This window comes from Geodermatophilus sp. SYSU D01036, from assembly GCF_054050435.1.
Genome location: NZ_JBJGZJ010000020.1, coordinates 1 through 83,308, shown reverse-complemented (window position 1 = coordinate 83,308; position 83,308 = coordinate 1). Strand labels below are relative to the sequence as shown.

Here is an 83,308-nt window from a genome sequence, read left to right as displayed (position 1 = left end):
GACGGGCGGGCGGCGCGGTGGTGGGCGGGGTGGGCGGCGGCGGCCCCGCCGGGGCGGCGGGCGCGAGGGCGGCGCGCGCCCGGCGCCGGGGTCTCCTCGTCGTCCTCGGCCGGCGCCGCGACGTCCTCGACGTCGGGCGACTCGGGCAGCGGCCGGCGGCTGCGCCGGCGCGGCGGCGCCGCCGCCTCGGCCTCGGGGGCCACGAAGCTCACGAAGGCCGGTGCCACCGGGGCGGCGGCCGGCGGGGGCGGCGTCCACGCGGCGGGCTCGGGGGCGGCCGCCGGGCGGGTGGCGCGGCGGCGGGGCCGGGCGATGACCGCGGTCGGCTCGGGCGAGCTGAACTGGGCGCCGAACGGCGACCGGTCCGGCTCGTCCTCCGGGTCCTCCTCGGGTTCCGGGGTGGGCCCGGCCTCCGCGGGTGGCTCGGCCGCGGCGGTCTCCGCCGGCTCCTCGTCGGGGGTCTCCCCGGTCGCCGCCTCCCCGCTCAGCACCTCCGCGACCGGCGCGTCGCCGGGCGGGAGGGCGGGCGCGGACCCGCTGCTGGTGTCGGTGGTCGGGGTGTCGCTGTCCTGGTCGGCCACGAGGGCTCGCCTCCTGTGTGGTGCTCCCGGGCGCCGGTCCCCCACCGGGGACGGGCGGCCGCGCAGGAGCACGGGTTGGGCGGGCCGGGTGGCCGCTCGGGGTGCGGCGGCGAGCCCGGCTCGCGAAGTCTGTGGTCGGTCCCGCGCGGCGGTCGCCGCGGCCGGGGCCGCACTGCTGGTGGAGCGGTGGTACCGATGGTCTCGGGTGGTGCCGGTCCGGGGCGGCACGTCTGGCAGCCGTGTCGCTCGACGTCGCGGTGGCTCCCGGGTCGCCCGGTCAGACGGCGGCGTGCTCCCCCTGGCAGCGGGTGCGCGCCGCTCGGTCGGGACCGAGCGGATCGGCCACGGTCCCACTGTCGTCGAGCCGGCCCTGCGCCTCACGCACGGCCCTGGGGGGCGACGGCGGGCGCAGGTCGGCGACGGCGGTGAGAGCGGCCACCACGTCGTCGGGTCGAACGGCGGGCGTCACCTGCCGGACAACCAGGTGCAGTATGGCACAACCTGCCTCCCCGCCCGCGGACGCGGAGGCCACGGGGCCGCGCGCATCGACGTCGCGGAGGCCGTTCTTGGTGCGCTTGGCGACGAGCACCTCCTCCCGGGCGAGGAAGGCGTCGACCGCCGCGGCGAGGGTGGCGGGCTCGACGCCGGAGAGCTCGATCCGCCACCGCGCGGCGTCGATCCGGTCGGCCAGCGAGCCGCCGCCCTCGGCGGCCTCCACGCACTCGAGGACGTCGATGCCCGGGGGCAGCGACGCGTCCAGCGCGGCCCGGACCTCCTCGGGGTCGCGCCGCTCGGCCAGGCCGATCTCCAGGTACTCGGCCTCGCTGGCCGCCCCGGTCGGCGCCGCGCCCACGTAGCTGATCTTCGGGTGCGGGGTGAAGCCGGCGGAGTAGGCCATCGGCACCCGCGCGCGGCGCAGCGCCCGCTCCAGCGCGCGGGCGAGGTCGCGGTGGGAGGCGAAGCGCAGCGGACCGCGCTTGGCGTAGCGCAGCCGCAGGCGCTGGACGGTCGGCGGCGGGGGCGGGCCGTCCGGGGTGCGCGCCACGGTCAGCGGCCGACGACGGTGAGCGGCAGCAGGCTGCGCCCGGTGGGACCGATCTGGATCTCGGTGCCGTTGGTCGGGCAGACGCCGCAGTCGTAGCAGGGCGTCCACCGGCAGTCGGCGACCTCCTCCTCCGACAGCGCGTCCTGCCAGTCGTCCCAGAGCCACTCCTTGTCCAGCCCGGAGTCCAGGTGGTCCCAGGGCAGGACCTCGTCCTGGGTGCGCTCGCGGGTGGTGAACCAGTCCAGGTCCACGCCGAGCGGGGCGAGCTCCGCGGCGGCCGCGGCGGTCCAGCGCTCGAAGGAGAAGTGCTCGCTCCAGCCGTCGAAGCGGCCGCCCTCGCGCCACACCCGCTCGATGACCCGGCCCACCCGGCGGTCGCCGCGGGACAGCAGGCCCTCGATCACGCCGGGCTTGCCGTCGTGGTAGCGCAGGCCGATGGAGCGGCCGATCCGGCGGTCGGCGTTGATCGCCTGCCGCAGGACCCGCAGGCGGTGGTCGATGGTCTCGGCGCTGGCCTGCCCGGCCCACTGGAACGGCGTGTGCGGCTTGGGCACGAACCCACCGATGGACACGGTGCAGCGGATGTCCTTGCGGCCGCTGGCCTCGCGGCCGGCGCGGATGACCTCCACGGCCAGCTCGGCGATCTCCAGGACGTCCTCGTCGGTCTCCGTGGGGAGCCCGCACATGAAGTAGAGCTTCACCTGCTGCCAGCCGTTGGCGTAGGCGGTGGTGACCGTGGCGACCAGGTCCTCCTTGGACACGGTCTTGTTGATCACCCGGCGGATCCGCTCGCTGCCGCCCTCGGGCGCGAAGGTCAGCCCCGACCGGCGGCCGTTGCGGGACAGCTCGTTGGCGAGGGTGACGTTGAAGGCGTCGACGCGGGTGCTCGGCAGGGACAGCCCGGTGTTGGTGCCCTCGTAGCGGTCGGCGAGCTCCTTGGCGACCTGGCCGATCTCGGAGTGGTCGGCGGACGACAGCGACAGCAGCCCGACCTCCTCGTAGCCGGTCGCGCGCAGCCCCTGGTCGACCATCGAGCCGATGCCGGTGATCGTCCGCTCCCGCACCGGGCGGGTGATCATCCCGGCCTGGCAGAACCGGCAGCCGCGGGTGCAGCCGCGGAAGATCTCGACGCTCATCCGCTCGTGCACGCTCTCGGCCAGCGGCACCAGCGGCGTCTTCGGGTAGGGCCACTCGTCGAGGTCCATGACGGTGCGCTTGCCGACCCGGGCCGGGACGTCGTCGCGGGTGCGGGTCACCGCGGCGATCCCGCCGTCGGGGCCGTAGGAGACGGCGTAGAAGCGCGGCACGTAGACGCCGTCGACGCGGGCGAGGCGGGCCAGCAGCTCCTCGCGGCCGCCGGGGCGGCCCTGCTCCTTCCACGCGCTGACGACGTCGGTGACGTCGCCGACGGCCTGCTCGCCGTCGCCGAGGACGGCGCAGTCGACGAAGTCGGCGATCGGCTCGGGGTTGAACGCGGCGTGCCCGCCGGCGACGACGACCGGGTGCGTCTCGTCGCGGTCGGCCGCGTGCAGCGGGATCCCGGCCAGGTCGAGGGCCTCGAGCAGGTTGGTGTAGCCGAGCTCGGTGGCGAAGCTGACCCCGAGGACGTCGAAGTCGCGCACCGGGCGGTGGGCGTCGACGGTGAACTGGCCGACGCCGTGCTCGCGCATGAGCGCGGCGAGGTCGGGCCAGACGGCGTAGGTGCGCTCGGCGAGGGCGTCGGGGCGCTCGTTGAGCACCTCGTACAGGATCATGAGGCCCTGGTTGGGCAGCCCCACCTCGTAGGCGTCCGGGTACATCAGCGCCCAGTGCACGGCGACGTCGTCCCAGGCCTTGACCTGGGCGTTCAGCTCACCGCCCACGTACTGGATGGGCTTCTGCACCTGGGCCAGCAGGGGCTCGAGACGGGGGTACAGGCTCTCTCCGCTCATGACCCGTCCAGGGTAGACGGCTCCCCCGGCTCCCCCGGCCCGGTTCTCGACCAGCGGCGCAGCGTGATCACGACTAAACTGACGGTGACCAGCAGGACGGCCTCCGAGGAGGAGCATGGTCCCGCCGGCCGGGAGCACCGGTGCACTGCGCGACGCCCACGGCGTCTCCCCGACCCGACCCTCCGGCCGGCTCGTGCTGCCGCTGCCGAGGGGCCGCGCGATGCCGGCCGAGCAGTGGGCCGCCCACCACCTCCTCGTCCTCCGGACGCTGCTGGTCCTGCTCGCCGCGGTCCCGGTCTACTCGCTGGCCCGCGGGGGCGGCGTCGTCTCCGCCGTCCTGCACGCCGCGCCCCTGGCCCTGCTGACCGCGCTGGCCTGGGCGCCGGGTCTGGGCCGCAACACCCGCGCCGCGGCCGCCGCCCTCGGGCTGATGACCGCCGCGGCTCTGGGCGTGTGGCTGTCCGGCGGCGCCACGGAGGCGCACTTCCTGTTCTTCGCCCTGCTCCCGCTCGCCGCGCTCTACGCCGCGCGGGCGCCGTTCCTGCTCGCGGTCGGGTTCGTCGCCGGCCACCACCTGGTGCTGGGCACGCTGTGGCCGCACGCGGTGTTCGGGCACTCGGTCGCGGCGCTGCCGATGGCCGCCCTGCACGCGGGGCTGGTGCTGCTGGAGAGCTGGGCGTGCCTGGTGGCCTGGCGGCGGTTCGACGACCGGCGCGAGCGCGTCGAGCAGCTGGTCGCCGAGCGCACCGCCGAGCTGCGCGCCCAGCGCGACGAGCTGGCCCGGCTGGCCGCCGTCGTCCAGACCACCGACGACGCCGTCGTGACGACGACCCCCGACGGCCGGATCACCAGCTGGAACCCCGGTGCGGAGCGGCTCTACGGCTGGACCGCCGCCGAGGCGCTCGGGCGGCACGCGTCGATGCTGTCCGCCGGCGCCCCGCTCCCCGCGGACCTGACCCGGCTGCCGCCGGGCAGCCACGAGCGGCGGCACCGCCGGAAGGACGGCTCGGCCTTCGACGCCCTGGTCACCTTCTCCCTCATCCGCGACGAGGACGGCGCCCCCACCGGCATCGCCGGGATCACCCGGGACATCACCGGCCGCAAGCGCGACGAGGCCGAGGCCCGCGCCGCCGCCCGCCAGCTGGAGCGGCAGGCGGGCGAGCTGGCCCGGATGGCGCTGCACGACCCGCTCACGGGCCTGGCGAACCGGGCGCTCATGCAGGACCGGCTCGAGCACGCCCTCGCCGACCGCCGCGCCCGCCGGCACGCGGTCCTGCTGCTGGACCTCGACGACTTCAAGGCGGTCAACGACGTCGCCGGGCACGAGGCCGGGGACGCCGTGCTCGTCGCCGTCGCCCGCCGGCTGGAGGCGTCCGTGCGGCCGGCCGACACCGTGGCCCGCCTCGGCGGCGACGAGTTCGTGGTGCTCATGGAGGACGTCGAGGGCCGCCGCGACGTCGTCACCGTGGCCGAGCGGCTGCTGGGGGCGCTGCGCCGGCCGGTCGGCTGGAACGGCGAGGAGTTCACCGTCGGCGGGAGCGTCGGCGTCACGTTCACCGACGCCGCCGACCGGCGCGGCATGGACGACCTGCTCCGCGACGCCGACCTCGCCATGTACGTGGCCAAGTCCGGCGGCAAGAACCGGGTGCGGGTGTTCGAGCGCGGCATGCGCGAGGAGGTCGCCGCGCAGGACGAGCTGGTCCGCGACCTGCGCGCCGCCGTCGGCTCCGGCGAGCTGCGGGTGCTCTACCAGCCGCAGGTGGACCTGCGCAGCGGCGCGGTCACCGGCGTGGAGGCGCTGGCCCGCTGGCAGTCGCACACCCGCGGGCTGGTGGAGCCGGCCGGCTTCATCCCGGTCGCCGAGGCCAGCGGCGTCATCGACGCGATCGACGACTGGGTGATCGGCCAGGCCTGCGCCCAGCTGCGCGCGTGGGACGACGCCGGCCTGCCCCCGCTGCGGGTGGCGGTCAACGTCTCCCCGCGCCGGCTGGCCACCGGCGACCTCGCCGTCAGCATCGCCGCGGCCGCCCGGGACGCCGGCGTCGACCCCGGCCGGCTGGAGATCGAGGTGCCCGAGGCCGTGGCCGCCGGTCCCGACGCCGCGGCCGGCATCCGCGAGGTGCGGGCGCTGGGCGTGCACGTGGCGATCGACGACTTCGGCACCGGCGCGTCGTCGCTGTCCCGGCTGCAGGACCTGCCGCTGGACCGGCTGAAGATCGACCCGTCGTCGGTGGCGCTGCTGGCCGCCGGCGCCGCGGCCGGGTCCGTCGCCGACGCCGTCATCGCGCTGGGCAACAGCCTGGGCCTGCAGGTGGTGGCCGAGGGCGTCGAGCAGCCCGCACAGCTGGCCGCGCTGCGGTCGCTGGGCTGCGACGCCGCGCAGGGCCACCTGTTCGGCTCCCCGGTGCCGGCCGAGACCGTCGAGCGGCTGGTCCGCGCCGGCCGCCCGCTGCTGGGTGCCGCCTAACGCAGGAGCAGGCCCTCGAGCCGGCGGGCGCCCACCGCGAGGCCCGCCACGCCCAGCACGGCGAGGTAGGCGACCGAGACCAGCAGCCCCCACCGCACGTCGCCGGTCACCAGCCCGCGGACCAGCTCGATGCCGTGGTAGAGCGGCGTGCACTCGACGACGACCTGCAGCGGCCGCGGGTAGGTCGACAGCGGGTAGAAGGTCGTGGAGAACAGGAACAGCGGCAGGATCACGACCTGGACGAACTCGAAGTCCTGCCAGCCGCGCAGGAACGTGCTCGCGGCCAGCCCGACGGCGGCGAACGCGAACCCGATGAGCACCGCCGCGGGCAGGGCGAGCACCGCCCACCACGAGCCGACCAGGCCCATGGCGAGCATGACCAGCAGGAACGCCGTCGAGTAGACGGCGCCGCGCAGCAGCGCCCACACCGTCTCCCCCACCGCGGCGTCGGCGGCCGAGACCGGGGTGGCGAGGACGGCGTCGTAGAGCTTGGCGTAGCGCAGCTTGAAGAACAGGTTGAACACGGCGTCGTAGACCGCGCCGTTCATCGCGGCCGAGGCGAGCAGCGCCGGGGCGACGAACTCCTGGTAGGTGAGCGCGGTGCCGGTGTCGGTGACGACGTCGCCGACCAGCCCGCCGATGCCGACGCCGATCGAGAACAGGTAGAAGAACGGCTCGGCGAACCCGGAGACGAACACCAGCCAGCTGCGCCGGGCCACCAGCAGGTTCCGGTAGACCAGCTGCCCGGCCCGCCGCGCGGACAGCGGGTAGAGCGGCACCACCCGCAGCAGCAGCGACGCCGGGCGCACCGGCGCGGGGACGCCGGTCACCGGACCAGCCGCCGCTGCAGCGCCCGGGCGGCCAGCCACGCGCCGGTGGCGACCCACAGCGCCAGGTAGCCGACGTGCAGCAGCGCGGACCCCGCCTCCGCCGTCCCGAGGGCGAGGTCGCGGGCCAGGGCGACGCCGTGCCACAGCGGCGTGGCGTAGGCGAACCACTCCAGCGCCGCCGGTAGCTGCGTCACCGGGAAGAACGTCCCGCTGAACAGGAACATCGGCACGATGAGGAACCGCTGCAGCGCGGCGAACGCGGCGTCCTCCTCCAGCCGGGCGGCCATCGCCGTCACCGGCGCGGCGAAGGCCAGGCCGGTGAGCAGCGCGACCGGCAGCGCGAGCACCACCAGCGGGCTCTCCGCGGCGCCGAACAGCACGAGCACGACCAGGAAGGCCGCCGCCGACGTCGTCACGCGGAAGGCGACGTAGAGCAGGTGGCCGGTGAGGACGTCGACCGGGCGGGCCGGCGTGGCGAGCACCGCCTCGTACAGCCGGTCCCACTTGAGCGCCCCGAGCACCGGGTAGGTCGACTCGCCGGTCGCCGTCTGCATGGCCGCGGCCACCAGCAGGCCCGGGGCGAGGAAGGCCAGGTAGCCCACCCCGCCGGGGACGCCGGGCCCGCGGTCGACGAGGGTGCCGAGCGTCAGGCCCATCGCGGCGAGGAACAGCACCGGCTCCAGCACGCTGCCGATCGCGCTGCTGCGCCAGAAGTGCCGGTGCGCGGTCAGCCGCTGGACCAGGAAGGAGCGGGCGGCCGGCGAGGGGACCACGTCAGTCGACCAGCGTCCGGCCGGTGAGCCGCAGGAAGACGTCCTCCAGCGAGCTGCGCCGGACCAGCGACGACAGCGGCCGCAGCCCGAGCGCGAGCACCTCGGTCAGCGCGGCGTCGCCGTCGGCGGTGTAGAGCAGCAGCCGGTCGGGCAGCACCTCGACCCGCTCGACGGCGCCGCGGGAGACCAGCGGCGCCAGCGCGTCGGCGTGCGCGGCCGGCCCGCCGCCGCCCTCGGTCAGCGGGAAGCGGAGCTCGCACACCTCGCGGGTGGACCAGGTGGCGATCAGCTGCGCCGGGGAGCCCTCGGCGGCGATCCGGCCGCGGTCCATGACCACCAGCCGGTCGCACAGCTGCTCGGCCTCGTCCATGTAGTGCGTGGTGAGCACGAGGGTGACCCCGCGCTGCTTGAGCCGGTACAGCCGCTCCCACAGCACGTGCCGGGCCTGCGGGTCCAGGCCGGTGGTGGGCTCGTCGAGCAGCACGACGTCGGGGTCGTTGACCAGCGCCCGGGCGATGGTGACCCGCCGCTTCATCCCGCCCGACAGCGGCTCGACCCGGTCCCGCGCCCGGTCGCTGAGCTGCACGAAGTCCAGCAGCTCGGCCGCCCGCTCGCGGACCACGGCCCGCGGCAGCCCGAAGTACCGGCCGTAGACCAGCAGGTTCTCCTCGACGGTGAGCTCGAGGTCGAGGTTGTCGGTCTGCGGGACGACGCCGAGGCGGGCGCGGATCGCCGGGCCGTCGACGGCGGGGTCCATGCCGAGGATCCGCAGCTCCCCCGCCGTCGGCGGCGACACCGCGCCGACCATCCGCATGGTCGTGCTCTTGCCGGCGCCGTTGGGCCCGAGGAAGCCGAAGGCCTCCCCGGGCGCGATGTCGACGTCGATGCCGTCGACGGCGGTGTGCTCCCCGAAGCGCTTCACCAGGCCCCGGGCCCGGACCAGCGACTCCACCACGTCCCCCATGCTGCCCCCGGCCCCCGGGGCCGGGTCGAGCCGATTACTCCTTCAGGTCCGGGAAGAACAGCCCGATCTCGCGGGCGGCGGACTCGTCGGAGTCCGAGCCGTGCACGATGTTCGACTGCACCTCGAGGGCGAAGTCGCCGCGGATGGTGCCGGGGGCGGCCTTCACCGGGTCGGTGGCGCCGGCCAGCGCGCGGAACGCCTCGACCGCGCGCGGCCCCTCGACGACCAGGGCGAGCAGCGGGCCGCCGGTGATGAACTCGACCAGCGAGCCGAAGAACGGCTTCTCGCGGTGCTCGCCGTAGTGCTCCTCGGCGACCTCGCGGGGAAGGGTGCGCAGCTCGGCGGCGACCAGGCGCAGGCCCTTGGCCTCCAGCCGCGAGACGACCTCTCCGACCAGGCCGCGGGCGACGCCGTCGGGCTTGACGAGGACCAGGGTGCGATCAGTCACGGGACGGCAGCCTACGGGGCGCCGGATGTCAACCGGGGTTGACATCCCGGTCGCCGTCAACCACGGTTGACACCATGACCGCCCGGACCGCGGACGAGACGCTCACCGCCGCCACCAGCGACGACCCCGCCGTCGGCCTGCGGGGGGTCCGCGCGCTGCGGGACCTGGCCGACCGGCTGGAGGGCCTGCAGGTCGCCGCCGCCCGCCGGCGCGGCTGGTCGTGGCAGCAGGTCGCCGACGCGCTCGGCGTCACGCGGCAGGCGGTGCACAAGAAGCACGCCCGGTCGTCCGGGACGACGTGGAGGGAGTCCTGAGGTGTTCGAACGGTTCGCCGCCGAGGCGCGCACGGTCGTGGTCCTGGCGCAGGAGGAGGCCCGCACCGCCGGGTCGGACGGCGTCGACCCGGTGCACCTGCTGGTCGCCCTCGCCGCCGCGCCCGGCCCCGCCGCCCCGCTGCTGGCCGCCGCGGGCGTGCACGTGACCGACCTCCGCGCGGGCCTGTCCTCCGCCGGGGGCGGCGCGCTCGACGCGGAGGCGCTGGCCGCGCTCGGCATCGACCTGGACCGGGTGCGGGCGGCCGCCGAGGCGGCGTTCGGCCCCGGCGCGCTCGACCGCGGGACGAGGGGCCGCCGGCGGGGGCACCTGCGCTTCGCCCGCGGCAGCCGCACGGCGCTGCAGCAGGCGCTGCGCGCGGCGGTCGCGCGGGGCGACCGGGTCATCGACGGCCGGCACCTGCTCGCCGGGGTGCTCGAGGTCGGCGACCCCGCGGTGTCCGCGGCGCTCGCCCGCGCCGGCGTCGACGTCGCCGCCCTCCGGCGGCGGCTCGACGGGCGGGCCGACGCGGCCTGATCAGGCGGGCGGGGCGTCGTCCCCGGAGGGAGCGGCCGGCTCGCGGAACGGCGCGCCGAGCAACTCCTTGCGGATCTGCAGCAGGTACAGCCAGATCAGCAGGAACACGCCGCCGACGAACCACATCGACGAGTCGATGAGCCCGGTGAGCAGCAGCGGGACCTGCAGCGCGGTGCCGATCTCCAGGCCGCGCGGCCGCCGCTGGACGCCGCTGGCCAGCACCAGGACGACGGCGAGCGCGAGCAGGATCGTCAGCCGGGTGGCGCCGAGGCCGGCCTCGGTCTGCGCGATCGCCCGCGGGACGAACAGCACCGCGATGCCCTCGAGCAGCAGCACGGCGGCGGCCGCCCCGCGCAGCGCCCTCGCGGCCCGGACCGGGTCCGGCGCGGTCACGGCCGACCCCCCAGGACGGTCCGGGCCTCGCCGGCGGTGATCACGCTGCCGGTGACCAGCACGCCCGAGCCGCCGAGGGCGTCGTCGGGACCGGCCTCGGCCAGCTCGATCGCCTCGGTGAGCGCCTCGGGCAGCCGCGGGGAGACGCTCACCCGGTCGGCGCCGAACACGTCGACGGCGAGCGCGCCGAGCTCGTCGGCGGGGACGGCCCGCGGCGAGCTGTTCTGCGTCACCACCAGCTCGGCGCAGACGGGCTCCAGCTCGCGCAGCATCCCCTCGACGTCCTTGCCGTGCACCGCGCCGACCACCCCGACCAGCCGGGTGAAGTCGAAGGACTCCCGGATGGCCTCGACGGTCGCGGCCATCCCGGCCGGGTTGTGCGCGGCGTCGACCAGCACCGTCGGGCTGGTGCGCACCCGCTCGAGCCGGCCGGGCGAGCGGACGGCGGCGAAGGCCGCGCGCACCGTCTCGACGTCGACGGTCCCGGTGGCCGCGCCGGCGCCGAGGAACGCCTCGACGGCGGCCAGCGCGGTGGCCGCGTTCTGCGCCTGGTGCGCGCCGAACAGCGGGAGGTAGACGTCGTCGTACTCCCCGCCCAGGCCCTGCAGCCGCAGCTGCTGCCCGCCGACCGCGACCCGCCGGTCCAGCACGCCGAACTCGGTGCCCTCGCGCGCCACCACGGCCTCGACCTCGACCGCGCGGCGGACCAGCGCGTCCAGCGCGCCGGGCTGCTGGTGGGCGAGGACGGCGATCGCGTCGGGCTTGATGATCCCGGCCTTCTCGCCGGCGATCGTGGCGACGTCGGGGCCGAGGTACTCGGCGTGGTCCAGGGCCACCGGCGTGACGACGGCGACCCGCGCGTCGGCGACGTTGGTGGCGTCCCACGTGCCGCCCATGCCGACCTCGATGACCGCGACGTCGACCGGCGCCTCGGCGAACAGCGCGTACGCCATGCCGACCATCACCTCGAAGAAGCTCATCGGGTGCTCGCCGGCGGCGTCGACCATCTGCACGTAGGGCGTGATGTCGTCGTAGGTCTCGACGAACCGCTCGGCGCTCACCGGCTCGCCGTCGAGCACGATCCGCTCGCGCACCGACTGCAGGTGCGGGCTGGTGAACCGGCCCACCCGCAGGCCGAAGCCGCGCAGCAGCTCGTCGACCATCCGCGACGTCGTCGTCTTGCCGTTGGTGCCGGCGACCTGCACGACCGGGTAGGCCCGGTGCGGGCTGCCCAGCAGGTCGACCAGGGCGGCGATGCGGCCCAGCGAGGGCTCCAGCCGGGTCTCCGGCCAGCGCGCCAGCAGCTCCTTCTCGACGCGGGCCAGCTCGGCCTCGGGACTGCTGCTCATCCTCCCCAGGATGCCAGCCGCGCACTTCCTAGGATGGGGGCATGGTCGCCGATCCCCTTCCCCCGGTCAGCACCACCCCGGGAGCCGGGGCCGGGGTACCCGAGAAGCCGAGCCTCGACGGACTCGAGGACACCTGGGTCGCCCGCTGGGCCGAGCAGGACACCTACGCCTTCGACCGCGCCGCCGCCCTCGCCGCGCCGCGCGAGCAGGTGTACTCGATCGACACCCCGCCGCCGACCGCCAGCGGGTCGCTGCACGTGGGGCACGTGTTCAGCTACACCCACACCGACATCGTCGCCCGCTACCAGCGGATGCGCGGCAGGCACGTCTTCTACCCGATGGGCTGGGACGACAACGGGCTGCCGACCGAGCGGCGGGTGCAGAACTACTACGGCGTCCGCTGCGACCCCTCGCTGCCCTACGACCCCGGCTTCACCCCGCCGGCCAAGCCGGGCAAGGAGCAGGTGCCGATCAGCCGGCGCAACTTCGTCGAGCTGTGCATGCAGCTGACGGAGGAGGACGAGCACGCCTACGAGCAGCTGTGGCGCCGGGTCGGGCTGTCGGTGGACTGGTCGAACGTCTACCGGACCATCTCGGAGACCTCGCGGGCCACCGCGCAGCGGATGTTCCTGCACAACCTGGCCCGCGGTGAGGCCTACGCGCAGGAGGCGCCGACCCTCTGGGACGTCAGCTTCCGCACCGCCGTCGCCCAGGCCGAGCTGGAGGACCGCGAGCGCCCCGGCGCCTACCACCGGGTCTCGTTCCACTCCGCCGACGGCCCGGTCGTCATCGAGACCACCCGGCCGGAGCTGCTGCCCGCGTGCGTCGCGCTGGTCGCCCACCCCGACGACGAGCGCTACCGGTCGCTGTTCGGGCAGACGGTGCGCACGCCGCTGTTCGACGTCGAGGTGCCGGTGGTCGCCCACCGCCTGGCCGAGCCGGACAAGGGCTCGGGCATCGCGATGATCTGCACCTTCGGCGACCTCAACGACGTCACCTGGTGGCGCGAGCTGCAGCTGCCCACCCGCGCGGTGGTCGGCTGGGACGGCCGCTTCGTCGCCGACGCCCCGGACGGCGTGCCCGCCGAGGTGTACGCCGAGCTGGCCGGCAAGACGCCGTTCAGCGCCCAGCAGCGGATCGTGGAGATGCTGCGCGAGTCCGGCGACCTGCACGGCGAGCCGAAGGCGATCACCCACCCGGTCAAGTTCTTCGAGAAGGGCGACCGGCCGCTGGAGATCGTCACCACGCGGCAGTGGTACATCCGCAACGGCGGGCGCTCCCCCGAGCTGCGCGACGCGCTGATCGCCCGCGGCCGGGAGATCACCTGGGTGCCCGACCACATGCGGCACCGCTACGAGAACTGGGTCGAGGGCCTCAACGGCGACTGGCTGATCAGCCGGCAGCGGTTCTTCGGCGTCCCGTTCCCGGTCTGGTACCGGCTCGACTCCGCCGGCGACCCCGTGTACGACGAGCCGATCCTGGCCGACGAGGCGTCGCTGCCGGTCGACCCGTCGTCCGACGTGCCGCCGGGCTTCGACGAGTCGCAGCGCGGCGTCCCCGGCGGGTTCATGGCCGACCCCGACGTCATGGACACCTGGGCGACGTCGTCGCTGTCGCCGCAGGTGGCCTCGGGTTGGGACACCGACCCGGAGCTGTTCGCGCACGTCTTCCCGATGGACCAGCGGCCGCAGGCGCACGACATCATCCGCACCTGGCTGTTCTCCACCGTCGTCCGCTCGCACTTCGAGTTCGGCGCGGTGCCGTGGACGCACGCCACCATCTCCGGCTTCGTCGTCGACCCCGACCGCAAGAAGATGTCGAAGTCCAAGGGCAACGTCGTCACGCCGATCGACGTGCTCGAGCGCTACGGCACCGACGCCGTCCGCTGGCGCGCCGCCGGCGCCCGGCCGGGCGCGGACTCGCCGTTCGACGAGGCGCAGATGAAGGTCGGCCGCCGGCTGGCCATGAAGATCCTCAACGTCGGCAAGTTCGTGCTGGGGCTCGGCGTCACCGCGGACCTCTCCGCCGGGCAGGTCACCGAGCCGATCGACCTCGGGCTGCTGCGCCGGCTGGCCGACGTCGTCGACGAGGCGACCGCGGCGATGGAGGCCTACAACTACACCCGGGCGCTCGAGGTGTCCGAGGCGTTCTTCTGGTCGTTCTGCGACGACTACGTGGAGCTGGTGAAGTCCCGCGCCTACGGCTCGGACGACGCCGCCCGCTCCGCGCAGGCCGCGCTGGCCCTCGCGCTGTCGGTGCAGCTGCGGCTGTTCGCGCCGGTGCTGCCGTTCGTCACCGAGGAGGTCTGGTCCTGGTGGCAGGCCGGCTCGGTGCACCGCGCGGCGTGGCCCGCCGCCGCCGAGCTGCCGACCGGTGGTGACCCGGCGGTGGTCGAGGTGGCCGCCGAGGCGCTGGCCGCGGTGCGCAAGGCCAAGTCGGAGGCCAAGCAGTCGATGCGGGCCGACGTCGAGTCCGCGACGGTGACCGCGCCGGAGGCGCAGGTGCCGCAGGTGGAGGCCGCGCGGGACGACCTGGTGTCGGCCGGGCGGATCGCCTCGCTGACCGTCGTCGCCGGCGAGGGCCCGCTGACCGTCGACGTCGTCCTCGCCGCCCCCGCGGAGGGGTGAGCGTGTGCGCTGACACCGCATCCGGGCCACCGGAACGCGGCGTCAGCGCACACGCTCGGCGCCGAACAGCCGCCGGCGCGCCCCGTGGACGGCGAGGATCGCCCGGCGGCAGGCCTCCGGCTCGGTCGTGAGTCGCCGGAAGCCGAATCGCAGCGTCTGCCAGCCCACGGTGGCGAGCAGGGCGTCCCGCCGGATGTCCCGCTCGCGCTGCGCCCGGGAGCCGTGCCAGGCGGCACCGTCCATCTCCACCGCCAGCTGCACCTCCTCGTAGGCCGCGTCGAGGACGAACACCTCCCCCGCCACCTCGATCCGCCGCTGCTGGGTGAACGGCGGCATGCCGGGTCCGCGCAGCACGGCGAGGCAGCCCCAGACCTCCAGCTCGCTGCGGCAGCCCTCGGCCAGCAGGCGCACGAGGTCGACCAGCGCGGCCCGGCCGGGCAGGCACGGACGGCGGTCGATCTCGGCCAGCAGGTCCCCCGGGCGGCACAGCCGGCGGCGCACGGCGTCGATCGCCGCGGCGCGGACCTCCGCCCGGGCGAGGCCGGCCGGACTCCCCCACGCGTCGACGACCGCCCGCTCGGGACAGGACACCGGCAGCCCCTCGACGCGGCGGATGCTGTCGTCGAGGGCGCGGGTGCGGTGCAGGACGACGCCCGGCGTCCCCCGCCCGCTGCGGGTGTGGCCCACGGTGAGGTGCACCGGCCCGCCGGGCGGGGCCAGCTCCCACAGCGCCAGCGCGGACCGGTGGCTGACCACCCCGCGGCAGCTGCGGACGGCGGCCTCCACCCGCAGCCGCCACCCGCCGGCCGGCGCGGGCAGGGCGTAGATGCCGGGCTGCAGCCGCGAGAGCCGCCCCGCGGCCACCCAGCGGGCGACGGTCCCGCGGTCCACCCGGGCGGTCAGCGCCGCCCAGGTCGTCCAGCCGTCGGGGCCGACGAGCGCGGCGGGGTCGTGGGTCACCCGGCGACGGTGACCGACCGGGACCTCCCGCGTCCGCCGTCCGGGGATCTGTGGACGGCGGCCCGGCGAGTGTGTGCGCCCACGCCGCGTCCCGGGCCCCGGGACGCGGCGCCGGCGCACACGCTCGGGCCCACCGACGCGGACGAGCCCGCCCCCGGAGGTCGGGGACGGGCTCGTCGGCGGTGTCTCGGGTGCTACGCGCTCTTCTCGCGGCGCTCGCGGGTGGGCTTGCGCGGCACGATCGTCGGGTTGACGTGCTCCAGCACGACCTCCTTGGTGATCACCACGGAGGCCACGTCCTCGCGGCTGGGCACCTCGTACATCACCGACTGCAGCACCTCCTCCATGATCGCTCGGAGCCCGCGGGCGCCGGTGCCGCGGAGGATGGCCTGGTCGGCGATCGCCTCGAGGGCGTCGTCGGTGAACTCCAGCTCCACGCCGTCGAGCTCGAACAGCCGCCGGTACTGGCGCACCAGGGCGTTCTTCGGCTCGGTGAGGATCTGGATCAGCGCGTCCCGGTCGAGGGCCTGCACGCTGGTGATCACCGGGAGGCGGCCGATGAACTCGGGGATCATCCCGAACTTCAGCAGGTCCTCGGGCATGACCTCGGCGAAGGCGTTGGCCTCCTCGATCTCCTTCTTGCCGCGGATCTCCGCGCCGAAGCCGATCCCCTGCTTGCCGACCCGCTGCTCGATGACCTTCTCCAAGCCGGCGAACGCGCCGCCCACGATGAACAGCACGTTCGTCGTGTCGATCTGGATGAACTCCTGGTGCGGGTGCTTGCGGCCGCCCTGCGGGGGCACCGACGCCGTCGTGCCCTCGAGGATCTTCAGCAGCGCCTGCTGCACGCCCTCGCCGGAGACGTCGCGGGTGATCGACGGGTTCTCGCTCTTGCGGGCGATCTTGTCGACCTCGTCGATGTAGATGATCCCGGTCTCGGCCCGCTTGACGTCGTAGTCCGCGGCCTGGATCAGCTTGAGCAGGATGTTCTCGACGTCCTCGCCGACGTAGCCGGCCTCGGTCAGCGCCGTGGCGTCGGCGATCGCGAACGGGACGTTGAGCATCCGGGCCAGCGTCTGCGCGAGGTGCGTCTTGCCGCACCCGGTGGGGCCCATCAGCAGGATGTTGGACTTGGCGAGCTCGACCGAGTCGTCCCGGCTGGAGCGTTCACCGCCGGCCTGCACCCGCTTGTAGTGGTTGTAGACCGCGACGGCGAGGGTGCGCTTGGCCTTCTCCTGGCCGATGACGTACTGCTCGAGGAAGTCGTGGATCTCGCGGGGCTTCGGCAGCTCGTCGAACTTCAGGTCCGACGACTCCGAGAGCTCCTCCTCGATGATCTCGTTGCAGAGGTCGATGCACTCGTCGCAGATGTAGACGCCGGGGCCCGCGATGAGCTTCTTGACCTGCTTCTGGCTCTTCCCGCAGAACGAGCACTTGAGCAGGTCACCGCTCTCACCGATTCGTGCCACCTGGTGACCTCCACCTCAGGGGGTTGGCAGGTCCCGGGGGTTCGGACCTGCGGATCGTGTGTCGCTTGCTGCCCGTGCTCGGCCCCGCGGGAGCGGGTGCCGCGAGGGTGTCCTCCCGGCGCTGCCGGCCGGGGATCGGGCGCTCGCCGACGGTACCTGTCGCCGCCGACGCCGCGGGGGTTCGACGCCCCGGTGCGCCGGGGGCGTCCGACTCGCGCGTCACTCCCGGCACTGCACCCCGAACGGTACGGGCCGAGAGCGCGACACGCGCGGACTCGACCCGTACCGATCGGGCGATCACGGGGATCAGACCGGCAGTGCGTTGAGCTTGCGGCTCTGGATGACCTGGTCGACGATCCCGTACTCCTTGGCCTCGGGGGCCGTGAGGATCTTGTCGCGGTCGATGTCGGCGCGGACCTGCTCCACCGAGCGGCCGGTGTGCCGGGCCAGGATCTCCTCCATCTGGGCCCGCACCCGGGCGATCTCGGCGGCGTGGATCTCGAGGTCCGAGACCTGGCCGCCGGCCTCGCCGGAGGGCTGGTGGATCAGCACGCGCGAGTACGGCAGCGCCAGCCGCTTGCCCGGGGTGCCGGCCGCGAGCAGGACGGCGGCGGCCGAGGCGGCCTGGCCCATGCAGACGGTCTGGATGTCCGGGCGGACGAACATCATCGTGTCGTAGATGGCCATCAGCGACGTGAACGAGCCACCGGGCGAGTTGATGTAGATCGTGATGTCGCGGTCGGGGTCGGCCGACTCCAGCGTGATCAGCTGGGCCATCACGTCGTTGGCCGACGCGTCGTCGATCTGCACCCCGAGGAAGATGATCCGCTCCTCGAAGAGCTTGTTGTACGGGTTGCTCTCCTTCATGCCGTAGCTGGTCCGCTCCACGAAGGAGGGCAGCACGTACCGGCTGGAGGGCAGCTGGAAGTCGCTCATCGTCTGTCAGTCCTCGCTGCTCAGTTGTCGGAGACCGGGTTGGCGCTGTCGGTCATCGCGGCGCGGCTGACGACGTGGTCGACGAAGCCGTACTCGAGGGCCTCCTGCGCGGTGAACCAGCGGTCGCGGTCGGAGTCCCGCTCGATCTGCTCGATGGACTGGCCGGTGTGCAACGACTGCAGCTCGTTGAGCTCGCGCTTGGTGCGGCGGAACAGGTCGGCCTGGATGGCGATGTCCGCGGCGGTGCCGCCGACGCCGGCCGAGGGCTGGTGCATCATGATCCGCGCGTGCGGCAGGGCGTAGCGCTTGCCCTTGGTGCCCGCGGTCAGCAGGAACTGGCCCATCGAGGCGGCCAGGCCCATGCCGTAGGTGGCGACGTCGCAGTCGATGAACTGCATCGTGTCGTAGATGGCCATGCCGGCGCTGACCGAGCCGCCCGGCGAGTTGATGTACAGGTGGATGTCCTGCTTGGGGTCCTCGGCGGACAGCAGCAGCATCTGCGCGGCCAGCTGGTTGGCGATGACGTCGTCGACCTGGGTGCCCAGGAAGATGATGCGCTCGCGCAGCAGGCGCTCGTAGACCGAGTCGTTGAGGTTCATCCCCCCGGCGCCACCCCGCATGAGCGGGCTGTTCGCCGGGTTCGGGTGGGTGCTCACGGGTGGTGTGACCTCCGTTGGCGGTGGATCGAGTCGGTCTCGGTGGGCGGGAGGCGGGGCCGGCGGCCCTGGCGGGCCGTACCCCCGGCGTCCGCCCCGAGTCACGTCGACCCTAACGCGCACCCCCGGGCCCGGAGTCCCGGCGCGGGGGCCTGTTCGCCGACGGCGCAGCGCGCCCCGGGAAGACGACGGACGCCGCCCTCCCCCGCGCACACGGGGCAGGACGGCGTCCGCAGGAAGCGTCCGGGGCTCAGCCCTTGGCGACGTCCCCGCTGTCCTCGGTGGCACCCTCGGTCGCCTCGACGGCGGCCGCGTCGGCGACCTCGGCGTCGGGGGCCTCGTCGGCCTCCCCGGCGGTGGTGTCGTCGGCGGCGGTGTCGTCGGCGGCGGTGTCGTCAGCCGCGGGGGCGGCCTCGGCGGCGCGCACCGTCTGCGGGCGGGCGGCCTCGAGGTCGACGACGTTGCCCGAGGCGTCGGTGATCGTCGTCTGCTCGAGCAGCTGGGCCAGCGCCTTGGTGCGGCGCACGTCGGCGACGAACTCGGCGATGTTGCCGCTCTGCTGGAGCTGCTGGGCGTACTGCTCCGGGCTCATCCGGTTGCGCGAGGCCTGCGCCATGATCTGCGCCGACAGGTCGTCGTTGTCGACGGTGATCTCGCGGGCGTCGGCGATCGCGTCGAGGACGAACTGGGTGCGGACCGCCTCCTCGATGTTCTTCCGCTGCTCGGCGTCGTAGGCCTCGCGGTTCTCGCTGCCGGACATGGACAGGAAGGTGTCCCAGTCCATGCCGGCGCCGGTGAGCTCGTTGGTCAGCGCGTTGTTGCGGAACTCGACCTCCCGGTCGACCAGGCCCTCGGGGATCGGGACCTCGGTGACCTCGAGCAGGTGCTCGACCAGCTTGTCGCGGGCCTGCGCGCCCTGCTGCATGACCTTCACCCGCGACAGCCGGGTGCGGACGTCGTCGCGCAGCTCCTCGAGGGTGTCGAACTCGCTGGCGGTGGAGGCGAACTCGTCGTCGAGCTCGGGCAGCTCCTTGGCCTTGACCGAGCGGACGGTGACGGTGACCTGCGCCTGCTCGCCGGCGTGCGGGCCCTGCTGCAGCGGGGTCTCGAAGGTGGCCGACTCGTCGGCGGACAGGCCGCGGACGGCGTCGTCGAGGCCCTCCATGAGGGAGCCGGAGCCGACCTCGTAGGACATGCCGCTGGTGGTGCCGTCCTCGAGCACCTCGTCGCCGACGCGGGCCTCGAGGTCGATGGAGACGTAGTCGCCGTCCTGGGCGGCGCGCTCGACGCCGGTCAGCATGGCGAAGCGCTCGCGCATGACCGAGACCTGCTGGTCGATCTCCTCGTCGGTGACCTCCACGTCGTCGACGGTGACGTTCAGGTCGTCGAGGGCCGGCAGCTCGATCTTCGGCGCGACGTCGACCTCGGCGGTGAACGCCAGGGTGTCGTTGTCGTCGAGGCGGGTGACCTCGATGTCGGGCTGGCCGATGACGCGGACCTGGTTGTCGCGGACGACCTCGGAGTAGACCTCCGGGATGGCGTGCTGGACGACCTGCTCGAGGACGACCGGGCGGCCGATGCGCTGGTCGAGGATGCGGTTGGGCACCTTGCCCGGGCGGAACCCGGGGATGCGCACCTGCCGCTTGAGCTCCTTGTAGACCTCACCGAAGGCGTGGTCCAGGTCTCCCCACGGCACCTCGATCGCCATCCGGACCCGCGTGGGGCCCAGTTCCTCGATGGTGCTCTTCACAGCGGCAGTGCTCCTCGGTACGACGGAAGGGGACGCCGGGACCGGCGCCGGGTCGATCCCCGAGTCTAGAGACGCCGGGGGCGGGGTCGGGGTGGCGGGATTCGAACCCACGGCCCCCCGCTCCCAAAGCGGGTGCGCTACCAAGCTGCGCCACACCCCGTGGCGGCTGCGAGTCTAGGCGGGCACCGGCGGACGGCGTGCCGCCCACGGGGCGGCCTCCTCCAGCGCGGCGGCGACGCGCACGAGCAGGTCCTCCCGCCCGGCGCCCGCGACCAGTTGCACGCCGACCGGCAGCCCGGCGTCGGTGGTGTGCAGCGGCAGGCTGACCGCCGGCTGGCCGGTGACGTTGGCCTGGGCGGTGTACGGGATGAACGCCCCGATCCGGCGGCCCTCCTCGCGCGGGCCCGCGGCGGTGAACCAGCCGAGCTCCGGCGGGGGCGCGCCCACGGTCGGGGTGACCAGCAGGTCGAAGCCCTGCCCGCCGTCCGCGGTCGGCGTCCAGAAGCGGGCCATGCGGCGGCACCAGGAGCCCAGCCAGGCGCGGGCGGCGAGGTACTCGGCCGCGGTGGTGCGGTGGCCGGTGGCCCGGTAGTGGGCGTTGCGCGGCTCGAGCTCGTCGTCGGCGATCTCCCGGCCGAGGACCCGCTCGAGGTCGGCGAGCATGCGGGCGGTGTCGGCGGCGATGGTGGCGTTGAAGTGCCGGGAGAAGCCGTCGTCGAAGAAGGCGGCGGGCGCGGCGGGCTCGACGTCGCAGCCGAGGTCCTCCAGCAGCCGGCCGGCGCGGGCGACGGCGGCCCGGCACTCGGGGCTGTCGAGCCAGCGCTCGTGCGGCGGGGCGTCGACCAGGCCGACCCGCAGCCGGCCGACCGGGGCGCCGACCTCCTCGACCAGGGGGCGCGGCAGCGGCGGGGCGGCGTAGGGGTCGCCGGGCATCGGCCCGCCGATCGCGTCGAGGACGGCGGCGGTGTCGCGGACGCTGCGGGTGACGACACCGTCGATGGTGGCGCCGGCCCAGCCCTCGCCGACGTCGGGGCCCTGGCTGACCCGCGCCCGGCTGGGCTTGAGCCCGACCAGCCCGCACTCGCTGGCGGGGACGCGGATCGACCCCCCGCCGTCGCTGGCGTGCGCGACCGGCACGTAGCGCGCCGCCACGGCCGCGGCCGACCCGCCGCTGGAGCCGCCGGTGGAGCGGGTGGGGTCCCAGGGGTTGCGGGCCGGGGCGTTGGCGGCGGGCTCGGTGGTGACCGTCGTGCCGAGCTCGGGGACGTTGGTGCGGCCGAGGACGACGAACCCGGCGGCACGGAAGGCCTCGGCCAGGTGGCTGTCGCGCCGCCAGCGCACCTGCGCGTCGCGCAGCGGGGCCAGGCCGTAGCAGGTCTCCTCCCCCGCCATGTGCGCGCCCATGTCCTTGAGCAGCAGCGGCACGCCGCGGAACGGCCCGTCGGGCAGGGTGCCGGCGGCCTCGGCGCGGGCGGCGTCGAACCGCTCCCGGATGACAGCGGTGAACTGCGTGTTCGTCGCCTCGATCCGGGCGATGGCGGCGTCGACGAGCTCGGCGGGGCTCACCTCCCCGCGACGCACGAGGTCGGCCTGCGCGGTGGCGTCCAGCTCTGTGGGCTCGGTCACGCCCGGACGCTATCGGCCCGGCCCGCTACGCTGGTCGGGCACCTCGCGGGTGTAGCTCAATGGCAGAGCCCCAGCCTTCCAAGCTGGCCATGCCGGTTCGATCCCGGTCACCCGCTCCACGTCTTGACCAGCCCAGATGCCCGTTTGCGCTGCTCAGCCGCGCAGCACTGCTCCTTCCGTGCCTTAACGGTGCTGACCCCTGCTGGCCGCTGACCACCGGCTTTCGCCGGTGCTTAAGGCACGGATAAGGCACGGCCTCAAGAAGCCCAGTCCGCAGACACAGCTGAGCGCTCCGCCCCACGTAGGCGCGCCCATCTCTTCGACTCTGCTCCCAACTGTGCGCCGACACGACCGGGCGTGGCGTGACCGGCTTCGCCCGCGGGGCTGTACCGGTTCCGCAGCGCGGAGAGGCCCTGCGTCGCCTCGCGGACGACCCATATCGACACGGGCCCCGTCCCCCAAAGACCGGTGGCAGTTCGCTCTCTGCAGGCGGCCGTAGCCGAGAGGTTTATGGGCTGGTCGGCGGCGTCCGGCAGAGGGTCGTTGGCTGCTGCCCGTCGTGCCCGACACAGTTGACCGACAGTGCTCAACAGACGCGACCGCAGGCCGGTGACCTCCAAGCCCACAAGCAGCTGCGAGATCCTGTCCAGGTCGCCCACGCATGAGGTCATGGCCAAGTTCGGCCACCACCTCAAGCGCCACCGCAGCCTCTTTCGTCGCACGCTGCCCGGGCGGCCGTGACTTCGCCGCGACTTCAGTCGGCTGACGCCCGCTGGCCCTAGCGTTCAGCCACTCATTCAGCCGTACAGCGCCTTCCATGGGGCAGCGCTTGGTCTTACTCCTCGTCGCCCCAGTCGTATTCGTCAGCCTGGTCAGACGTTTTCACAAAGCGCACGTCGACGTCGTCGAGGCTGCCACCACCCGTGATGGTCAACAGTCGCGGCGCTTCACCGAGCTGCTCAATGGTGTCCGGCTCCGCCGCCACGGCCATGATTTCGGACAGCAGCACGTCGTAGTGGCCCTTCGGCAGATCGTCGGTGATGTCAATCCCAGGGCGCGCCGGGTCGCCCTTCCAGAGCGCCACCTCGACCTTGGCGTCCTCACCGACGTACTCACCCGCGTTGACGGCGATGAGGCCGCCGCGGACCCGGACGGCGTACGCCGCCAGGTCGTCGTCCGTGTCGTGCAGCGTCGCCGCTAGGCACTCGGCCGGCGCCTGCGTGAGCTGCTCGCGGACGATCGCCTGATGCCCGCTGGTCACCCGCCCGCTTGCGCTGCGCGGCCCGGCCGGCAGCAAGCTGAGTAGCTGCGCCCGCCCAGCGGCTGGTCTATCGGCGGGGGCGTTGCTCGGTCAGTCACCAATGCGTCCTCTCTTCGGATGGCGCCATTGAAGCAGTGACCGCAGACCCCGAACGCTCGGGATTACTGCCTGAAGGCGCGATGGTAATCAGGATGGTGGTTAGAAGGCGCCATGCCGACCTGCCGGACGCGCTCGAGCACTGCCCCCGCGCGGTGTGGCACCGCTCGATGGCCCCGTCAGCTGGACGAACGCATCCCCGGTGAGACGTTTGGGGCACCGGGGGAACGCCGCATCGACTTCGAGCACGTCCCTACCGATCTCGCGATAGCGATACCGAGGCTGCGCCGCTCATTGCGATGCTGTCTTTGTGCCACCGCCGTGTCGCGTCACCCGCGGCCGCAAGGACACCCTGACCGCATTCCGCGTCCAGGCAGCATCAATGGCCTTACCCGCCCAGACATACGCTTCCCCCGGCTGTAGGTGAGCGAGATTCTCGGGCCGAAGACCGTTGAGTGCGGAGTTGGCCTTCTGGATGTGCTTGAGCCAGGCCGGCGACGTCATCTTGTGCAACACGACGAGGTCGGAGAGTTCGATGAGGGAGACCGGCACGGAGGGAGGATCCTGGCTGGCGACCAGAATGCTCATGCCCTTGTGCCGCATCTCGCGGACGGACTCGACGAGCACATCGACGAGGTCGGGGCTGTCGATGTACTTGTGGGCCTCGTCGAAGACGACGAGCTTGTTGAAGTGGCCGCCGTCGACCTTGGCCTCGGCGAAGAGTTGCATGAGGACGACGAAGAGGCCGAGGCTCTCGTCCTTCTCGATGTACTCGTCGCGCAGGTCTACAACGATCAGTCGTCCTGGTCGCACATAGTCGGAGATCCGCACCGAGTCGTCGATGTAGTCGGCGGCTAGGTCGAGTCGCTGCCGAGCGAGGTCCTTGAGGTTGTCGGCCATGCCGGAGGACTCCACCCCCTGACGCACGGTGGCGAGGCTCAGGCTGTGGCGATTGGCCTTGAGCACCTGCATGAGCTGACGGACGTACATCGCCTGGTTGCCCACCGCGCCGAGCAGGAAGCGCCAGTGCGCGGCCTGCAGTTCGGAGGAGGCGAACAGGAGCGGCTGTACGTCGAGGTCGGGGAACTCCGCGCGGCGCTCCTCGACCTGGTCCCGCGGCGCGAGGAGCAGGACGTCCTCCAGCGCAGCGGGCTCAGCACCGTACCGGGCACGCAGCAGGGCGATCTGGCCCTCAACGTCGTTGGCGTGCTTCATGGAGGTGAACTCGGGTGCGTAGTCCTGGGTGCGGCTGTAATGAAAGACAACGGTGGCCAGCGGATGCGGCAGGTGGTTTACACCAGGAGAGGGCAGGGTCGCGCCCTCGATGATGGAACCGAGGGTGTAGCTCTTGCCGCCGCCTTGGACGCCGAACAGGCTGATGGTGTGGGTCTCGTTGAGGTCGAGACCCGCCTTCCGGCCGCCGGCGGCCTCACCGAGGATCGCCCACTGCGGCGTCGTGTTCGTGACGCCAAGGAGCACCGGTGGTGTGGTCACCGGCGGCGAGGCGGCCGACACCTCCTCGACGGCGGGGGAAGGCTTACCCACGACCGTGGGTGCGACCGAGGGTTCGTCATTCACGCTCGGCCGGTCGCTCGGCGTCGGCGGTTCGGAGTCTTCGGACACAGCGGCCGTGGCCGCCTCTCGGCCGGGCTCGACAGGAGGGAGAGCCGGCGTCGGCTGCCCGTCGGTCTCGGCTTCCTGCGGCTCGTCCTGCAGCGCCTCCAGCGAGGGAGCCCGGAAGGCGGCGTGCTCGCGCCGAGAACGGGTGAGCGCCGGCACGGTGGTGGCGTAGGGCTCGGTGGCGTCGCGTGGCCGGTCGAGCTCGGTCGGCACGCCGGCCAGGAGCTCGTCGATCTCGTCCCGCCCGATGTGGTGGAACTCAACACCATCGATGACCTCAGGATCGCTGCCCTGCCCCGCGAGCTCGAAGATGAGCCCGATCCGCTGGAAGGAGAGGGCGAACCCGTCGTCGAGGGTCTCCAGCAGCCGGCGCGCGTGCGTGCTGACGGAGCGCCTGACCATCCTGTAGCGCTCGGAGCGCTCCAGATAGAACCGCAGCAGCGCAGCGAACTCGACGTTCTTCACGGCCCGGTCGACCCGGTCCGGGTCGGCGAGGTGGGGATCGAACTGGCCGGCCAGCACGGTCTGTGAGGTCTCGAGCTGTTCGGTGATCGATCGCTGCAGCGCCTCGTACTCGGTGAGGGTGCCGATCCGGGAGTACGCCTTGACCTCGATCAGACGGCAGGTGATGGTCCGTTCCTTCGCGTCGAAGGAGAAGAGGGCCAGGTCGGTACGCCGCAGCGACTGCTCCGCCCCCGAGCGGCGCCGCGCCTCCACGTAGAGGTCCTGGTGGGCGTCGAGGGGTACGACGATCTGGTCACCGAGCGCCTGCTGGCCCTCGAGGTAGAGCCGCGCCAAGGCGAGCCCGAGCACCTCGGCGCGCTGATTGCGCGCCGCGGAGGAGAGTTTGAAGGCGAGGCTGCCCGACAGCAACCGCAGTTGCTCGAAGAAGGTCTGCAGGTGGCGGTCGTCGACCGCGACCCCGTGGTCGCTGATTACCGGCCTCAGCAGGCCCCGGAGTTCCTCGACCTTGCGCGAGCTGACCAGGACCTGACGGCCGAGACCGACGCGGCCGGCGACGTAGTCGATGACGAAGTCGCTGCTGCCTGCGCCCCCCGTTGCACGGTCGAAGTACTCCAGCCCAAGCGTCCGGTCGATGATGACCACCCAGTCACTGACGTCGTGGGCCTGGTGCAGCAGGGAGCGCTGCTGGCCGTCGAGGGTGAGGGTGGTGGTGGGCACATGCCCGGTCCCCGTGCCGTCTGTGGCGACACTGGCCGCGGCATGGGCCAGCGTGCTCGGCAGTTCGGCGAGCAGGTCGCTGAGGCCGCTGGCCGTGGCACCGGGTCGGGCGAAGACCGGGGTCTTGCGCCAGGTGACACTGGCCCCGTCGTCTTCACCGTCGAACGCCGTGGTCGCCTGTTGGATCAGCCCGTACGCCGGCGGGTGGGCGATGTGCTGGACCGGCCCGGTCTCGTGCTCCTCACCGGAGAAGGCGTCGACAAAGATCGTCAGGTGAGCCTCGAACTCGGCTGTGCGGTTCTCGAATTCGTCCATGGACCGGATCGAGTAGGCGAGCTTGGGCACGCTGCCGTCCTGGCGGGAGCCGAACGCGTCGGCCTCGTCGCTGGTGAATCGACTGTCGGAGCGAGTCAGGTCGGCCAGTGCCTCGCCGATACCGGGCATGGCCGTGTTGGGAGTGCACAGCCGCAGGTCGTAGGTCAGGTCCCGGGTCGTCGAGCGGCGCTGGAGGTCCAGGAGCATCTCGGCGATCAGTGCCGCGTCGCCGGGGTTGATCACGTTGACGACCAGGGTGCGGACATAAGCGTGCTGACGTACGTACCGCTCGACTCTGTCGGCCAGCACGCCGGCCGCCTGGTTGCCCCCGGCGGCACGGGGTGCATCCGGTACGCCGAGCGCGGCGGACAGCTTGTTGAGCAGGCCGATCGCGTCGTCGGTGCGTGGGTGGACCAGGGCGGTCCAGAAGGGCGTCAGGTTGCCCACCGCGGCGAACAGGTGGTGGTTGTCCTGTCGCGGCACGGCGAAGGGAAAGCCGAGGGAGTCGAGCCTGTTGAAGAAGCTCGCTGCCGCGTCGGCGGCGGCCTCCTTGGTGTGGGCGGCGAGCTCCTTGCGCCAGGCTGCGCCGACACCGCTCCACTGGGAGAACCACAGCAACCGCAGCGGATGCGTCGGCCCGACCAGCAGGACCCGATGGAAGTCACCGATCGCGTCGAGATAGCGCACCGCGACGGCATCGATCTGCTGCAGCCCGGCAAGGGCCCGCAACGCCGCTCCCCGCTCGCTCTTCGCGACCCCTCCGGCATGGGCGGCCTGCGCGGCGATCAGTCGCTGATAGCTGGCCGCATACGCGACGGTCTCGGCTGAGAGCGCCGGGAGATTGGTTGTCTCGACGACACCGCCCGGCTCGTCGTCGTCGGACGCACCGGTGCCCGCGATCGCCTCGAACAGGGTGTCGCGAAGGCCGATGAACTCACCGAAGGCCTGTTCGGCCGCGGGCCCGAGCGAGGCCACCCAGGGGACCTCGTCGCGCACGGGGGCTGCGGCGGCTCCCTCTTGGCCGAGGGCGAGCTGCCACATGCCGAGCTCACGCGGGCTGCTCATGGTGGCGCGTTCGATCCGGGTCAGCAGCCGGGAGAGCCTGATCTCGACCCCGCCGCCCCCGGCTATGTGCACGTTGGCGCTGGCGTGCGCCGTCGTGCGCGAGCCGTTGACCCACGAGACCTCACCGGGAGTGAGCTCCTTGTCGGGGCGCCCGTCGGCGAGGCGGCCGAAGGCGAACCGCTGGATCGCGTGGGTGAGGCTCTCGTACCGCTGGGCTCGGGTCTCGGGTGGCTCCTCGCTCTCGTCGGCGTTGACGACGTAGAACAGCTCGCTCATGCCCGAGGCAGGGGCGGTGACGATCCGGCGGTCGGTGTCCGCGAGCGGGGTGACGATCAGGCGGTGCCAGCCCTCGTCGAGCTGGGCCTTGCGCAGGTTGCGGATGGTGCCCTTGTAGCTGCTCTTGGGGCGTGCCCCGGCCGCAACGTTGACGACCTTGCCGGTCGGTTCGCCGTCCTCGGAGACCAACTCGACACGGAGCTTGAGCAGCCCGTCGGCGGTGGTCAGCGCCGGGTCGATCGCGATCGTCGCGGCGATGTCCTTGGCACCGGCGGGGCCGGCGATCAGGTACGGCTGTCCGGCGAGGGTCTCCAAGACCGGGTAGGTCTTGACGTGTTCGGGGTCGTCGCCGACGACCGGGAGCCCGACGGCGTGGACGTCGATCTTGAGCTGTATCTCACGTTCGCTGGGTGCGGGCCATCTGTCGAAGGTCAGGCTGCGGTTGTCGCGGTCGGTGATGATCCGGCGGGTCCAGACGGCGCGGTCCTCGAGGCCGATCTTGCCGGCGAAGCGGGCGAGGCGGGCGGTGAAGTCGGCGTCGGTGAGGCCGAGGGAGAGCACCCGCTGGCGCTCGTCGAGCTCGCCGCGGCTGAGGTCGTCGACGTGGGCTCGGTTGCGGCCGACCCGCTCGGGCACGTCCTCGACGTCGGTGAACAGCGCCAGGTCAGGCACCAGGCCGAAGCAGTAGAGCGCCGCCCCGGCGGCGTCGGGCTCGTAGTCGTTGGCGGCGAGGGTGAGCAGGTAGCGCACCCATGCCTGGTCGGTGGAGCGGTTGTCCCTCTTCGCGGTGAGGGCCTGCTCCAGGCGGAAGATCCCGCCGCGGAGCGAGGCCGGCACCCGGCTGATCAGCTCCGCGCGCAGCAGGGCGTAGGCGTTACCGAGCTCGATCTCCTCGAAGGTGGCCACTCCGAAGGAGTCCTCGGCGCTGGCACGAAGGCCCGGGGGCACGAAGACCAGCAGCGGCCCCGAGGTCCCCTCGACCGGCCGATTGCGCAGTTCCACGAGTTGGGTGCTGGTCACCAGGATGTCGTCGCCCTGGGCGACCTCCTCGTCGGTCGCCAGCAGGCAGACCACGGTGCCCGGCAGGGTCGCGGTATGCAGCCGGTGCACGAGGCGGGCGGCGAGCTCGCCATCGAGTTCGGTGACGCGCATGCAGTGGCCGGCCTGCCGGCTGGTGAGCAGCCCAAGTAGGTGGGGGACGAGCACGTCCTCCAGAGCGCTGCGGATCTCTGCGAGGGTGGGCTCGGTCAGTCCGACCGCGGTGGCCGTCAGCGGGGGCTCCTCTCCGGGTGAGCGCCGATGGTGAAGCGCGGGGTGACGGTCTGGGTCAGGTAGGCATCGGAGAGATCGCGGTAGTAGCCGATCTCGCGAAGCCGGTCGACGAAGGCGGCGGTGTTGGCGCGCAGCGCAGCCCGGTCAGGCAGGTCGGGGCCGTGGAAGCCGTCCTCGGTCGGGAGGGTGTCGATGTAGAGCCCGTAGCGGGTCCGCAGCGTGTCGAGGACCTCGTCGACCCGCATGGGCCGGGTGCGCATCCGCCCCGAGTCGTCGGGCTGCACGAGGCACACCTGCAAGAGCACCTCCAGCAGCCGTGAGTCGAGCACGAAGCGACGCACGCCGGCCCTGCCCCGCGGCTGGGTCAGCAGCTCCCCGGCCCGACCCTTGAGGAACATCGAGTCCAAGCAGTCGACCAGATACTTACGTTGAAAGGCCCCGCGGTAGTGCATGATCAGCTCGAGGTAGGTGTCGAGCCGGCTCAGGTCGAGGTCGATGATGGTCTGCAGCTCGGGGGCGAGCGGCTCCTCCTCGTCGTCGAGGATTCGACGCACCCGCATGTCGAAGAAGACCTCTCGGTCGGCCTCGTACCTCCTGTCCAGCAGTGCGATCGCATCGGCCGCCGGCAGGTGATCCCGACCGGGCATCGACAGCTTGCCCCGCCGGTGCAGGTCCTTGGCGAAGTCGGTGAGCTTCAGCACCGCGAACGTGCCGCGGACAAATTGCGGTAGCCGGCCATACCAGGTGGCCGCGCTGTGGACCGCATACGCCGCGGGCGGCCCGCTGTCCGAGCCTGCGACGTCGACGAAGAGATGCGGGCGGAAGCGGCACTGCTCGTCGCGCTTGTGACCGACAGTGCAGGCGTGATCGACGGCGCCGTCGCGCACGGCGGCGGGCACGAGCTTGAACAACCGCAGGTGGTAGAGCGCCAGGTGGAAGGAGAGCAGGATCTTGAGGTGCTCCACGAGCACGGTGCGCGGCATGAACTCCCGGTGCAGCAGTAGTCGCAGCACGTCCTCACCGAGCAACTCGGCCGGCTGGCGGCACAGCTGCTTCTGCTCCCGACGCGATGAACCGTCGGGGCGGTCCTGTGCCTTGCCCTGAGTGGCCTCGACCATGCTGAGCAGCGCCTGCGACTCCACGTCGATGTCGGGGCCCGGCACGACCTCGCCGGTGGCTGGGTCGATGTCGGAGAAGAAGAACTCCCGCAAGGCGCTCAGGGCGAGGTCGTTGACCGCGAGCATCTCGTAGAGCTGCTCGTCCGCGCCGTAGGGGCGGGACCGGGTGGTGTTGCGCAGCCGGTAGGCGAACCCGTGCAACGGACGCGGCCCGGCCACCGCCTCGGTCACCCGGCCACGGTTGACCAGGTCGAGCAGGTGAGATGCGATCCAGCGGCGGCTGATGTCCTCGTTGTCTGCGAACCCGTCGAACCGGCCGGACTTGTCGCTGACCAACAACTCGAGATAGGCGTCGACACCCAGGTCGGTGGCCCGCCGCACCCGGCTGGTTACACCGCCGTGCCACAGCCTGGCCAGGAACGCGGTGAGGACCCGGTCCATGGTGAGCGACTTGTAGTCGATGCGGCTGATCGTGTCGCACCGAAAGGCACGGTCCTTGTTGTCTAGCGCCATTCCGCCTCCTCGGTTGCGGGCACGAGCGCCTCCTGGGTGATCAGGTGGAGCACCCCGTCATCACTGCGTCGCACGGTGTGCATCGCCGACCCGTCGACGGTCAACAGCACCTCCCGGTAGGGCACCGCGGCGAGCTGGTTCTTGAACACCGCCAGTGCGAGTGCGTAGCCCTGGTCGTCGTCGATGCTGGCCTGATAGCCACGGCGGAACCGTTCGATCAGCTCGAAGAGATCCAGCCCGATCCGCAGCTCCGCCGGCGGGATCCCCGCGCGGCCCGGGTCGGTGTAGGTGAGCCTCAACGCCGTCGGCCGAGTCTCCAGGTACGGGTGGGCGTCGGTGCCGACGCGGCCGGCCCGGAAGCCCTCACCGTGAAAGCGGCGCAGGCTGCGGATGGTGCCGCGTACGACGTCGCGGACCCGAATGACGAGCCCACCGGCGGCAAGCTCCGACGAGACGACACCCTCGCTGCGGTTGAGTGCCTTCAGGAAGAGTCCGGTCGGCACCGGCCGCTTGCCGTCGAGCAGTTCCAGAAAGGACTGCACCGAGGCGTAGGGCAGCATCTTGATCGCCTCGCCGGGGTCGCGCATCTCGAAGTACGACAGTCGGCGGGCTGCGGATACGAAGCCGATGACGTCGTCCGGGTGGGCGTCGGCACCGCTGACTTCGGCGTGCAGCGCCCGGAGCAGGTTCCGCTCCGGGGTGATCCGGTCGGTGGCGCTCACCAGGTAGTGCTCTAGCAGGCCTTCGCTGGCCAGACGCCGGTCGAGCACCGGCTGAGGTGGTCGGGCGACGTCGACGTGGCGGAGCTGGAGGAGCAACCGATCACGCTCGGTCCCGGCGTCGCCGCCCCGGTAGGCGCTGAAGTAGTGGCTGGCCAGGATCGGCTCGGACCGCTGCGCGGCGTAGAGGTCGTGGATCTCGGAGCAGTCGCGCCCCGACGTGAGGGTGTAGGCCAGTGCGGAGCGCAGGTCGCGCAGTGTGATGTGCAGTCGACCGCGGAGCTGGGCGACCTCGTAGATCCGGCGCATCCGCTCCTTGACCTGCGGTCCGACGATCGGGTGGGCGATGGTGGCCGCGTTCTGCCGGGCGTAGCAGCCCTCCGCGAGGGCACAGCCGTCGCAGGCGGTCCAGAACTCCGGGCGGACCATCGAGTCGAGCATCCGCTCGAGGATCGAGTCGGAGGATCCATCGCCGCTGCGCGCGGCGGCCGAGCGGACGGTCACATCGCGGAGATTGAGGTTGACCACCGCAACCGACCCGGGCTCGTCGTCCTCGCCCCGCAGCCCGACCTCGACGATCCGGGTCAGGGCCGCGAACTCCCCCGAGTGGTGGCTGAGGAAGTCGACCAGTCGGCCCTCGTTGACCGCGATCAGCCGCGTCTCCCCGATCAGCTCACCGACATCGTCGGCACCGGCGAAGGGAGCGAAGAACTCCGCGAGCACCTCGTCGCTGACGACACCGTCCTCGTCCTGGCTGCCGTCGTAGTTGGTGTGAAAGCGGCGCCCGTCGAGCTCAAAATCGGTGCCGTTGGCCCGCTCGGAGGTGAAGGTCGCACCCCGCTCACGTGCGGTCGCGGCGAGGCTCTCCAGGAACGCGGTCTTGCCGTCACCGGCGTTGCCGGTGACGATCACCAGCGAATGCTCGCCCGCCAACACGCTCGGCGCCAGGGCCAGGTCGAGCCCGGTGGGCACATAGACGCGGAGGTCAGTCGCGTCCATGCCGCGGGTGCCGCGGTTGCTGCGCCTGCTCTGGCTGTAGAGCGTCTGCAGATGGGCGACAAACGGGTTGCGCTCGGACGAGGCCCGATCGCCGTCAGTCGCCCCGACCGGAGCGGGCTTCACCGGCCCGGGGAGCTTCGGCTTCGGTTGCTCGGCAGCCGCCAGGAGCGCGGTGTGGAGTTCCTCGGCGCTGGTGAACCGGCCACCGCGTTCGGGCGAGATCGCCTTGAGGATCGTCTCCACCAGTCTCGCCGGCACCGCGGGAAGGCTGAACCGCTCGCGCGGGTCCTCGGCCGACACCGCGGGCGGCGGCGTGCTGGCGCCGTCCCACGGATAGGCATTGGTGAGCGCCTCGTACAGCGTGATCCCGAGCGCGTACAGATCCCGGTCGACGTAGCCGGCGGCGCTGGCCGGCACCTGGTCGAGATCAGGCGGGGTGTAGCGCGGGGTGCTGGCGGTGTGGCCCTGGGTGCTCTCGGGGGTCTTAGCGATGCCGAAGTCGAGGATCTTGACGCCGTCCTCGGTCCACAGCAGGTTGCCGGGCTTGATGTCGCAGTGCCACACGTCCAGGCTGTGCAGGTATTTCAGCCCGTCGGCGACGTCGAGACCGATACGCAGCACGTCGCTCGGGGTGAGCGTGCCGCCTCGGATCACTTCGCCGAGGTCCTCGCCGGTCACGAACTCGAAGACCAGGAACGGATACGGGTACGGCTGCGGGAGGACGTCGACGTCGAGCATCCGCACCACGTTCGGATGGGCCTTCGCGTCCTGGAGCCGAGACAGCACCATGCCCTCACGGCGGGCGCGTTCCCGGGTGCCCTCCTCGTCGCGCAGGATCAGCTTGATCACCCGGTCGACGTTGCGCATGGTGTCGAAGACCCGGTACGCCACACCGCTCGCTCCGGGCGTGCCGAGCCGCTGCTGGACGATGTACTTCGTGCCGAGCGCGAAGTCCCGCGGCAGGTTCCGCCAGTACTGCGGGTCACGGCGCTTGTCATCGTCACCGGCCTGCGACACCTCCGGGGGCGCTGACGGCTCTCCCCCGCTGCCGCCGGCGACCCGGCGCTTGGGCCGGTTGACCTCGCCGATGGCCAGCTCGAAGCGGCGGATCGCCTCGCGCGCGTCGGGCCGGTCCTCGGGCTTGGCAGCGCACAGCAGCGAGAGCCAGTGGCGCAGCGGCGCGGGCACGTCGGCCTGCTCCAGATCCTTCTCCGGGAGCACCCCGCCTGCCCTGACCTGCTCGGTGACCGAGCCGAACGGCGGGTGGCCGGTGAGCATCTCGAACCCGATGACACCGAGGGCGTAGATGTCCGCCTTGTCGGTCATCTTGCCCGGGCTCTCAAGGGCCTCCGGAGCAAGGTAGGCGTTGTCGGCGGCGGCGTGGGCGTCGAGGGCAACCGTGTGGGCACGCATCTGGGCGGTCTTGGCGTAGTCGAAGCCGGTGATCATCGCCCGGCCGTCCTGGGTGAGCAGGATCGTGGCCGGGCTCAGCGCTCGGTGCACGATCTTGCGGGATTGGGCGTGCGCCAGCCCGGTCAGCACCTGCCGCAGGATCAGCAGTTTCCGGTCCCGGGTCAGCGGCTCGACCGGCTGCTCCCCCAGGTGCAGCCGCAGCGCGTGACCGGGGATGTCGTCGTAGACGGTGACGAACCCGCGGTCCTCGGGGTCGGGGAAGAAGTCCTTCACGCCGACGATCGCCGGATGCGGCGGCAGCTTGCCGAGCGCTTCGTAGGCGATACCGATTTGCCGCTGCTGTTTCTCCCGTTCCGCTGTCGGCGCGTACAGGTCCGCCTGCCGCACCACCAGCCGCACCGTGCCCGAGCCCTGCACGGCGTTGGCGTTCTTCGCGCGGTACTCCCCCACCACGTCGATCCCGTCGGCGTGGATCGTCTCACTCAGCGTGTCGAGCACCAGCCAGTTGCCGAACTGCAGCGGGCCGGTGGGCACCCGACCGATCCGCTTGACCTCCTCGACGATCGTGTCGTGGTGGCGCTGGATGTCGACGTCGACAGAGAACGAGCCGGTCGGGACCCGGGAGACGTCGGCGAGCAGGGCGACCAGGTGCTGCCGGTTCACCGTCGAAGCCGCGTCGCGTTGAGGAGTGTTGTGGTCGACGAGGCGCGCGTCGGGCGCCGAGAGCACAACCGCGGCATCGACGTAGACGCGAGAGAGCTGAGTGTATGCCTCCTCGAGGAGGCTCTTGAGCCGCTTGGCGTTCTCCCGCAGCTTCGGCAGCGGCGTGTGGAACGGGGACCGCCCCGCCGGCATCCACCGCGACCCCTGCACCTCGATCCGACCGAAGGTGCCCTTCACGTCGATCACGTAGACCATGTGACCGGTCACGACCACGAGGTCGACCTCGAAGAGCCGCCCCCGGCTATCCGGGATCTCCAGAGAATGCAGGACCGTCCAGTCATCCGGCCCGTGATCACGCAGATGTGCGATCACAGCCCGCTCCGCATCATTCACGGGCGGCCCGATGGGAACGATCCGCGCCATCAGCCCTCCGCCCCCTCGATCGCCTGCGTCAGCAAGGACAGCGCCTCATCCTCCAGCGCATCGGCACGGTCACGGTCTCGGTGTGCCTCACGAACCGTCTCCGCGATGCGCACACGATCAGCCTCCGGAGCCAACGGGATCGGAATGCTTCGTCGCAATCCTTCATGGATGTCTTGCTGCTTGCCGCCCACACTCAGGGAACGCAAGACTCGAAACGCCGCCTCAGACCGGATAAAGGCAAAAAGGTATGCACCGCTAACTGCAGGGTCGCCGCTGGCGATGCGCAGGAAGTGCTGAGTGTAGGCATGCCGAACCCAGGACCCGTAGACCATGATCGGCCGACAAAAGACCTCCTGCTCGCCAAGCGTACCCTGTGACGCAATCAGTACCGTTTCTTCTTCTGCGAAAATTCCCGCAGGCGCGGCGGCGGCACTGATCCAACGGCCTTCCGGACGGGTCCAGAATCCTTGCCGCTGGCCGATCAACTGCGCTCCGTGCTCGCGGTCGCTGTCGATCCTCTTGAACCTCACTCCACTGGCTAAGAGGCCGCCCGCACAGATGTCACCGAGGGTGCGATGTTCCACAGACGCCAGCCTGGAAACGAGCCGCCGGGCTCGAGGCGAGTAGTTGAGTGCGCGGATGGATTGGGTGCTCACGCCGGCGACCTGGAAGTCAAGGTCCCGTCCCTCCTTGTGCCAGCGATAGTCAATAAGCTCGGGAAGACCGGCGCTGCGGAACAAGTCATCCGTAGCAGCGGTGAGCCCGGCCTGACAGGCGGCCCGCAGGTGAGCACCCTCCTCGACTAGGTCGTGGATACGCCGTTCCAGCGCATAGTCGAACCGCGGCACGGGGAGGTTAACGAGATGGTGCGGCTCGATATGTTTGACCGTCGACCCGTAGACAGAAGCCTTGATGAACGCCTCTCCAAACCGACTGGCGAGAAAGGCGTACAAATATCCGGCACTGATCTTGTCCGGGTTAGGCTCGACTTTGAGAACGTCCTGTGAGGACCAGATATGCCCCATGTCGGGCCGCACGTACGACCTTCTACCCGCATAGAATCCCGAGCATGAGATAAGCGTCATTCCGGGCTTGAGTCGTAGGTAGGAAAGCCTGCCGGACTCGGCGTCGGACTTCCTCAGTCGCGGGAGCCTCGTAAGGTCACTGACCATCATGTCTTTGCTGCCGAGGAACGGGACACTGTGCTCTGCATCGGACAGATATACCCGGCGAAACATCGGTCCATTGAAGATGCCACCATTGTGACCTGTCGTGACACTGTCGAGGCGCACCGTGTTGGGCAAAGCCTCCAAGCGCTTTCGGGCCTCTAGTGAGCCGGACAGATAGGACGCTGCGTCGAGTCGGAGACCCTGTTCGAGGAACCAGCCTGATTGGACCGGGTGGTTGATGCTGGCGATCTTCACGCGCCGGCTTCCTGCGCCTCGCGGGGGTCATGACCGGGAATCGGGTGGCGCTTTCGGAACTCCCAATACTGCTGCGCTATCACCGGCAGGTCGTTGTCGATGACCGGCCGGCTCCGCTTCACTCTCCGGGTGCGTCGCTCGCCGCCGATCGTCAGGTACTCGGTCTCCTCGTACGTTTCCATGATCAGGTCGCCGTTGGGAGCCCGCTTGTAGAGATCGTTGCCGCGACGGTCGAAGCCGACCTTCTCCGCAACTGCCATGAAGACCGGGTAGGAAACCGGGCCGTTGAGCCGCTCGGTGGCTTTTTCCTCGAACGTCTTCCGCTTGAGGAAGAGCAGGGTGGTGAGGATGTTCACGTTGGCGTCGACAATGAAGGTCTCCACGGGCAACTCGACGCTGGCGAGCACCCAACACTCCCGCAGGATGAACCGGCGGATTCCCTCGTCCGCCGGGCCAGGGTTGGACAGGATGCCGTTGGGCAGGACGATGCCGAGGCGGCCGCCGGGCTTGATCCACTCAATGGCTCGCTGGACGAAAAGCTGCTCAGGTGCCATAGAGCCCGGCGGGTGGGGGCTGGCCACAAGTTCGCCGCTCTTCTTGTCCCGCGACCAAGACTTCGCCACGCCCTCGCGGAAATCGCCGAGGACGGACTCGTCGCTGATCGGGATGTCGGCACCGAAGGGCGGGTTGGTGAGCAGCACGTCAACGGCGCCACTGCGGCCGTCCTTCGCGAGTGGGATCCGCTTGCTCGCCTCGGCGACCCCGGAAAGATGGCCGCGCGGAAAGGCGAGGGAGTCCATGTGGAAGACATTGCCAGGGGTGTCGGCCAGGGTCATGATGTTCATCGAGGTGGCGCGAACGAGGAACGGATCGAAGTCGGCGCCGAAGAGTCGCTCGTCCGCGTAGTTGCGCAGCCGGTCACGGTAGCGCTCTCCCTGCTCCGGGGAATCCGGAATGCCGCGGGTGCCGTCCTCGTCCTGCATCTTGTGGTGCAGGTGGGTGAGGGTGGCGTGCAGGAAGCCCCCGGTGCCGCAGGTCGGGTCGAGGACGGTCTCGTCCTCCTGCGGGTCGAGGATGTCGATCATCAGCTTCACCGCGCCACGCGGGGTGAAGTACTGGCCGCGGTCGCCGCGCAGGTTGGTGCCGACCAACTCCTGGTAGGCCAGTCCCTTCGCGTCGATGTCGGTCAGGCCGAGGTCGTAGGGGGCCAGCTCAGAGACGATGAAAGCGAGCGCCCGGTCCGAGAGGGTGATCTCGTCGCTGGCCTTGAAGAGCCCGGAGGAGGCGTACTGCCGCTTGACGTCCTCGAAGAGGTCCGTGATCCGCTCCCGGATCGCGGTGCGACCCTCGTCGTCGTACGGCTCGGCCATCGAGGCGTAGAAGCGGCGCGAGCTGCCCCTGCGGACGGCTCGCTCGTCGTACATCTTCGCGAACAGCAGGTAGAGGAACTGCCAGAACGCGGCGTCCTTCGGCATGCCCTCGTTACCGTGGACGTAGTTGTGGCAGCGCCGGAAGGTGGTCTTGAGCATCTCCGGCTCGGCGCGGCGCAGCTGCTGGGCGGATGCCACCTGCCCGCTGCCGACGGTGCCATCGGCCAGCGGCCAGCCCGAGCGCTCATGAAAGTCCGCACCCCAGCGAGTGGTCTCCTTCTCGATGAAGAAAAAGTCGACGTTATCGGTCCACAGGCCCCAGGAGCGCTCGGGGTAGTCCTCGGCGCCCAGCAGGTCCTGAACGAACGCCATTTCGGATTTCATCTGGTCGTAGGTGCGCAGCTTCACGACGTTTTTGCCGCGGTTGGGCTCCCTGTTGACGACCACGACGCGGCGCAGGTTGGCGGCGGTGTGCTCGCTGCGCGGGGCGAAGATCGCGATGTCGATCCTCGCGCGGCGCTTGCCCTTCTCGGTCTGGACTTGGACCGCGAAGTCGAGCTCCATGTCCTCCGGGGCGAACTGATACTCGTGGAAGAGCACCCGCACGATCCGCTGCCGGACCTGCTCTTTCGGGGTGTCCTTGATCGGCTTGTCGGTGAGGAAGTCGACGAGATATCCCTCGTCGAGGTGATGGACCTGCGCCTCGGCCTCCGTGTCGGGCTCGGCTGCGTCGTCCGGAATCGTCGGGTCAACCATTTCGGTTGAGCTCACCATCACATTCTTGTCCGTTGCGCTCGTCGCGGGTCCTTCTCGGTACGGTGACCGTTCGGTCATCACCCTCGAGCCTCGCATCATCGTAGGAGCTTGAAACCACAGATCGTGGCCGTACGGGCCCGGAGCGCCACGAGGGGCAACGTGGATCCCCCACCACCCCGACGCGCCTCACTGACCACAGTCGTCCTGATCCGCTGTGCAGGGTCAGGCACCTCCACAGGACCGCTCATGGGCATGCCCACGTGGCCGCCGGCTGCAACGACCGGTACTGCAATCGGGAGTCGCCGAGCCGGCGGCGCAGCTGGCGCCCGAGGCCGACGATCGGGTGCAGGTTCTGCGACGCCCGCGTGTCCTGGTAGTCGCTGAACGCGGACCAGCGCAGCGGGTCAGCACGCCAGCCGCAGGTCTCACGCGTGCCGGGCCCAGGAGGTGCCCATCGGGAACACCGGGTGCGCTGCCCGGGAGGCCAGGCCGCCCACCTCGCGTGCAGTTGAGCCGGCAGATAGGTGGTGCGGTGAGACTTGGTGCACCCGACAGCTCGCGGCAGGTGGGTGCGTCCACGCAGCGGACCGTCGGTCTCGACACCGGCGGAACGTGGCTCGGACACGGTGCTCCTCGGGGGACGGTGCGGAGTGGGCGGCGAGTAGCGGACGGTAAGGAAGCCTGCTGACAGTTCGGACTCATCAGGGCACCGTCTGTCACCGGAACGGTGAACGGGCTTCGGCTGCGGCCGTCTGCCACCCGCTCGTCAGTCGCTCTCGTCGACGCTGAGAACCCCGGCGGCGAGGCCGTCGACGACCCGCTGGGACATCCTCCCGGCCAGCGTCGCGGCCAGTTGGCTCTCCCGACGTAGCGCATCCAACTGTTGAAGCTGCTCGACGACGGATCGCTGGGCGCCGAGCGGCAGCAGCGGTACCTCCAGATCGCGGACGCGAGCCCGGGGAACGGTGCTGCCCATCAGGTGCCGGCTGTTCCACTCACTGGCCAGGCACGCCGCCAGGTACGTCGGGTCCATCCAGCCCGGCCGCCCGCGCACGATCCACAGCGGCCATGCCGCCACCATGCCGCCCTCGTCGACGACGGCGGTGCGAATGCGGTCACCCTCGGACAGCACGAGGACGTCTCCGGGCTCAGTGCGGGTGAATTTCGGTTCGAGCACGTCGGCCGGCACCCGGGGGCAGTCGGCGGACCGCGGCGCCGCACCCTGCCGGATCTGCGTCGCCGTGATCACCGGCACGCCCTGGGCGGCGGCAGCATCCAGGTCCTCACGCGGTACTCGAGCGCCGCGCAGCACCGTCAGGTGGCCATCGGCGGCCAGGCGGGCGACCGACGCCCGCTGCGTGCCAGCCCCCGCTCCTCGCACCCGGTCCAGGCGGACCGTGGACGAGCGCCCGAGCGCGGTGAGCGTGCTGGCCAGCCGGCCGGCGTCGTCCCGTAACTCCCCGATCAACTGTTCGGCGTCGACGGATTGGAGCGCGGTCGGGATCCAGCGAGCCGGAACCAGGGTGGCGTCCATCGCCAGCAGGTCGAGCCGCGACGGGCTCACCGCCCACCCGACGTCACCGATCTCGCCACCACGTCGCCACCGGTGATAGAGCTCGCTCAGTTCCTGCGCGCGGGAGGTGAACGCCGAGCGGTCACCGGCAAGATCGGCCAGCAGCACCCGGTCCCCCACCGCCGCCTCGCCCGGTCGAGCGAGCACCCACAGGGTGAGCGCGACGCCGAACCGGGGATCGAGGCCCTTGGGCAGGGCGACGACGACCTCCACCGCCCCCTGGCGGATCAGTTCGTGCCGGATACGGGCGTCCGCACCGCTTCGGAACAGCGACCCCGCCGGCAACAGGACGAACGCGCGCCCGCCGGGGGCCAGGTGGGCGACCGCGTGCTGCACCCAGGCAAGGTCCGCGTTGTTGGCCGACGGCAGCCCGAAGCGCCAGCGCCGGTCGAGGCTGACACGGTCGACGCCCCAGTTGGCCACCGCGTACGGGGGATCGAGGACCACCAGCGCTGCCTCCAGCCCCGGCTCCTGATCGTCGAGCAGCGTGTTTCCGTGGGTGATGTGCCCGTCGAGGCCGTGAACGATGAGCCGCTGGTTGGCCAGCCGCCAGGCGCTCTCGCTCAGCTCCTGACCGGTCAGCTCGACCGCTCCCTGCGCGGCCCGGGCTGCCCCGAGCAGCGCCCCGGCGACGCCGGCCGCCGGGTCGTAGACGGTGCCCATGATCGGGCGAGCCAGGGCGACCACGAGGTCGATCAACGGGTCCGCGGTCGCCGCCGCGCCCAGGCCGCCGCGGCCGGCGGCCCACCCGAGCATGCCCACGGCAGCGTCGACCAGCCGGGCCGACTCCTTGACCGGGACTTGGTCGAGGAAACGCAGAACGTCCGCCGCCTCCGCGGGCAGCCGCTCCACCGGCGGAACGAACAACCGGGTGAGCGACGGAACCGATTGCTCCATCTCCGCGGCCGCACGGAGCACGGCTGCCCTCCGCCGATCCGGCGGGCTGCCCGAGACAGCCGCCCACACGTCCGGTGCCGGCGGCACGTCCCCGGCGAGGTTGCGGCCGCGTTTCGGGGCCACGGCGACATAACGAAGCGTTGCCACCGCCGCAACCGCCTCGAGCAGCACCTCCATCGGCGCCACCCCCCGGAACGGCTCCAGCGCCTTCCACAGCCGCCGATCCACACCAGGGCTGACGAAATTGCCCTTGCGCTGCCGCAGCCACTCCTCGATCTGCCTTGCATCGAACAGCGGCCGCTCCGCGGTGCCGGCGACCGGCTGCGGGAAGTCGGCGAACCGCTTGCGCCAGTTGCTCACCGCGGGACGTCCGACGTCGGCCAGCAGCGCGATGTCGGCCAGCGTGAGGCGCGGCGCCTCGCCGTCGCTCATGCGGCCCGCCGAACGGCAGCGGGCACCGGGCGACCCATGGCCTCGCCGTCGGGAAGATAGACGATGGCCTCGCCGTCGGGAAGATAGACGACGCGCATGGCCGCGAGCCGCAGCTGCGCCGACAGGCTGGCCCGCCGGCTGACCACCGTGACTTCGCAGCCGGCGACAGCCAGCCGCGCGGCCATCGCGGCGAAGATGCCGTCACCCGAGGCGATGACCACGCGGGAGAACCGCTCCGGCACCCGTTCGCTCTCGAGGACCTCGAGCAGCTCCCAGTCCGCACCATCGCGCCCTGCGCCGACGCGGAGACGGGCAGAGCCCGGCCCCCAACCCACCCCGACGTCCAGCAGACAGCCGGGGTTGCACGCCACCACCACGTGATCCCCCGGGACGACGCGCACCACGTCGGTGTAGAGCGACCGCAGGGCCGCCACGGCCGAAAGACCTGGCCTCCCGGAGCCGACGAGGTTCTCCACGTCCACCACGTGGAGCGTTCGGGCCGCGTGGCCGCCTACTCGCTTCATGGCCCCCGGGGCCTGCCGCCTGCGCCTCATGCCGATCATTGTGAACCTCCTTCAAGGCCATGTCAACTGTGAATCTGTGAACTAGAGGAAACGAGTAAGGTCGCCACCGGACGGACGCGCCTCCCGGTGACGCGCTACGCCTACGAGATGCCACCTGGCGCCCCACACCCAGCTCAGGGAGCGGTCAACAAGCGGACCGGCACCGCGCCAACCGCGGCCAGCGTGCGCGGGGCACGGCCCGCATGCGGGGCCGGCAGCTCAGCCGCCGCCCCCGTCCGACCTCCTAGTCCAAGGTCCCGGCCTGCGGCTCTACGGGCGTCTCCTCCAGCAGGGCCACGTCGATGCCGAGCCGTGCCAGTTCAGTGAAGACGGCGGTCGCGACCGCTCGGGGCAGAGTTCGGGAGAACCCGACGACCGTGCCCAGCATCGGCCGCTCCTTCCCCGGCGCCATCAGGGCACGGACCGCTCGCTCCCGCAGGTCCACGCTGGGCCGATCGACGGGCCTACGGCGGGACCCACCGGGGCCCTGCCCCGCGTCCAGCCGCTCGACCTCCTGGTCGATCTCCCAGAACAGGTCGTCCAGGAAGTCGCACAGCTCCAGGCCGTGAGCCCAGTCCAGCGTCGCCACGGCCCGCAGGTTGTCGTAGCGGTCCTTCGGGTTCTCCTCGTTGACCACCTCCTCCAGGGCGAACAGGCGCACGTTGCCGTTGGCCAGGTCCTGCGTGAGGTAGTCGTACGGAGGAAGCGTGCGATAGCCCATCTCGGTGCGGTAGTCCATGTCTTTCTCGCAATCCTGGGTGGTCACGCCGAGGCCCGAAGCGCGCTCGTCGAGATCGGCGAACACGCCACGGCGGCGCGGAGAGCTGATGGACGCGAAGCCACCGGCAGTACGGCTGCCGAAGGACCCTTCGCGGTCAAGGGAACGGTTGAGCGGTGCACTTCCGGTACGGCCGGAACTGCGTGCCTCTCGAAAAATGAACCTAGTGGAGGAGCCGGCTGCGGGCTACTCCCCCGACCGGGTGAGCCCGCGGGTCACGCCGCCTGCGCAACGGCTCGCGACGCTACGCACGACCCTCGACCGCGGGCACGAAGCGGATCAACTCCGTCCCGTGATCGCAGACAGCGATCCACGCCTTCGTCGAGGCCCCGAAGCCGAGAAAGTTCGGCGAGTCGGATCCCCACACGGTGTCCAGCTCGAACGCACACACGCCGGCCGACGTCTCGATCGACCAGCCATCCATGTCCGCCTGGTCCGCCAGCACGATCACATGCCGGACCCCGTCGACGTCGGAGGCAAAGGCATGAGGCGGCCGGGATGGAGCGGACAGCCGAATCTCGGTGGTGTAGGCCGCGTGGTCGCTCAACTGGCCGCCCTCCCATTCCGGCCGGTGCACCGCCGCCGGCCCATCCTCGGCGACCAGGTCCGGGCTGACCGCCAGGTGGTCGATCGCGAACGACGTGCCGTTCAGGTGCCGTGACTGCTCGGTCGGCGCGACCAGCCCGAGCCGGTCGAACGCCGCCCTCAGCGCCGCGGCGCCGTCCTCGGTGGTGAACCAGAACGGCCGCAGCAACTGCTGGTTGAAGTCACCACCCCAGATCAGCGGCTCACCCGGAACCCGCTCCTCCTCAATCCGCGCAACGTGGTGGTCCAAGACATGGCAGAACTCCGCGGCCTGGCCCGACGGCAGCCCCGGCCAGTACGGCCCCGCGCCCTTCCACGGCAGCACCGAGCAAGCCACCAGCACCGACGACGCTGTGAACCCGCCGAGCTCAAGGCGCGCCAGGCACAGGCCCTCCTCACCCGAGTGCTTCGGCTCCGGCGACGTGCGCAGCGCTCCCAGCGGCAGCGCCGTCTCGATCCCGGCCCACCGCTTCTCCTCCGGACCGACGCCGCGCCGCGGCGAGACGACCAGCCGCCGCCCCCGATCCCAGTCCCGGTGCACCTCGGTGAGCAGCCACACGTCGACGGCCTGCTGGTCCAGCCAGCCCGAGATGGCCTGCCCCCGCGGTGAAGTCGACGGCGGGCACAGCCACAGGTTCCAGGTGCCGATCCGCACAGGACTCCTTCCGGGCAGGGCGACTGACGACTCCGCGTCGACGACAACGCCCGGTCACGGTAGTGACCGCAGAACGCGATCGTCCGCACGTCACTGGGCGCGTCGGCTGAGCAGGGCGGCGGCACGCAAGTGGTCTGTCCGCGCCTCCCCTCGACCTAGACGTACCGGCGCGAGGACAGCACCACATAGGCGTCGCGGCCCGTGGTCGGGTCCGGCACCTCATCCCACACATGACTCGGTCGCCTGACGGGCCGCGGCTTGCCGCCGGCACCGAGTCGCATCAGCGCCGGCGTCCTAGCGTGGGCAGGCCGCCAGAAACGGTGCGCACACTGGTCGAACGGGTCTCCCCGCGGCCCCGGGAACTGCCCCTTGGTGCCGGCGCCAGTTGTTTGCGCAGCCGAGCCAGCTGCAGCGGCCAGGGATGGTGCCCCGGTAGCTCCTGATCGGCCAGCCGGGCGGCGACGACGTCCACCACGGCTGCGGCACGCTTCAGCTGGCCAAGCGCGAGCAGCTGCTCCGCCTGGCGAAGCTGCGCCGCAATGTCCGGCACTCGTGCCCGCTCCGGCCGGGCCGCCCGAGTTGCCGGCGCGGGCCGGTCGAGCTGCTGCTGCAGCGTGCGCACGTCATGCAGCGCCCGGCGAACAGATGCCACCGCCGGTTCGTCAGCTTGGGAGGCCAGGCGGGCCAGCGTCGCCTCGGCCCACCGGAGTTCGGCGCGGGCCGCGGCCACACGGCCCGCCGCGGCCTCACGTCGCGCGTGCTCGCAGGCACGGGCCGCCAGCTCCGCTGGCGCGCGCGTACGCCGGCTCCGAGGTGACATGCGGCACATGCTGGCCGACCGGATGGTTCCGCAACATCACCGCCACGAGGGAACTTCGGGGGTGTCGCGCCTCAACCGAAGCCGGTGCCAAGGGTCCCGGGCGGCCGGGTCAGCACGGCGCACGGCGATCCCGCTGCGCCTCCCAGGCTGCCGGCCGAGGGCCGGCGCCTTCACACGGGTCACCGTGGGCGCACCCGCAGCCGGTAGCCAACTGTCGGCCCCGCCTCCCACCGGAAGCTCACCTCATGGAGCTGGTGGTCGTTGCCGTACAGCGCGACGTCGGCAAGCGACCCGAGGTGCGACAGGTCGCCACGGTGCGTCTTGTCCTCGAGGACATCCGCCACCCCGCCGAGGTAGTTGGTGGCGTCCGACGGCGGAGCCGTCGGGCTGACCAACACCAAGTCAAGGGCCAACGACTCCTCCGGGAAGCGAATCGAGTTCCCCTCGACAGCCGACTGAACCGCGCTCAGCAGCGCCAGGACGCGCTCCGAGTGAACATGACCAGACGCGAAAATCGACTTGGCTTCGCTCTTGGCCGGAGGCAGACCAGCCACCTCGATCGAGACATCCTGCACGCTGCAATCTTCGCTCTGCCGCGACGATCCGATGAGAGTGGACTCGACAACTTCCACGCGGTGTCTCATCGAGACGGCATTGCTTTCATGCTCGTTCGACTCTCCTGCGCTCGGATCGTCCCGGTGCGCCAAGCGTTAGGCGTCTCCCTTGACGGTGCTATTGGAGGACTCCTGATGCTGGCGCCTACTTAGCACTAGCCGCCTCAAAGCTCTCTTCGGCGGGACTCAGTCCCCGGCTCGGAGTCCACAAGCGCCGCCGCGTCTTCCTAGAGATTTCAAGATCGATGACCGTCACACCTCATGCACTGTCGGGTTGACCGCCAGGTCGACTCGCACCTGAGGTGACGGGCAAGCAATCGGCTGACGCCGACCTGCACTCTCCCTCTGGACGGTTGCCTTGAGGATTGAGGCTCGCGCCTACGTCGTGATGAAGGGCGGCGCGGCTCCTTCCGAGCGTCCTCGGGCCGGGCCGTTCAGCAGCCAAGCGGCCAGCTCCTTCGAGCCTTCCCTGGCGGACGGTCGAGGCCTGCGTCGCTGCTGGGGTGAACCGCGTTGAGACCCGTGGCAAGGCCACTCGACGACAGAGGCCGCCGGGACTGGAGACGCACGCGGTCGAGACTGGAGATCGCGTTCCTAGCGTCCGCGGCTGTGATGTCGCTGCACAAGCTGACGGCGGGTGACGGGTACACCTACCTGACGCGACAGGTGGCGGCGATGGATGCCACCGAGCGCGGCCTAGTCGGCCTCGGTGACTACTACTCCCAGCGCGGTGAGTCCCCTGGCGTCTGGGCCGGGAGAGGCCTGGCCGGCCTGGCCGGTGTGGATGCCGGGCAGCCGGTCGGCGAGGCGCAGATGAAGGCGCTGTTCGGCAAGGGGCGCCATCCCGACGCCGAGCGGCTGCAGCGGGAGGCCTGCACGGCCGGGCGGACCCCGGAGCAGGCCCGCGCCGTGGGCGCCCTCGGCCTGCCGTTCCTGCTCTTCCCCACGGCCGCCGACGGCTTCCGGGCGCGCTGCGCTGCCGAGTTCGCCGCCGCCAACGCGGCGGCCGGGCGACCGTGCGACGCGCCGCTGGCCGAGCGGGAGCGGGCCCGCATCCGCGCCGAGGTGGCGCGCGGCATGTTCACCGACGTCCACGGCCGCCTACCGGCCGACGCCCGGGAGCTCTCCGGGTTCATCGCCCGTGCCTCCCGGCCGACGACGAGCGCGGTGGCCGGCTATGACCTGACCTTCTCGCCGGTGAAGTCGGTCTCGGCGCTGTGGGCGCTGGCACCTCGGGAGGTCGCTAAGCGGATCGAAGCCGCCCACGCCGCCGCGGTTGCCGACACGCTGGCCTGGCTCGAGCGGCACGCGGTCTTCACGAGGCTCGGCGCCGGTGGGGTCCGGCAGGTGGAGACCCGCGGCCTGATCGCGGCGGTGTTTACCCACCGCGACTCACGCGCGGGTGACCCGGATCTGCACACCCACGTGGCGGTGAGCAACAAGGTGAAAACCGCCGACGGACGGTGGCGGGCGCTGGACGGGCGGGTGCTGTACAAGGCCAACGTCGCGGCCTCGGAGCACTACAACACCCGGCTGGAGGCTCACCTGGTGGCCGGGCTCCGGGTGCGCTTCACCGAGCGTCCTGGCCGAGACGCTGGCAAGCGGCCGGTGCGCGAGATCGTCGACGTCGACTCCCGGTTGTTGGACGCCTGGTCCTCCCGGCGACGGGCAATCGACGTCCGCCGAGGAGAGCTGGCCACCAACTTCCAGGCCGAGCACGGCCGGCCACCCATGGCGCCTGAGGCGATCGCGCTGGCTCAGCAGGCAACGCTGGAAACCCGGGAGGCGAAGCACGAGCCGCGCTCGCTGGCTGAGCAGCGCGCGGCCTGGCGGCGGCAGGCCCTGGCCGTGCTCGGCGGCGTTGCGGAGCTGGCCGGAATGCTCGACCACGTGGTGCGCGGTCGGCCGCCGCTACGCGCGCCGGGGATCAGCGAGGCCTGGGTCCGATCGGCGGCGCTGCGAGTGCTTTACACGGTGAGTGCGCAGCGGGCGAGCTGGCAGTTCTGGCACGTGCGCGCCGAAGCTGAGCGGGTGGTGCGCGCCGCCGACCTCTCCCCCGCCGACGTCGACCGTGCGGTGTCCCGGGTGACCGAGACGGCCCTGTCCCCGGCGATGTCGGTGCCGTTGGACGTCCCGCATCCGGTGGCCGAGCCTCCCGAGCTGCGCCGCTCGGACGGCGCCAGCGTCTACACCGTCGCCGGCGGTCGGCTCTACACCAGCCGGGCGGTACTGGACGCCGAGGTCCTACTGCTGGCGGCCGCCGGGCGCAGCGGCGGCCGCCGCACCGATGCGTCCGTCGTCGAGCTGGCGCTGCTGGAGGCCACCACCAACGGCACCGAGCTCAATCCCGGGCAAGCGCAGCTGGTCCGCGCCCTCGCCGGCAGCGGCGCCCGGCTGCAGCTGGCCATCGCCCCGGCCGGCGCCGGGAAGACCACCGCGCTGGCGACGCTGGCCCGCGCCTGGATCGCCGACGGCGGGACAGTGCTCGGGCTGGCTCCGTCCGCGGTCGCCGCGGTGACGCTGCGGTCTTCCCTGGTTGGCCGCTGCGACACCCTGGCCAAGCTGGTGTGGTCTATCGACGCAACAGAGCCGCCCAACTGGGTGGCCGAGATTGGGCCGAGCACGCTGGTCGTCGTCGACGAGGCCGGTATGGCCGGCACCGTGGAGCTGGCCCGCGCCGTCGCCTACGTCCTGGGCCGAGGCGGCAGCGTCCGGCTGGTCGGCGACCCGCAACAGCTGACCGCGGTCGCCGCCGGCGGGGTGCTGGGCGAGATCGCCGCCACGCACGGCGCGGTCACGCTCACCCAGCTGGTGCGCTTCACCGACCCGGCCGAGGCCGCGGCCACCGTCGCCCTCCGCGACGGCGACACCACCGGGCTGGGCTTCTACCTCGACACCGGCCGGGTGCACGTCGGTGACCTGGCCTCCTGCGCCGAGCAGGCCTATGCCGCGTGGGCGGCCGACCGCGCCGCTGGCAAGGACGCACTGTTGCTGGCGGCCACGCGCGAGGTCGTGGCGCGGCTGAACGAGCGGGCTCGCGCCGACCGGCTGGCCCACTCCCCCGGCCCACCGGGCCCCGAGGTCGTTCTCGCCGACGGCACCCGCGCGGGTGCGGGTGACGCCGTGATCACCCGCCGCAACGACCGGACCCTGCCGCTCGGTGTCACCGACTGGGTGAAGAACGGTGACCGCTTCACCGTGCGGGCCGTCGGCGGCGACGGCGCCCTCGACGTCGTCCACACCGGCACCGGCCGGCGCCTCACCCTGCCAGCGACCTACGTCCGGGAACACGTGCAGCTGGGCTACGCGGCCACCGTGCACGGCGCCCAGGGCGTCACCGCCGACACCTGCCACACCGTGCTGACCGGGGCCGAGGGTCGGCAGCTGCTCTACGTCGCGCTATCCCGCGGCCGCGACGCTAACCACGTCTACCTCGCCACCGTCGGGGACGGCGACCCGCACAGCATCGTCACCCCTGCCGCGGTGTCCCCGCCGACCGCGACCGACCTGCTGCTGGCCATGCTGGCCCGCGACGACGCGCAGACCTCCGCGGCCGGCGCCCGCCGGGAGCTGGCCAACCCGGCCGGGCAGCTGCACGCCGCCGCGGTCCGCTACGCCGACGCGCTGCGCGTCGCCGCCGAACACCGCCTCGAACCGGGCACTGCAGAACGACTGGAGAACGCCGCCGACACTCTCCGGCCCGGGCTGACCGCCTCGCCGGCCTGGCCGACCCTGCGCGGGCACCTGGCGCTGCTCGCCCTCGCCGGCACCGACCCCAGCGCCGCGCTGACCCGTGTCGCCGGCATGCGAGAACTGGACGGCGCCGCCGATCCCGCCGCCGTTCTGGACTGGCGGCTGCCCGCCACCGGCCCGCTCGGTCCGCTGCCGTGGCTGCCTGCCGTCCCCGCCGCACTGGCCGACGATCCGCACTGGGGCCCCTACCTCGCCGCGCGCGCCACCCACCTCACCGGCTGCGCGGCCCGGGTAACCGCCACCGCCGCGACCATGACCCCGACCACCGCGCCCGGTTGGGCCCGCTCCCTACTGGCACACAACGGGGCCTGCCTGCGCGCGGACCTCGCCGTCTGGCGGTCCGCCCTCGGCGTTCCGGACGAGGACCGGCGACCCACCGGCCCGCCGCGGTTCCCGACCGCCGAACGCCACCACCAGGCCCGGCTGGAACAGGCCCTCGCCGTCACCCCCAACGCGGGCCGGTCGGTGTGGGCGGCGCTGGCCGACAGCCACGACCCGCGCATCCGCCGCGACACTCACTGGCCGGCCCTGGCCGAGCGGTTGGCCGCCGCCGACCGCGCCGGGTTGGATGCCGCGGGCCTGCTGGCCGCCGTCGCCGCTCAGCGACCGCTGCCCGACGACCTGCCCGCCGCCGCTTTGTGGTGGCGGCTCGCGCCCCACCTGAATCTAGCGACCGCGCCCACCACCGGCCCCGACGCCGGAGCGCTGCGCCCGGACTGGTGCGCCGTCCTCCTCGGGCTCCTGCCCCCCGAGCACACCCACCGCGTGCTCACCGCCCCGGCCTGGCCGGCGCTGGTCGCCGCGGTCACCACCGGCATCCGCGCCGGCTGGGCCCCCGCCGACCTGCTCGGCGCCGCCATCACCGGCCTGCCTGCGAAGGAGCACGCAGACTTAACCGGCGATGCGATTGCGGAGAGGCTGGTGTTCCGCGTCGCCGCGCTCACCGACCGCGCACCCGTCGACGTCCCCGAGCCGCTGCCGGCCGACCTGCAGCCCCCCGACGACGCCCACCTGCGTCCCCCGGCCGAGGACGACGCGGCCTTCGTTGTCTCCGACCATCCGGACCTGAGCGGTGCGGACGAGGCGTTCCCCGTCCTTGACGACGACGAGTCGCCGCCCACCAGCCCGCGGTACCTCACCCCGGACCCTCTCGCCCTCGGCCAGCCGGCCGCCGACGACGCGGACTACCTGCTCGAGCCGCATTTCTGGGCCACCGCCGTCGTCGGCCGCGACCGGCTCATCACGCTCAACGCCCAGGCCGCCGCCTTCTTCACCGACCACTACCCCGGCTCCTGGGCGCCGGGCTACCTGCGTGACCGGCTGGGCACCGACCTCACCACCGACCAGCGACATACCCCCGGCTACGCCCCCGTCGGCTGGGCCGCCCTCGTCGACCATCTGCGCGGCCGCGGCGCCACCGAGGAGGAGCTGCTCGCCGCCGGCCTCGCTCAGCGCGCCCGCACCGGCGCGCTGATCGACCGATTCCGCGACCGGCTCACCTTCCCCATTCAAGACCAGGACGGCGCGATCGTCGGCTACATCGCCCGCCGTAACCCCATCACACCGAATGACGGACGGGCCGGGCCCAAGTACCTCAACACTCCGGCCACCGACCTGTACCGCAAGGGCGAGCACCTCTTCGGGCTCCACGAGACCCGAGCCGCGCTCGGCGCCGGAGCAACCCCGGCCCTCGTCGAGGGACCACTGGACGCGATCGCCCTCACCTTGGCCGGTGCTGGGCACACCGTCGGCGTCGCCACGCTCGGCACCGCCCTCACCGGCAGGCAAGCCGATCTGCTCGGCCCCTACATCCGTCTCAACGGTCCCGGCATTCTCGTGGCCACCGACAACGATCCCGCCGGGCAGCGGGCCGCGGAGCGCAGCTACTGGCAGCTCACTGCCCGGGGCGACGGCCCGCGCCGACTCGCCCTTCCTGACTGGCTGGATCCCGCCGATCTGCTGCATCGGGATGGCGCCACCGCGCTGCGGACGGCCATCGACGCCTCGGGCAGCCTCGCCGACACCCTGCTCGACGCGCGCCCCACCGCCGTCCTCCGCGACGACAGGATTCCAGCTATCCATGCAGTCCTGCGAGACGCGGGCGCCGTCATCGCCGCGCTGCCACCGGGCCGATGGCTAACCCACATAGACCGCGTCACCGAGGTCCTCGGCATGCCGCCGGGCACTGTCCACAAGGCCGTGCTCGACACCTACTCGATCACCCCCGCACCCCGCAGGACCACGAACGCTCCTCAACAAACGTCCCGGTTAACACCCTCAAGCGAGGACCGTCACCGGACGGGTCAAATGGGACGGCCGTCGCATGAAGCTCCGCCTGACCTGCACCAATCCCGGTAGGGGTTCGGCTGGCGGGACGGTCAGATAGGTGACGGCGGCGGCGCCGCGGACTGTCCCAGAGCGGCCCACTAGCGGACAACGCCTTGTGTGCCCTGTCAGCCGCCATGGGTACCGAGCTAGACGACCTCACCTTGATTGGGGGACTGAGCGGCCGCGCCCTCACGTTTGCCCTCCGACGTGCCCATGGCCCACCTGGCGACACGCCGTGACCGCCGACCATGTGGCCAGTTGGCCCACCCTCGGCTACGACTTATGGGTGCCACCCCGTTCCCTCATCAGTTATCTTCCGCGACCGCTGCTCGATGACCTTGTCTCGGGCAGGTGGTTGCCCATCATCGGTGCAGGCATGAGCCGAAATGCCGTTCTGCCTGGCGTCACCGGAGGACTTCCAGACTGGAAGGGGTTGGCGAAGGAGATCGAGAAGGAGCTGCCCCCGGAGTACATAGGTGACACGCCAATCGAGAATCTGTCCGCCTATGAGCACGCCTACGGCCGGGCGAAGCTCATCCAGCGTGTAATGAAGGCGCTTCGCGTACGAGACGCGTCTCCGGGCCGAGTGCACGAGGCTTTCTGCAACATCCCGTTCGACGCCGTCGTCACGACGAACGTCGAGCAACTCCTTGAATCCGCTTATCGAGCCCACCATGGGGACGTACTAGCGATTACCGAGGAACAACAACTGCGCTTGTCCAACCCGTATGACACTCCAACCCTGCTGAAATTGCACGGCGACCTGCATCACCCGAGCAGTCTTGTCTTGACCGAACGGGATTATGATGAGTTCGCCATCCGAAATCCATTGTTCGTGACGTGGCTGGCTCACCAGTTGATCGTTAGGACCGGGGTGCTTATCGGGTACAGCCTCGAGGACGCCGACTTTCGTCAGGTGCTGTCAATCATACGCAGTCGCCTCGGCAATGCGTCGCTAGATCTTTATGTCATTGAGGTTGGCGCCGATCCAGCGAAGGTGGATAGGTTCTCCCGAAGAGGTGTGCGGGTGATCAATCTTCCGCACGGGCGCGCGGGGTACGGGGTTCTAGCGAATCTCTTCGATGAACTCTACGAATACTGGAAACTTAATCTGCCGACCCGCCTGCAAGGCGCTACAGCGCCTGTTCGCGCACTACTGCGCGCAGGGCGTCGAACTGACTCCACGGTGTTGTTCCTAGTCCCAGACAGCATGATGGGAATTTACGACGACTTCGTATTTCCCAAGGTTGCCGACGAAGGTCTACTGCCTATCACGAGGCAGGATGTAACTCATCCTAGCGGATATCGGGTCGCGTCGACAGACGCATTGCTAGGCATATCCGGTCAGGTTGTCGTGCATACTGATCAACCGACTGACCCGCTTCTGCAAAAGGCGCTAGCGGCCGTTGGACATGGCGATGTACTTGTCGTTGGGAAACTGTTGCGCAAACTGGGTTTCAAGGTCCTCTCGCCACCTGAGCCCCACGATCTCGAGGCTTGGGACGCCTTTGGCGCCCATCTCGCGGGCCAGCTTCGGTCAGAAGAGTCACGGATAGATGAGGAGTTGTCTACGGATGACACCAGTCCACGGGACCTTAGGAGTACTGCGATTCTGGCTGTCGTTGAGCTGGAACGAATCCTGCGTGCAACCTCTCCCAACGCTACCTTCAACACTCCAGCCGCGAGAGGCGGCAGGACTAAGGCAGCAACCCTGCGGCAACTACTCCAATACGCCCAGGGGCGCATTGAACTAGCCTTGTCGCCTGTGGACATTGATTTCCTAGTGGACTGCCGTAATCGACTGTTACATGGCATAGCAATCGACGATCTAGATGCGCTTCAACGGTGCATAAAGCTCTCGAACGCACTCATTGAATCCCTGAGGGAGGCGCTCTGAAGCCGCCTTCAGGGACGCGCGTTCATGAGCCTGCGTTTGCCATCGCCGGAGAGAGATCGGCTATCGGGACGGCGCTTCCGACGCCACCTGCTGCGGCGACCTCATCGCGGTGGTATGGAGATAGATCGCCTAGGAGCGATCAAGCAGGCGCTCGGCTGCGCCTGGTGCCCGCACTTCCCGGTTGCGCCGGTCGGCCCGGTGCGGTCGCACCGCCGGGCCGTTGCTGACGGCGCGGTGTAGTGCATAGGTCGGTTTGGTGGACAGGTCCGCGGCCCCGTCGACGACTCCTCGGATGCGGTCGAGGTTGGCGCCGCTGGCTCGTACGTGTCGTGCGGCGATCACCACCACGATCCGGTCCTCGGGCATGGTTTCTATGCGTGACAGGTCGCGGGCAGGGGGCGTGGAGCCGTCCGGTACGCGACCAGCGGTCGACGGCCGCGGCCAGGTGGTCGCCGAGGACGGGCGGCTGAGCGGTGACCTGGCGGACTCTGTCGGCGACAGCGCCAGATCGCGGCGGCCGCGCAGCGCCTCGGTGTCGGCGCGGGACCCAACCTCGCCGGGGTGCCCGCTTCATCCTCGCCCCTGCAGAGCTCCCCGCTGCTGGTGACCGGGCTCGCCTGGCAGCTGGCCGGCCGCACCAGCATGGCCTTCCACGACGATCACCGCGTCGATGCCGGCGAACCGCGGGGCGTCGTTGCATGGGCGGAGCCGCCAGAAGCTGGAGACGAACTGGAGGACGGTGTGCTGGGCGACGCCGGCAACCACGCCGTGGCTATCGAGACTGCATGAGTCGTCACGGCGAACCACGGAGCCGGGGTCCCCGGGACTGCAGTTTGACCGGAGCCGTCCGCCCGAGGCTCTCGGCCATGAGACCTGCCGCCCCTCACCGGCCGCGGCGTCCGCCGTGCCGCCCGGCCGTTGACACCGGCTACCGCCTCAGCGGACGACCCGTCCCCAATCGGCAGGTCGGCGCCCAATGACCGCGACGACATCAAAACGCGTGGCCTTAGACGATCAGAGTGATCCGCTCCTGACCGTCGCCCAAGCCGGGGACTACCTGGGCACCGGGGAGCGGTTCGTCCGCCGGCTGATCGCCCAACGGCGGATCACCTACGTCAAGCTCGGCAAGTACGTCAGGTTGCAGCGATCCACCCTCGACGACTTCATCGAGGCCGGACGTGTCGTCAGCGAGGGATAGCCTGGCGGCAGGGCTCCCGGAGAAAGTCAAGTCCTCCGCCTAAGGCCGCGGAATAACGTGCGCTGAACGGCGTCGACGCAATCGACACTGCTGGCAGTAGCGCGAATCTCATCGGCACCGGAAGGCGCTAGGAGGTCGTCATGGGTCGACGGGCGTGGGGCACGGTTCGCAGGCTTCCCTCAGGGCGCTACCAAGCCCGCTACCGGGGTGGCTCAGGCAGGTAAGTCACGGCACCGTTCACGTTCGCAACCAAAGCTGACGGCGATCGGTGGCTCGCCAAGACGCAGACCGAGATGGACTCGGGCCGCTGGATCGACCCGAAGGCAGGCAAGGAGACGCTCGCGGCTTATGCCGAGCGCTGGGTAGAGACCCGCCTCGTCGGTGGCCGACCGCTGGCGCCTCGCACGGCTGAGCTCTCCCGGGCACAGCTCAAGAACCACATCGTGCCGGCCATGGGATCGACGCCACTCCGCCAGCTTGAGGCGTCCACCGTCCGGGCTTGGTACGGCAGGCTCAGCGGCCCCAGCGGGCCGGGCCAGGTCACGGCGGCCAAGTGCTACCGGCTTCTGCGTGCCATCTGCACTACGGCCGTGGACGACAACCTAATCGCTCGGAACCCTTGCTCCATCCGTGGGGCAGGGCAGGAACGGTCCAGCGAGCGGCCGATGTTCACGCTCGGACAGATCCAGGCACTGGTCGATGCCGTCGAGGACCGGTGGCGAGCGTTGATCCTCCTGGCTGCCTGGACGGGCCTCCGCATCGGTGAGCTGTCCGCCCTACGCCGGGAGAACCTTGACCTTGAGGCAGGCACGGTGAGCGTGAAGAGCGCCGTTGTCGACGTGGTGGGGAAGGGACGCTCCTACGGCCCGCCGAAGTCGGCCGCTGGCCGCCGCGCCGTGGCCATCCCACCGCACATCATCGGCGACCTGAAGCACCACCTTGCGATGTACGCCCAGCCAGGTGCGCAAGGGCTGATCTTTGTGGGGCCGAAGGGCGGACCAGTCCGGCGCAACAACTTCTCCTCACAGGTGTGGGCTCCAGCCGCGGAGGCAGCCGGACTCCCAGCCGGCTCTCATCTGCACGACCTGCGCGGCTGGGGCGCCACCATCGCCGCCCGGCATGGAGCCACCACTCGGGAGCTGATGCACCGGCTCGGGCACGCCTCCCCCGCCGCGGCGCTGCGCTACCAGCGCGCTGAACAAGAACGAGATGCCGCCCTCGCCGCCGCCATGAGCGCAGCACTGAAGCAATTGGAAGGTGCGGACTCGGCCCGACCAGCGTCTGGCTAGGCGTACCGCCGCGGGAGTCCGTCACGGACGGGTTCTGCAAGACACCTACTACAGCCGAAGAAATGTCCTGCGCCTCCTCGATACGAACGGCGTCCCGCGCAAGCAGCCGAGCCTTCAGGCGACAGACCACACCGTGGTCCGGAATGCCTTTACTCCACAGCGCCGCCCGTCGACCCGCTACTCCTTGAGCGCCATGGTGCGCGCTGCTCGATTCACCGGCCGCACCGTGCGGGGCAGCCGCACCGTGAATAGGGCAATTTGGTGCTCGTCCGCGAACGCCGATGCCTGAGCCGAGTAGCCGGCGTAGGCAAAGCAGACGGCCGCCCGCCCGCCAGCAGCTCCTTGCAGCTGCTGCAGCACCGGCCGGCCGACCGGCTTGGTGGTGTACTTCACCTGCGCCACTGCGAACCGTGCCACCACGTCCAACCCACCATCCGCACCGGCGGTCGTCACGGCGGCATCGGCGAAGCCAAACTGCCGCAGGGCGGCCGCCGCCAGGCGCTCCGCTTGCTGCCAGTCACCGGCCGTCGGCTGGCTCGGGCTATTGCCGCCGGCCGAGCCGCGGTCGCCCCACCAGAAGCGGTGCCGTTCGGCCGGAGGCAGCCGATCGGCCCAGGCCTGCACCGCCGCGAACTGGGCTGCGCTGCACTCCTTGGAGGCGTTGAAGTAGGTCGACATGCGCACTTCCTGGGCACGCCGCCAAGCGAAGTAGGGCTCACCGGGGTCGCGCCGCGCTTCGATGGCCTCAACGAGAACGTCCCGCACGGCTGTGACCGCTTCGACCAACGCCGCGAAGCTGCTATCGCGGGCCAGGACGGCCGGATGGTCCGCCGGTAGGACGACGTTTAGCTCGGCAGCCGTCTCGTCGGGCTTGGCGTGGTCTCGGCGCCAGCGGACGAAACTGCCGCAGAGGACACGCTCCAGTTCGTTCAACGTCTTCAACTGGTTGGCTGGCGTCACGACTTCCCACCGGAAGCGCGATTCGTCGTCCCGCTGTTGCGGCAACGGAGCGGGCGGCGCCGCGAACGGCGCCGTGAACTCCGTAGGCCCGGTGACCTGCCAGAACTGCCAGCCGGGCGGCATGTCCGGCCAGGCCAACTCTGGCGTCCACCCGACCGGCGGCCGGAACCCTGCAGGACACGCCGGCCACTGCGGCGGGCTCAGCCAGACAAGCTGCAGGCCAGGCGCCCCCGGGATGTCCGACGCCGCGTCTCGGTATGCCATCCACTCCCCCGTGGTCGCTGTCCCGTCCTTCTTAGCCGAAGCGGCAGCGCACCGCCGCCGCCCGCCCACCCAGCTTCTGCTGCGCGACGCGTCGTCCGCTGAAGGCCGGCGAGCCATGATCTGCAGACCGGCCCTACAGCATTCGAAGCGACGGAGTGAGCGATCATCCGACTGGTCCGGCGTCGCTGCGGGAGGCGACGCGAGCATTACCCACGGCACATACATGGTGCACGTCGACCCCACGAAGTGGAGAGCGTCGATGCCGCCGAACCGATCCGGCCCGAGCCGTCGAGGTCCTGCGATGAGGGGATCTCGTGATGCTGAGGCATTAGAAGGCACAGCGCCGGGCGAGTAGCTTCTGAAAGGCCTGGAGAAGCGTGAGAAGCCTTTGCCTTCCAGGCTGACTGTGCGGGTTCGATTCCTGTCACCCGCGCGACCGCGGTGTCGTGGGACATCGTTCACCTGGTGTCCCGAGACATGCGCTCGGGGGCACGCGGTACCGCCATGGCTCCCATCCCCCCGGCGAACAGAAGCCTCCAGAAGTGCCGGCGCGGGACGGTCTAGGATCGCTCACGATCTCGTCGGCATCATCCGGCGTAACGCGACGGTCGACCGGGACAAGAAGGAACGGGTGCGGGCGTCCCTGCGCGGGCACATCCGGCGGCGCCCACGAAGTACCGCTACCCCGCCGGACAAGCAGGAGTTGGAGATCGTCCTGGTGATGCAGCAGGCCGAGATCCTCCCAGCGGGGGTCGCGGCATGACCTCCGACTCGCGGGCCTCGACTTCGGTGGTGCGGTGGTCAGCCGCGGGCATGAGCGGCGAGATCGCGCAAGGCTGCCAGCAGCTGCTCGCCGCCGAGGCAGCACGTCGACCCACGGAAACGATCCCCGAGGCGTTGGTGTGGGCCCTGGCGTGGAGCCTGACCGAGCTGCCGTTCGAGCAGGCGGCGCGTTGGTGTGACCTTCCCGTGCCGCTCGCTGACCTCCCAGTCGCAGCGGCGGTCGCCACCCGCCACGGTGTCGCACCCTGGCTCATCGAGGCGTGGGTCGAACTCGGCGTGCGGCCCACCGTCGGCGACATCCCCGTCATCGGGGAGCTGAAGCAGGCGGGATGGGGCACGTCCGCTTTGGACCTCGTCGCAACGGCAGGTTCCTTCGACGCATCCCGGGCCGGCGAGCTGCTTGCCCGGCTTCTGGTCCTGCCCCCGGCCGCGGTTCTCGACGGCATCCGGTGCGGGCTCGATCTGCCCGCTGCGGTCGAGCTCGCGGAGTATGCCGAAGCAGGCGGCGCCACGGGGCAGCTTCTGAACCGCCTCTTGCGCGGCCGGGTCGTCTCCGAGGAGCTGGGAGCGCGGATCAACGTAGCGATCACCGACATCGGCGACGCCATGCCGACCGGACTGTGGGCCACGCCCGCCGAACCCGACGCACGCGTGACCCGCTCAATGCACGCCAGCCTGCCGAAGGTCCTCTGGGCGGAGTTCCTATCCGCCGACGAGGAGCACCCCGGGCCACCGGAGGTCGACGAAGCGAACGGCGGCAACACTGACGCCTGGTCGCGGGACGACGACACCTGGACGCTGATCGAGCCTCCGGAGGACCGCGCGGTAGAGCCGACCATGAGGTGGAACACGGCCCACCGAGTCAACGCGCTACGCCGGTACCTCGCCAGCTACCTGCGCTTCCTCGAGCCGGGGGACTGGGTCGAGCTGTCGTGGCCGCCGGTGGGGAACCTCACCACGCCCGGCGACTGGAGCTACCGGGACCTAATCGAATGCGACGAGCACGGCACGAACTGGGACGACGACTGTGCCGAGTGTGAAGAGAACCGCGACGCCTGGATCCCCGAGGACGATCCGGTTTGCATCCACAGCGCGGCCAAGTGGGACTGGTACGTCGACGTGCAGACAATCCGAACCAACGACGATGGCTTTGAGGATGTCGCCGACTTCGATCGCTGGCTGATCATGACCACGACGATGGATCCACGCGAGGTGCGCTACCTGTAGGGGTGCGACAGACAGGGTCCGTACGCTCGAACTCGGGAATCCTGACCGCCGGCGCCCGCACACCACCGACCGGCCGCTCGACCCTTGAGGCAGCCGGAAGCACGACCGGCGGCCTGTAGCCAGCTGACCAGCGGAGAAGTACGGCAAGAACGGAGGGGATCGATCTGCGAGCATCCTCCGCTTCGGTGACCGGTACTGCGAGTGGCGCACCCGTTGACCGTGTCAGCGACGGGACGAGCGCCCTGTCCCGGCGTCGACACGCGTGCCGACGCCGCCCTGGTCGCCGCCGAGAGCCCTCCGGACGTCATCCCTGCAGGGTTCGGTGCAGCGTCAGGCCCTGGCCGCCCAAGGCTCGACCGCGGCCTCCAGTTGGTCACGCGTGAACGCAGAATCACCGTTCCTGGTCTCACCGCGACGCCCCTCCCCGAGCGGTGGGACGCCATGGATATGAAGTCCTTCAGAGTGCCCGAACGCGGCGCGTTGAGGCGGGACCCGCCTCAATAGAGGCAGACGAAGCCCGGCCACACCGGGGTCCACGCAGTGCCCGCGCGGACTCCAGCTCCGCAGCGAGCTCTTGGAGTTCCAAGAGCCGAAAGGGGAAGCTCAGGCCGGTCGCGAACGTCGTACGGAGGACCGCCGGTGCGGCCGTCCTTGCCCACGCACGGGGCCGGAGCTTTGGCTGGGTAATCAGGCAGCCCGTGGCAACCTGAGTACCTCGGCGACCCTGTCGTTGCACAACGGCACGTACTGCCCGTCGACGGTTCGCCCTCCCCCGAAGAGCTCCACGACACGACCCGACGTCCGGTCATCGAGCAGGGAAGAGTCTGCCGCGAGCGCTCGGTTCACGTAGTCCACGACGTCCGGAGCCGCCAGTTCGCCAAGGGCGTTCCGCAGTTTCGAGTGAGCATCGTCCTCGAGCTGAGCGCCCGAGAGTGCCCTGACGTTCTCGGCGATGACGGCGGCCGCCAGCATGATCTCCACAATGCGGCGCTGCGCCTCCGCACTGCTCATCTTCGTCCGATGCCCTTCGAGGGCGACCTCGACCTCGCTCGCGAACGCCGCGACCGACATCGAGGGCGCTACAGACGTGACGGCTTCGTCGCCACTTGCTACCGCTCGCGCGGGCTCGGCCGCCGTTGCCCCGCGGTTCTTCCACCAGCTCGTGAGGCTCGGCACCCCCTTGAGACCACCGACGGTCAGCAGGACGCCGACGCCGAGGCTGACGACCACCTTGAGAAGGCCGGAGTCACCCTCGTCCTCGTCCACGAGACCCCCGAAGACCGCCTGTGTCTCCAGCTTGTTCGTGTCGTCAGAACGCGCGAGCGGGCTGGTGCCACCGGCTGAGAAATGCGTACCAGCGGGTCGCCCAACCCACATCGGCTCCCACAGCAGGTCGGGGTCCAGGTCCTCGAAGGTCATTCTGCGACTGTAAGTGCGAGCGCTGAAGATCGATCGGAGGTCAGCGCCGTCGAGCCGCACCAACCGGCGGGGCGGTGCTCCGACCCCGTGCTCGGCCTCGGGTTCACTAAGAAGACGTTGCATTAGTTCGTCGGTAGGCGTCGGGCGCAGATGAGGGTGACCGCCAGGCGGACCAGCGCAGTGACCGTCGTGGCGGTGCGGTCATAGCGCAGGGCTAGGCGTTTGTAGGACAGTCCGGTCGTAGTCCTCTCCCGCGCCGCAGTGATCCCACGACCCTGGCGCGCGCTCGTGGCACCATTCACCACCACGATCTACGGCCTCGTCAGTGAAGTCGGCCTTGAACCGGGTGAGGACCCGGCGCCCAACAGCTGCGTGGTCAACATGGATCCGGTCGAGACCGTCTCTGTCGTGGTCCTCGTTGAGCGGCTCGGACGGTTGGCCGACATGCGGTTGGCAGATCTGCGAAGCCCTCGCCGTCGCGGTCGACTGTGCAGACTGACGCTGTCTCGGTGGAGGCGCACCCACGCGAACACCCTCGCGGAACTGGCTATCAGCCACCGTCCCGGCCACGACCGGCCCGGTGAGCCGCCCCCGACGGGCCAGGGACTAGCTCCTCTGGCCGGCGTGGGCAGCAAGGGCGCCGCCGACCGCAGCTGTCGATCCGCCGCTGAGCGAGCGACAGCGAGACGCCGCTGCTCCGGCCGGCCATTGGCACTGAGGCACGCGGAAGGCACGGCATGCGCCTGGCCTGGGCGCTGACCAGCAAACATGGCGCCTGGGGCTTCAAGCCTTCCAAGCTGGCCATGCGGGTTCGATTCCCGTCACCCGCTCCACGCGTTTCCGCAGGTCAACCGAACTGTCAGGCCCCCTGGAGAAGCTCTGGAGGAGCCTCCGAAGGGTCCGTTCGAACCCTTTCAGCACCCCTCTTTTCCGCTGCGTGGGTCATGAATGGGTCACGCCGTCCGCTTGAACCGCCTGGCGGAACGGCCTACCAGACCGCGATCCGAGCCCATGACCCACGTGGGTCACGAGCCGCTGGCGTCTGTGCGTGCGCACTGCTCGTTGTCTTCAGCTGGGCGCGCCGAGCGCCCGGCAGCGGGAGCAGCAGGTCTTCGCGTTGGCGCCCGTGGCCGACCCCGGGGCGGAGCGGCGCCGGACGGGGCAGAGCCGCCACGCCCGCACCACGAGGATTGCCGTGGCCCCGCGGGTGGGTACCCCTGAGGACCAGCGACGGGTCAGGTTCTCGCTTCACAGCGGAGGAGTCGCGGTATGGCTCAGGAGCGTCGTGCGGCCCCGGAGCGTCGTGCGGCGTCGCGGGCCACCAGTTCACAGCGCAGCCCCACTCGTGCCACGCGGACCGCCAGCTCGTCGCGGACCGGCACGGCCGCAGCCACGCGGCCGGCCACCAGTGCTGATCGGGCTGGGCCGAACCGTCGTGATTCCGAGCACGGTCGGGACGCTCGTGCGGTCACCGAACGACATGCCGGCACCGGCGCCCGCGTGGCGCAGCCGCCTCCCGAGCGCCGACGGCGCCCGGCGAGCGCCGAGGACCATCTGACCGGCGGCAGGCCCGAGGCGAGCCGCGAGGCCAGGGCATCCGGCGGACCGGCTTCCACCCACGACGGTGGCCGCACCGACGGCCGCACGCCGAGCACCGGCCGGCCACAGCCGCACCCCCGCCCCGCCCCCCGTCGCACGGGCACCACTCGGCAGTCTCGCGGCATCGGCACGATCCTCTCGGCGGAGCTGCGCCGCGCCCGTGCCGCGCTGGACGGGCTCGGCGCTCGTCCGGCGCGGGCAGTCCGGCGCATGGTCCGTCGGTGGTCATCCCGGATCGCCGCGGCCCTGCACGGCCTCGCCGGCCGCGGCGGCGGAACCCGGCGGGCCGCGTGGGCCGCCCTGCGCGCAGTCCTGACCGGCCACAACCCCGTGCTCGCGGCGATCAAGGCCTGGTTCGCCGCGCTGAGCACCCCGACGAAGATCCTGGTGATCGTGGGGCTGGTGCTGATCGCCCTGCTTGCGCCGCTGCTGCTGTTGCTCCTGCTGCTGGCCCTCGCCATCGCCGCCGTGATCATCGCCGTTCGGCCGCCGGCCACCACCTGAGCCTGGCTGGCTCATCCTCCCCGCCGCGGATCCGGCGGCTTCTCCTGACAGCCCGAGGCAACGACTCCCCAGGGCTGTGCGCCCCGCGCCGCCCTCGGCCTGCGCGGACATCTCCGGCCGACGACCCTTGCCGGGCGCCACGCCCGACGGGGCAACGTTGGCCCACCGAGAGGCCAGCCGGGGGTCAGATCACCGCCACGGCGCTGGGGATCTCCGGCTCGTCGATCTCGTAGCTCATGGCCGCGGCCACCGGCGCGACGACCGAGGAGCTCATGCGCCGGCTCGGCCACTCCTCCCCCGCCGCCGCTCTGCTGTACCAACACGCCGCTGACGACCGCGACGCCGTGATCGCCCGTGCCCTCGACGCCATGCTAGATGCAGCCAACGAGTCATCGGACGACGATCCGGACCGGGACGACCAGCAGGCCGAGACACGGTGGGTCACGCCGAAGCCCTGGGTCATATCTGGGTCACGAGCGCTCGCGCGGAGGCCCTAACAGGCCGCTGAGCGGCGCAGACGAGGTCACGAGATCCCGCCTTCCAAGCCAGCCATGCGGGTTCGATTCCCGTCACCCGCTCCACTCGGAACCCTGTCAGGACCCCGGTTCTCCGCTGCGTGGGTCACCAGTGGGTCACGCCGTCGGCACGAACCGCCTGGTGGGACGGCCTACCGAGCCGCGATCCGAGCCCATGGCCCACGTGGGTCACGAGCCGCCGGCGTCTGTGCGTGCGCACTCGTCGTTGTCGTCAGCTGGGCGCGCCGAGCGCTCAGCAGCGGGAGCAGCAGCTCTCCACTCGTGCGGACCTCCCTCGGACCACGTCACGGACTGACCGCCCCAGATCGCGCACGCCTCACGCGAGTCGGTCAGGTGCCCCGGATCGGTCGGTCCGCTCAGGGCGGCGGCTCGGAGGAACCCCACACCGACCCGTCCCAGCGGAACGTCCGACCGCCGGGACCTCCCCAGAGGTCGCCGATCTCGGGCGGGTCCCGGTCCGGCACGATCGGGATCGCCACGCCCTCGTCCTCGGCAGGGTCCAGCACGTGCAGGTCCTCCCCCGGGGTGTACGTCCGGCGGCCGTGGCGCAGGTCGTCCACGAGGTCGGCCAGCCGGTCCCAGGCACCGTCGGTCACCAGGTCGTTGATCTCGCACCGGATGCACATCAGGGCTCCTCTCGATCCCCCGCCGGCAGCACGCCGTCGGCCGCGACCCTGACGCAGTGCGGGCCCGCCGCGGGTCGGCCCGTTCCCTGGATCGGGAACGAGGCGCGCGGTCGCGAGGGGGCGCGACATGGCCCCTGTCCCTGAGCGGCCCACCGAGAGACACCTGCTCGAGGGCTGCGCCGAGGATCCGGGGCTGTCCCGTGCGATGGCGGCGAAGACTTCCTCGCTCACCCGCTCAGATCGGTCAACGGCGCACCCGATAGCGCAGATGGAGCACCCGGTTGCCCTGGATCACCACGTCAGGATCCTCCAGCAGGTGCTGGGCGTGGACCGACCCGAAGAAGCGCTTGCCGGACCCGCACACGACGGGCACGACGTCCATGCGCACCTCGTCGACCAGACCTGCGGCAAGCACCTGACCACCGACATCGCCGGCGGCGACCTCGATCACGCGGTCACCCGCAAGCTCCTGCGCCTTGGCCACGGCTGTCTCGACGCCGTCGACGAAGTGGAACGGCGCCTCGGGGTCCCAGCCCTCGGGCTGCGGCCGGTGTGTCACGACGACCACGTGGTCGATCCCGCTCGGAGGCTTCCCGTCCCAGCCGTCCGTCAGGTCGAAGACGTGGCGGCCGCAGATCGTCACCCCGATCCGGTCCCAGTACGCCCGGGTGTGGTCGTAGGACGCCTGCGACACCTTCAACGCGCCGCTCTCGTCCAACGGGACGTCACCGCTGGACAACCAGTCGAACAGCGGTCCGGGCTGGTCGTTCTCGTCCGCGACGAAGCCGTCCACCGACACCGAGCCGTACACGACCACGCTGCCCACGGGGCCCTCCTCTGCTGGGGTGCCCGCAAGCTAGCGTGGCGTGAGCTGTCGCTCCTGCACGAGATCGATCGGCCGGCAGCGGCCGGCTGCCCAGCGCGTGGCCGGGATGCTGGCGCAGGAACCGCGGCCGGACTTCGACGTACCGGGTCGTCGTGAGCCGGGGAACGCCCGGAAGTCGTGGCCGAAGGGGGTCTGGTCGAAGCAGCTGCGCCACCGGCGCGGTCGCCCCAGTCGATCGGTCCGGCGTGGTTGATCGCGGACGCGGTGGCGGCGAAGCGGCAGGTGCGGGCCAGCCGCTTCGTCACCGTCGAACGCCTCGAGGAACCCGGGTGATCCGCAGGACCGCGGCGTGTCCCTGAAGCCGCCTCCAGGGACACGCCGTCGTCGCGCATGACCGACGTGAAGGCTCCAGCCCGGCGCCCTGTCCGGCCCATCGACGCCGCACACAGCTCCGACGGCGCACGGTCGATGACGGCGCGCCGCCGACCGCACCTCCGGCAGCACCCGGGCCACCGCAGGGGTGAACAGCACAGAGTCGGTCAACCATGGCCAGCGACCGGCGCGCACCGATCGTCACACCGGACATCGCGGCGCCGACCTGCTCGGCCGGAGCAGGACGACCAGAGGCGCACGGGAGGACGCCGACGAGGCTCCGGAACACGACGAGGCGAGCGGCGCAGGGGCAGGCTCTCGATCGCGGCCCGCTGCTGACCATCGCGCAGGCGGGCGAGCACCTCGGCACCGGACCACCTGGAGAAGCACGTCGGTGCACCAGTCCCGACCCGCCCGGCGGACCTTCCCGGCACGTGACCCCCGGATCAGCTCCCGGGGCGCCGGAAGGCGTCGCGCCCCCGCCTGGCCTTGTCGAGGACGGACAGCAACTGCTCCTGGTCCAGCAACTGGTGGGTGCCGAGGCTCCGGACGTCGCCGGAACTCACCGACGAGACCACCGACGCGGTGGCGGTCTCCGCGTCCGGCGCCTCGAGGATCACCATCCCGTCCTGCTCACCGAGCATCCAGTACAGCGCCTCCAGCCGGGCGCCGACCGCCTCGGCCGACGCACTCGCGGCAGCGGTGCGATCGCCCGGTCGGTCGATCATCCGGCTCCACGCCTCCGGGGTGTACGAGAAGAAGACGACGAACTTCGGCATCCCGACCACCTCGTCCCGAGTCGTTGCGCCGCCCGATTGCACCAGCAGCCCGGCGGCGCACCGGGCTCCGGCGACGCGGCGCCGCCGGAGGCGGTGCGCCCGGACCGGGTGCAGTCCCCACCGCACGGACCGCTGCTCCGCACGTGAGCGCCGTGTCGTCAGCGGGATCAGCGCCGGTCGTGCGGGGGCGGTCCCCGGCACCCGCTGCCACCCGACCGGCACCCCGGCGAACCGGAACAGGCCGTCCGTTCCGCGGCCGTTTCGTGCCGAACACGCCGGGTTACGGTCGTCCCGCAGAGGGGCCCTGGATCGAACAGCGTGCCCAGGTCCTCTCCCGTTGCCCGGGCAGGTCCCCGGGACCGGGAGGCGACACGATGGAAGCCAGCGAGCGGGTCACGTGGGAGGACTGCCCGATCTGCCGGCGGCCGGCGGCCGTCGGGTGGGTCGACGGGCAGGCCGTGGAGTTCGACTGCCCGGGCGGCTGCCGCCCGGGCGCGGCGCAACTGGAGGCCTTCGCGGCGCGGCGCGCCAGACCGCCGGTGGTCTGGCTGACCCGCATCTAGCCCGCCGGACGCCGCTCAGCCGGTGGACCCGCGGGTGAGGCGCCCGCGGACGGTCCCCCGCTGCCGCTCGGCCCGGACCGGCTGCATCTCCAGCGCCAGCGCCGTGGTGCGCCCGCCGGCGTCCCGGCCGAACACGGCACGGATGCCGCCGGTGCCGGGGAGGCCGAGGTCGAGCCGGAAGGCGTAGGGGTCTGCCTCGTCGTCCGGGTGCAGCTCGACGCCCTTCGCCAGGACGGGCACCGGGGACAGGATGCGCAGCCAGAGCCGGCCGCCGCGGACGGAGACGTCCAGGCCCGCACCGAGGAACGCGGTGGCCCGCACATCGGTGACGGGACCGGGGACCCGGTACCGGCCGACCAGCTCGCCCCAGACCTCCGGGTGCTGCGGCACGTCGGTGCGGATCCGGCGGTGCGGGATGCCGAGCAGGTCCTCGAGCAGGCCGCCGATCTCGCCGGGCAGCCAGAACGGCCCCCGGTGGGTGCCGTTGGTGAACGCCATCACGCCGACGCCGTCGTCCGGGGCGACGAAGACCTGCGCGTCGAAGCCGGGCAGCGTGCCCTGGTGCTCGACGACGCGGTGCCCACGGCCGTCGACGCGCCAGAACGCCAGCCCCATGCCGGGCAGCCGCGGATCGGGCCGGTAGTGCGGCTCGAACACCGTGTCCAGCGTCGCGGGCTCGAGCACCCGGCCGTGCCCGTTGGCGCCGCCGCCGGTCAGCGCCGCCAGGTAGCGGGCCATGTCGCGCGGCGTGGAGTAGACGTTGCCGGCCGCGGCGGTCACCGCGTCGCGTCGCGGCACCGGGCGCGGCCCGGCCGCAGAGAGCCGGTAGCCGGTGGCGAGCCGCGGCCGCAGCCGCTCGGTGAGGACCAGGTCGGAGTAGGTCATGCCGAGGGGTGCGAACACCCGCTCGCGCACGTACCGGTCGAACGGCAGGCCGCTGACGTCCTCGACGACCTGCCCGACCGCCGTCGGCCCGTGGTCGGTGTAGCGGAACCGGGTGCCCGGCTCGACGTCCAGCGGCACCCGCCCGCGGTAGTACTCGGCCGGCGTCGGCACCCGCCCGGGCGGGAAGCCGATCCCGAAGTCCCGGCGGAGGGCGGCGGAGCGCGGCACCTCCTCGGGGACGCCGGCGGTGTGGGTGAGCAGGTGACGGACCGTCGCCGGGCGCCAGCCGGCCCTCCGCGGTACGAGCCGGTAGGCGCGCAGGGAGTCCTCGACCGGCGCGTCCAGGTCGACCCGCCCCTGCTCGACCAGCTGGAGGACCGCGATCGCGGTGACGGTCTTCGTGATGGAGCCGATGCGGAAGACGGTGTCCTCGGTGACGGGGGTGCGCGACGCGATGTCGGCGAGCCCGTGCGCGGCGAAGGACTCCAGGCCACCACCCCGCACCACACCGACCGCCAGCCCGACGCACGGCTGCCGGCCGCGGATCTCGGCGACCCGCGTCTCGAGCCGGAGCTCCTCCACGGCGGTCATGACCCCTCCCGGCGGACGGACGGCGACCCGTGTCCAGGCTGACCCGCCCGGGGCGGCGGGGACGCGTCCGTCCGGCCTCCCCGGACAGGGCCAGGGACCCCGCCGCCCACGGCCGCACGGCCCTGGCCGCCGCCCGCCCCGCGGGCCACGCTGCCCCCGGGCCTGCGGCGGAGGAGGACGCCATGGACGCACCCGGCACCGCGTGGGACCGCCTCGGGTCGGCTCGGGTGCTCCCGGTCCTCGCCGTCCTGCTCGCGGCGCTCCTCGGCGGCTGCGGCGGCGGGAGCGACGACACCACCCCGCCGGCGGCGACGTCCTCGACGACCCCGTCCCCGTCCGGTCCGAGCCCCAGGCCCTCGCCGACGGACGAGCCGCCCGACGACGGGACACCCGACGGCGAGGAGCCGGGCGACGGGTCCGCGCCGGCACCGGGCACGGCGCTCCCCGGCGAGGACCTCACCACCGAGCAGGCCGCCGAGCTGCAGGAGCAGGTCGACGGCGGGCACCAGCCGTGGCGCACCGACGTCGCGGCTGTGGCCGCCGCCTTCGCGGCGAGCGAGCTCGGCTGGGACGACGCCGAGGTCGCCCTCGCCGACCCGCACACCGCCGAGGTGACCGACCCGGCGAGCGGGCGCGTCGTCACCCTGCAGCTGCGTCAGCCGGCCCGGGAGGGCGAGGGCGGGATCTGGGTCGTCGTCAGCGGGGTCTGGGTCGCCTGACGGGGCCCGGGCTCAGTCGGTGAACCCGCGGGTGAGCAGCACGACGGTCACGAACGTGCGGTAGAGGGCGACCGGGTCGTCGTCGGCGATCCGGACGTCGAGGATCCCGGCGCGCTCGACCCCGACGACCCGGGCGGCCAGCTCGGCGAGGTCCGCGTTGCGGAAGGTGACCTCCAGCGTCGCCGGCAGCTCGATCGCCGGGAGGGCGGCGGCGGGCAGGCCCCGCACGGCGGCGGCGGCCCGCTCGCGGATGAGCGCGCACGCCTCGGCCGGGTGCAGGCTCTCGGCCGCGAACCGGGTCACCGACCGCTTGACGACGGCGGCCTCGATCCCCGGGCACACCGCGCGGGCCTCCTCGGCCGTCGTCTCGTCGCCGGTGACCAGCACGACCGGCACGCCGTGGCCGAGGGCGACCAGCGCGTTGATGCCCGACTCCCCCACCTCGACGCCGTTGAGCCGCACGCGGGCGACCGCCGCCGGGTTGTAGGTGTGCGAGAGCACCGAGGACGGCCCGCCCATCGAGCCGTGGTAGCTGACGAGGAAGACGGCGTCGAAGGAGCCGTCCAGCCCCTCCATCATGTACATCGGCTTGTGCCGGCCGGCGAGGTAGCGGGCGTTGCCGAGCAGCTCGCCGGGCCGCAGGTTCTGCATCGTCGAGTGCGAGTCGTTGACGAGGAACCCGGTGGCGCCGGCGTCCATCGCGCCCACGATCGCGGCGTTCACCTCGTCCTGCAGCAGCCGCCGGTAGTGCTCGTACTCCCCGCCCGGGCCGCGGCACTGCGCCCAGTCGACGACACCCGCGGTGCCCTCCATGTCCGACGACACGTAGACCTTCACGCGCCCATCCTCGGTGGTCGCTCCCGGGGACCCGCGGGCGAGGTGGCCGCCGGCGCTCCGGTTTCATGCCGCCGGGACGATGCGCCCGCCCCGCGGCGACGGTCAGCGTCGAGCGGTGACGCGTTGGAAGCCGCTCGTCGCCCTGGGGGCCGCGCAGTTCCTCGCCGTCCTCGACACCGCGGTCATGAACGTGTCGATCAGCCAGCTGGTCGAGGACTTCGACACGACCGTCACCGCCATCCAGGCGGTGATCACCCTCTACACCCTCGTCATGGCCGCGTTCATGCTCACCGGGGGGAAGGTCGGCGACCGGATCGGCCGGCGGCGCGCCTTCGCCGTGGGGCTCACCGTCTACGCGGTGGGGTCCTTGACCACTGCGCTGGCTCCCACCGTGCTGGTCCTCGCCCTCGGGTGGTCGGTGGTGGAGGGACTGGGCGCGGCGCTCGTCCTGCCCGCGCTCGCCGCCCTGGTGGGCGCCAACTACCGGGGGCGGGACCGGGCGATGGCCTACGGGGTCATCGGGGGGCTGGCCGGGGCGGGGATCGCCGTCGGCCCGCTGCTCGGCGGCTGGGTGACGACGTACCTCAGCTGGCGGCTGGTGTTCGCCGGCGAGGTCGTCGTCGTGCTGCTGATCCTCGCGGTGCTGCGCTGGATCGAGGACACCCCGCCGGCGCAGGTGCCCGCCCCCCGGATCGACGGCGTCGGAGCGGCGCTCTCCGCGCTCGGGCTGGCGATGGTCGTCCTCGGGGTGCTGCAGAGCACCGCCTGGGGCTGGCTGCGGCCGCGCAACTCGCCGGTCACCGTCCTCGGCTTCTCGCTGACGCCGTTCGTCATCGCCGGCGGCCTGGTGGTGCTGGGCCTGCTGCGGGCGTGGCTGCGCCACCGGGAGGTCCGCGGCGAGGAGCCGCTGCTGCACTGGCGGCTGTTCTCCGTCCCCCCGCTGCGCGCGGCCGTGCAGACGCTCCTCGCGCAGAACCTCGTGCTGCTCGGGGTCTTCTTCACCGTGCCGCTGTACCTGCAGGTCGTGCTGGGGCTCGACGCCTTCCAGACCGGCCTGCGGCTGCTCCCGGTCTCGGTGCTCATGCTGGTCACCGCGATGAGCGCGCCGCTGCTGAACCGGGTCGCCAGCCCGCGCACGGTGGTGCAGGTCGGGTTCGCCGTGCTGGTCGCGGCGTCGCTGTGGCTGCTCGCGACGGTCCGGCCGGAGCTCGACGACCTGTCCTTCGGGCTGGCGATGGCACTGCTGGGGATCGGGATGGGCCTGCTGGCCGCCCAGCTCGGCAACGTCGCCCAGTCCAGCGTCGGGGAGGCCGACCGCAGCGAGGTCGGGGGCCTCCAGTACACGGCGCAGAACCTCGGATCGTCGCTGGGGACGGCGTTCATCGGCTCGGTCCTCATCGGCACGCTGACCGCCGCCGCCACCCGCGGGATCTCGGACGACCCCGAGGTCAGCGACGCCGTCGCCGAGCAGGTGGGCGTGGCGATCAGCGGCGGCGTCAGCTTCGTCCCGGCCGACCAGGTGCAGACCGCCCTCGAGCGGGCGGGCATCTCCCCGACGGAGGTCGACGCCCTGGTGGCGACGTACTCCGACGCGCAACTGCTCGGCCTGAAGGCGGCCCTGCTCGCGGCGGCCGCCGTCGCGCTGCTGAGCCTCTTCCTGACCCGCTCCCTCCCCACCGCGCGCCTCGCACCGCCCTCCGCGCCCGCGGAGCCCGCGCCCGTCGCCGTCCGGGGATGAGGTCCGCGATGGCCGCCCACGGGGTCGGGGGCGTCGCCCGGCGGTTGGGGACGACGTTCACGGGCCGCTGCGTCGCCGCCTTCTTGGTGCAGCGCGGCATCGACCGGGCCATGGCCGTCTCCGCCCAGGCGCTCACCGCGCTGATCCCCCTGCTCCTGCTCCTGTCCCTGCTGACCCCCGCGGGCGACGCGTCGCTGGTGGCCGACGTCGTGATCGACCGGTTCCGGCTGACCGGTACGGCCGCCGCGGACGTGGAGCAGCTGTTCGCGGTGACCGGGGACGCCGGCACCGGCGTGCTGAGCGTCGTCCTGCTCGTCTTCTCCTGCGTCTCGCTGGCCCGCCGGCTCCAGCGGATGTACGAGCAGTCCTGGCGGCTGCCCCCGCGCGCCGGCCTGCGCGGATCGGCCGACGCGCTGCTGGGGATCGCCGCCCTGGTGCTCGTGATCGTGCTGCTGTCGTTCCTGCACGGACTCGCGGCCCCCGGGGCCGTCCCCCGTGTGCTGGGCTGGACCGGCCACCTGCTGGCGAGCTGGCTGCTGTGGACCGCGATCCCCTGGCTGCTGCTCGGCCGCCGCCTGGCCTGGCGGCGGCTGCTGCCCACGGGCGCGCTGATGGCCCTCGGCACGGCGGTCTACGGCCTGGCCACCGCGGTCTACATGCCCCTGCTCGTGGAGTCCTACAGCCGCCGGTACGGCCTCTTCGGTGTGACGCTGGCGCTGGTCGGCTGGCTGCTCTGCGTCTCGGTGATCGTCGTGGTCACGACGATCGTCGCCGCCGAGTTCGACCGGGCACCGGAACCGGGGGCCCGGCGGCTCCGCGCCCGGCTCGGTCTGGCGACGGACGCCGCCGCCACGCGACCGCCCGGCGCGGTGGACGGCGAGACGCCCGCCGGCCGGCGGTGACCGCGTGCCCGCCCTCCGCCCGGAACCGGACGGTCCCGGGCGGTCAGCCGGCGGCGGGCGCCGCGTCCGGGGTCGACGGCAGGCCGAGCCGGGCGAACAGGTCGTTGTCCAGGTCGAGGAAGCTCGTGATGTGCCGGATCCGGCCGTCCTCGATCTCCAGGACGTGCAGCGCCCACGGCGTGTGGCCGCCGTCGCCGGTGGGGCGCCACTGCGCGACCGCCGGGCTGCCGTTGGCCTCGGTGAGCAGCAGCCGGGAGTTCCGGCAGCCGCTGCCCGGGCCGAGCATCCAGGTGCCGATGTCGGCGGCGCTTCCCAGCCACATCTCGAACGGCGGCATGTGCTGGGTGGCGTCCTCGTGCAGCAGGGCGACGAAGGCGTCGATGTCGTAGCGCTCGAAGGCGTCGAGGTAGCGGTCGAGCAGCTCGCGGTGGTCGGGGTCCAGCGGCCGCTGCTCCGGGGTGCCGCCCATGGCCGCCAGCGTGGCGCGGGCCCGCTGCAGCGCGCTGTTGACCGAGGCGACGGTGGTCTCGAGCAGGGCGGCGACCTCGTCGGCGTGCCAGCGCAGCACGTCGCGCAGCAGGAGGACGGCGCGCTGCCGCGGCGGCAGGTGCTGCAGCGCCGCGACGAAGGCCAGCCGCACCGACTCGCGGGCCACGGCGCGCTCGGCCGGGTCGCCGTCCTCGGGCAGCACCGCCCGGTCGAGGACCGGCTCGACCCACGCCTCGGCCGGCCGCTTGGCGGCCAGGGACGCCTCCACCGGCGACCACGGCGAGCCGGAGAGGTCCATGGGCAGGGCCCGGCGCTGCCGCCCGGAGAGCTGGTCGAGGCAGACGTTGGTGGCGATCCGGTACAGCCAGGACCGCAGCGAGGAGCGGCCCTCGAAGGAGCCGAAGCTCTTCCACGCGCGGACCAGCGTCTCCTGCACGGCGTCGTCGGCGTCGAAGGACGACCCCAGCATCCGGTAGCAGTAGCCGGTCAGCTCCCGCCGGTGCTCGAGCAGCCGCGGGTCGAGCTCGTCGGACACCCCGCTCAGCACGCTGGTCACGCGGACCACCTCTCCTCGGTCGCCATCCCCGTCGACGGGCGGTAGTCCACCACGGAGGACCGACGGAACGGGAGTCCCCGGCGGGCTGACGCCCCCGGACGCCGACCGCCCCGCCGGAGGGCTCCGGCGGGGCGGTCGGGTGTGCGAGGGGACGGTGCGTCAGGGCACCAGCGGCTCGCCGTTGCGGACCAGCTGCCAGTTCAGGTCGTAGAAGTCCGCCGGGTCGATCACCTGGCGGTCCTGGGCCCAGTCGATGAGCAGCTGGCGGATCTCCTGCTGCTCGTTGTAGACGACCGGCGCGGTCGAGATGCCGGGGAAGCCACCGCCGCCGGAACGCCGGTAGTTGTTCACCGCGACGACGAAACGCGCGTCATCGGCCACCGGCTCGCCGTCGAACTCCAGCCGGGTGACCCGCTGGCCTTCCGGCCTGGACACGTCGAGGTCGTAGTCGACCCCGGAGAGGACGTCGTAGTTGTAGTCCGGCGTGTTCTTCGCGTTGGTGAGGGTCCCCAGGTCGACGTCCCCGGTGGCCGGCACCTGGGCGAAGTAGCCCGCCGACTTCTCCAGGTAGGCCCGGACCTGGGCGCCGGTGAGCTCGACCGCCTCCAGCGTGTTGTCGTAGACGTAGAGCCCGGCGATGTCGCGGACCGTGACGTCGCCCTGGGGGAAGACCGCCTCACGGCTGAAGGGTGCCGCGATGGACAGCACCGGCAGGTCGGCCCGCGACGTGCCCTCCATCGCGGCCTCGACGGTCTCGGTCTGCACCTGCTGGATGAAGTCGAGGATCGGCGTGTCCTCGTAGCGACTGGTCTCCGTGGTCAGCTGCTCGGTGGAGGTGGCGACCACCTGGTTGACGTACGCGACCGTCGTCCGGTGCGCCTCGTCGGTGGCGGCGAGGACGTCCGGGTCCTCCGGGTGGTCCTTGGTCCGGAGCGCGGTGGCCGCGGTGTCGACGACGTCCCACTGGCCGCGGACCTTCTCCAGCGCGATGTCGACCTGGGAGACCGTGGCCCCCCAGCGGTACGGCTGGGTGAGCAGCACGTCCTCGCCGGTCTCCTCGTTGGTGACCAGCTGGCTCGGCGCGTCCCGGTGGGTGTGGCCGACGACCATGACGTCGATGCCCGGCACGGTCCGCGCGATCTCGTCGGTCGGGTTCTCGGTCGGGGCCTGCGACGGGTCGTAGGACGACGTGCCGCCCACGCCGGCGTGCGACAGGACGACGACGACGTCGGCCTGCCGGTCGACGACCGGCACCCACCGCTTCGCGGTCTCGACCATGTCCTCGAACTCGACCCGGCCCTCGACGTTGCCGCGATCCCAGATCGCCGAGCCCGGCGTGGTCAGGCCCAGGATGCCCACGGTGACCGGCTTGTGGCCGGGGACGTGCACCTGCTGCAGCGTGTAGGGCTCCAGGGACGGCTCACCCGTCACCGGGTCGACGACGTTGGCACCCAGCACCGGGTGGTCGACGTCGTCGGTGTAAGCCTGCAGCAGGTCCAGGCCGTAGTTGAACTCGTGGTTGCCGACGACCTGGGCGTCGTAGCCGATGGCGTCGTAGGCGGCGGCCACCGGGTGCTCGGCGCCGGTCTCGGTGACCGGTTCCTGCTTCGCGTAGTAGTAGCTCAGCGGCGTGCCCTGCAGGAAGTCGCCGTTGTCGACGACGAGGACGCTGTCCTCCCCGCGCTCGGCACGCACCGAAGCGACGACCGACCCGACCCGGGCGAGGCCCGTCGTGTCCTTGGACCGCTCCGAGTACTCGCCGTTCTTGAAGTAGTCCCAGTTGTTCACACGACCGTGGAGGTCGGTAGTGGCCAGCAGGGTGATGTCGAGCTCGTCGGTGGCCGCTGCCGCCGGCGCGGCCGCCGCGGGCGTCGCCGCCCCGGCGGTCACCGCGAGTGCGGCCGTGACCACGGCCCAGTACCTGCGTCGCTGCATGTGTGCGGATTCCCCTCGGTGTGCCGCCCGTGCGTCCCGGGCGCGGGGCGACGCTAACTCCCGAGGGTGACTCCTCGGTCACACAGGGGCGGACTACTGGTAGCTGATCAGCTGGGGCCGCGGGGAGACCTGCGCGATCGTCTCCTCGGGCGTGAGCATCGGCGTGTCCTCGTCGTAGAAGTTCTTCCAGCCCCAGGCCAGCCCCTCAGGGCCGGTGCCGTGCAGCACCCGCCACGTGTCCTGCTTGCTCCCCTGCGGGCCCTGCCCGTCGGCGTGCACCATCACGGCGACCTCGTCGCGGGACAGGTCGACCTGCTCGCGGCCGGGGATCATGTCCACCCGGAACTGGTGCAGCACGAGCAGCTTCTGGGGCAGCCGGTTCTCGCGGGTGAGGTCGGCCAGCCAGGTCACGACCCGGTTCACCTCGTCGACGCCGACCGAGCCGATCTGGGTGAGGTGCACCTGGTTCGGCGCCAGCCGCCACTCGGGGTCCAGCGCCAGGCCGACGTGCGGCAGCTCCAGCAGCGGCCGGTACAGCTCGGCCTGGGTGACGAAGTCGGTGCGGCCGGGCTGCAGGTCCAGGACGACGTAGAGGCCGGCCTCCCCCGCGGCCTCCACCCACGGGCGGATCTGCTCCAGCGGCGCCTCGTAGGAGTAGTCGTTGCCGTCGGTCGGGAACTCCGAGGCCACCGTGGCGATGATCTCGAAGGCGGGGACGACGGTGGCGTCGGGGACCAGCGGCTGGTAGGGCGCCGCGTGGTCGCGGGCCCGCTGGACCGCCGCGTCGACGTCCTGCTCGCCGAGCACGCCGAGCGCGCCGGTGCCCGGGTGGCCGTAGAGCGCCACCATGAAGTGCTGCGGGAACAGCGTCTGCCCGCCGCCGGGCAGCTGGGTGCCGGTGGCCGCGGTCTCCAGCTTCCAGTCCAGGCCGTCCTCGGCGCCGAAGCCCGCGCCCAGGGCGACGACGGTCTCCGCGCCGGACACCGCCTCGACCGCGTCGGCCGACGCCCGGGGGTCGGTCTGCCCGCCGGTCACCTGCACGCGCGCGCCGGCGGCCCGGGCGGTGGCGACGCCGGCCAGCGACTCCGGCGCGCCGTCGGCCAGGACGACGGTGCCCTCGAGCGGCTCGGCGCGGGTGACCGCGGGCAGCTCGCCGTCGGCCTCGCCCTCGGCCGCGGCGCCGTCGTCCTCGGGGCGCAGCGCGGCCGGCGCCTCGGCCTCGAGCGCGGCGACGGCGGCCGCCTCGCCGTCGGCGGGCACCGGGTCGGCGTCGGCGAGGTCGAGGCCGGCGGCGGCGGCGACCGCCTCGGGGCTCGCCGGCGCGGCGACGACGTCGGCGTCCCCGGGCGCGGTGTCGGCGCCCACGGCGAGGACCGTCCGCGCGCCCAGCCGGCCGATCTCCTCGGCGACGGCGCCGTCGCCGTCCTCGCCCTCGGGGTCCAGCAGCAGCGGCACGCCCAGGCCGACCGCGGCCGAGGCGCCGAGCAGGGTGGCCGCCCGGTCGCCCTCGGGGGCGACGACGACCACGCCGGCCTCGTCGAACAGCGCGCGGCTGGTGCTGACGGCCGAGGCGGCGGGCTCGGCGTCGGCGACGACGGTCAGCCGCTGGCCGGGCGCGGAGGTCGCGACCCGGGCGGTGCCGCCCCCGTCCCCCTCCGCCGCCGTCGAGGCCGTGCATCCGGCGGCCAGGAGGAGCGCGCTGAGCGCGACGGGCACCGACCTGGGGCGCACGAGCAGACCTCCGTCCCACCGGGCACGCGGCCGCGCGGGAGCGCGGCGCCGTCGGGCGTGCACGGGGATCGCGCCCGACACTAGCCAGGACGCTGGACACCGGCCCGGCGCGACCGGGAGCATCGCCGGCGACATGAGGAGCGCAGCGGGTGTCGGGCCAGCCCGACAGCGGATCGACCGGCTGACGGGATCGGCCGGCCGGCCCCGCGCCAGCAGGCTCGCTGCATGACCACCGACACCCTCGTGATTCCCTCCACGACCGCCCCGCCGCACGCCGGTCTGCTGCGCCGGCTGCTCGTCGACTCCGGCTACGCGCTGCTGTCGCTGCCGGTCGGGATCGCCGCCTTCGTCGTCGCCGTGACCGGCGTGGCCGTCGGCGTCGGCACGCTGGTGATCTGGGTCGGCCTCGCCGTCCTGGCGCTCACCCTGCTCGCCGCCCGCGGGTTCGCCGCGCTCGAGCGGGCGCAGCTGCCCGCGGTGCTCGGCCGCCCGGTCCCCCGCCCGGCCTACCTGACCCCCGACGGCGGCCGGGTGCGCCGGCTGCTGACCCCGCTGCGCGACCCGCAGTCCTGGCTCGACGTGCTGCACGCCGTCGTCCGGTTCCCGCTGGCGGTCCTGGCCTTCGTCGTCACGGTGACGTTCTGGGCCGGGGCGCTGGGCGGGCTCACGTACGGGCTGTGGGACTGGGCGCTGCCCGACGCCTCCGGGGACCCGGGGAACACCGACCTGCTGGAGCTGCTCGGCCTCGAGAGCACCGCCGGCCGGCGCGTCCTGCTCTACACGCTGATCGGCGCCGTCTTCGCGGTGCTGCTGCCGTTCGCCGTCCGGGCGGTGGCGCTGCTGCAGGCCCGGCTCGGCCGGGTGGTGCTGACCTCCCGCGCGGCCACCCAGGCCGAGATCGGCCGGCTCTCCCGCGGCCGCGACGCCGCCGTCGCCGCCGAGGCGGTGGCGCTGCGCCGGCTCGAGCGCGACATCCACGACGGCCCGCAGCAGCACCTGGTCCGCCTCGGCATGGACCTCTCCCGCGCCCAGCGCCAGCTCGAGCGCGACCCCGCCGCCGCCCGCACGACGCTCGCCCAGGCCGGCGTCCTCGCCAAGGAGGCGCTGGAGGAGCTGCGCGCGCTGTCCCGCGGCATCGCCCCACCGGTCCTCGCCGACCGCGGCCTGCCCGCCGCGCTGGCCGCGCTGGCCGCCCGCTCGCCGGTGCCGGTGGAGCTGACCGTCGACCTGCCCGACGAGCGGCCGGCGCCGGTCACCGAGAACACCGCGTACTTCGTCGTCAGCGAGGCGCTGGCCAACGTGGCCAAGCACAGCGGGGCCGGCGTGTGCCGGGTCGAGGTGCGGCGGGCCGGCGACCTGCTGCGCGTCGTGGTCGAGGACGACGGCGAGGGCGGGGCGCAGCTGGTCCCCGGGCACGGCCTGGCCGGGCTCGCCGACCGGCTGCGCGCGGTCGACGGCGTCCTGGTGGTCGACAGCCCGCGCGGCGGCCCCACCCGGACGACGGCGGAGCTGCCGTGGGCGTGAGCCCCGGCGACCGGCCGCTGCGCGTGGTGCTCGGCGAGGACTCGGTCCTGCTCCGCGAGGGGCTGGTCCGGCTCCTCGAGGAGGCGGGCACCACCGTGGCGGCCGCCGTCGGCGACGGCCCGTCGCTGGTCCGCGCGGTGGTGGCCGAGCGGCCGGACGTGGCCGTCGTCGACGTGCGGATGCCGCCCACGCACACCGACGAGGGGCTGCGCGCCGCCGTCGAGGTGCGGCGGGTGGTGCCCGGGACGGCGGTGCTGGTGCTGTCGCAGTACGTCGAGGTCGCCTACGCCGACGAGCTGCTGGCCGACGGCCGCGGCGGCGTCGGCTACCTGCTCAAGGACCGGGTGACCGACCTCGACCAGCTGCTGGCCGCGCTCGCCGAGGTGGTCGCCGGCGGCACCGTGCTCGACCCGCAGGTGGTCGCGCAGCTGTTCGCCCGCCGCCGCGCCGACGACCCGGTGCGCCGGCTCACCCCGCGCGAGCGGGAGGTGCTCGGGCTGATCGCCGAGGGCCACTCCAACACCGCGATCGCCCGGCAGCTGGTGGTCACCCCGGGCGCGGTGGAGAAGCACACCCAGCGGATCTTCGCCAAGCTCGGCCTCGCGCCCGACGAGGACCGCAACAGCCGGGTGATGGCGACGCTGGCCTACCTCCGCGGCTGACCGCGGTCGCGGGCCGTCGTCCCCGCCCGGTAGACACCAGGGGTGACCGATCCCGCTGACCTCCGCCCCGTCACCGCCGAGGAGTGGCCCGCCTTCAGCCGGGCGATGCTCGAGGTCTTCGGCGACGAGCCGAACGGCGACTTCACCGAGCGGGTCCCGGCGACGGCGGAGCTGGACCGGTCGCTGTCGCTGTGGGCCGCTGACGGGCGGGTGGCCGCCACCGGCGGCATCTACAGCCGGCAGGTGACGGTGCCCGGCGCCGTCGTCCCGTGCGCGGGCGTCACCTGGGTGACCGTCTCCCCCACCCACCGCCGCCGGGGCGTGCTGACCGCGATGATGCGCCGCCAGCTCGCCGAGCTGCACGAGCGGCAGGGCGAGCCGCTGGCCGCGCTGTGGGCCTCCGAGGGCTCGATCTACGGCCGCTTCGGCTACGCGCCCGCGACGCAGCGCGGGAACCTGCGCGGCGCCACCCGGGACACGGCCTTCCGCCCCGGCGTCGACCTGGGCACCGGCACGGTGGCCCCGGCCGACCCCGAGGCGTGGCGGGCCGGCGCCGCGCGGGTGCACGAGGCGCTGCGCCGCGGGGTGCCCGGCACGTTCGAGCGCGACGAGCGCTGGTGGGAGCGGGAGCTGCGCGACCTGGCCGAGCGCCGCAAGGGCGCGAGCGCCCGCCGGTACGTGCTGCACACCGAGGCCGACGGCGAGGCCACCGGCTTCGCGTCCTTCCGCGTGCGCTCCCGGTGGACCGACGACGGCCTGCCCGACGGCACCGTCGTCGTCGACGACCTGCGCGCCCGCAGCACCCCCGCGTACGCGGCGCTGTGGCGGTACCTGCTCGACCTGGACCTGGTGCGGACGGTGGAGGCCGGCTACGCCCCCGCCGACGACCCGCTGCGCCACCTGCTGGCCGACCCGCGCGCGCTGCAGGTGCGCCCGCTGGACGGGCTGTGGCTGCGGCTGGTCGACGTCGGCCGGGCGCTGGCCGCGCGCCGCTACCCGGCGCCGATCGACATGGTCCTCGAGGTGCGCGACCGGTTCTGCCCGTGGAACGACGGCCGCTGGTGGCTGCGCGGGCACCCGGCCGGAGCCTTCTGCGCCCCCACCGACGGTGACCCCGACCTGGTCGTCGACGTCGAGGCGCTGGCCGCGGCCTACCTCGGCGGCGTCTCGCTGGGCATGCTGCAGGCGGCCGGCCGGGTCACCGAGGTGAGCCCGGGCGCGGTCACCCAGGCCGCGACGGCGTTCTCCTGGCCGGTCAGCCCCCACTGCCCGGACCAGTTCTAGAAGGACCCCCTCGCCCCCACGCCTCGCTCCGCTCGGCGCGGCCCCTGCGAGGGGGCAGCGGGGCCGTTCCAGCGGCTACACCGCGCCCTCGCGGGTGGGCAGGCCGCCGGCCGGGCGGTGCCGGTTCTGCTCGTAGTCGTGGATGAGCCCGATCCGGCGCACGTGCCGCTCGTCGTGGCTGAACGGCGTCCGGACGAACTCGAGCACCAGCGCGGTGGCCTCCTCGATCGAGTGCTGGCGGGCGCCGATCGAGACGACGTTGGCGTCGTTGTGCTGCCGGGCGAGCTGGGCGGTCTCGGTGTTCCACACCAGCGCCGCGCGCACGCCGGGCACCTTGTTCGCCGCGATCTGCTCGCCGTTGCCCGAGCCGCCGATGACCACGCCGAGGCTGCCCGGCTCGGTGACCACGCGCTCGCCGACCTCGAAGCAGAACGGCGGGTAGTCGTCCTGCGGGTCGTACTCGAAGGCGCCGCAGTCGACCGGCTCGTGCCCGGCCTCGGTGAGCGCCTGCTTGAGGTGCTCCTTGAAGTCCAGCCCGGCGTGGTCTGTGCCGACGAAGACGCGCATGCGCCGAGTCTGTCAGGGTCGGGTGGTGGCGGTGCTCGGGGTGGACGGCTGGCGCGGGGCCTGGGTCGGCGCGCTCCTCGAGGTCCGCACGGTGCGGTTGCTCCACCTCCGCGACGTCGCGGCGGTCCTCGCGGTGCCGGACGTCGAGGTGGTCGGCGTCGACATGCCGATCGGACTGTCCGACGACGGCCCCCGCGCCTGTGACGAGGCCGCCCGCCGCCTGCTCGGCCGGGCCGGCAGTTCGGTCTTCCCCGCCCCGGTCCGCGCGGTCCTCGGCGCCCGCGACTACGCACAGGCCCGCGAGCTCTCGATCGCGGCCACCGGCGGGCGCTCGCTGTCGGCGCAGGCCTTCCGGCTGACGGCGTCCATCCGGGCGCTCGACGACGCGCTGGGCGACCCGCCGCCCGGCCACGTCGTCGAGGTGCACCCGGAGCTCGCCTTCCGCGCCCTGGACCCGGCCGTCACCGACCCGAAGGTCACCGCCCGGGGACTGGCCCAGCGGCTGGCGGCGCTCCGGTCCGTCGTGGACGTCGAGGCCGCGCTGCTCGCCGCGCCGCCGCGGGTGCCGGCGGTCGACGCGCTCGACGCCTGCGCCGCCGCGTGGTCGGCCCGGCGGGTCGCCGACGGCGCCGCGGAGTGCGTGGGCGACGGCTCGCCCGACGCCCGCGGCCGGCCGATGCGGATCTGCTGGTGACGTTCACCGAGGTCGCCGACGGCGTCCTCGTCCGCCGGCACCGGTCGCTGGACCTCAACTGCGGGCTGGTCGTCGGCGACGGCGCGTGCCTCGTCGTCGACACCCGCTCCTCCCCCGCCGAGGCCGCCGACCTCGCCGCCGCCGTGCGCCGGGTGACCCCGCACCCGTGGACGGTCGTCAACACGCACGCGCACTACGACCACTGCTTCGGCAACGCCGCGTTCCGGCCGGCGACGGTGTGGGGCACGCGCGGCTGCGCCGCGGACCTGCTGGCCACCGGCGAGGCGCAGCGCGCGGCCCGGGTGGCCGAGCTGCTGGCCGCCGGGGACGACGCGGCCGCGGAGCAGGTGCGGCGGGCGCCGCTGGACCCGCCGGACGCGCTGGTCGACGACGTCGCGGTGCTCGACGTGGGCGGCGTCGAGGTGGTGTTGCGCTTCCTGGGCCGCGGGCACACCGGGCACGACCTGGTCGTCGAGGTGGAGGACGGCACCGTCTTCGCCGGGGACCTGGTCGAGGAGGGCGCCCCGCCGGCGTTCGAGGACGCCTTCCCGGCCGAGTGGCCGGCGACGCTGGGCCGGCTGCACGCGCTGGCCCGCGGGCCGGTGGTCCCGGGCCACGGCGCGGTGGTGGACGGGGACTTCGTCGGCGCCCAGCGCGAGGAGCTGCTGGCGGTGCTGGCCGCCGTCCGGGCCGGCCGGCTCGACCGCGGCCCCTACGACGCGGCGACCATGCGGACCGCGGCGTCCCGCCTGAGGTGACGCGGCGGACCCGCTCGCGCTCAGGTGAGGCGGCGGACCACCGGCAGCGGCAGCGCCCGCAGCAGCGCCGACACCGGCCGCCACGGCCACTCGGGCACGTAGGCGCGCACCGGCTCCCGCTCGATGGCGGCGACCAGCGCGTCGACGCCGGTGTCGAGGTCGACGGTGAACGGGCCGCGCCGGCCGACGTTGATGTCGGTCTCGATGTAGCCGGGCAGCACCGTGGTGACCCGGATGCCGGTGCCGAGCAGGTCCGACCGGATGCCCTCGGCGAGCGCGTTGAGCGCGGCCTTGCTGGCGCCGTAGGCGGTGCGGGTGCCGCGCATCCCGCGGACCGAGGCGACCGAGCTGATGACGACGAGGTGGCCCGAGCCCTGCGCGCGGAACAGCTCGACGGCGGCCTCGCACTGGGCGTGGGTGCCGAGGACGTTGGTGAACAGCGTCGCGCGGTTGGCCCAGCCGGCGCCGGTGCCCACCGACGCGCCCTTGCCGATGCCGGCGTTGGCGACGAACCGGTCGAGGCCGCCGAGCTCCGCGGCCAGCGCCGGGACGCCCTCGGCCACGGCCGTCGCGTCGTCGACGTCGAGGGCCGCGGTGACCACCCGGATGCCGGGGTGGGCGGCGAGCAGCTCGTCGCGCAGCTCCTCGAGGAGGTGCTCGCGGCGGGCGACCAGCGCCAGGTCGCGGCCGCGGGCGGCGAAGCGGCGGGCCATGCCCATGCCCAGCCCGGAGCTGGCGCCGGTGATCAGGATGCGCTGGCGGGTCGGTCGCGGCACGCCCGGCAGCATGCCAGCCGTGCCCGTCCGCGGATCGGCACGGTGGGGCCCTTGGTCCCTTGCACCCCGCGCGGGCAGGGAGGCCAGTGTGGTGCCGTCAGCCGGTGAGACCGGCCGGCGACCGGACGACCGGAGGAGTCGTCATGGGACAGGCACGAGAGATCATGGACCGCATCACCGCCGCCGTCGTCGCCGGCGACCGGGACGCCCTCCTGCGGGCCTACGCCGCCGACGCCGTCGCCGAGACACCGGAGGGCCGGGACCTGGACAGCGGCGAGGCGATCGCGGACCACCTGCTGTCGTTCCGGCGCGCGTTCCCCGACCTGACCTGGGAACCGAAGACCCAGTTCGAGAGCGGCGACACCGCCATCGACGAGGGCTGGCTCGTGGGCACCCACACCGGCGTGCTGGCCCTGCCGGAGGGGGACGTGCCGCCGACCGGCCGGAGCATGCGGCTGCGGGAGTGCGACCTGCTCACGGTGCGCGACGGCGCGGCGATCTCGCACCGCATGTACTACGACCAGGTCGAGGTGATCGCCCAGCTCGGGCTGGGCCAGACCGCCGCGGCGGCCGTCCCCGAGCCCCGGGCCGCCGCCGGGATCGAGCAGGCGACCGGGGCCCCCGCCACCTGACCCGCCCGCCGGCCGCGCACTTCCGCGGACCTGCACCGTGCAGGTCCGC

General features: G+C 72.3%; 62 protein-coding genes, 2 tRNA genes and 2 pseudogenes. 24 read left to right on the top strand and 42 right to left on the bottom strand.

Going from position 1 to position 83,308, the window contains the following annotated elements:
• From ACI8AR_RS18180 to ACI8AR_RS18170, 3 genes and pseudogenes are all read right to left on the bottom strand, one after another.
• Window positions 1-581, bottom strand: a pseudogene (locus ACI8AR_RS18180) (ribonuclease E/G); the annotation flags it as partial.
• A 277-nt stretch (window positions 582-858) separates the two neighbouring features.
• Complete coding sequence (locus ACI8AR_RS18175) at window positions 859-1,626, bottom strand: TIGR03936 family radical SAM-associated protein (protein WP_457052242.1); 768 nt, start codon at window positions 1,624-1,626, stop codon at window positions 859-861.
• Window positions 1,627-1,628: 2 nt separating this feature from the next.
• On the bottom strand, window positions 1,629-3,557 hold the full coding sequence (locus ACI8AR_RS18170) for a TIGR03960 family B12-binding radical SAM protein (protein WP_457052241.1): 1,929 nt from the start codon (window positions 3,555-3,557) through the stop codon (window positions 1,629-1,631).
• Between the two features lie 115 nt (window positions 3,558-3,672).
• Here ACI8AR_RS18170 and ACI8AR_RS18165 point away from each other — a divergent pair, with 115 nt between their 5' ends.
• A complete protein-coding gene (locus ACI8AR_RS18165) occupies window positions 3,673-6,024 on the top strand; it encodes a putative bifunctional diguanylate cyclase/phosphodiesterase (RefSeq protein ID WP_457052240.1) in 2,352 nt (783 codons plus the stop codon).
• On the opposite strand, the gene ACI8AR_RS18160 is transcribed toward ACI8AR_RS18165, so the two are convergent.
• The 4 genes from ACI8AR_RS18160 to ndk are packed head-to-tail and all read right to left on the bottom strand — an operon-like array spanning window position 6,021 to window position 9,039.
• Window positions 6,021-6,854: an ABC transporter permease gene (locus ACI8AR_RS18160; protein ID WP_456935055.1), complete on the bottom strand. Its 834-nt coding sequence runs from the start codon at window positions 6,852-6,854 to the stop codon at window positions 6,021-6,023. The two genes, ACI8AR_RS18165 and ACI8AR_RS18160, sit on opposite strands and share 4 nt — an antisense overlap.
• A complete protein-coding gene (locus ACI8AR_RS18155) occupies window positions 6,851-7,627 on the bottom strand; it encodes an ABC transporter permease (protein WP_457052239.1) in 777 nt (258 codons plus the stop codon). The genes ACI8AR_RS18160 and ACI8AR_RS18155 overlap by 4 nt, the downstream gene beginning before the upstream one ends.
• A 1-nt stretch (window position 7,628) precedes the next feature.
• Window positions 7,629-8,582 carry an ABC transporter ATP-binding protein gene (locus ACI8AR_RS18150; protein ID WP_457052238.1) on the bottom strand — a complete coding sequence of 318 codons (954 nt, stop codon included), beginning with the start codon at window positions 8,580-8,582 and terminating at the stop codon, window positions 7,629-7,631.
• A gap of 43 nt (window positions 8,583-8,625) precedes the next feature.
• Complete coding sequence (gene ndk / locus ACI8AR_RS18145; protein WP_457052237.1) at window positions 8,626-9,039, bottom strand: nucleoside-diphosphate kinase; 414 nt, start codon at window positions 9,037-9,039, stop codon at window positions 8,626-8,628.
• 74 nt (window positions 9,040-9,113) lie between these two features.
• Here ndk and ACI8AR_RS18140 point away from each other — a divergent pair, with 74 nt between their 5' ends.
• Window positions 9,114-9,353 carry a helix-turn-helix domain-containing protein gene (locus tag ACI8AR_RS18140; protein ID WP_457052236.1) on the top strand — a complete coding sequence of 80 codons (240 nt, stop codon included), beginning with the start codon at window positions 9,114-9,116 and terminating at the stop codon, window positions 9,351-9,353.
• Window position 9,354: 1 nt separating this feature from the next.
• Entirely contained in the window at window positions 9,355-9,888 is a 534-nt protein-coding gene (locus ACI8AR_RS18135; protein ID WP_457052235.1) for a Clp protease N-terminal domain-containing protein, read from the top strand.
• On the opposite strand, the gene ACI8AR_RS18130 is transcribed toward ACI8AR_RS18135, so the two are convergent.
• Window positions 9,889-10,281, bottom strand: a complete 393-nt coding sequence (locus ACI8AR_RS18130; protein ID WP_457052234.1) for a DUF4233 domain-containing protein — start codon at window positions 10,279-10,281, stop codon at window positions 9,889-9,891. It lies immediately after the preceding gene.
• Window positions 10,278-11,630 carry a bifunctional tetrahydrofolate synthase/dihydrofolate synthase gene (gene folC / locus ACI8AR_RS18125; protein ID WP_457052233.1) on the bottom strand — a complete coding sequence of 451 codons (1,353 nt, stop codon included), beginning with the start codon at window positions 11,628-11,630 and terminating at the stop codon, window positions 10,278-10,280. Before folC ends, ACI8AR_RS18130 begins: the two co-directional genes overlap by 4 nt.
• Window positions 11,631-11,671: 41 nt before the next feature.
• Between folC and valS the strand changes: the two genes are divergently transcribed.
• Complete coding sequence (gene valS / locus ACI8AR_RS18120; RefSeq protein WP_457052232.1) at window positions 11,672-14,257, top strand: valine--tRNA ligase; 2,586 nt, start codon at window positions 11,672-11,674, stop codon at window positions 14,255-14,257.
• Between the two features lie 42 nt (window positions 14,258-14,299).
• Here the strand turns inward: valS and ACI8AR_RS18115 are convergent, their stop codons facing one another.
• The 7 genes from ACI8AR_RS18115 to ACI8AR_RS18085 form a co-directional block, all read right to left on the bottom strand.
• Complete coding sequence (locus tag ACI8AR_RS18115) at window positions 14,300-15,217, bottom strand: DUF559 domain-containing protein (protein ID WP_457052231.1); 918 nt, start codon at window positions 15,215-15,217, stop codon at window positions 14,300-14,302.
• A gap of 194 nt (window positions 15,218-15,411) precedes the next feature.
• A complete protein-coding gene (gene clpX / locus ACI8AR_RS18110) occupies window positions 15,412-16,686 on the bottom strand; it encodes an ATP-dependent Clp protease ATP-binding subunit ClpX (RefSeq protein ID WP_456935065.1) in 1,275 nt (424 codons plus the stop codon).
• Window positions 16,687-16,992: 306 nt separating this feature from the next.
• A complete protein-coding gene (locus ACI8AR_RS18105) occupies window positions 16,993-17,622 on the bottom strand; it encodes an ATP-dependent Clp protease proteolytic subunit (RefSeq protein ID WP_387985431.1) in 630 nt (209 codons plus the stop codon).
• A 20-nt stretch (window positions 17,623-17,642) separates the two neighbouring features.
• Window positions 17,643-18,278, bottom strand: coding sequence for an ATP-dependent Clp protease proteolytic subunit (locus ACI8AR_RS18100; protein WP_456935066.1), 636 nt, complete (start codon window positions 18,276-18,278; stop codon window positions 17,643-17,645).
• Window positions 18,279-18,528: 250 nt separating this feature from the next.
• The gene (tig, locus tag ACI8AR_RS18095; protein ID WP_457052230.1) at window positions 18,529-20,028 is read right to left on the bottom strand and encodes a trigger factor; all 1,500 of its coding nucleotides are present in this window, start codon (window positions 20,026-20,028) and stop codon (window positions 18,529-18,531) included.
• 86 nt (window positions 20,029-20,114) lie between these two features.
• Window positions 20,115-20,188 (bottom strand) — tRNA-Pro (locus ACI8AR_RS18090).
• A 14-nt stretch (window positions 20,189-20,202) separates the two neighbouring features.
• Entirely contained in the window at window positions 20,203-21,654 is a 1,452-nt protein-coding gene (locus ACI8AR_RS18085) for an amidase (RefSeq protein ID WP_457052229.1), read from the bottom strand.
• Between the two features lie 45 nt (window positions 21,655-21,699).
• Here ACI8AR_RS18085 and ACI8AR_RS18080 point away from each other — a divergent pair.
• A tRNA-Gly gene (locus ACI8AR_RS18080) sits at window positions 21,700-21,773 on the top strand.
• Window positions 21,774-22,489: 716 nt separating this feature from the next.
• On the opposite strand, the gene ACI8AR_RS18075 is transcribed toward ACI8AR_RS18080, so the two are convergent.
• The 12 genes from ACI8AR_RS18075 to ACI8AR_RS18020 all read right to left on the bottom strand — a co-directional run bounded on the left by ACI8AR_RS18075 (window position 22,490) and on the right by ACI8AR_RS18020 (window position 45,074).
• Window positions 22,490-22,951, bottom strand: coding sequence for a hypothetical protein (locus ACI8AR_RS18075; protein WP_457052228.1), 462 nt, complete (start codon window positions 22,949-22,951; stop codon window positions 22,490-22,492).
• A gap of 351 nt (window positions 22,952-23,302) precedes the next feature.
• Complete coding sequence (gene mads8 / locus ACI8AR_RS18070; protein ID WP_457052227.1) at window positions 23,303-28,675, bottom strand: methylation-associated defense system ATP-binding protein MAD8; 5,373 nt, start codon at window positions 28,673-28,675, stop codon at window positions 23,303-23,305.
• A gap of 62 nt (window positions 28,676-28,737) precedes the next feature.
• Window positions 28,738-30,372: a methylation-associated defense system protein MAD7 gene (gene mads7, locus ACI8AR_RS18065; protein WP_457052226.1), complete on the bottom strand. Its 1,635-nt coding sequence runs from the start codon at window positions 30,370-30,372 to the stop codon at window positions 28,738-28,740.
• On the bottom strand, window positions 30,363-34,589 hold the full coding sequence (gene mads6, locus ACI8AR_RS18060) for a methylation-associated defense system protein kinase MAD6 (RefSeq protein ID WP_457052225.1): 4,227 nt from the start codon (window positions 34,587-34,589) through the stop codon (window positions 30,363-30,365). Before mads6 ends, mads7 begins: the two co-directional genes overlap by 10 nt.
• Window positions 34,589-36,013, bottom strand: a complete 1,425-nt coding sequence (gene mads5, locus ACI8AR_RS18055) for a methylation-associated defense system restriction endonuclease subunit S MAD5 (protein ID WP_457052224.1) — start codon at window positions 36,011-36,013, stop codon at window positions 34,589-34,591. Before mads5 ends, mads6 begins: the two co-directional genes overlap by 1 nt.
• Window positions 36,010-38,154 (bottom strand): methylation-associated defense system DNA methyltransferase MAD2, encoded by a 2,145-nt coding sequence (gene mads2, locus ACI8AR_RS18050; RefSeq protein WP_457052223.1) that lies wholly within the window; start codon window positions 38,152-38,154, stop codon window positions 36,010-36,012. Before mads2 ends, mads5 begins: the two co-directional genes overlap by 4 nt.
• Before the next feature lie 751 nt (window positions 38,155-38,905).
• Window positions 38,906-41,041, bottom strand: coding sequence for an N-6 DNA methylase (locus tag ACI8AR_RS18045; RefSeq protein WP_457052222.1), 2,136 nt, complete (start codon window positions 41,039-41,041; stop codon window positions 38,906-38,908).
• Entirely contained in the window at window positions 41,038-41,523 is a 486-nt protein-coding gene (locus tag ACI8AR_RS18040; protein ID WP_457052221.1) for a hypothetical protein, read from the bottom strand. Before ACI8AR_RS18040 ends, ACI8AR_RS18045 begins: the two co-directional genes overlap by 4 nt.
• A 325-nt stretch (window positions 41,524-41,848) precedes the next feature.
• Window positions 41,849-42,409: a hypothetical protein gene (locus ACI8AR_RS18035; protein WP_457052220.1), complete on the bottom strand. Its 561-nt coding sequence runs from the start codon at window positions 42,407-42,409 to the stop codon at window positions 41,849-41,851.
• Between the two features lie 217 nt (window positions 42,410-42,626).
• Window positions 42,627-43,622 (bottom strand): endonuclease/exonuclease/phosphatase family protein, encoded by a 996-nt coding sequence (locus ACI8AR_RS18030; RefSeq protein ID WP_457052219.1) that lies wholly within the window; start codon window positions 43,620-43,622, stop codon window positions 42,627-42,629.
• A gap of 280 nt (window positions 43,623-43,902) precedes the next feature.
• On the bottom strand, window positions 43,903-44,352 hold the full coding sequence (locus ACI8AR_RS18025) for a hypothetical protein (protein WP_457052218.1): 450 nt from the start codon (window positions 44,350-44,352) through the stop codon (window positions 43,903-43,905).
• Between the two features lie 269 nt (window positions 44,353-44,621).
• Window positions 44,622-45,074 (bottom strand): hypothetical protein, encoded by a 453-nt coding sequence (locus tag ACI8AR_RS18020; protein ID WP_457052217.1) that lies wholly within the window; start codon window positions 45,072-45,074, stop codon window positions 44,622-44,624.
• A 594-nt stretch (window positions 45,075-45,668) separates the two neighbouring features.
• Here ACI8AR_RS18020 and mobF point away from each other — a divergent pair.
• The gene (gene mobF / locus ACI8AR_RS18015) at window positions 45,669-51,167 is read left to right on the top strand and encodes a MobF family relaxase (protein WP_457052243.1); all 5,499 of its coding nucleotides are present in this window, start codon (window positions 45,669-45,671) and stop codon (window positions 51,165-51,167) included.
• Between the two features lie 205 nt (window positions 51,168-51,372).
• Complete coding sequence (locus ACI8AR_RS18010) at window positions 51,373-53,034, top strand: SIR2 family protein (RefSeq protein ID WP_457052216.1); 1,662 nt, start codon at window positions 51,373-51,375, stop codon at window positions 53,032-53,034.
• Between the two features lie 129 nt (window positions 53,035-53,163).
• Here the strand turns inward: ACI8AR_RS18010 and ACI8AR_RS18005 are convergent, their stop codons facing one another.
• Entirely contained in the window at window positions 53,164-53,400 is a 237-nt protein-coding gene (locus ACI8AR_RS18005; RefSeq protein WP_457052215.1) for a hypothetical protein, read from the bottom strand.
• Between the two features lie 237 nt (window positions 53,401-53,637).
• Here ACI8AR_RS18005 and ACI8AR_RS18000 point away from each other — a divergent pair, with 237 nt between their 5' ends.
• The 3 genes from ACI8AR_RS18000 (at window position 53,638) to ACI8AR_RS17990 (ending at window position 55,521) form a co-directional block, all read left to right on the top strand.
• Window positions 53,638-53,823 carry a hypothetical protein gene (locus tag ACI8AR_RS18000; RefSeq protein ID WP_457052214.1) on the top strand — a complete coding sequence of 62 codons (186 nt, stop codon included), beginning with the start codon at window positions 53,638-53,640 and terminating at the stop codon, window positions 53,821-53,823.
• 211 nt (window positions 53,824-54,034) lie between these two features.
• Window positions 54,035-54,232: an excisionase family DNA-binding protein gene (locus ACI8AR_RS17995; RefSeq protein ID WP_457052213.1), complete on the top strand. Its 198-nt coding sequence runs from the start codon at window positions 54,035-54,037 to the stop codon at window positions 54,230-54,232.
• A 293-nt stretch (window positions 54,233-54,525) separates the two neighbouring features.
• Entirely contained in the window at window positions 54,526-55,521 is a 996-nt protein-coding gene (locus tag ACI8AR_RS17990) for a site-specific integrase (protein WP_457052212.1), read from the top strand.
• Window positions 55,522-55,698: 177 nt separating this feature from the next.
• On the opposite strand, the gene ACI8AR_RS17985 is transcribed toward ACI8AR_RS17990, so the two are convergent.
• On the bottom strand, window positions 55,699-56,619 hold the full coding sequence (locus ACI8AR_RS17985) for a restriction endonuclease (RefSeq protein WP_457052211.1): 921 nt from the start codon (window positions 56,617-56,619) through the stop codon (window positions 55,699-55,701).
• 532 nt (window positions 56,620-57,151) lie between these two features.
• Here ACI8AR_RS17985 and ACI8AR_RS17980 point away from each other — a divergent pair.
• A complete protein-coding gene (locus ACI8AR_RS17980) occupies window positions 57,152-57,508 on the top strand; it encodes a type I restriction enzyme endonuclease domain-containing protein (RefSeq protein WP_457052210.1) in 357 nt (118 codons plus the stop codon).
• Entirely contained in the window at window positions 57,505-58,755 is a 1,251-nt protein-coding gene (locus ACI8AR_RS17975) for a hypothetical protein (protein ID WP_457052209.1), read from the top strand. The genes ACI8AR_RS17980 and ACI8AR_RS17975 overlap by 4 nt, the downstream gene beginning before the upstream one ends.
• 687 nt (window positions 58,756-59,442) lie before the next feature.
• Here the strand turns inward: ACI8AR_RS17975 and ACI8AR_RS17970 are convergent.
• Complete coding sequence (locus tag ACI8AR_RS17970; protein ID WP_457052208.1) at window positions 59,443-60,174, bottom strand: hypothetical protein; 732 nt, start codon at window positions 60,172-60,174, stop codon at window positions 59,443-59,445.
• 122 nt (window positions 60,175-60,296) lie between these two features.
• Window positions 60,297-60,464: pseudogene (locus ACI8AR_RS17965) on the bottom strand (IS5/IS1182 family transposase); the annotation flags it as partial.
• On the opposite strand from ACI8AR_RS17965, the gene ACI8AR_RS17960 reads away from it, so the two are divergent.
• Both ACI8AR_RS17960 and ACI8AR_RS17955 read left to right on the top strand, forming a co-directional pair.
• Window positions 60,436-60,933 carry a hypothetical protein gene (locus ACI8AR_RS17960; RefSeq protein WP_457052207.1) on the top strand — a complete coding sequence of 166 codons (498 nt, stop codon included), beginning with the start codon at window positions 60,436-60,438 and terminating at the stop codon, window positions 60,931-60,933. The pseudogene ACI8AR_RS17965 and the gene ACI8AR_RS17960 sit on opposite strands and share 29 nt — an antisense overlap.
• Window positions 60,934-61,983: 1,050 nt before the next feature.
• Window positions 61,984-62,277 carry a hypothetical protein gene (locus ACI8AR_RS17955; RefSeq protein ID WP_457052206.1) on the top strand — a complete coding sequence of 98 codons (294 nt, stop codon included), beginning with the start codon at window positions 61,984-61,986 and terminating at the stop codon, window positions 62,275-62,277.
• Window positions 62,278-63,169: 892 nt separating this feature from the next.
• Here ACI8AR_RS17955 and ACI8AR_RS17950 read toward each other — a convergent pair.
• The 3 genes from ACI8AR_RS17950 to ACI8AR_RS17940 all read right to left on the bottom strand — a co-directional run bounded on the left by ACI8AR_RS17950 (window position 63,170) and on the right by ACI8AR_RS17940 (window position 65,416).
• A complete protein-coding gene (locus ACI8AR_RS17950) occupies window positions 63,170-63,439 on the bottom strand; it encodes a hypothetical protein (protein ID WP_457052205.1) in 270 nt (89 codons plus the stop codon).
• Window positions 63,440-63,683: 244 nt separating this feature from the next.
• Window positions 63,684-64,265: a dihydrofolate reductase family protein gene (locus tag ACI8AR_RS17945; protein ID WP_457052204.1), complete on the bottom strand. Its 582-nt coding sequence runs from the start codon at window positions 64,263-64,265 to the stop codon at window positions 63,684-63,686.
• Window positions 64,266-65,083: 818 nt separating this feature from the next.
• Window positions 65,084-65,416: a GYD domain-containing protein gene (locus ACI8AR_RS17940; protein ID WP_457052203.1), complete on the bottom strand. Its 333-nt coding sequence runs from the start codon at window positions 65,414-65,416 to the stop codon at window positions 65,084-65,086.
• A 374-nt stretch (window positions 65,417-65,790) separates the two neighbouring features.
• Here ACI8AR_RS17940 and ACI8AR_RS17935 point away from each other — a divergent pair, with 374 nt between their 5' ends.
• A complete protein-coding gene (locus ACI8AR_RS17935; protein WP_456935072.1) occupies window positions 65,791-65,979 on the top strand; it encodes a hypothetical protein in 189 nt (62 codons plus the stop codon).
• A 15-nt stretch (window positions 65,980-65,994) separates the two neighbouring features.
• Here ACI8AR_RS17935 and ACI8AR_RS17930 read toward each other — a convergent pair whose 3' ends face one another.
• Entirely contained in the window at window positions 65,995-67,455 is a 1,461-nt protein-coding gene (locus tag ACI8AR_RS17930; protein WP_457052202.1) for a serine hydrolase domain-containing protein, read from the bottom strand.
• A 182-nt stretch (window positions 67,456-67,637) separates the two neighbouring features.
• On the opposite strand from ACI8AR_RS17930, the gene ACI8AR_RS17925 reads away from it, so the two are divergent.
• Window positions 67,638-68,174: a hypothetical protein gene (locus tag ACI8AR_RS17925; protein WP_457052201.1), complete on the top strand. Its 537-nt coding sequence runs from the start codon at window positions 67,638-67,640 to the stop codon at window positions 68,172-68,174.
• Between the two features lie 12 nt (window positions 68,175-68,186).
• On the opposite strand, the gene ACI8AR_RS17920 is transcribed toward ACI8AR_RS17925, so the two are convergent.
• Window positions 68,187-69,011: a M55 family metallopeptidase gene (locus ACI8AR_RS17920; RefSeq protein WP_457052200.1), complete on the bottom strand. Its 825-nt coding sequence runs from the start codon at window positions 69,009-69,011 to the stop codon at window positions 68,187-68,189.
• 115 nt (window positions 69,012-69,126) lie between these two features.
• On the opposite strand from ACI8AR_RS17920, the gene ACI8AR_RS17915 reads away from it, so the two are divergent.
• Window positions 69,127-70,749, top strand: a complete 1,623-nt coding sequence (locus tag ACI8AR_RS17915; protein ID WP_457052199.1) for an MFS transporter — start codon at window positions 69,127-69,129, stop codon at window positions 70,747-70,749.
• An 8-nt stretch (window positions 70,750-70,757) separates the two neighbouring features.
• Complete coding sequence (locus ACI8AR_RS17910; RefSeq protein WP_457052198.1) at window positions 70,758-71,651, top strand: YhjD/YihY/BrkB family envelope integrity protein; 894 nt, start codon at window positions 70,758-70,760, stop codon at window positions 71,649-71,651.
• Window positions 71,652-71,694: 43 nt separating this feature from the next.
• Here ACI8AR_RS17910 and ACI8AR_RS17905 read toward each other — a convergent pair whose 3' ends face one another.
• The 3 genes from ACI8AR_RS17905 to ACI8AR_RS17895 form a co-directional block, all read right to left on the bottom strand.
• Complete coding sequence (locus ACI8AR_RS17905) at window positions 71,695-72,696, bottom strand: sigma-70 family RNA polymerase sigma factor (RefSeq protein WP_457052197.1); 1,002 nt, start codon at window positions 72,694-72,696, stop codon at window positions 71,695-71,697.
• 159 nt (window positions 72,697-72,855) lie between these two features.
• Complete coding sequence (locus tag ACI8AR_RS17900) at window positions 72,856-74,631, bottom strand: bifunctional metallophosphatase/5'-nucleotidase (protein ID WP_457052196.1); 1,776 nt, start codon at window positions 74,629-74,631, stop codon at window positions 72,856-72,858.
• Between the two features lie 93 nt (window positions 74,632-74,724).
• A complete protein-coding gene (locus ACI8AR_RS17895; RefSeq protein ID WP_457052195.1) occupies window positions 74,725-76,362 on the bottom strand; it encodes a hypothetical protein in 1,638 nt (545 codons plus the stop codon).
• 225 nt (window positions 76,363-76,587) lie between these two features.
• On the opposite strand from ACI8AR_RS17895, the gene ACI8AR_RS17890 reads away from it, so the two are divergent.
• Genes ACI8AR_RS17890 through ACI8AR_RS17880 form a run of 3 tightly spaced genes read left to right on the top strand, consistent with a single transcriptional unit; the run spans window position 76,588 to window position 79,832 of the window.
• On the top strand, window positions 76,588-77,886 hold the full coding sequence (locus tag ACI8AR_RS17890) for a sensor histidine kinase (protein ID WP_457052194.1): 1,299 nt from the start codon (window positions 76,588-76,590) through the stop codon (window positions 77,884-77,886).
• Window positions 77,877-78,548, top strand: a complete 672-nt coding sequence (locus ACI8AR_RS17885; RefSeq protein WP_456935082.1) for a response regulator — start codon at window positions 77,877-77,879, stop codon at window positions 78,546-78,548. Before ACI8AR_RS17890 ends, ACI8AR_RS17885 begins: the two co-directional genes overlap by 10 nt.
• A 42-nt stretch (window positions 78,549-78,590) precedes the next feature.
• The gene (locus tag ACI8AR_RS17880; protein WP_457052193.1) at window positions 78,591-79,832 is read left to right on the top strand and encodes a GNAT family N-acetyltransferase; all 1,242 of its coding nucleotides are present in this window, start codon (window positions 78,591-78,593) and stop codon (window positions 79,830-79,832) included.
• A 75-nt stretch (window positions 79,833-79,907) separates the two neighbouring features.
• Here the strand turns inward: ACI8AR_RS17880 and ACI8AR_RS17875 are convergent, their stop codons facing one another.
• Window positions 79,908-80,399 carry a ribose-5-phosphate isomerase gene (locus ACI8AR_RS17875; RefSeq protein ID WP_457052192.1) on the bottom strand — a complete coding sequence of 164 codons (492 nt, stop codon included), beginning with the start codon at window positions 80,397-80,399 and terminating at the stop codon, window positions 79,908-79,910.
• Between the two features lie 25 nt (window positions 80,400-80,424).
• On the opposite strand from ACI8AR_RS17875, the gene ACI8AR_RS17870 reads away from it, so the two are divergent.
• Entirely contained in the window at window positions 80,425-81,093 is a 669-nt protein-coding gene (locus ACI8AR_RS17870) for a DUF429 domain-containing protein (RefSeq protein WP_457052191.1), read from the top strand.
• Window positions 81,090-81,851 (top strand): MBL fold metallo-hydrolase, encoded by a 762-nt coding sequence (locus ACI8AR_RS17865; protein WP_457052190.1) that lies wholly within the window; start codon window positions 81,090-81,092, stop codon window positions 81,849-81,851. Before ACI8AR_RS17870 ends, ACI8AR_RS17865 begins: the two co-directional genes overlap by 4 nt.
• Window positions 81,852-81,871: 20 nt before the next feature.
• Here ACI8AR_RS17865 and ACI8AR_RS17860 read toward each other — a convergent pair whose 3' ends face one another.
• Window positions 81,872-82,627 (bottom strand): SDR family oxidoreductase, encoded by a 756-nt coding sequence (locus ACI8AR_RS17860; protein WP_457052189.1) that lies wholly within the window; start codon window positions 82,625-82,627, stop codon window positions 81,872-81,874.
• 143 nt (window positions 82,628-82,770) lie between these two features.
• Here ACI8AR_RS17860 and ACI8AR_RS17855 point away from each other — a divergent pair, with 143 nt between their 5' ends.
• Window positions 82,771-83,259 (top strand): ester cyclase, encoded by a 489-nt coding sequence (locus tag ACI8AR_RS17855; RefSeq protein ID WP_457052188.1) that lies wholly within the window; start codon window positions 82,771-82,773, stop codon window positions 83,257-83,259.
• Window positions 83,260-83,308 lie beyond the last annotated feature (49 nt).

What these genes read in the sequence shown, in the direction of transcription:
- ACI8AR_RS18170 (WP_457052241.1), bottom strand. Translation starts at nt 3,557, where the DNA reads ATGAGCGGAGAGAGCCTGTACCCCCGTCTCGAGCCCCTGCTGGCCCAG.
- ACI8AR_RS18165 (WP_457052240.1), top strand. Translation starts at nt 3,673, where the DNA reads ATGGTCCCGCCGGCCGGGAGCACCGGTGCACTGCGCGACGCCCACGGC.
- ACI8AR_RS18140 (WP_457052236.1), top strand. Translation starts at nt 9,114, where the DNA reads ATGACCGCCCGGACCGCGGACGAGACGCTCACCGCCGCCACCAGCGAC.
- folC (WP_457052233.1), bottom strand. Translation starts at nt 11,630, where the DNA reads ATGAGCAGCAGTCCCGAGGCCGAGCTGGCCCGCGTCGAGAAGGAGCTG.
- valS (WP_457052232.1), top strand. Translation starts at nt 11,672, where the DNA reads ATGGTCGCCGATCCCCTTCCCCCGGTCAGCACCACCCCGGGAGCCGGG.
- ACI8AR_RS18105 (WP_387985431.1), bottom strand. Translation starts at nt 17,622, where the DNA reads ATGAGCGACTTCCAGCTGCCCTCCAGCCGGTACGTGCTGCCCTCCTTC.
- mads7 (WP_457052226.1), bottom strand. Translation starts at nt 30,372, where the DNA reads ATGGCGCTAGACAACAAGGACCGTGCCTTTCGGTGCGACACGATCAGC.
- mads6 (WP_457052225.1), bottom strand. Translation starts at nt 34,589, where the DNA reads ATGGCGCGGATCGTTCCCATCGGGCCGCCCGTGAATGATGCGGAGCGG.
- ACI8AR_RS18045 (WP_457052222.1), bottom strand. Translation starts at nt 41,041, where the DNA reads ATGAGCGACGGCGAGGCGCCGCGCCTCACGCTGGCCGACATCGCGCTG.
- mobF (WP_457052243.1), top strand. Translation starts at nt 45,669, where the DNA reads ATGTCGCTGCACAAGCTGACGGCGGGTGACGGGTACACCTACCTGACG.
- ACI8AR_RS18005 (WP_457052215.1), bottom strand. Translation starts at nt 53,400, where the DNA reads ATGCCCGAGGACCGGATCGTGGTGGTGATCGCCGCACGACACGTACGA.
- ACI8AR_RS17990 (WP_457052212.1), top strand. Translation starts at nt 54,526, where the DNA reads ATGGACTCGGGCCGCTGGATCGACCCGAAGGCAGGCAAGGAGACGCTC.
- ACI8AR_RS17975 (WP_457052209.1), top strand. Translation starts at nt 57,505, where the DNA reads ATGACCTCCGACTCGCGGGCCTCGACTTCGGTGGTGCGGTGGTCAGCC.
- ACI8AR_RS17970 (WP_457052208.1), bottom strand. Translation starts at nt 60,174, where the DNA reads ATGACCTTCGAGGACCTGGACCCCGACCTGCTGTGGGAGCCGATGTGG.
- ACI8AR_RS17955 (WP_457052206.1), top strand. Translation starts at nt 61,984, where the DNA reads ATGGTCCGTCGGTGGTCATCCCGGATCGCCGCGGCCCTGCACGGCCTC.
- ACI8AR_RS17950 (WP_457052205.1), bottom strand. Translation starts at nt 63,439, where the DNA reads ATGTGCATCCGGTGCGAGATCAACGACCTGGTGACCGACGGTGCCTGG.
- ACI8AR_RS17940 (WP_457052203.1), bottom strand. Translation starts at nt 65,416, where the DNA reads ATGCCGAAGTTCGTCGTCTTCTTCTCGTACACCCCGGAGGCGTGGAGC.
- ACI8AR_RS17935 (WP_456935072.1), top strand. Translation starts at nt 65,791, where the DNA reads ATGGAAGCCAGCGAGCGGGTCACGTGGGAGGACTGCCCGATCTGCCGG.
- ACI8AR_RS17930 (WP_457052202.1), bottom strand. Translation starts at nt 67,455, where the DNA reads ATGACCGCCGTGGAGGAGCTCCGGCTCGAGACGCGGGTCGCCGAGATC.
- ACI8AR_RS17925 (WP_457052201.1), top strand. Translation starts at nt 67,638, where the DNA reads ATGGACGCACCCGGCACCGCGTGGGACCGCCTCGGGTCGGCTCGGGTG.
- ACI8AR_RS17910 (WP_457052198.1), top strand. Translation starts at nt 70,758, where the DNA reads ATGGCCGCCCACGGGGTCGGGGGCGTCGCCCGGCGGTTGGGGACGACG.
- ACI8AR_RS17900 (WP_457052196.1), bottom strand. Translation starts at nt 74,631, where the DNA reads ATGCAGCGACGCAGGTACTGGGCCGTGGTCACGGCCGCACTCGCGGTG.
- ACI8AR_RS17890 (WP_457052194.1), top strand. Translation starts at nt 76,588, where the DNA reads ATGACCACCGACACCCTCGTGATTCCCTCCACGACCGCCCCGCCGCAC.
- ACI8AR_RS17875 (WP_457052192.1), bottom strand. Translation starts at nt 80,399, where the DNA reads ATGCGCGTCTTCGTCGGCACAGACCACGCCGGGCTGGACTTCAAGGAG.
- ACI8AR_RS17855 (WP_457052188.1), top strand. Translation starts at nt 82,771, where the DNA reads ATGGGACAGGCACGAGAGATCATGGACCGCATCACCGCCGCCGTCGTC.